This window comes from Streptomyces sp. NPDC048254 (genome assembly GCF_043201895.1).
Classification (GTDB): Bacteria; Actinomycetota; Actinomycetes; order Streptomycetales; family Streptomycetaceae; genus Streptomyces.
In genome coordinates this window covers 1-115,343 of sequence record NZ_JBICZJ010000015.1, presented here as the reverse complement: position 1 = coordinate 115,343, position 115,343 = coordinate 1, and the positions used below count along the sequence as shown (strand labels likewise).

Annotated in this window: 85 protein-coding genes, 5 pseudogenes and 1 riboswitch (1 of these 91 running past the window's edge); of the genes and pseudogenes, 45 read left to right on the top strand and 45 right to left on the bottom strand. The window is 71.7% G+C overall.

Annotated features, from left to right (window positions below; translation table 11 throughout):
* Both ACGFZQ_RS35040 and ACGFZQ_RS35035 read right to left on the bottom strand, forming a co-directional pair.
* Window positions 1-362, bottom strand: the beginning of a protein-coding gene (locus tag ACGFZQ_RS35040) for an ABC transporter substrate-binding protein (RefSeq protein WP_393843733.1). 1,258 nt of this gene lie to the left of the window's left edge; only the first 362 of its 1,620 coding nucleotides appear in the window; it begins with the start codon at window positions 360-362; its stop codon lies beyond the left edge, outside the window.
* Window positions 363-597: 235 nt separating this feature from the next.
* Complete coding sequence (locus tag ACGFZQ_RS35035) at window positions 598-714, bottom strand: putative leader peptide (protein ID WP_351696507.1); 117 nt, start codon at window positions 712-714, stop codon at window positions 598-600.
* Between the two features lie 35 nt (window positions 715-749).
* Window positions 750-863, bottom strand: a riboswitch (SAM riboswitch).
* 358 nt (window positions 864-1,221) lie between these two features.
* Here ACGFZQ_RS35035 and ACGFZQ_RS35030 point away from each other — a divergent pair.
* Complete coding sequence (locus tag ACGFZQ_RS35030; RefSeq protein ID WP_393843732.1) at window positions 1,222-2,631, top strand: MFS transporter; 1,410 nt, start codon at window positions 1,222-1,224, stop codon at window positions 2,629-2,631.
* Between the two features lie 161 nt (window positions 2,632-2,792).
* Here ACGFZQ_RS35030 and ACGFZQ_RS35025 read toward each other — a convergent pair whose 3' ends face one another.
* Window positions 2,793-3,236, bottom strand: coding sequence for a winged helix-turn-helix domain-containing protein (locus ACGFZQ_RS35025; protein WP_393843731.1), 444 nt, complete (start codon window positions 3,234-3,236; stop codon window positions 2,793-2,795).
* A gap of 147 nt (window positions 3,237-3,383) precedes the next feature.
* Between ACGFZQ_RS35025 and ACGFZQ_RS35020 the strand changes: the two are divergent.
* Window positions 3,384-3,818: pseudogene (locus ACGFZQ_RS35020) on the top strand (2OG-Fe(II) oxygenase family protein); the annotation flags it as partial.
* Window positions 3,819-3,840: 22 nt separating this feature from the next.
* Window positions 3,841-4,656 carry a DUF427 domain-containing protein gene (locus tag ACGFZQ_RS35015; RefSeq protein ID WP_351734558.1) on the top strand — a complete coding sequence of 272 codons (816 nt, stop codon included), beginning with the start codon at window positions 3,841-3,843 and terminating at the stop codon, window positions 4,654-4,656.
* Window positions 4,657-4,714: 58 nt separating this feature from the next.
* On the opposite strand, the gene ACGFZQ_RS35010 is transcribed toward ACGFZQ_RS35015, so the two are convergent.
* On the bottom strand, window positions 4,715-5,536 hold the full coding sequence (locus ACGFZQ_RS35010; protein ID WP_393843730.1) for a DUF1684 domain-containing protein: 822 nt from the start codon (window positions 5,534-5,536) through the stop codon (window positions 4,715-4,717).
* Window positions 5,537-6,116: 580 nt separating this feature from the next.
* On the opposite strand from ACGFZQ_RS35010, the pseudogene ACGFZQ_RS35005 reads away from it, so the two are divergent.
* The 6 genes and pseudogenes from ACGFZQ_RS35005 to ACGFZQ_RS34980 form a co-directional block, all read left to right on the top strand.
* Window positions 6,117-6,950, top strand: a pseudogene (locus ACGFZQ_RS35005) (TauD/TfdA dioxygenase family protein); the annotation flags it as partial.
* Window positions 6,951-7,059: 109 nt separating this feature from the next.
* Window positions 7,060-7,392: a 4Fe-4S binding protein gene (locus ACGFZQ_RS35000; RefSeq protein ID WP_393843852.1), complete on the top strand. Its 333-nt coding sequence runs from the start codon at window positions 7,060-7,062 to the stop codon at window positions 7,390-7,392.
* 129 nt (window positions 7,393-7,521) lie between these two features.
* Window positions 7,522-7,605 carry a putative leader peptide gene (locus ACGFZQ_RS34995; RefSeq protein ID WP_351734867.1) on the top strand — a complete coding sequence of 28 codons (84 nt, stop codon included), beginning with the start codon at window positions 7,522-7,524 and terminating at the stop codon, window positions 7,603-7,605.
* A 142-nt stretch (window positions 7,606-7,747) separates the two neighbouring features.
* Window positions 7,748-9,022, top strand: coding sequence for a sulfite oxidase (locus ACGFZQ_RS34990; RefSeq protein WP_393843729.1), 1,275 nt, complete (start codon window positions 7,748-7,750; stop codon window positions 9,020-9,022).
* Between the two features lie 235 nt (window positions 9,023-9,257).
* Entirely contained in the window at window positions 9,258-10,550 is a 1,293-nt protein-coding gene (gene egtA / locus ACGFZQ_RS34985; RefSeq protein WP_393843728.1) for an ergothioneine biosynthesis glutamate--cysteine ligase EgtA, read from the top strand.
* A 173-nt stretch (window positions 10,551-10,723) separates the two neighbouring features.
* Window positions 10,724-11,722, top strand: a complete 999-nt coding sequence (locus ACGFZQ_RS34980; RefSeq protein WP_393843727.1) for a zinc-binding alcohol dehydrogenase family protein — start codon at window positions 10,724-10,726, stop codon at window positions 11,720-11,722.
* 75 nt (window positions 11,723-11,797) lie between these two features.
* On the opposite strand, the gene ACGFZQ_RS34975 is transcribed toward ACGFZQ_RS34980, so the two are convergent.
* The 5 genes from ACGFZQ_RS34975 to ACGFZQ_RS34955 all read right to left on the bottom strand — a co-directional run bounded on the left by ACGFZQ_RS34975 (window position 11,798) and on the right by ACGFZQ_RS34955 (window position 15,886).
* Window positions 11,798-13,198, bottom strand: coding sequence for an NtaA/DmoA family FMN-dependent monooxygenase (locus ACGFZQ_RS34975; RefSeq protein WP_393843726.1), 1,401 nt, complete (start codon window positions 13,196-13,198; stop codon window positions 11,798-11,800).
* A complete protein-coding gene (locus ACGFZQ_RS34970; protein WP_393843725.1) occupies window positions 13,195-14,295 on the bottom strand; it encodes an LLM class flavin-dependent oxidoreductase in 1,101 nt (366 codons plus the stop codon). The genes ACGFZQ_RS34975 and ACGFZQ_RS34970 overlap by 4 nt, the downstream gene beginning before the upstream one ends.
* Before the next feature lie 388 nt (window positions 14,296-14,683).
* Window positions 14,684-15,019 (bottom strand): membrane dipeptidase, encoded by a 336-nt coding sequence (locus tag ACGFZQ_RS34965; RefSeq protein ID WP_393843724.1) that lies wholly within the window; start codon window positions 15,017-15,019, stop codon window positions 14,684-14,686.
* 192 nt (window positions 15,020-15,211) lie between these two features.
* Entirely contained in the window at window positions 15,212-15,496 is a 285-nt protein-coding gene (locus ACGFZQ_RS34960) for a hypothetical protein (protein WP_351734590.1), read from the bottom strand.
* 240 nt (window positions 15,497-15,736) lie between these two features.
* On the bottom strand, window positions 15,737-15,886 hold the full coding sequence (locus tag ACGFZQ_RS34955) for a hypothetical protein (RefSeq protein WP_393843723.1): 150 nt from the start codon (window positions 15,884-15,886) through the stop codon (window positions 15,737-15,739).
* A 174-nt stretch (window positions 15,887-16,060) separates the two neighbouring features.
* On the opposite strand from ACGFZQ_RS34955, the gene ACGFZQ_RS34950 reads away from it, so the two are divergent.
* Window positions 16,061-16,969, top strand: a complete 909-nt coding sequence (locus ACGFZQ_RS34950; protein ID WP_393843722.1) for an ETEC_3214 domain-containing protein — start codon at window positions 16,061-16,063, stop codon at window positions 16,967-16,969.
* Here ACGFZQ_RS34950 and ACGFZQ_RS34945 read toward each other — a convergent pair.
* Window positions 16,888-17,256: a membrane dipeptidase gene (locus ACGFZQ_RS34945; protein ID WP_393843721.1), complete on the bottom strand. Its 369-nt coding sequence runs from the start codon at window positions 17,254-17,256 to the stop codon at window positions 16,888-16,890. The two genes, ACGFZQ_RS34950 and ACGFZQ_RS34945, sit on opposite strands and share 82 nt — an antisense overlap.
* Window positions 17,257-17,464: 208 nt before the next feature.
* Here ACGFZQ_RS34945 and ACGFZQ_RS34940 point away from each other — a divergent pair, with 208 nt between their 5' ends.
* Together ACGFZQ_RS34940 and ACGFZQ_RS34935 are read left to right on the top strand one after the other, a co-directional pair.
* On the top strand, window positions 17,465-18,022 hold the full coding sequence (locus ACGFZQ_RS34940) for a response regulator transcription factor (protein WP_393843720.1): 558 nt from the start codon (window positions 17,465-17,467) through the stop codon (window positions 18,020-18,022).
* A gap of 63 nt (window positions 18,023-18,085) precedes the next feature.
* The gene (locus tag ACGFZQ_RS34935) at window positions 18,086-19,291 is read left to right on the top strand and encodes an alpha/beta hydrolase (protein ID WP_393843719.1); all 1,206 of its coding nucleotides are present in this window, start codon (window positions 18,086-18,088) and stop codon (window positions 19,289-19,291) included.
* Between the two features lie 131 nt (window positions 19,292-19,422).
* Here ACGFZQ_RS34935 and ACGFZQ_RS34930 read toward each other — a convergent pair whose 3' ends face one another.
* Both ACGFZQ_RS34930 and ACGFZQ_RS34925 read right to left on the bottom strand, forming a co-directional pair.
* Window positions 19,423-21,720 carry an FUSC family protein gene (locus tag ACGFZQ_RS34930; protein WP_393843718.1) on the bottom strand — a complete coding sequence of 766 codons (2,298 nt, stop codon included), beginning with the start codon at window positions 21,718-21,720 and terminating at the stop codon, window positions 19,423-19,425.
* Window positions 21,721-21,908: 188 nt separating this feature from the next.
* Window positions 21,909-22,691, bottom strand: coding sequence for a polysaccharide deacetylase family protein (locus ACGFZQ_RS34925; RefSeq protein WP_393843717.1), 783 nt, complete (start codon window positions 22,689-22,691; stop codon window positions 21,909-21,911).
* Window positions 22,692-22,937: 246 nt separating this feature from the next.
* On the opposite strand from ACGFZQ_RS34925, the gene ACGFZQ_RS34920 reads away from it, so the two are divergent.
* Window positions 22,938-23,603: a TetR family transcriptional regulator gene (locus ACGFZQ_RS34920; protein WP_393843716.1), complete on the top strand. Its 666-nt coding sequence runs from the start codon at window positions 22,938-22,940 to the stop codon at window positions 23,601-23,603.
* Window positions 23,604-23,692: 89 nt separating this feature from the next.
* Here ACGFZQ_RS34920 and ACGFZQ_RS34915 read toward each other — a convergent pair whose 3' ends face one another.
* From ACGFZQ_RS34915 to ACGFZQ_RS34900, 4 genes are all read right to left on the bottom strand, one after another.
* Window positions 23,693-24,865, bottom strand: a complete 1,173-nt coding sequence (locus tag ACGFZQ_RS34915; protein WP_393843851.1) for an alpha/beta hydrolase-fold protein — start codon at window positions 24,863-24,865, stop codon at window positions 23,693-23,695.
* A 681-nt stretch (window positions 24,866-25,546) separates the two neighbouring features.
* The gene (locus ACGFZQ_RS34910) at window positions 25,547-26,605 is read right to left on the bottom strand and encodes an LLM class flavin-dependent oxidoreductase (RefSeq protein WP_393843715.1); all 1,059 of its coding nucleotides are present in this window, start codon (window positions 26,603-26,605) and stop codon (window positions 25,547-25,549) included.
* The gene (locus tag ACGFZQ_RS34905; protein ID WP_393843714.1) at window positions 26,605-27,111 is read right to left on the bottom strand and encodes an SRPBCC family protein; all 507 of its coding nucleotides are present in this window, start codon (window positions 27,109-27,111) and stop codon (window positions 26,605-26,607) included. Before ACGFZQ_RS34905 ends, ACGFZQ_RS34910 begins: the two co-directional genes overlap by 1 nt.
* Window positions 27,112-27,193: 82 nt before the next feature.
* Window positions 27,194-27,694 (bottom strand): helix-turn-helix domain-containing protein, encoded by a 501-nt coding sequence (locus tag ACGFZQ_RS34900; protein WP_351734619.1) that lies wholly within the window; start codon window positions 27,692-27,694, stop codon window positions 27,194-27,196.
* A 168-nt stretch (window positions 27,695-27,862) separates the two neighbouring features.
* Between ACGFZQ_RS34900 and ACGFZQ_RS34895 the strand changes: the two genes are divergently transcribed.
* Window positions 27,863-28,564, top strand: a complete 702-nt coding sequence (locus tag ACGFZQ_RS34895) for an SDR family oxidoreductase (protein ID WP_351734621.1) — start codon at window positions 27,863-27,865, stop codon at window positions 28,562-28,564.
* Between the two features lie 53 nt (window positions 28,565-28,617).
* Entirely contained in the window at window positions 28,618-30,015 is a 1,398-nt protein-coding gene (gene lpdA / locus ACGFZQ_RS34890; RefSeq protein WP_393843713.1) for a dihydrolipoyl dehydrogenase, read from the top strand.
* Window positions 30,016-30,122: 107 nt separating this feature from the next.
* Here lpdA and ACGFZQ_RS34885 read toward each other — a convergent pair whose 3' ends face one another.
* Window positions 30,123-30,509 carry a VOC family protein gene (locus ACGFZQ_RS34885; protein WP_351734871.1) on the bottom strand — a complete coding sequence of 129 codons (387 nt, stop codon included), beginning with the start codon at window positions 30,507-30,509 and terminating at the stop codon, window positions 30,123-30,125.
* Between the two features lie 460 nt (window positions 30,510-30,969).
* Between ACGFZQ_RS34885 and ACGFZQ_RS34880 the strand changes: the two genes are divergently transcribed.
* Together ACGFZQ_RS34880 and ACGFZQ_RS34875 are read left to right on the top strand one after the other, a co-directional pair.
* Window positions 30,970-31,404 carry a hypothetical protein gene (locus ACGFZQ_RS34880; RefSeq protein WP_393843712.1) on the top strand — a complete coding sequence of 145 codons (435 nt, stop codon included), beginning with the start codon at window positions 30,970-30,972 and terminating at the stop codon, window positions 31,402-31,404.
* 75 nt (window positions 31,405-31,479) lie between these two features.
* On the top strand, window positions 31,480-31,830 hold the full coding sequence (locus tag ACGFZQ_RS34875; RefSeq protein ID WP_393843711.1) for an ArsR/SmtB family transcription factor: 351 nt from the start codon (window positions 31,480-31,482) through the stop codon (window positions 31,828-31,830).
* A gap of 227 nt (window positions 31,831-32,057) precedes the next feature.
* On the opposite strand, the gene ACGFZQ_RS34870 is transcribed toward ACGFZQ_RS34875, so the two are convergent.
* Window positions 32,058-32,690 (bottom strand): TetR/AcrR family transcriptional regulator, encoded by a 633-nt coding sequence (locus ACGFZQ_RS34870; RefSeq protein ID WP_393843710.1) that lies wholly within the window; start codon window positions 32,688-32,690, stop codon window positions 32,058-32,060.
* A 91-nt stretch (window positions 32,691-32,781) separates the two neighbouring features.
* Window positions 32,782-33,312: a MarR family winged helix-turn-helix transcriptional regulator gene (locus ACGFZQ_RS34865; protein WP_393843709.1), complete on the bottom strand. Its 531-nt coding sequence runs from the start codon at window positions 33,310-33,312 to the stop codon at window positions 32,782-32,784.
* 60 nt (window positions 33,313-33,372) lie between these two features.
* On the opposite strand from ACGFZQ_RS34865, the gene ACGFZQ_RS34860 reads away from it, so the two are divergent.
* Both ACGFZQ_RS34860 and ACGFZQ_RS34855 read left to right on the top strand, forming a co-directional pair.
* Complete coding sequence (locus ACGFZQ_RS34860; RefSeq protein WP_393843708.1) at window positions 33,373-34,647, top strand: multidrug effflux MFS transporter; 1,275 nt, start codon at window positions 33,373-33,375, stop codon at window positions 34,645-34,647.
* 1,012 nt (window positions 34,648-35,659) lie between these two features.
* Window positions 35,660-39,742, top strand: a complete 4,083-nt coding sequence (locus tag ACGFZQ_RS34855) for a discoidin domain-containing protein (RefSeq protein ID WP_393843707.1) — start codon at window positions 35,660-35,662, stop codon at window positions 39,740-39,742.
* 122 nt (window positions 39,743-39,864) lie between these two features.
* On the opposite strand, the gene ACGFZQ_RS34850 is transcribed toward ACGFZQ_RS34855, so the two are convergent.
* The 4 genes from ACGFZQ_RS34850 to ACGFZQ_RS34835 all read right to left on the bottom strand — a co-directional run bounded on the left by ACGFZQ_RS34850 (window position 39,865) and on the right by ACGFZQ_RS34835 (window position 43,401).
* Window positions 39,865-40,530, bottom strand: a complete 666-nt coding sequence (locus tag ACGFZQ_RS34850) for a nitroreductase (protein WP_393843706.1) — start codon at window positions 40,528-40,530, stop codon at window positions 39,865-39,867.
* Between the two features lie 123 nt (window positions 40,531-40,653).
* On the bottom strand, window positions 40,654-42,045 hold the full coding sequence (locus ACGFZQ_RS34845; protein ID WP_393843705.1) for a carboxypeptidase regulatory-like domain-containing protein: 1,392 nt from the start codon (window positions 42,043-42,045) through the stop codon (window positions 40,654-40,656).
* Window positions 42,046-42,088: 43 nt separating this feature from the next.
* Complete coding sequence (locus ACGFZQ_RS34840; protein ID WP_393843704.1) at window positions 42,089-42,508, bottom strand: tautomerase family protein; 420 nt, start codon at window positions 42,506-42,508, stop codon at window positions 42,089-42,091.
* 77 nt (window positions 42,509-42,585) lie between these two features.
* Complete coding sequence (locus tag ACGFZQ_RS34835; RefSeq protein ID WP_393843703.1) at window positions 42,586-43,401, bottom strand: acetoacetate decarboxylase family protein; 816 nt, start codon at window positions 43,399-43,401, stop codon at window positions 42,586-42,588.
* 88 nt (window positions 43,402-43,489) lie between these two features.
* On the opposite strand from ACGFZQ_RS34835, the gene ACGFZQ_RS34830 reads away from it, so the two are divergent.
* Window positions 43,490-44,104, top strand: coding sequence for a TetR/AcrR family transcriptional regulator (locus ACGFZQ_RS34830; RefSeq protein WP_393843702.1), 615 nt, complete (start codon window positions 43,490-43,492; stop codon window positions 44,102-44,104).
* 88 nt (window positions 44,105-44,192) lie between these two features.
* On the opposite strand, the gene ACGFZQ_RS34825 is transcribed toward ACGFZQ_RS34830, so the two are convergent.
* Window positions 44,193-44,777, bottom strand: coding sequence for a CGNR zinc finger domain-containing protein (locus ACGFZQ_RS34825; RefSeq protein ID WP_393843701.1), 585 nt, complete (start codon window positions 44,775-44,777; stop codon window positions 44,193-44,195).
* Window positions 44,778-45,014: 237 nt separating this feature from the next.
* On the opposite strand from ACGFZQ_RS34825, the gene ACGFZQ_RS34820 reads away from it, so the two are divergent.
* Genes ACGFZQ_RS34820 through ACGFZQ_RS34805 form a run of 4 tightly spaced genes read left to right on the top strand, consistent with a single transcriptional unit; the run spans window position 45,015 to window position 48,717 of the window.
* A complete protein-coding gene (locus ACGFZQ_RS34820; RefSeq protein WP_351734647.1) occupies window positions 45,015-45,224 on the top strand; it encodes a ferredoxin in 210 nt (69 codons plus the stop codon).
* Window positions 45,214-46,581: an NAD(P)/FAD-dependent oxidoreductase gene (locus ACGFZQ_RS34815; protein ID WP_393843700.1), complete on the top strand. Its 1,368-nt coding sequence runs from the start codon at window positions 45,214-45,216 to the stop codon at window positions 46,579-46,581. The genes ACGFZQ_RS34820 and ACGFZQ_RS34815 overlap by 11 nt, the downstream gene beginning before the upstream one ends.
* A 39-nt stretch (window positions 46,582-46,620) precedes the next feature.
* On the top strand, window positions 46,621-47,808 hold the full coding sequence (locus ACGFZQ_RS34810; RefSeq protein WP_393843699.1) for a cytochrome P450: 1,188 nt from the start codon (window positions 46,621-46,623) through the stop codon (window positions 47,806-47,808).
* Window positions 47,809-47,847: 39 nt separating this feature from the next.
* The gene (locus ACGFZQ_RS34805) at window positions 47,848-48,717 is read left to right on the top strand and encodes an alpha/beta fold hydrolase (RefSeq protein ID WP_393843698.1); all 870 of its coding nucleotides are present in this window, start codon (window positions 47,848-47,850) and stop codon (window positions 48,715-48,717) included.
* Between the two features lie 144 nt (window positions 48,718-48,861).
* Here ACGFZQ_RS34805 and ACGFZQ_RS34800 read toward each other — a convergent pair whose 3' ends face one another.
* Window positions 48,862-49,824, bottom strand: a complete 963-nt coding sequence (locus ACGFZQ_RS34800) for a GlxA family transcriptional regulator (protein WP_393843697.1) — start codon at window positions 49,822-49,824, stop codon at window positions 48,862-48,864.
* 102 nt (window positions 49,825-49,926) lie between these two features.
* On the opposite strand from ACGFZQ_RS34800, the gene ACGFZQ_RS34795 reads away from it, so the two are divergent.
* Window positions 49,927-50,565 carry an HD domain-containing protein gene (locus ACGFZQ_RS34795; protein ID WP_351734657.1) on the top strand — a complete coding sequence of 213 codons (639 nt, stop codon included), beginning with the start codon at window positions 49,927-49,929 and terminating at the stop codon, window positions 50,563-50,565.
* An 18-nt stretch (window positions 50,566-50,583) separates the two neighbouring features.
* Here ACGFZQ_RS34795 and ACGFZQ_RS34790 read toward each other — a convergent pair whose 3' ends face one another.
* Window positions 50,584-51,222 carry a TetR/AcrR family transcriptional regulator gene (locus ACGFZQ_RS34790; RefSeq protein WP_393843696.1) on the bottom strand — a complete coding sequence of 213 codons (639 nt, stop codon included), beginning with the start codon at window positions 51,220-51,222 and terminating at the stop codon, window positions 50,584-50,586.
* A 139-nt stretch (window positions 51,223-51,361) separates the two neighbouring features.
* On the opposite strand from ACGFZQ_RS34790, the gene ACGFZQ_RS34785 reads away from it, so the two are divergent.
* Window positions 51,362-51,916, top strand: coding sequence for a cysteine hydrolase (locus tag ACGFZQ_RS34785; RefSeq protein WP_351734661.1), 555 nt, complete (start codon window positions 51,362-51,364; stop codon window positions 51,914-51,916).
* Between the two features lie 27 nt (window positions 51,917-51,943).
* On the opposite strand, the gene ACGFZQ_RS34780 is transcribed toward ACGFZQ_RS34785, so the two are convergent.
* Together ACGFZQ_RS34780 and ACGFZQ_RS34775 are read right to left on the bottom strand one after the other, a co-directional pair.
* Window positions 51,944-54,466: a right-handed parallel beta-helix repeat-containing protein gene (locus ACGFZQ_RS34780; protein ID WP_393843695.1), complete on the bottom strand. Its 2,523-nt coding sequence runs from the start codon at window positions 54,464-54,466 to the stop codon at window positions 51,944-51,946.
* A gap of 38 nt (window positions 54,467-54,504) precedes the next feature.
* Entirely contained in the window at window positions 54,505-68,190 is a 13,686-nt protein-coding gene (locus tag ACGFZQ_RS34775; RefSeq protein WP_393843694.1) for a hypothetical protein, read from the bottom strand.
* A 171-nt stretch (window positions 68,191-68,361) separates the two neighbouring features.
* On the opposite strand from ACGFZQ_RS34775, the gene ACGFZQ_RS34770 reads away from it, so the two are divergent.
* Entirely contained in the window at window positions 68,362-69,216 is an 855-nt protein-coding gene (locus tag ACGFZQ_RS34770; protein ID WP_351734667.1) for a hypothetical protein, read from the top strand.
* A gap of 46 nt (window positions 69,217-69,262) precedes the next feature.
* Complete coding sequence (locus ACGFZQ_RS34765) at window positions 69,263-69,574, top strand: hypothetical protein (protein WP_046730425.1); 312 nt, start codon at window positions 69,263-69,265, stop codon at window positions 69,572-69,574.
* A 75-nt stretch (window positions 69,575-69,649) separates the two neighbouring features.
* Here ACGFZQ_RS34765 and ACGFZQ_RS34760 read toward each other — a convergent pair whose 3' ends face one another.
* Genes ACGFZQ_RS34760 through ACGFZQ_RS34750 form a run of 3 tightly spaced genes read right to left on the bottom strand, consistent with a single transcriptional unit; the run spans window position 69,650 to window position 76,050 of the window.
* Window positions 69,650-74,188, bottom strand: a complete 4,539-nt coding sequence (locus tag ACGFZQ_RS34760; RefSeq protein WP_393843693.1) for an FtsK/SpoIIIE domain-containing protein — start codon at window positions 74,186-74,188, stop codon at window positions 69,650-69,652.
* A 51-nt stretch (window positions 74,189-74,239) separates the two neighbouring features.
* The gene (locus ACGFZQ_RS34755; protein ID WP_393843692.1) at window positions 74,240-75,418 is read right to left on the bottom strand and encodes a hypothetical protein; all 1,179 of its coding nucleotides are present in this window, start codon (window positions 75,416-75,418) and stop codon (window positions 74,240-74,242) included.
* The gene (locus ACGFZQ_RS34750) at window positions 75,415-76,050 is read right to left on the bottom strand and encodes a sigma-70 family RNA polymerase sigma factor (RefSeq protein ID WP_393843691.1); all 636 of its coding nucleotides are present in this window, start codon (window positions 76,048-76,050) and stop codon (window positions 75,415-75,417) included. The genes ACGFZQ_RS34755 and ACGFZQ_RS34750 overlap by 4 nt, the downstream gene beginning before the upstream one ends.
* Window positions 76,051-76,374: 324 nt before the next feature.
* Here ACGFZQ_RS34750 and ACGFZQ_RS34745 point away from each other — a divergent pair, with 324 nt between their 5' ends.
* From ACGFZQ_RS34745 to ACGFZQ_RS34735, 3 genes are all read left to right on the top strand, one after another.
* Window positions 76,375-77,247, top strand: coding sequence for a ricin-type beta-trefoil lectin domain protein (locus ACGFZQ_RS34745; protein WP_393843690.1), 873 nt, complete (start codon window positions 76,375-76,377; stop codon window positions 77,245-77,247).
* A gap of 317 nt (window positions 77,248-77,564) precedes the next feature.
* On the top strand, window positions 77,565-79,877 hold the full coding sequence (locus ACGFZQ_RS34740; protein WP_393843689.1) for a Tat pathway signal sequence domain protein: 2,313 nt from the start codon (window positions 77,565-77,567) through the stop codon (window positions 79,875-79,877).
* A gap of 25 nt (window positions 79,878-79,902) precedes the next feature.
* On the top strand, window positions 79,903-81,795 hold the full coding sequence (locus tag ACGFZQ_RS34735; RefSeq protein ID WP_393843688.1) for a glycoside hydrolase family 97 catalytic domain-containing protein: 1,893 nt from the start codon (window positions 79,903-79,905) through the stop codon (window positions 81,793-81,795).
* On the opposite strand, the gene ACGFZQ_RS34730 is transcribed toward ACGFZQ_RS34735, so the two are convergent.
* Together ACGFZQ_RS34730 and ACGFZQ_RS34725 are read right to left on the bottom strand one after the other, a co-directional pair.
* Window positions 81,786-82,700 (bottom strand): phytoene/squalene synthase family protein, encoded by a 915-nt coding sequence (locus tag ACGFZQ_RS34730; RefSeq protein WP_393843687.1) that lies wholly within the window; start codon window positions 82,698-82,700, stop codon window positions 81,786-81,788. The two genes, ACGFZQ_RS34735 and ACGFZQ_RS34730, sit on opposite strands and share 10 nt — an antisense overlap.
* Before the next feature lie 53 nt (window positions 82,701-82,753).
* A complete protein-coding gene (locus ACGFZQ_RS34725) occupies window positions 82,754-83,707 on the bottom strand; it encodes an alpha/beta fold hydrolase (protein WP_393843686.1) in 954 nt (317 codons plus the stop codon).
* Window positions 83,708-83,821: 114 nt separating this feature from the next.
* Between ACGFZQ_RS34725 and ACGFZQ_RS34720 the strand changes: the two genes are divergently transcribed.
* The 3 genes from ACGFZQ_RS34720 to ACGFZQ_RS34710 all read left to right on the top strand — a co-directional run bounded on the left by ACGFZQ_RS34720 (window position 83,822) and on the right by ACGFZQ_RS34710 (window position 85,803).
* Complete coding sequence (locus ACGFZQ_RS34720) at window positions 83,822-84,763, top strand: LysR family transcriptional regulator (protein ID WP_393843685.1); 942 nt, start codon at window positions 83,822-83,824, stop codon at window positions 84,761-84,763.
* Window positions 84,764-84,874: 111 nt separating this feature from the next.
* Complete coding sequence (locus ACGFZQ_RS34715; protein ID WP_393843684.1) at window positions 84,875-85,627, top strand: YoaK family protein; 753 nt, start codon at window positions 84,875-84,877, stop codon at window positions 85,625-85,627.
* Window positions 85,624-85,803 (top strand): hypothetical protein, encoded by a 180-nt coding sequence (locus ACGFZQ_RS34710; RefSeq protein ID WP_393843683.1) that lies wholly within the window; start codon window positions 85,624-85,626, stop codon window positions 85,801-85,803. Before ACGFZQ_RS34715 ends, ACGFZQ_RS34710 begins: the two co-directional genes overlap by 4 nt.
* A 117-nt stretch (window positions 85,804-85,920) precedes the next feature.
* Here ACGFZQ_RS34710 and ACGFZQ_RS34705 read toward each other — a convergent pair whose 3' ends face one another.
* The gene (locus ACGFZQ_RS34705; protein ID WP_393843682.1) at window positions 85,921-86,397 is read right to left on the bottom strand and encodes an SRPBCC family protein; all 477 of its coding nucleotides are present in this window, start codon (window positions 86,395-86,397) and stop codon (window positions 85,921-85,923) included.
* Window positions 86,398-86,516: 119 nt separating this feature from the next.
* Entirely contained in the window at window positions 86,517-86,984 is a 468-nt protein-coding gene (locus ACGFZQ_RS34700; RefSeq protein WP_351696362.1) for a nuclear transport factor 2 family protein, read from the bottom strand.
* Window positions 86,985-87,232: 248 nt separating this feature from the next.
* Between ACGFZQ_RS34700 and ACGFZQ_RS34695 the strand changes: the two genes are divergently transcribed.
* Window positions 87,233-87,898, top strand: coding sequence for an epimerase (locus tag ACGFZQ_RS34695; protein ID WP_393843681.1), 666 nt, complete (start codon window positions 87,233-87,235; stop codon window positions 87,896-87,898).
* Between the two features lie 32 nt (window positions 87,899-87,930).
* Here the strand turns inward: ACGFZQ_RS34695 and ACGFZQ_RS34690 are convergent, their stop codons facing one another.
* Entirely contained in the window at window positions 87,931-89,082 is a 1,152-nt protein-coding gene (locus ACGFZQ_RS34690) for an MFS transporter (protein ID WP_393843850.1), read from the bottom strand.
* A 439-nt stretch (window positions 89,083-89,521) separates the two neighbouring features.
* Here ACGFZQ_RS34690 and ACGFZQ_RS34685 point away from each other — a divergent pair, with 439 nt between their 5' ends.
* Window positions 89,522-91,777: a carbohydrate-binding protein gene (locus ACGFZQ_RS34685; RefSeq protein WP_393843680.1), complete on the top strand. Its 2,256-nt coding sequence runs from the start codon at window positions 89,522-89,524 to the stop codon at window positions 91,775-91,777.
* A gap of 166 nt (window positions 91,778-91,943) precedes the next feature.
* Window positions 91,944-93,200 carry an alpha/beta hydrolase family protein gene (locus tag ACGFZQ_RS34680; RefSeq protein ID WP_393843679.1) on the top strand — a complete coding sequence of 419 codons (1,257 nt, stop codon included), beginning with the start codon at window positions 91,944-91,946 and terminating at the stop codon, window positions 93,198-93,200.
* Here the strand turns inward: ACGFZQ_RS34680 and ACGFZQ_RS34675 are convergent.
* From ACGFZQ_RS34675 to ACGFZQ_RS34665, 3 genes and pseudogenes are all read right to left on the bottom strand, one after another.
* Window positions 93,183-93,509 (bottom strand): annotated as a pseudogene (locus ACGFZQ_RS34675) (cytochrome P450); the annotation flags it as partial. The gene ACGFZQ_RS34680 and the pseudogene ACGFZQ_RS34675 sit on opposite strands and share 18 nt — an antisense overlap.
* Window positions 93,510-93,826: 317 nt before the next feature.
* Window positions 93,827-94,015 (bottom strand): annotated as a pseudogene (locus ACGFZQ_RS34670) (acyl carrier protein); the annotation flags it as partial.
* Between the two features lie 5 nt (window positions 94,016-94,020).
* Entirely contained in the window at window positions 94,021-95,046 is a 1,026-nt protein-coding gene (locus ACGFZQ_RS34665; RefSeq protein WP_393843678.1) for an AMP-binding protein, read from the bottom strand.
* A gap of 503 nt (window positions 95,047-95,549) precedes the next feature.
* Here ACGFZQ_RS34665 and ACGFZQ_RS34660 point away from each other — a divergent pair.
* Window positions 95,550-96,701 (top strand): glutathione-independent formaldehyde dehydrogenase, encoded by a 1,152-nt coding sequence (locus ACGFZQ_RS34660; protein WP_382546724.1) that lies wholly within the window; start codon window positions 95,550-95,552, stop codon window positions 96,699-96,701.
* Window positions 96,702-96,790: 89 nt separating this feature from the next.
* Here the strand turns inward: ACGFZQ_RS34660 and ACGFZQ_RS34655 are convergent, their stop codons facing one another.
* Window positions 96,791-97,204 carry an acyl-CoA thioesterase gene (locus tag ACGFZQ_RS34655; RefSeq protein WP_393843677.1) on the bottom strand — a complete coding sequence of 138 codons (414 nt, stop codon included), beginning with the start codon at window positions 97,202-97,204 and terminating at the stop codon, window positions 96,791-96,793.
* A 9-nt stretch (window positions 97,205-97,213) separates the two neighbouring features.
* Between ACGFZQ_RS34655 and ACGFZQ_RS34650 the strand changes: the two genes are divergently transcribed.
* On the top strand, window positions 97,214-97,882 hold the full coding sequence (locus tag ACGFZQ_RS34650) for a fumarylacetoacetate hydrolase family protein (RefSeq protein WP_393843676.1): 669 nt from the start codon (window positions 97,214-97,216) through the stop codon (window positions 97,880-97,882).
* A 93-nt stretch (window positions 97,883-97,975) separates the two neighbouring features.
* On the opposite strand, the gene ACGFZQ_RS34645 is transcribed toward ACGFZQ_RS34650, so the two are convergent.
* Window positions 97,976-100,135: an MMPL family transporter gene (locus ACGFZQ_RS34645; RefSeq protein ID WP_393843675.1), complete on the bottom strand. Its 2,160-nt coding sequence runs from the start codon at window positions 100,133-100,135 to the stop codon at window positions 97,976-97,978.
* A gap of 268 nt (window positions 100,136-100,403) precedes the next feature.
* On the opposite strand from ACGFZQ_RS34645, the gene ACGFZQ_RS34640 reads away from it, so the two are divergent.
* Both ACGFZQ_RS34640 and ACGFZQ_RS34635 read left to right on the top strand, forming a co-directional pair.
* Window positions 100,404-101,801 carry a 2-oxoadipate dioxygenase/decarboxylase family protein gene (locus tag ACGFZQ_RS34640; protein ID WP_393843674.1) on the top strand — a complete coding sequence of 466 codons (1,398 nt, stop codon included), beginning with the start codon at window positions 100,404-100,406 and terminating at the stop codon, window positions 101,799-101,801.
* 25 nt (window positions 101,802-101,826) lie between these two features.
* Window positions 101,827-103,356 carry an aldehyde dehydrogenase family protein gene (locus tag ACGFZQ_RS34635; protein ID WP_393843673.1) on the top strand — a complete coding sequence of 510 codons (1,530 nt, stop codon included), beginning with the start codon at window positions 101,827-101,829 and terminating at the stop codon, window positions 103,354-103,356.
* A 30-nt stretch (window positions 103,357-103,386) separates the two neighbouring features.
* Here the strand turns inward: ACGFZQ_RS34635 and ACGFZQ_RS34630 are convergent, their stop codons facing one another.
* Window positions 103,387-105,273 (bottom strand): protein kinase, encoded by a 1,887-nt coding sequence (locus ACGFZQ_RS34630; protein WP_393843672.1) that lies wholly within the window; start codon window positions 105,271-105,273, stop codon window positions 103,387-103,389.
* A 120-nt stretch (window positions 105,274-105,393) separates the two neighbouring features.
* Window positions 105,394-106,530, bottom strand: a complete 1,137-nt coding sequence (locus ACGFZQ_RS34625; RefSeq protein WP_393843849.1) for a PP2C family protein-serine/threonine phosphatase — start codon at window positions 106,528-106,530, stop codon at window positions 105,394-105,396.
* 394 nt (window positions 106,531-106,924) lie between these two features.
* Here ACGFZQ_RS34625 and ACGFZQ_RS34620 point away from each other — a divergent pair, with 394 nt between their 5' ends.
* The 3 genes and pseudogenes from ACGFZQ_RS34620 to ACGFZQ_RS34610 all read left to right on the top strand — a co-directional run bounded on the left by ACGFZQ_RS34620 (window position 106,925) and on the right by ACGFZQ_RS34610 (window position 110,053).
* Window positions 106,925-107,593, top strand: a complete 669-nt coding sequence (locus ACGFZQ_RS34620; protein ID WP_393843671.1) for a glycoside hydrolase family 11 protein — start codon at window positions 106,925-106,927, stop codon at window positions 107,591-107,593.
* Window positions 107,594-107,632: 39 nt separating this feature from the next.
* A pseudogene (locus tag ACGFZQ_RS34615) lies at window positions 107,633-108,283 on the top strand (polysaccharide deacetylase family protein); the annotation flags it as partial.
* A gap of 63 nt (window positions 108,284-108,346) precedes the next feature.
* The gene (locus ACGFZQ_RS34610; protein ID WP_393843670.1) at window positions 108,347-110,053 is read left to right on the top strand and encodes a hypothetical protein; all 1,707 of its coding nucleotides are present in this window, start codon (window positions 108,347-108,349) and stop codon (window positions 110,051-110,053) included.
* A 9-nt stretch (window positions 110,054-110,062) separates the two neighbouring features.
* Here ACGFZQ_RS34610 and ACGFZQ_RS34605 read toward each other — a convergent pair whose 3' ends face one another.
* Entirely contained in the window at window positions 110,063-112,147 is a 2,085-nt protein-coding gene (locus ACGFZQ_RS34605) for a SpoIIE family protein phosphatase (RefSeq protein ID WP_393843669.1), read from the bottom strand.
* 215 nt (window positions 112,148-112,362) lie between these two features.
* Between ACGFZQ_RS34605 and ACGFZQ_RS34600 the strand changes: the two genes are divergently transcribed.
* On the top strand, window positions 112,363-114,831 hold the full coding sequence (locus tag ACGFZQ_RS34600; RefSeq protein ID WP_393843668.1) for a SpoIIE family protein phosphatase: 2,469 nt from the start codon (window positions 112,363-112,365) through the stop codon (window positions 114,829-114,831).
* Here the strand turns inward: ACGFZQ_RS34600 and ACGFZQ_RS34595 are convergent.
* Window positions 114,828-115,343, bottom strand: a 516-nt coding sequence (locus tag ACGFZQ_RS34595; protein ID WP_393843667.1) for an IS5 family transposase, incomplete at its 5' end; no start/stop codon positions are given. The two genes, ACGFZQ_RS34600 and ACGFZQ_RS34595, sit on opposite strands and share 4 nt — an antisense overlap.

Below are 115,343 nucleotides of genomic sequence, written 5' to 3'. Positions count from 1 at the left end.
GACCCGTCGCTGAAGGTGACCCCCGAGCGCAGATGGAACGTGAACGTCGTCGCGTCGGCACTGATGTCCCAGCTCTTGGCGAGCCACGGCACGATCTTGCCGGTCTTCGGGTCCTGGTCGGTCAGAGAGTCCACGATCTGGCGCACCGAATAGATGGTGTCGTTGCTGCCGACCTGCTGCGGATCCACGCAGCCGGCGTCGGATCCCACCGCGAAGGTCAGGGTGCCGCCGGACTTCGCCTGGCCGCTTCCGCCGCCGGAGCCGTCGTCGCCCGAACCGCACGCGGTCAGCAGGACGCTGGTGGTCAGGAGCGCGGCCAGGGGCGCCCATCGGGAGGGTCTGAAATCCGGGAGTGCAGTCACGGAGGGCTTTCTCCTACTCGTGTCACCCGGCACGGGGTGCCGGGCTTCGGGGCGCGAGGCACGGCCGTGCAGGGGCGTGCGGCCCCGGCCGGATCGGCGCCGGCCGGGAGACGCGCTGTGCAGACGGAGGGCGAACGGAGGCAGGGGGACGACACCGTGGACCGGTGGCGAGGGGAAGGGCGGCGCGAAGGAGCCGTGGCCGGTGACGGAGGTCAGCCGGCGGCAGGCGGGCCGGTCAGAGCCGACAGAGGCAGCTGGTCGAGCGCTTCAGATCTATGTGGCGCCGGCGCGAGAGCCGGGAGTACGCCGTGGCGTCGGCGGGGGAGGCAGCCGGGTGATCGCTGTGTCGCATGCCGGTCCCTCCTCGTCTCCGGCCCCGGTCACGGGGCCACGCGCTTGCGGGAGTCATCGGTGATCCCGCCGGGCTTTCACCTGGAGCACCCCACCGCGGGGGAGGGTTGCCGGTCAGCGAGCCAGGGCTTGACGCTGACACTCAATGCCGTTGGCGATCGTACGGATCGGTTTTGTCGTACGTCAATGCCGCAACCGGACGCCCTGTTCGAGAAGGCGCGACCGTCTCATGTTCCGGGACGCATGGTGGACGCACCTTGTGCCGTGTGCTTTGATCCGGCCATGGAGACCGCAGGTCAGGCACGCACCGTGCGGCTCGACCCGTTCTGGGCGGGCCGTCGCGCCGACCAGTTCGACCAGACCTGTCGCTGACCACTCGCTCCCCTCAGCTCAGCTCAGCTCAGCTCCGTCTCCTCGAAGCGCGTGAACACGCCGCGCGGCCCTTTTCGCCGGCGCGTCCGTCGCGCACCCCCCGACCGCCCCGCCGCAAACCGTCGGAATGAGAGGCATGGCCGTCAACAGCATTGCTCCGACAGGGGTGTTCGCCGCGCTGCGGGTCCGTGACTACCGGATCTACTGGAGCACGGGCCTGGTGTCCAACATCGGCAGCGCCATGCAGGGTGTCGCGCTGGACTGGTTCGTCCTGACGCTCACCCACAGCGGAACCGCGCTCGGCTGGATCGCCGGGCTCCAGTTCGCCCCCGTGCTGCTGTTCGGCCTGTGGGGCGGGGTCGTCGCCGACCGGTACGACCGCCGGACCCTTCTCCTGTGGACCCAGACGCTGTACGCGGTCCAGGCCCTGCTCCTGACGGTCATCGTGTTCTCCGGCCATGCCGCGCTGTGGCTGCTGTACGTCCTGTCCTTCGCGCTCGGCTGCGTGTTCACGGTGGAGAACCCGGCACGCCTGTCCTTCGTCACCGAACTGGTCGGCCGGCCCCTGATCCCGAAGGCGGCGGGCCTGAACATCCTGTCCCTGAACGCCGCCCGCCTGATCGGTCCGGCGATCGCCGGCGTGCTGATCGGGGCGCTCGGAACCGGGTGGGTCCTCGCCCTCAACGCCGTGTCCTTCACCGTCGTCCTCGCGGGTCTGCTGTCGATCCGGCCACGGGCGCGGGAGACGCGCGCCGTCGCCCGGCCGCCGTGGACGGCGGCGGGTGCGGAGGGGCTGCGCTATGTGGCGGACCGGCCCGAACTCGTCGGCGTGTTCACCATCTTCGGCCTGGTCGCCACCTTCGCGGTCAACTTCCCCACCACGCTGACCCTGTTCGCCGGGCGCGTCTTCGACGTCGGCTCCCGGGGACTCGGCCTCATGAACACCGCACTGGCCGTCGGCACCGTCGCCGGGACGGTCGCCGCCACGCGCGGGGTCTCGCCCCGGGTACGGACGGTCGTCGTCGGCGCGCTGCTGTTCGGCGGTTTCGAGGCACTGGCGGCGGTCATGCCCACGTACCCCGCCTTCCTGGCCCTGCTGCTGCCCGCCGGCTTCACGTTGATGACGTTGAACACGGCGGTGAGCGCCTTCGTCCAGTCGGAGGTGAGCGACGCCATGCGCGGTCGGGTGATGGCGGTCTACACGGTGATCTCCATGGGCGGCAGCCCGGTCGGCGCCCCCGTCATCGGCTGGATCTCCCAGCACGCGGGGGTGCGCTGGGGGCTGGGCGTGGGCGCGGCCACCGCCGTACTGGCCGCGCTCGGCGTGGCGCTGTGGCTGACGCGGACACCACGCTCGGCGCCGGCTCCGAAGGTGTCGGCCGTGTCGGCCGTGTCGGGCGCGTCGGTCGCGCCCCCCGTACCGCAGGCCCCGATCGCACCATCCGGCTCCCGGTCCGCGTCTGCGGCGGCGTCGACCGGCCGCTCGCCGTCCCCCGAACACCAGCCGTCCCGCGAACCGTCCAGCGAAGGAAAGCAACACGACTGACCGTCACACCGGACTGCCCGGGCTCCACCTGGCCCTGGAGACCGACGGGGGTGCTGTCGCGGGCCTGTGCGGCAGCGTGGCGTCGGACCCGCCCGCGGACTGCCGGCGGTGCACGCCCGTACGGGGGCCGAGGCGGGAGGGCCGTCCTCGCCCGCCGCTGTTCAACCGCAGTGGCCGTGACGCGTGGCGTCAGCCGCTCTCGGCCGGTGCCGGTGCCGGTGTCGCGCGCAGCCGGAAGCGGAGCCTCTCTCCGTCGTCAGCAGTGCCGCGGCACGTGGGCCGAGTTTGCGGTGGATGTGGAGGTCGACGGAGCGGCTGCGACTGCCCGCCCATTCGCCCAGTCCCGAGCGCAGGTCCTCCCGGGTGATGACCCGGCCGTTGCCGCGCAGCAGGGCGGTCAGCAGCCGGAACTCCAGCGGGGTCAGCGCGACGGGAGCGCCGTCCACCAGCAGGCGCTGGCCGCCCGGGTCCAGGCTGATCGGGGACGGGGCGGCGGCCACGTAGGACCCGGGCAGCGTGCCGCCGGGCACCACCGGCAGGCCCGCGGCACGCCAGGCCTCGTAGCCGCCGACGATGTCGGTGGCCCGCACCAGTGTCGCCGCCATCCCCGCCCCGTTGCTCGTCCGCACCGAGGGCGGCCCGCTGGACGCCGTGTCCCTCGACCGGTTCCGCACCCAGGTACCCGACGGAGACATCGTCACCGTGCACGCCACCCGAAGTGGCCGCACGAGGGCGCGTCCGACGAGGAGAAGCTCCTCCTCCTGGAACACGCCGACAGCTCCGCGCTCACCGTGCTCCACCAGGAGGATGACTACGCGGGCCTCCAGGGCCGGCGTCCCGACGGCACCTGGACCTCCGTACCGATCCGGCCCGACGCCCTCCAGGTGTTCACCGGCACCCTGCTGACCAACTGGACGGAGGGCAGGCTGCGCCCCGGACGGCACCGCGTGGTGGCCGGCGGCTCGGTGACCCGGCGCTCCTCCGCGGTGTTCGTGCACCCCGGCCTGGACACGGTCGTGGCACCACTGCCGGCCTTCGCCGACCCGGACGGCTCCGACTTCGAACCCGTCTCGGTGTGGGAGCGTGCCAGTGGCAATGTCGAGGAGTACCTGCGGGTCTTCGGCCGCCCCGAGCAGCTCGCGGCCTGGCGGGAGAACCGCCCCTACGTCGCCGAAGTCACCGCCTGAGCAAGCCGAAGGAGAGCCGGTCATGACCACATTCCCCACCGCGCAGGCCGTGCGGACCACCCCCGAAGGGCTCCTGTGGGAGCCGAGCGAGCGCTGGGTGCGGGGCCGTAAAGGTGACGTCACGGTCGTGGACAGCCACCATCCCGTCCTTGTCTGGGAGCCCGGTGTTCCCGTACCGCTGTACGCGTTCCCGCGCACGGAGGTACGCGAGGACCTGCTCCGCCCCGCGAAGAACCCCCCGACGGGCACGCACACCGGCTCGCGGGTCTTCTACGACCTCGACCTCGACGGCGAGCTGCTGGAGAACGCCGCCTGGACCTTCCCGGCCGCCGACCTGGCCGACCACATCGCCTTCGAGTGGTTCCGGCGCGTCGGGCGGGGGCTGGACCACTGGTACGAGGAGGAGGAAGAGATCTTCATCCACCCCCGTGACCCGCACAAGCGGGTCGACGCCATCCCCAGCAGCCGTCACCTCGTGGTCGAGATCGACGGCACGGTCGTCGCGGACACCCGCCGGCCGGTCCTGCTCTTCGAGACCGGCCTGCCCACCCGCTACTACGTCCCGCGCGAGGACGTCCGCCTCGACCTGCTCGAAGCCACCGACCATCACACCGGCTGCCCCTACAAGGGCACCGCCGAGTACTGGTCGTGGCGCGGCGCGGCCGACGTCCCGCCCAACGTCGTCTGGAGCTACCCGGACCCGCTGCCCGCGGTCGGCGCCGTCCAGGGGCTCCTCGCCTTCTACAACGAGGCCGTCGACATCACCCTCGACGGCGAACGGGTGGCGCGCCCCGTCACCCACTTCACCAAGGCGCTCACGGAGCAACAGCACACCTGACGCGAGACGACCGCCGCATCCGCCTCGGCCCACGGCGCCGGTCCACGGGAGCGCGGCGTCAGGGACGTCCGCCGCGCTCCAGCGGGATCTTCTCGCCCGTCTCGATCCCGACCGGCAGCCGGTTCTCGGCCGGCGGCAGCGGGCAGGTGGCCAGGTCCGTGTAGGCGCAGGGCAGGTTGGCGGCGCGGTTGAAGTCGATCGTCACCCTGCCCTCGGCGTCGGGGGCGGGGATCTGGAGGGAGCGGTTCGCCGCGTACGTGGTCACACCGGAGGTCCTGTCGGTGAACAGCACCATCAGGGCTCCCGGCGTCCGGCCGTTGAACGCGGTCAGCCGGTGCGCCGTGCCCTCCAGTTCGAACTCGACCTGGCCGGGGGAGTCGTAGACGTGCTCCAGACCCTCGACCGCGGCACCGACGGTCACCGGGCGCGGGGTGTCGAAGGGCAGGAAGCGGCCGGAGAGTACCCAGCGCGCGTCGGGCTCGTAGGCAGGTGTCCTGGTGAACGCCGCACGCAGCGCGTTGCCGGGGTGGCGGGGGCGCACGATGTCGTGTCCGCCGCGCTTGGCGACCTCGATCACCGCGTCGCCCCAGCCGACGTACACGCTGGCGCGTTCGGCGAGGACGCCGAAGTCGTGGCGGCCGCGCACGACCTGCTCGTCGACCGCCACCTCCTCGCCCTCGTCCAGCTCGACGACGACACCGTCGGCGGTACTCGACCAGGCACCGGGCGCGTCCTCGAACCGGGTGGGCTCGTCGCTGAGCCAGTGGAGGCCGGTGATGGCGAGGAACCCGTGCGGGCCGGCCAGCACCGCCTCCTTCTGCCGGTGCCACTCCTCCCACTCCTGCACGAAGCTCACCCGGTCGACGTCCTGAACGGTCATGTCGGATCCCTCCAGCTGCGCATCCTGTCTTCCGTGCAACAGCCACGCCCGCGCGCATCATCCCGCCGGGAAAAGTGACATGTTTCCGCAATGCGAGAGCTGTTCGGAACTCATTGACCGACGGGGTGGGCGTCTGCTCAACTCACGTCCCATGACCCCGCGTACGGATCTGACCCGGAGGCGCCACATCGACCTGGCGCACGTCTCCAGCGCGTTCTGTTGTCGTTGATCCGGAAGGCGTACCGCTGATCCGCTGAGCGGCTCTCGGCATCGGCCGGTGTCCACCGCACGACTGCTCCTCCCTCTCTGGCCCCTCTGGCTACCCCGTTCCCCGGCTCCCTTGGGCCGCGGTGCGCATGGCGCCACCCGAGATCGGTGAGGGGAGGTGCCGTCGGCGGCTGTCGCCACACCTCCACCACACGGCTCGACCGTCGTCCGGCACTCCTCGCGAGGTCGTCGGACCCTCGCGTCGCGACCGGACCGAGCACCGGCTTCGTAGCCGTTCACCGCTGCTCGTCACCCGTTCGCCCCGACTCCCAGCACCCGGCAGTGCGCCCCATTCCTGGAGAGGGACCTCCTCATGCCTCCCACCATCCGCAAGCTCACGGGCCGCATCGGCGCGCTCGTCGCCGGCGTCGATCTCGCCGCGCCCGCCGATCCCTCGACGATCACGGCGCTCCGGCATGCCCTCGACGAGCACAAGGCGATCGTGTTCGACGACGTGAACCTCGACAACGCCGGTCAGGAGCGGGTGGCCGGCTGGTTCGGCGACCTGACGACCGCCCACCCGAACGTGCCGGCCGCCGACGGGACGACGAACGTGCTCGCCGTCGACAGTGAGACGTCGAAGGCGAACGAATGGCACACGGACGTCACCTTCGTTCTCAACCCGCCCCAGCTCACCACGCTCCGGTCCGTCGTGACCACGCCCTACGGCGGTGAGACGCTCGTCGCGAACGCCGCCACGGCCTACCGCGACCTGCCCGGACCGCTTCGGGCCCTCGCCGACTCGCTGCGGGTCGTGCACACCAACCAGTACGACTACGCGCGCCCCGCCGCCGCGACGCCCGAACGGCAGGAGTACGACCGGGTCTTCGTCTCGACGCCGTACGAGACGGAGCACCCTCTCGTGCGCGTACATCCGCTGACGGGCGAACGCGGCCTGTTCATCGGCGGGTTCGCCAAGCGCGTCGCCGGCCTGTTGCACAGCGACTCGGCCGATCTGCTGCGCGTCTTCCAGTCGTACGTGACCCGCCCCGAGAACGTCCTGCGCTGGACCTGGGCCCCCGGCCAGCTACTGATCTTCGACAACAGGATCACCCAGCACTACGGGGTCGACAACTACGACGACCACCCGCGCCGCCTCAACCGCGTGACGGTCGCCGGAGACGTGCCGGTCGGCCTCGACGGCCGGCGCAGGACCCGGCCCAGCACTACCGGCTGCTCACGGGCGGGCTCGACGAGGTCTGGAGCCGTCCGGAGTCCGCGCCGCGGGCGGCGGCCGTCCAAGGAGGCCGAGCCGCGTGATCGAGATAGTCGAACGGGACCGCTGCATCGGATGCGACCTGTGCATCGACGTGTGCCCGACGCGCGTGTTCGACCGAGGGCCCGACGGCATCCCGGTGATCACGCGACAGGACGACTGCCAGACCTGCTTCCAGTGCGAGGCGTACTGCCCCACCGACGCCCTCTTCGTCGCACCGCTGGCGACCGCGGTCGCCCCCGGTTCGCGCTTCCACGACGTGACCGGACTGGAGGCGTCCGGCCTGCTCGGCGGATACCGCAGCGAACTCGGCTGGGGCCGGGGAAGGGCGCTCGGCGCCCGTACCGCGGTGGGGCCCGAATACCCCGACTGAACCACGGCCGGCCCGTATGGCGGTCCCGGCCCGAACCGGGACCGCCATGAGGAGTACCGGCGCGCTGCCGTAACGTGCCGACGCGAACGCTCCGTTGACACCCCCCGCCCGGCGTGCTTCCATCCCGGCATGCCGTCGCCGGAGCTTCTGACCCGCCGCCGCGCCGTGGACCTCGTCCGCGTGGCCGCCGCGCTGTGTCGGACGACCGGCTGACCTCTCTCTTCCCGACGCCTCTGCCAACCGGTGTGCCGGACCAGGCAGTTGAGCGGACAGCGGCCGTACCGACGGATGGCCCTGTCCTGGCTCGCACCGACCCCTGTCGTGCTCCTTCGCCCTCTCATGACGAGGATCCGCCATGCCCCGTTCCACCCCCGCCGGTCACCGCCACGAAACCGACTACGACGGCCGCAGGCTGCGCCAGTGGCTCGCCGGTGAGGCCAGGGCCGACGGGGTCACCCGCCGCCGGCTGCTCACCCTGCTCGCCGCCACCGCCGCCGGGACCGCACTCGGCGGCACACGACCCGCCCGCGCCGCCGTCGCCGGAATCGTCAAGCCGCTGCCGCCCGAGTGGTTCGTCGAGCGCGGTACCAACGCCGAGACCCGCTGGGAGGCGCTGCGCGGAACCGGCCACCACACCCCCAACGAGCTGTTCTTCGTACGCAACCACACCGCCACCCCCGTCCTGGAGGCCGGCGACTGGCGGCTGCGGCTGTGGGGCAGCGGGCTGCGCGGCAACCCCGGCGAGGACCGGCCGGTGGAGTTCGGGTACGACGATCTGCGCGCCCTGCCGGCCGTCACCCGGACCGCCTTCGTCGAGTGCGCCGGCAACGGCCGCTCCTACTACACGACACAGCAGGGCGAGACGGTCACCGGCACCGCCTGGACCCTGGGAGCGATCGGGGTCGCGCGCTGGCGCGGGGTGCGCCTCGCCGACGTGCTGCGCAGGGCCGGTCTGTCCCCTTACGCCGTGGACGTGCAGCCGCGCGGCCTGGACGCCGAGTACGTCAGCGGCGGCGAGAGCCTGGGCCGGGTACGCCGTCCGCTGCCGCTGGCCAAGGCGCTGGACGACGTACTGCTCGCGTACGAGATGAACGGCGAGCGGCTTCCGTACGATCACGGGTACCCGGTGCGGGTGCTGGTGCCCTCCTGGGTGGGGATCGCGTCGATCAAGTGGGTCGGCGACATCGAGGTGTCCGCGCAGCCGCTCTACTCGCCCTGGAACACCACCTTCTACCGGCTGTTCGGCCCCTCCTACCCGGAGGGCGGCAGCGCGCCGCTCACTCGGCAGGCGACGAAGAGCGCCTTCGAGCTGGCGAGCGGGGCCACGTTCACGGCGGGTCGCAGACACGTGCTGCACGGCCGGTCGTGGTCGGGCGCGGGCGCCGTCGCCCGGGTCGACGTCAGCACCGACGGCGGGAAGAACTGGCGCCCTGCCCACCTGCACGACCGGCCCCGCGCCGGCACCTGGACCCGCTGGTCCCTCGGCTGGCAGCCCGAGGAACCCGGCGCAACCCACCTGCTGGCCCGTGCCACGGACACAGCCGGCCGTACCCAGCCGGACGTCGCGGTACCGAACACACAGGGCTACCTGTTCGACGCGGTGGTACGGCATCCGGTGAGCGTGGTGTGACGGATCGCGGGCCCACGACCAGGCTCCTGGCGGCCGTGCCGGCTTCTCGGCGGGCCGGGGGCGGCCCGGGACCTCCGAGTCGCCCGTTGCGGGTCGCCGCGTGCCCAGTCGTCTGGAAAGTGCGCTCTTGTCATGACAGGGCAGGACGGCGGACTCTGGCAGCAGGCACAGCGGTACGTACGCGTAGCGGACGTCGGATCCCCGACGGCCCTGAGGCGGCTCAGGAGGCTCGCGGATGTCGGTTTCACCGGAGTGCGGCGTTGACGGTCCTGCCGTCACCGAACACGAGGCGGAGGCGCTGGTCGAGGGAGTCTGCTTCAAGACGGGCCCGCCGCGCAGCGTCGGGGTCGAAGTGGAATGGCTCGTCCACCGGGAGCGTGCGCCGCACGACACCGTGGGCCGGGGAGAGCTGGAAGCGGCCCACGCCGTTCTGCGAACCCTCCCGCTGACGTCCGGGCTGAGCGTCGAGCCCGGCGGCCAGGTGGAGCTGAGCTCCCGGCCGGCCCCGTCGCTGGCCCGGTGCGTCTCGGAGGTCTCCGCCGATCTGGCGGCCGTGCGCACCGCGCTGCGCGAGCACGGCCTGTCACTGGCCGGGATGGGCGTCGATCCCTGGCTGCCGCCTCGCCGGTTCCTGCGGGAGCGGCGCTATGACGCCATGGAGGCCTGCCTCGACCGTACGGGTCCGGCGGGGCGAACCCTGATGTGTACCTCGGCCTCCGTCCAGGTGTGCCTCGACGCCGGACGGGAGGAACCCGGCGTCATGGGATTCGCGCGCCGCTGGTGGCTGGCGCACCACCTGGGCGCGGTCCTGGTCGCGGCGTTCGCGAACTCGCCCATGGCGGAGGGCCGCGCCACGGGCTGGCTGTCCACGCGGCAGCTGATGTGGGCGGAACTCGATCCGGGGCGGGCCGGCGGGCCGTCCCTGGTTCCCGACCCGCGCCGCGCCTGGGTCCGGCGGGTCCTCGACGCACCGGTGATGTGCGTACGGCGGGACGGTCCCTGGGAGGTGCCGGACGGAGTGAGCTTCCGCGAGTGGACCCGCTCGCCCAGCATGCGCCCGCCGACCCACGCGGACCTCGACTATCACATCAGCACACTGTTTCCGCCCGTCAGGCCACGTGGGCATCTGGAACTGCGCATGATCGACGCACAGCCCGGCGACGACGGGTGGATCGTGCCGCTCGCCGTGGTCACGGCTCTGTTCGACGACCCCGGCGCCGCGGTGATCGCGAACCGGGCGGTGGAACCCCTGGCCGAGCGGGCCGCCGGGGCCCCGGCGCCGCACAATCCGCTGTGGACCGACGCGGCGCGCCACGGGCTCGCCGACCCCGAGCTGAAGCGCGCCGCCGTGACCTGTTTCGCCGCGGCACTGGACGCCCTGCCCCGGCTGGGCGCGAGCACCAGGATCATGGACGCCATCGCCGCCTACACCGACCGCTACGTCCGCCGCGGCCGCTGCCCGGCCGACGACGTGCTCGACCGGCAGCGCGACCGGGATGCGTCCGCACGACGCCGGGCCCGGCGGTGACCCGGACGATCCTGGCGCCCCGAGCGGAATGGCGCGGCGCCTCGTGATGTTGCCGCAGAAGGGTTTCAGGTCGTCAGGACGCCTGCGGGGGCGGCGAGTCGGGGTGATCGGCCGACGGCGCTCCGCGGGACGGCCTCGGGCCTGCGCATCGATCGAGCAGAGAAGGACGCCACGTGCGTGCATACGGATTCAAGTCGAACGGCGGACCGGAAGTCCTGGAAGAGATCCAGGTGCCCACCCCGAGGCCGGGCCCGGGCCAGGTGCTGATCGAGGTCGCGTACGCCGGCGTGAACTTCGCCGAGGTACAGCACCGGCGGGGCGAGTTCGGCGAGCCCGACGGCCCCGGCGGCTACGACGTGCCCGGGCTGGAGGTCTCCGGCACGGTGGCCGCGCTCGGCACCGGGGCGACGGGACCGGCGGTCGGCGAACAGGTCGCGGCCTACCTTCCGGCCTTCGGCGGATACGCAGAGTTCGCCGTCGTCGACACGGACTTCGTCCGGCCGGTCGGCCAACTCCCCCTCGCGCACGCGGCCGGGGTGCCGTGCGTCTACCCGACGGCCTACGGGGTGCTGACGGACGCGGGGCGGCTGCACGAGGGCGAGACGGTCCTGATCCACGCGGCGGCCGGCGGAGTCGGTTCGGCCGCGGCGCGGATCGCGCGGGCGCGCGGTGCCGCCCGGGTCTTCGGCACGGTCGGCGCCGCGACGAAGACACAGCTGGCCGCCGAACTGGGCTACGACGCCCTGTTCGTCCGGGACGAATTCGAGGACGCGGTCCGGGAGGCCACCGCCGGGCGCGGGGTGGACCTGGTGCTGGACCCCGTCGGCGGTCCGGTGCGCCACGCAGGACTGCGGGTACTGGCCCCCTTCGGCCGGGTGGTCGCCTACGGGGACCTCGGACGTGACGCCGACTGGACGGCGGACGTCTGGGATCTGTGGAAGAACAACAGGACCGTCGCCGGATACAACATCGGTGACGTCGCCCGCCGTTCCCCCGCCACCATCGGCGAACACCTCTCCAGGGCCCTGTCCGCGCTCGCCTCCGGAGCACTGCCCTACACCCCGCCGACGGTCGTCCCGTCGTCGGACGTCGTGGAGGTCCACCGCCGCCACGAGGCCGGGCGGACCCACGGGAAGACCGTGCTCGCGCTCATGGAGCACGGAGCGGGCTGAGCCGGGCGGCGCGTTCCCCCGCCGCACCGGCGAGCGAGGACCCGGTGCCGGTCCGGTGCGACGGGGGCGACGGCTTCAGCCGGCCTGCCGTCGCTCGGGTGCCGAGCGGTGGGTGAGCGGTGCGCGCAGGCCGAGGTGTTCGCGCAGTGTGCTGCCGCTGTACTCGGTGCGGTAGACCCCGCGTTCCTGCAGTTCCGGGACGAGCAGGTCGACGATGTCGTCGAGGCCGTCGGGGATGAGGTACGGCGTGACGTTGAAGCCGTCGACCGCGCCGTGCCGCACGAACCGGGCGAACTTGTCGGCCAGGCCGGACGGGGTGCCGACGTGCCCGCGCTGCGGGCCGAGCGCGATGACGGTCTCGCGCAGCGACCAGCCGTGCGCCGCCGCCTTCGCCCGCCATTCGGCCACCACCGTGCGCGGGTCGGCGAGGCGCCGGGCCCCGAAGGAGCCGTCGTTCTCGGCGGCGACCGGGTCCTCGGCGGGCAGCGGCCCGTCGGCGTCACGGTCGGACAGGTCGATGCCCCACAGCAGCCCGGCGATCCCCAGCGCCGTGGCGGGGGTGACCTGCTGGAGCCGGATCCAGCGCTTCTTCTCCTGGGCCTCCTCCTCGGTGGCGCCGATGATGATCTCGGTGCCAGGCAGGATCCGCAGGTCGTCGTCGGGCCGTCCGACCGCCCGCAGCCGGCGCCGGATGTCCTCCGCGAAGGCCAGCGCGTCGTCGTAGTCGTTGCCGTGTGCGGAGAAGATGACGTCGGCGTTGCGGGCGGCGAAGTCGCGTCCCTCGCCGGAGTCACCGGCCTGGAAGATGACCGGGTGTCCCTGGGCGCTGCGCGGCAGGGTGGGGGCGAGATCGACGTCGAACTGCGGTCCCCGGTGGCGCACTTGGCGTACGGCGCCGGGCACCGACCAGGCGGGTGCGGCCACGGAGCCGGCGACTGCCGCGTCGTCCCAGCCGTCCCACAGGGCGCGGGCCACGGTGAGGAACTCCTCGGCGCGCCGGTAGCGGTCGGCGTGGTCGAGATAGCCGCCGCGGCGGAAGTTGGCGCCGGTCCAGGCGTTGTCCGTGGTCACCACGTTCCAGCCGGCGCGGCCCTCGGAGAGGAGGTCGAGGCCGGAGAGGCGGCGGGCGAGGTCGGCGGGCTCGTTGTAGGTGGAGTTGGAGGTGGAGACCAGGCCGATCCGGCGGGTGACCGCGGCCAGCGCCGCGAGCTGGGTGACGGCGTCCGGCCGGCCGGCCACGTCGAGGTCGTGGATCCTGCCGTCGACCTCGCGCAGCCGGAGCCCCTCCCCGAGGAAGAACGCGTCGAACAGACCTCGTTCGGCGGTCTGGGCGACCTTCCGGAAGGAGGCGGGGTCGATCTGCGAGCCGCTGTCGGGTGCGGACCAGATGGTCCAGTGGTTGACGCCCTGGAAGAACACGCCGAAATGCAACTGGGCGTGCGGCCGGGGGACGTCGAGGGGGTCGGTGCGGGTCATCGGGTCTCCTCCTGGACGGCCGCGGCCGCGAAACGGTTGGCGGGGCGCTCCAGACCCAGGGTCGAGCGCAGGGACGTGCCGGGCAGCGGGCGGGCGACGAGGCGCCGTGCGGACAGGGCCGGCAGGACGAGGCGGGAGAGGACGGGCAGATCCTCATCCAGTACGAGGGGATGCAGCCGTACTCCGTGGACGTGCCGGCTCAACTCGTCGAGAACCGCCACCAGTCCGTCCGCCGAGCCGACGTGCCGCAGCCGCCCGCGGTCCTCCCACGGCGCATGGCGTTCCAGGTCGGCGACGCGCTCGGCGCCGGTCGCGTCCGGCGTGTCCAGCGCCACCTCGACCTCGGCGAAGACCCGGGGCGTACCGGCACCGGCAGCGGCCGCGGCGACCGACGCCGGGTCGCGGCCCTCGACCAGGGCGACGTCGAGCCGTGCGGCGGGCACCCGGTCCGCCCGGCCCAGGACGACGAGCTGCCCCTGCGGCGGGCGCGGCACGATCGCCGGGCCCTTGACGGCGTAGGTCTCCCCGGTGAAGTCGATGTAGTGCAGCCGGTCGCGGTCGAGGTAGCGGCTCGTGGCCACGGACCGGATGACCGCGTCGTCCTCCCACGAGTCCCACAGGGCGCGGGCCACCTCCACCCCGTCCCGGGACTCCCGGGCCCGCCCGGCCGCGTCGGCGACCAGGGGGCGCCCCCACACCCGGGCCGCCTCGGGGCGGCCCTCCTCCGTCACCACCCACCCGGCACGGCCGGCGGAGATGTGGTCCAGGGACGCCAACTGGCTGGAGACATGGAAGGGTTCGGCATACGTGACCGGGACGACGGGTGCGATCCCGATCGTGCTCGTGGACGCGGCGACGAACGCCGCCCGCTCCACCGCCCCGATACGGCCGACGGGATCCGGTGCGGCACCGGGCGGCAGCACCCCGTCGTCCAGGGTGATCAGGGTGAACCCGGCGTTCTCGGCCACGGCGGCGAGCCCGGCTACCCGGCGCGGGGTGAGCAGCTGGTCGGGTGAGTGGGCGGCGCGGCGCCAGGCCGCGGGGTGGGCGCCGTCGCCGTCGAGCTCGACGGCGAGGTGCAGGGCGGGGCCGGACAATGGACGTTCCTTCCGGGAAACAGGAAACTCGCGGCCTCGGGGCCACGACGGTGGAGCCGGGCGAGGCCACGGCGAAGGAGCCGGGCGGGGCCACGGCAAGCGGTCCGGCGGACGGGCCGGCAGCGGAACCGGCCGGACGGGCCGGAAGTGATCAGAGGTGGGCGGAAGGACAGACGGCGGAGCAGGTGCGGCAGTAGTCGACATGCCGGCGGACGATCAGCCGCACGCCGGAGCACACACCCTGCGGTGCCGCGCCGGATACGTGCATCAAGGGCCTCCACCCGTCAGAAACCGATCGGTTCACCGTACGTCGCCCGCCCCCGCGGGTGTCAAGGACGTGCGACCCGGTCCACACCCGCCGAGGCGTCGGCCGGTGTGGACCGATCCGTCAGCGCAGCGGGACCGTGGGCCAGTGCGGTCCGGTGGCCCGTTCCTCGGCGGCGCGCAGGATCCGTAGGACGTTGCGGCCGGTCAGGGCCTCCAGCTCGGGCCGGGAGGACCAGCCCCGGTCGGTGAGTTCGCGCAGCAGCACCGGATGGCCGGAGACGTCGGCGAGGCCGGTCAGTTGATGGTCCACCCCGTCGTAGTCGCCGCCGAGACCGATGTGGCCGAGCCAGCTCTTCAACCGGTCCTCGAGCGCCGCGCCGAAGGCCTCCGCATGCTCCTCGGCGACCTCCACCGGATCCCCGCCGGGGCGTGGTGCGCGCGGCCGGTTCCAGGTCACGGCGGGCAGACCGAGGCGTGCGCGTTCGTCCTGGAGCGCCCGGCCCGGGCGGCGACGTCGGCGGAGACGAAGTACGGCACGAAGGTGGAACTCGCCGCATCATGGAGCCCCGCCGGGAATGCGCCGGAGTTTTGTGAACAGCCGGGTCAGCAGTGCGGGGATACCTGGGATCCAGCCCCACTGTGGGGTTTGTTACCCGGCAGCCACGACCTGGCCGGCCGTGACCTGAGGAGGGTTGGGAAGCAGCGACGCGAGGTTGTCCCGTACGAAGTCCGCCGCCCTCCTGACCGACTCGTCGGCCCCGGCCTGGTCTTCGTAGATGCTGGTAGAGACCATCACTCCATCCCCGGCGTCAATCCAGTAGTAGGCCACGAAGCCGGGGACCTGGCGGAGGAGGGGGACGAATCCCTCGTCCACCAGGCGTCCTGCCTCGGCAGGATCCGTCACCCCTTCGTACCGCCGAACCACTGCGTACATGGCTGATCTCCTCGTGTATCCCAAGGCCACCTTGCTCGAAACGGCATACCCTTCAGCGCGTATCTCCCGTTCGTGGCAGGCCCGGAAGACGCTCGGACAGGCGCACGGGTCATCCGAACGGGGCATCTGCTGCGGGCGACCGACACGGGGCGTCACGGAACGCCGGTCAGAGCCTTGCCCTCCTGAGAAAGCCCCTCACGGCTTCGACGCCGCGGTCGCACCAGCCGCGCTGCGACCATTTCAGTCCTCGGCCGCGGCGGCGTTGTCCGTTTCCCTTGCCCATCGTCGGCTCCAGGCGTCCAACGGACTCAGCGCCTCGACAAGGTCCTGACCGAGTGGCGTGAGGTGGTAGCCGTCGCTGTGCAGGGTGAGCAGGCGGGCGCCGGTCACCGCAGGGATGGGCGGGGTCGGTTTACCCAGCCGGCCGCCGTCAATCAAATGGCTCGCGTCGGGTGTGTGATTTCTTGAGATGCAAGTGAGTAAATAGCCGTCCAATACAGTCAAGCCAGCACGTTCGGCGTACTTCCGGTGGCGTGCGGCGTCACAGTGAGATACCCATGTTCTATGGTCGAGCCCGATGGTGAGCACGCGCAGGGGAGGAGACTGACACTTGGTGAGCGATTCAAGAAACTGACCGAACGCAATCTGACTTTGGTTGTAATTCTCTACGTCAGTAGTGCCGTCACGGCAGTGAGTACTTTTATCACCGCATATGTCACCGGTGGGCACTGGTATCAGCAGCGCTTCAATTGGCAGGCTGGAGAGTACGCGAAGCTCGCCAGGCTTCACGCTGGTTACACACTTGATAAGTTCGAAGAACAGCTGGGTCGCCCGTCCATCCAGGTTGCGATTAACAAGACGAGCTTGGGGAGTCTGACTCAAAGCACTTTTCAACCTCGCAGCGAGTACTGGGTTGATGCCGTGACAGATCCCCACAACCTTGTGGTCGCATACGCTGTCACATCCTGCAGCTCGGACTTCAAGCCCTCCTTTACCTATTGGGATGGCCAACAGAACAGGACCGTTTCATTGAATGAGACGGGATTTTCATCAGTTTTTTCATCGGTCCGCGACGTGGGTACGGTGAAGGGGAACTATAGTGGGGCCATCGGTCCGAAGTACTATTTCGCGATCAAGCCATGGAATTCCATTTCCATTAATAGGTCCTATGCTTGGGGGGTCACAAACCTATGCCCATGGAAGGCCGTTAAACCGACCCACTCAAGTGAAATCTGGCTCAATTGGTTCAATCGGGAAATGCAGCGTTTGAATACTGGAGGAAACGCTATTACGGTGCGCGCCAACGAGGTCGATAAGTTGGGTCGGGATCTCATGTCCGAGTATGCTGTCAACACCTATGCTGAAACATCTCCTGCTGTAGATTTCGACGTCTATCCTGAGCAGATCGGCGCGAATCCCATGCTGATCCCCCCTCCTTTGTCAAAGTTGCCCTGGACCGGTCCCGCTGATTGATCGACTCCTGGCATGTCATGGCCTTGAAGGGGCAGCACACAGACCCATCGGTGGTCGACCTGGCCGGCTCGAAGCAGGGTGCCGGGGTAGCGGGCGGCGAGCCGGTAGACGGCGTCGATCCGCTCCAGCGTGGCCACCACCGCCGCGGGCTCGGGCAGCTTCGAGGAGACGTACACCGACCAGAACTGCGCGCCGAGCCCTTCGGCGCGCAGCCGGGGCAGGTCGGTGTGCAGCTCCGGGCGGCAGTCTTCGAGCCCCTCGACGCCGTAGCCGGCCCGCGTGCGCACCGCACCGGCAGGTCGTTGTGGCCGTCGAAGACAGGTGTACTGCCGAGTACTTCGTCGGCAGCCCTGCCGGCCACCGGCGGGCGGGATCAGCCCTGACACAGGCAGCTGGACACCAGCAACAGGTCGACATGGAGCCGGGAGCACAGCATCAGGGCTCTCGCTCGACGAGCGACAGGCCGCCGCCGGAGAGATCCGCAACGCGGCCGCGGTGATCCGCCTCGCCGAGCAGGACCCCGCCGGGGCCCGCCGCGAGCTGCGACCGGTCCTCGACGGCACCGCCCCCGTCGACTCCCTCCTCACTCCGACCGAGGCCCGGCTCCTGGACGCCCTCGCCTGCCGCGACCTGGGCGACGACCACGCGGCGGGAGAAGCCGTCGAACAGGCACTGAACCTCGCCGAGCCGGACCGGATGATCCTGCCCTTCGCGATGACCGGCGCCTGGGAGCTGCTGGGGGACCTGCCGCAGAAGACCTCGCACGCCGCGCTGGTCTCCGACATCCTCGACGCCGTCCGCGGCGACGGCCCGGCCGGGCCCGACCGGTCGGCTTCCGGGCCGGCCGAGGGGCTCAGCCCGAGCGAACTGCGCGTCCTGCGCTACCTGCCGACGAACCTCACCCGGCCCGAGATCGCCGCCGAACTGTCGCTCTCGCTCAACACCGTCAGCACCCACATTCGGCGGATCTACGCCAAGTTCGGCGCCGGGGACCGGTCCTCGGCGGTACAGCGCGGCCGTGACCTGCGGTTGCTGTCGAACGTCCGTTTCTGAGCGTCGTAGGATCACCGGATTCCGGTGACGCGGACTCACCTGACCGCTGACGACCATGAGCGCATGGGTGATGACCCCGTCCTGTACCAGATCCGGGTCGACGGCCACCTCGGCCCCACCCTGCTGACGGCGTTCCCGGCGTTGGTGCCGGAGCAGCAGGGCGCCGAAACCGTGCTCACCGGGCTGCTGCCGGACGCCGCGGCGCTCTTCGGCGTCCTCTCCGGGATCGAGGCCCTGGGCCTCGATCTCCTCGAAGTCCGCAGAGTCCGGCCCCGGCCCTGTCAGGACCTCTCGGACCGGCCCGGGCCGGACGATCAGAGTGCGACCGAACCACCCGCCACCGATGGGAGATGCTCCGTGAGCACCGAGCAGCAACAGACCCTCGACGCGATCCTGCGCCAGTCCGCCTTCCCCGTCGACAGTGATGTCAGCGAACAGCGGCGGCTGCTGCGCGAGTTGACGTCGGCGCAGCCGCTGCCCGCCGATGTGACCGCGAAGCCGAGCACCCTGGGCGGTGTCCCCACCACCGAGATCACGGTCGACGGAGTCGAACCTCGGCACGTCGTCCTGTACTTCCACGGCGGCGTCTACGTGCTCGGGGACGCCATCAGCGCCGCCGGCCTGGCCGCGGAGGTCGGCCGGCGGACCGGCGCCAGGGTCTTCTCCGTCGACTGCCGGCTCGCCCCCGAGCATCCGTATCCGGCGGCGGTGGACGACGCGCTGGCAGCCTACGAAGCCCTCCTGGGCGACGGCGTCGCCCCCTCGGACATCGTCCTCGCGGGCGAGTCCGCAGGCGGCGGACTCGTCATCGCCACCCTGGTCAACGCCCGCGACCACGGGCTGCCCCTGCCGGCCGCGGCCTACGTCATGTCACCGTACGTCGACCTCACCCTGGCCGGGACGACGATGGAAACCAAGCGTGCGGCCGACCCGCTGCTCAGCCGCGAACTCCTCGAACCCCGGGTCACCGACTACACGGCGGGACAAGACGCCGCACTGGCCCTGATCAGCCCCGTCTTCGCGGACCTCGCCGGCCTGCCGCCCCTGATCATCCAGGCGGGAACCAACGAGGTCCTCCTCGACGACGCCGTACGCCTCGCCCAGCAGGCCGCCACCGCGGACGTGGAGGTCACCCTGGACATCACCCCGCGCGTGCCGCACGTCTTCCAGGCCTACCAGCCGCTGCTCGACGAAGCGGGCGCCGCGCTGGACAGGGCCGGACAGTTCCTGACCGCACGACTCACGGGCACGGAGCGCGTCACCGGATAGCGGGAGACAACGGCACGTCCCCACGCCGGTCACCGGGCCCTGCCCAGGTGCCCGGGGCCGAGGCGCGGTCGGAGCCGCGGCGCAGGACCGTGTCGCCATTGCCCGGACCGCCGGTGTGCGCCTCGCCGTGGTCAGCCGGTGGACCTCTTCCGTAGCCGGCCGTGGTGTGCCCCCACCCGGGCCTTCGCCGCGTCCGCGAGGCCGGGCTGGAGGCGGCGGGCGGCGTCGACGTGGTCGTCGGTCCAGATGATCCGGACCGCCACCGGGGTGGCCCGGCCCTGACCGTCGCTGAGTTCGGTGCGGACGGACTCCACCAGCCGCGCGGCACCCTCGGGGCGCAGCGGGACCACGTCGGGGACGGGGGAGTGGTCGTCGAGGCTGGCCGCGAGCCCGTGGTACCAGCCGGTGACGAGGGCCGCCGACCCGAGGACGGCGGAGTGGGCGTCGGCCCGCACGGCCTGGACGCGCGCCAGGTCCTCACCCTGCCACAGGGAGACGACGGCGTCGGCGGCCAGGCGCAGCCCGACGACTCCCGAGACGAGGGTGGTCGTGCAGGCCAGCGACAGCGGTTTGGCGCCGCGTTCGGCCAGGAAGCTGCGGAACGCGTCGTCCAGACGGCGCGCGGAGGCCGCCGCCTCACGGCTCTGCGGATCCGGGTCGGCGGGGTGGCGGTGGCCGAGGGCGTAGTCGACGGCGCCGCCGAGGTAGCGGGCGCTGTCGTCGTACGCCTGGGCGAGTGCCTTGTGGACGGCGGCCTGGGCGCCGCGCGGCCAGAAGAACACGGCGACAACGATGCTGACCGCACACCCGAGCGCGATGTCCTGGACACGCAGCAGGGCGACATGCCAGTTGGGGTCGTGACCGATGTTGAACAGCACCACGAGCGTGACGGTGAACGCGGCCTGCCCGGCGGCGAAGGAGATGGCGGCGGGCGCGATGCCGGCGCACAGGATGGCCACCGGGAGCACGAACCACAGCGCGGTGCCGTGATGGCCGATCAGATGGAGCAGCCCGGCGCCGACGACGGAGCCCGCCACCGTGCCGAGGACGGCGCGGGCGGCGTTCTGCCCGGTGCTGAGCGCGTTGGAGCGCAGCACGGACAGGGTGCCCAGCAGGACCCAGAAGGAGTGCCCCACGCCGGTCACCCCGGCCAGGAACACGGCGATACCGAGGCCGACGCCGCCGCGCAGACTGTTGTGCAGCCACACCGAGTCGGCTCTGAGATGGGCGGCGGCCCGTTCCCAAGCGGAGGCCAGCGGTGCGGTCAGCGCGCCCGGGTCACGGCCGAGCAGCCGCTCGGGCCAGCTGCGCTGCCAGGCGGTGGCCGCCATGTCCACGTTCTCGGCGATCTGCAGCACGGCGAAGCCGAGCTCCTGGGCGCGGAAGGACACGTCGAGCGCGGCGATGAACCCGTAGATCTCCGCCGTGCTGTTCCCGCCCGGGTGTTCGGCGGGCACGCGGACGGTGGAACTGTGCTCCATCCCGGTCAGCGCCGCCCGCAGCTCCTCGGCGCGGGCCCGCAGCGGGCCGGTGTCGCCGGTCAGGTCCGTGAGCAGGTCGCAGGCCGCCTCCAGGACATGGGCGGCGGCACGGCGCACGCCGTGCGCGGCCGGATCACAGCCGGGGGGCTCGTCGGTGTAGTCGGACCGGTCCACGAGGACGGCGCACAGCCAGGTGAGTTCGTCGACCAGCCGGACCAGGGCACGGGAGGTCGCGGACAGGCCGGTGGGGCGATAAGGGGTGGCGTCGAAGGCGCCCCGCAGGTCCGCGCCGGTGCGGGAGGTGAGCTCCGCCGCCGCTCTGCACCGCTCGGCGAAGGGCACCGACCCGTCCGGGTCCGGCACGGCGGCGCGGGTGCGCAGATAACCAGCGGCGGCCCGGCAGACGGCGGCCGCCGGGGCGCTGAGCGGATCGGCGACGGGACGCGGCCACATCAGGGCGACGGCCGGCAGCGCCACCGCCGCCGCCAGACCCGCGCCGGCGAGGCGGTCGGGCAGCTGGGACAGCGATACCGGTGCGCTGACCGGCAGCACGAAGCCCAGCAGGAGCGCCGTCGAGCTGCCGGCCAGGACCGAGCTGACCACACCGCAGAACAGGACCACGAACCCGACCACGACCGTGGCCGCTACGGCCAGCCAGATCTCGGCTGCCGCCAGCGTCCCGACGCAGATCAGCACCAGCCACGCCACCGCGAGAGCCGCCTGCGCCCGCAGCCGCTCCACCATCGGGCCGGAGTAGTCGACCAGCAGCAGCATCGAGAACGTCCCGAACGCGGCGAAGCTCGCCATCGCCGGGTTGTGGAAGACCTCGCTGCTCAGGGCGAACAGGGCGGGCATCACCAGCGCGGTGCGCCCGGCCCGCCGGGTCGCCGCGAGGTCCGGGTCCCGGTCGCGCAACCACGTCACCCAGCGCGGTGCCCGCCCCGACATGTACACCTCCCGCCGGCCCAGGGCAGCCGGCCCCGCCGCCGCACCGCGCACACCACCCATATGCGGCCACCACCGGGTGGTCCGCAACATTTACCGCGACGGTACGACTCCCTGGGCGGACCGGCACCCCGCGGAGCGGATGTCCGCCCGATCCGAAGCCCGGCGCACCACGGCTGACGCGGCCCGGCTCACCGCACCGGGAAGCCGAACGCATACCCCTGTTCCCGGAGCCAGGGCAGCACCTCGCGCAGGGCGGCCACGGTCTCGGAGCGGTCGCCGCCGGCGTCGTGGAAGAGGATGGTCGGCCCGTTGGGCATCTCGTCCTTGACGGTGCCGACGATCGCGGACGTGCCAGGCCGTTCGAAGTCCTTCGAGTCGACGTTCCAGCCGAGCGGACGCATACCGTGGGAGGCGGCGAGCTTCCTGCTGTACGGGGTGAAGGCGCCGCCCGGGGCGCGGTAGTAGAGCGGCCGCACACCCCCCGACGCCTCGGTGATCATGCGTTCCGCGTCGAGGATCTGCCGGGACTGATAGGCCTCGGACTTCTTGTCCATGGTGACGTCGTGCGACACCGTGTGGTCGCACAGCCGGTGCCCGGCCGCCACCACCGCCCGCACCAGGTCCGGATGCGCCTGCGCCTGCGGGCCGATCATGCAGAACGTGGCCTTCACGCCGTACTCCTTGAGCACCTGGAGCACCCGCGGGGTCCAGACCGGGTCCGGGCCGTCGTCGATGGTGATGTTCACGCCCCGGGCGCCCCGGTCCGAGGCGTGCGCGATCTCCACCGACACCGCGGCCGCCTTCCGGCCGGCGCCGGGGGCCGCGGGGTGCGCCGAAGCCCCGGCACCCCCACTCCCGTCGACGGGACCGGACGGCGAGGTCCACAGCGAGGCGGCCACGGCCACCGCCGTGACCCCTATCGCCGCCGCGGCCACCTGGCCGTACCAACCTCGTCCGCCGCGCCGTGCCATCGTCCGCCCCGATCCTTGTCGTTCCGTTGATCTCGTGCACCCGTGCAGACGGAAGGCGGCGGGCACCGGATCCATCCGTTACCGATCACGGACAATTCCGCGAGAGAACTGCGACAGGCTTCCTGCGTGTCCTATAACGGCGGGCGGGGCGTTCGGTGTTGGCGGACCGGCACACGGTCATGGACGGAACAGGGGCGCGCTGTTGACGCACCGTTAATGCAACCGGGTTGTGCTACGCTTCCGCTCGTGAGTTCGATTCGTCCCCAGCGCGCCCGTAGTGCGGCGGCCAAGCAGCAGCGTGAGCGGGAGATCCTCGACGCCGCCCGATCGCTCGCCACCGGGCGCAGCGTGCGTGAGGTCACGCTGACCGACATCGCCGCCGCCGTCGGCATGCACAAATCCGCGATGCTGCGGTACTTCGAGACGCGGGAGCAGATCTTCCTGACGCTCACCGGCGAGGGCTGGCAGGAGTGGTCGGCGGCGCTGCGCGCGCGGCTGGCCGAGCTCACCGGCGCCGGCCACGACGAGATCGCGGCGGCCGTCGCCCGCTCGCTCGTGGCACGGCCGTTCTTCTGCGACCTGCTCGCCCAGGCGCCGCTGAACCTGGAGCGCAACGTGTCGCTCGACTCCGCCTACGAGTTCAAGACGATCGCGCTCGCCGAGGTCGCCTCGATCACCACCGTGCTGCGCGGCCTGCTCGGGATCGGCGAGGGTGCGGCCGTGGACGTGGTCGCCACGGCCACGGGCATGGCCGGGGCGCTCTGGCAGATGGCCGCACCCGGCACCGGTCTCCGTGAACTCTACGAAAGCCACCCCGAGTTGGCGCACGCGGTGGTCGACGTCGAACCCCGGCTGACCCGTATCCTGACCGCCTTGCTGAACGGCGTACGCCCGACCGCCGCGGAGTCCTGAGCCACCGGTCCCGGGCGTGCTGCCCCGTATCGCCAGAGCCGTCCCCGCCCGCCGGCTGCCCCATGCCGGCGGGCACCCCGTTCGGCGGGTCACAGGGACTGTTTCATGATCCAGTCACGGATTCCGGGGATGGAGTAGGCGATCTGCCAGGTGCCCATGTGCGCACTCGTGGCGCCGGTGGTGCCGGTGACCGTGCCCGTCTGGAAGGTCGCGTAGTTCACGGGCGCCCGCTGCTTCTCCAGGTTGCGTACGTCCGCCGCGAACTGCCCGGCCGTGGAGCCCGCGTCCCATACCGCCGTGCCGACCTTGGTTCCCTCCGCCTGGATGACGGAGGTGATGGCGTTCTCGCCGGGGAAGGCCTTGTCGTCGTCCTGCGAGACGACGATCCACAGCTTCTTCTCCGCCAGCGGCGCGGCCTGGCCGTCCGGCCACTGCCCGGCGACGATGTAGGCGGCCGCGAACAGGTCCGGGTAGCGGATGTTCAGCCCGAGCGACAGCATCGCGCCCATCGACTGCCCGGTGGTGTACCGCCGCTTCGTGTCGATGCTGTACTGCTCCGACACCGCCTCGACGAGATGCACGGTGGTCTCGAAGAGCGAGGTCGGCTGGTAGGTGTCGTCGATGACGACCTCGCCGTACTCGGGTGCCAGCACGAACGACTCGTGCCGGGCCTGGGCCTCGGGGCTCGCCCAGCACACCGCGCCGAGCCCCTGGACCAGGGGGCCGACGGTGTCCACGTTGACGACACTGGCGTCGTGCATGAACAGCACCAACGGGTACTTCCTGCGCGGGTCGTAGCCCTTGGGCGTGAAGAGGTTGTACTTCAGCGACCTGCCGGTCTCCGGGTCGTCGAAGGTGAACTGCTCGAAGTCGTCGACGATCGGGTTCACCACCGCACTCGTGGCCACCGCCGTGCCGCTCGGCGCGTAGGACCTGCCGTGGGTCGTGGTGACCGTGCCGGTCTGGGTGACGGTCGCCTTCGCGGGGACGATGGGGCCGCCGGGGGTCGTGTCGCCGGCCGTCGGACCGCCGGCGCCCGGGCCGCCGGGGCCGCCCGACCCGCTGGGGGCCGGGCTGCTCGACGCGCCGACCGCGTCCTTGCCCCACAGCAGGGCCGCCCGGTCGTCGGGGGAGAGCTCCACGATGACATGGCGGCCGTCCCTGCCCCGCTCGGCGAGCGCGGCGGAGGTGTTGGCGTAGACCCTCGTGACCGTGCGGTCGGTGACCGCGAACGCCGAGGCCGAGAGCGAGGAGCCGGCTATGGGGGTCGTACTCGACCGCCACCGCGATGAGCTTCTGCCCTACGCCGTAGACCCTGGTGATCGCGGTGGCGCCGACGATGTGCCCGGCCTCGGACACCGGATCCGCCGGTTCCGGGGAGGCGGCCGCGACGGCGGTGCCGCCGAGTGCGGCCACGGTGCCGATCCCGGCGGAGCCGGCGATGAGCGTGCGCCTGGTTACCAAGACAAACTCCTTCATCGGTGGGGGTACGAAGGTGCGGGTACGACGGTGGGGTCAGCCGCGCGGTGAGCGCCGTCGGGCGGCGCCAAAATTACTCCCCTCCGGCTGAAACCAATTGACCGCACGAATTAGACCCCTCGGTATATGGCGAGAAAACGCGGATCGAGCGGGTGGTCGAGCGGGCGCCGGAAACAAGAACACACATTGCTGTGCCGGCGCGCCGTGAGCGTCGCATCGAGGTGAGAGACCGTCAACAGAGGTGACACGAGATCTAAGATTGCACGCGGCGAAAACATCTCATCGGCCCTGCTCGACGGCGGGCGCGAATTTCCTGTCGATTTCCTTAGAATCCCGGAATGCGTGCGGAATATCGGCCGAAGGACTCTGGGAGTACATTCAAAGCGGGGAACACAACAGTCGGAGGCCCTCGGTGCGAGGACCTCCGACGGTGGGGCGAGGTCGGGCCGGACGGCACCGTCGGCTCAGGCGGTCCCCTCGACCTCGTGGACCAGCTCGATCGCCCTGCCCAGGGTGGTGAGCCGGTCCTCCAGGGTCACCCCGGCCGGATAGAGACGGACCGTGTCGACGCCGGCGTCGCGCCAGACGGCCAGCCGCTCGCGCACCATGGCCTCCGTGCCGATCAGCGTCGTAGCGAGCACCATCTCGTCGGTCACCAGGGCGGCCGCGCCGTCCCGGTCGCCGGCCTGCCAGCGCTCGTGGACCTCGGCGGCGACCTCGGCCCAGCCCTGGCGGCTGTAGGCGCCGTTGTAGAAGTTGGTGGACGCCGACCCCATGCCGCCCAGGCTGAAGGCGAGTTCCTTCTTGCGGCCGGCGACCATCGCGCCGAGCGCCTCCTCGTCGGGCGCGAAGGCGACCTCGGCGCCCTGGCAGACGTCCAGTTCGGCGCGGGTACGACCGCTGCGGGCCAGGCCCTCGTCGAGGTGGGCGAAGTAGGCGTCAGCCGCACCCTCGGGCACGAAGCTGGTGCCCAGCCAGCCGTCGGCGACCTCACCGGTCAGCCGCAGCATGGCCGGGGACAGGGCGGCGAGATAGATCGGGATCTCGTGCTCGGCGCGCATGGACAGCCGCATCGCAACGGCCTCGCCGCCGGGCAGCGGGACGTTGAACTCGGCGCCGGAGTAGGCGAGTCGGCCGCCGTCGAGCACCCGCCGTACGATCTCCACCGTCTCGCGCATACGCCGCAGCGGCCGGGCGAAGGGCACGCCGTGCAATCCCTCGATCACCTGCGGGCCGGAGGCACCGAGGCCGAGCAGGAAGCGCCCGCCGGACAGGTTGGAGAGGGTGATGGCCGTCTGGGCCACGGCTGTCGGCGTCCGGGTGCCCAGTTGCATGACACCGGAGCCGAGCAGCATCCGGTCGGTGAGCGCCGCGTAGTAGCCGAGCGCGGAGGGCGCGTCGGAGCCCCAGGCCTCGGCGACCCAGCAGATGTCCAGGCCCAGCTTCTCCGCCTCGACGACGAAGTCGCCCGTCTGGGACCAGTGTTCGCCGCCCGAGGCCTCGATCGTGGTGGCCGTCCGCATCACGCCTCCGCCCGCTGCTTGATCTGCGCGAGGGTGGCGGTGATGTTGCGCTCGAACTCCCGCAGCCGTACGAACACGATCTTCTGTTCCTTGTCGGGCATCCGGTCGATCGCCACCGACAGCCCCGAACGCCCCGGTCCCAGCTGCATCCACTGCGACAGTTCGGTCCCGCCCTTGTCGGAGCGCAGCCGGAACCGCCAGACCGCGGAGGGCTCGGCGGGGTCCTGCACGGCCCAGGCGAGCACCGACGACGGTTCGCACTCGATCACGTGGGACGTGGTCTCCCACCTGCCGAACGCCTCGTGCTCGCTGCGGCCGACGAACCTGGCACCCACCGCCGGCCCGGCCGCGCCGTCCAGCCAGGCGACGGACCGGAGTTCCTCGCTCATGTCCGGCATCAGTTCGATGTCGCTGACCAGGGCCCACACCTTCTCCGGTGGGGCGTCGATCCAGGTCCGCACCTCGACCGTGGGTTTGTCCGCGTAGCGTGCGCCCGTCCACTCCAAGGTCGTCGGCCTCCTCGCCGTCAAGGGTCTGACCTTCAGAGTTGCTTCATGAGACTCTGCCTGTCAAGGGGGAGCGCCGTGCTCAGTCGGTGCCGAACCGCCGCCGTACGTCCGGCCGCTGCCTGAGCCGCTCGGGATAGCCGGGCCCCATCCGCATCGAGGTCTCCTCGGCCCGCAACGGTGTCCGGCACTGGGCGCAGACCACCTCCGCCGTGGTGTCGTGGTCGCACGCGTCGTGATGGAACACCACGGGCACCCCCCGCTCCCCGGCCAGCCAGCGGTCGCCCCACGCGGACATCGCGGCGAGCACCGCGAACAGGTCCCGCCCCTTCTCCGTGAGGACGTAGTCGTAGCGCGGTGGCTCGGCCTCGTACAGCCGCTTCTCCAGGATCCGCTCGTCGACCAGATGACGCAGCCGGTCGGTCAACGTGTTGCGGGCGATGCCCAGTTCCTGCTGGAACTCGTCGAAGCGACGGATCCCGTAGAACGCCTCCCGCACCACCAGCGGCGTCCAGTGGTCACCCAGCAGATCGACGGTCCGTGCGATGGAGCACGGCCACTTGGCGAACGACGTCCGTTTCATGTCCTTACGATAACGAGTCTCATGAAAAAACTCAGCTGACGATGACGGCGATGATGTGGGGGATCGGCTTGCCGACGACCGACCGCGTCCGGGCCGCGTGGACAGCGATGCCCCGTGCGCTTTGACTGGTCATGACGGGTTTCCTGCGGTGAGACGAGGTGTCCGACCATGAAGATCGAGGGATCGGTCGCGGTGGTGACCGGAGCGAACCGGGGGATCGGGCTGGCGTTCTCGCGTGCGCTGCTGGCCCGGGGCGCGTCCAAGGTGTACGCGGGCGTCCGCCGGCCCGAGGACTTCACCGAGCCGGGAATGGAACCGTTGCGCCTCGACGTCACCGACCACGACCAGGTCGCGGCCGCCGCACGGACGGTGTCCGACGCGACCATCGTGATCAACAACGCGGGCATCCAGGGTGGGCCGCCCCTGCTGGAGAACGGCTCCCTGGACGGGGCCCGGCGGGAGCTGGAGGTGAACTATCTCGGCACCTGGGCCGTCTCCCGCGCCTTCGCGCCGGTCCTCGCGGCCAACGGCGGCGGAGCCCTGGTGAACATGCTGTCCGTGGCCTCCTGGCGGGCGAACAGCCGGTTCCCCAGCTACGCGGCGTCGAAGTCCGCTCAGTGGTCGCTGACCAACGCGCTGCGCCTGGCCCTGCGGGACCAGGGGACCCTGGTCGTCGGTGTGCACGTCGGCTATGTGGAGACCGATGCCACCGCGGGGATCGCCGGCCCGAAGATCGACCCGGCCGAAGTGGCGGCGCAGACCATGGACGCCATCGCCCGTGACGAGCCCGAAGTGCTGGTCGACGAGACAACCCGAAAGGTGCGCGCCGCCCTGTCCGGGCCGCTCGATCTCATCTACGGCACCGCCTGATCGTGCGACGGTGGAGTCAGCAGACCGACTCAACCCAAGGGTGAGGTGGAGCCATGCGAACCGACTTCGATGTCGTCGTCCTGGGAGCCGGGCCGGGCGGCTATGTGGCCGCGATCCGGGCCGCCCAGCTGGGCCTGCGCACCGCCATCGTGGAGGGCCGGTTCTGGGGCGGTGTCTGCCTGAACATCGGCTGTATCCCGGCGAAGGCGCTGCTGCGCAACGCCGAGGTGGCCCAGCTGATCCTGCACGACGCGGAGAAGTTCGGCGTGAAGATCAGCGGCGAGGTGGGCCTGGACTACCGCGCCGCCTACGAACGCAGCCGGGTGGTGGCCGACGGACGCGTCAAGGGCGTCGGCTATCTCATGCGCAAGAACAAGATCGAGCAGTTCGAGGGGCAGGGCACCTTCCTCGACCCATACACCCTGCAGGTGCGGATGCGGGACGGCGAGACGACGCTCTCCTTCCGCTCCTGCATCATCGCGACCGGCTCGACCGTGAAGCTGCTGCCCGGGACGACCCTGGGCCGTCGCGTCGTCACCTACGAGGAGCAGATCCTCTCCGACAGCCTCCCGTCGAGCCTGGTCATCGCTGGTGCGGGCGCCATCGGCATCGAGTTCGCCTACCTGCTGCGGTCCTACGGCGTCGAGGTCACGCTGGTGGAGTTCCTGGACCGGATCGCACCCCTGGAGGACGAGGAGGTCTCCGCCGAACTCACCCGGCGCTTCAAACGGCAGGGCATCCGCGTGATGACCTCGACGGCGGTGCAGGCCATCGAGGAGACCGAGGACAACGTCCGGGTCACCGTCCGGCAGGGCGACACGGAACAGCTCCTGGAGGCGGAGAAGGTCCTCCAGGCCACCGGCTTCCAGCCGCGCACGGCCGGCTACGGACTGGCCGCCACCGGGGTACGGCTCACCGATCGCGGTGCCATCGACATCGACGGGTACTGCCGTACCAGCCAGCCGCACATCTACGCCATCGGCGATGTCACGGCGAAGCTGATGCTGGCGCACACCGCCGAGGCGATGGGCATCGTCGCCGCCGAGAGCATCGCCGGCGCGGAGACGATGGAACTGGACTACCGCATGATCCCGCGGGCCACGTTCTGCCAGCCGCAGATCGCCAGCTTCGGCTGGACCGAGGCGGAGGCCCGCGCCGAGGGCTTCGACGTCCGCGTGGCGAAGTTCCCCTTCACGGCCAACGCCAAGGCCCACGGCCTCGGCGACCCGGTCGGGTTCGTGAAACTGGTGAGCGACGCCCGCTACGGCGAACTCCTCGGCGGCCACCTGATCGGCCCGGACGTGACCGAGCTGCTGCCCGAGCTGACGCTGGCTCAGAAGTGGGACCTCACGGTGACCGAACTCGCCCGCAACGTCCACGCCCACCCGACGCTGAGCGAGGCGGTCCAGGACGCCCTGCACGGACTCGCCGGACACATGATCAACCTCTGACGACGGCCCTCGGGACCCGAGTTCGCGTGTGTCCGTGTCCGTCGCCGTCGCCGTCGCCGTCGCTGTCGTAGGAGACGGCGACGGCACGGACACACCGTCCGGGGCCGCTAGGGGCGGACGTACGGCCGGGTGATGATCTCCATGTTGTGGCCGTCCGGGTCCTCGAAGTAGGCGCCCCGGCCGCCGAACAGGCCGTTTATGCCCCCGGGTCGGGTGTGGTGGGGGTCGGCGTAGTAGGTGACACCGTCCGCCTCCAGCCGGGCGATCATGCCGTCGAACCGTTCCTCGGGCACGAGGAAGGCGTAGTGCTGGGACTGGATCGGCTCGTCCCGCTTCTCGTAGTAGTCGAGCGTCACGCCGTTGCCGAGGTCGACGGGCAGGAACGGCCCCAGTGGGGCGCCGACCCGCAGGCCCAGGACGGTGGCGAGGAACTCGGCGGACCGGTGCCGGTCACTGGCGTAGACGGCCGTGTGGTTCAGCTGGACGGCGGCCACCGACGACTCGGCTTCGTGCGGGTGCGTCTGGTCATGCGGGTGCTTCTGGTCAAAGGACAAGGGAGTCTCCGGTCTGGTGATCTGCTGGGGCCGGGCGCCGTGTACGGGGCACACGGGCGCCGGTGGCGAAGACGCGGAGAAGACGGCGGGCCTCTGGCCCGCCTCGGGCTCACGCCGAGGCCGGGAACCTCACTCGTGCATGGCCCATGGCCGACCCGGCAGTCACCCGGCCGACCCTAGTGACCGTCACGGGCCGGAGGCAAGGGAGTTACGTGCGATGACGGACGTCCGTGCCCGCCCGGCGTGCGGTCTGGCCGTACCCGCTCGGCGGCCGGCGCCGCGCGCACCGCGCCGCGCCGGCGGTCGAGTTCCGCATAGCGTTCCCGCACGCCCCGCCGGCGGCCGGACCCGCGGTGAACACATACGCCTCGCTGTCGTCGAGGCTCCTGCCGGGCACGCGATGCGCACCCTCGTGAAGAAGGGCGAGCCGGCCGCTCTGGAGCTGGTCGGTTTCCACGGCAGCGGCGAGGACCTGAAGGTGGTGGGTCCGCTGCTGGCGGAGACCGATGTCCCCCTGGGCGGAAACCTCGTCTTCACCGCGCGCATCACCAACGTGTCGAACAGGCCCGTGTCCCTCGCCGTCGACTACGTCGTCCATCACCTGAAGGCGAACGGGAAGCCGGCGCCCAAGGTGTTCAAGCTCGCCAAGCGGGAGCTGGCCCCCGGAGAGTCGGCCGACGTGACGCGCAGCCACTCGTTCCGCCCCATCACCACGCGCGTCTACTATCCGGGCGCCCATGCCGTGCAGCTCCAGGTCAACGGGCACCGCTTCGACATGGCGGATTTCCAGCTCCTGAAGGCCGAAGAGCCGCCGGCGCGCGGATCGCGGGAATGATCTCGGGCCCGCCGGTGGTTTCGATGACGGTCGTACTATGACGTGACCGTCCCGAAGCCACCCCGAGGAGCCACCGTGGCCCGCCCCCGTACCGCCGCCCGCACAGTGGAGCACCCCGAGCTGTCGGAGGTCTCGCTCCAGCAGGTGCTGGAGGCGCTGGTGGATCCGGTACGGCGTCTGGTGGTGACGCAGCTCGTCCGTGCGGGCGAGGACCTGACCTGCGGGACGTTCGAGGCGCCTGTGTCGCTCTCGACGCTGACCCACCACTTCAACGTGCTGCGCGAGGCCGGCGTGATCCGGCAGTACTACGTCGGGACGGCCAAGATGAACACGCTCCGCGCCGACGAGATGGAGCAGCGCTTTCCCGGCCTGCTGACGGCCGTGCTGGCCGCCGCTACCGCGGAGGAACGGGCGCGCGAGGTCTGAGGCGGGCGACGGACACATGTTTCGACGGTGCTCAAGATGTGGCGGCTGTCGAAGCCTGGGGCAGGGTGGGTGACGGCGTCGCTCATCGGCCCGCGGACGCGCGGTCGAGCTGTACCCCGGCCGGGTGCGGGGCGCCGGCCGCGGTGAGCCGGACGGCGCCCTCGTTCCGTACCGCCGGCGGCTTCCGAGCCCCCGGGCCCGCCCACGGTGCGTTGCCCCGACGGCCGTCAGTGCCCCGCCCGTGCCGCCATCCGGGCGGCGGCGTCGTAGATCAGCCGGGCGTGCAGTTCGAAGAGGGCCACCAGATCGGCGGATCCGCCGCTGACCTCCGCGTGCACGAACAGGCCGTCGGCACCGGCTACGGCATAGGTCGCCAGGGTGTGCACGTCGGCCTCGTCCAGGGCCGGGAAGAGGGTGGCGATCACCTCGGCGATCCGCTGGTGGGAGATCTCCCGGACCTGGAGGAAGACGGCACGGCCACGCGGCTCGGTGGGGCGGCGCTCCAGGGCGAGCATGAGGCCGAGGCGCAGGAAGTCCGGTGCGGCGACGAGCGACCTGGCCACGTTGGCGGCCATCAGGGTGACCCGTTCCAGCGGCGTGCCGACCGCCTCGCCGGGGAGTTCGACGGCCGTGAGCCAGGTCTCGAAGCTGCGCTCGATGACGGCGGCGATCAGGTCGTCCTTGTCCTTGAAGTGCCAGTAGATCGAGCTGGCGGGCAGGCCGCACTTGGCGCTGACGGCGGCGATGGAGGTGCCGTCGTAGCCGCGTTCGCCGGCGATCTCCACCGTGGCGTCGAGGATGCGCTGGCGCGACTCCACCCCGTTCGCACGCTTTCTGCGTGTCGTCTGCGGCCCGGTCATCGCTGCGCCTCTCGGGAATCCTGGCGGCCCGTGCGGGGGCCGCCTCTGAAGTGTCCACTCTAATTGGAGCATTCCCTACGCCAACCGTGGATCAGAGGTGCCCCAGCTGCGCCTCCATGGCCCCCACCAGCCGGTGCAGCGCCTCGGTCACCTGCTCGCGGTCCTCTCCCAGGCCTGCCAGCAGGCCGATCTCGATGGCGAGTTGCCGGGGAAAGAGGTCGTCGACCGCTTTGGCTCCGGCCTCGGTGATGGTGACCAGGGCGGCGCGCCGGTCGGCGGGATTGGGGGTGCGGGCGATGAAGCCGCGTTTCTCCAGCTTGCCGAGGGTCTTGCTGACGCCCGCCCGGGACAGCCCCAGCCGCTCGGCCAGGCTGCGGGCGATGAACGGCCCGGTCGCGTGCCGGAGGGGGATCAGCATGTCGACCTCGGGTGCGGTGAGGGCGGCGCCCGCGTAGAGGGGTTCCACGGCGCGGTTGAGCAGGCCCGTGGCGTGTTTGAGCAGGCCGACCAGCTCCATGGGGGAGGTGTCCAGGTCGGGGTTGTGGGCGGACCACTGGGCGCCGACGTCGGCGGCGGAGGGGGTGGACGAGGGGGAGGGGGAGGGGGAGGCGTGAGTGGGCATGCGGCTCGTCTTCTCGTTCGATATTTGTTAGCTGGTGAACTATCGGTTACCTTTATTTCCATGGTAGCTCCGTCATCCTCGCGCAACGGCTCCGACGCCGTCCCCGACACCACCGGACCAGCGCTTTCGGGCCGTACGGCCACCGCCCTGATCGCCGTGCTCGGCGCGCTGACCGCTGTCGCCCCGCTCGCGACGGACATGTACGTCCCCGGCTTTCCCGCGCTGGGAGAGGCGCTCGGAGCGAGCAGCTCGGCCGTGCAGCTCACGATGACCGCGTTCCTCGCCGGACTCGTCGTCGGTCAGCTGGTCATCGGCCCGCTCAGCGACGGGCTCGGCCGGCGCCGGCTGCTGACGGCCGGGACGGCAGGATTCGTCGTGTTCTCCGTCGCCTGCGCCGTCGCCCCGAACATCGGCGTCCTGACCGGCGCCCGCTTCCTGCAAGGCGTGGCCGGTGCGGCGGGCATGGTGCTGGCCAGGGCCGTCCTCACCGACCGCTTCCACGGACCCGAACTGCCGCGCTACTTCGCGGTGTTGTCGCAGGTGATCGGTGTGGCACCGGTCGCCGCGCCGGTGCTCGGCGGGGCCGTCCTGGCCGTCTCCACCTGGCGGACCGTCTTCGCCGTGCTGGCCGTGCTCGGCGTGCTGCTCCTGCTCGCCGTGGTGCGGGCGGTGCCCGAGTCGCTGCCGCCCGAACGGCGTCACGACGGCGGACTCGCCAGCACCTTCCGGGCCATGGGCGCACTGCTGGCCGGCCGGACGTTCATGGGCTACGTCCTGGTCGTCGCCCTCGTCTCGGCCGCGATGTTCACCTATATCAGCGGCTCCAGCTTCGTCTTCGAGAACCTCCACGGGGTCTCGTCGACGACGTACTCCCTGATCTTCGCCACCAACGCCGTCGCCATGCTGGCCGGCGGGGCGACCTTCGCCCGCCTGGCCGGGCGTGGCACACGCCTGAACACGATGCTCTCGGCCGGAGTCGGTATCGCCCTGCTGGGCGCGCTCGCCCAGGTCCTGCTCCTGCTGACCGCGGGCGAGACCCTCGCGGGAACCTGGATCACCCTGTTCGTGACCGCGGCAGGCATCGGCCTGGTCTTCCCGAGCGCCATGAGCATCGGCCAGACGGTCGGCCGTTCGGCACCGGGCGCCGCCTCGGCACTCCTGGGTGGCCTCCAGTTCCTCTTCGGCGCCCTGGCCGCACCGCTGGTGGGGGTGTTCGGGGAGGACAGTTCCCGGCCGATGGCGGTCATCATGCTGATCTCGCTGGTGGCGGCGGCGCTGGCGCTGATGGGCCTGGCCAGGCCGTGGGAAGGGAGCGGGGAACCGGTACCGGCGTAGCGACGGACGGCCTTGCCGGATCTCCCGCGACCTGCCTCGATGTCCCGGGAATTCCCGCGCAGGTGCGCAGTTGTTGTGCACCGGGCGTGGGGCGGGGGAGGGCCGGGTGACCGGGAGGCCAGTCCGGCACGGTCCGCGACCGCGTGCGGCAGCCGGCCCGGTGTCGTCCGCGACCGCGTGCGGCAGCCGGCCCGGTGTCGTCCGCGACCGCGTGCGGCAGCCGGCCCGGTGTCGTCCGCGACCGCCGTGCGGCAGTCGGCCCGGTGTTGCCCGCGACCGCGTGCGGCAGCCGGCCCGGTGTCGTCCGCGCCGCGCGCGGCAGCCGCGCCGGTGTCGCCGATGAGCCGCCTCCGGTCGGCGGCCACGGACAGCCGCCGGTCCCACCCGGCTCACTCACTCACGAGAAGGGTGCCGGGCCGCCCGCCGGGCCCCGGCAGTGGTGGTCCCGATCGGCCCGCTGAGCCGGCTGCCCCTGCACAAGGCGGGCCGACATGACGGCAGCCGACGACATCTCGCCGGCCGTGGCCAGGGAGTTCTACGACCGCATCGCCCCCCCGGCGGGCCCACTCGGCCGACAGGAGTCCCGCCCTCGCGCCGTATGCGGCTCCGCACCAGGTGCGGGCCGAACATCCTGGCCGGGAGGAGCGGTTCGGGGCGTTCATGCACATCGGGGCATGACGGCCACGACCGGTCCCCGGCGCCCGCCCACGGGCGACGCCACACCCGCGAACGCGCCGCTTCGCCGGATCGCCGGACTCGCCGAGGTCCCGGAGCCGGTCTGGCCGCGCGCTTCCCGCCCGGACGGAGTGAACCCGTTCCGTCCGAACTCCGAAGCGCGGCACGGAGCTTCCCTGGACGCTCCCCACCTGCGGCTCAGCACGGATGTCCGCACCAGGGGTTGACAGGAAGCTGCTCACGCCACAGCCTTTGGCAACGTTGTCATTCTGCTCGGTGCGGGGTGCGCAGAGCCGCTTCGGCTCACCCCGCCGCTTTTTGATGGGACGTCAGATTCATGACCGATCAATCGGATCCGTGGCGCAATCCGTCGCGGCGGTCCATAGTGGCCGCGGGCTCCACCCTGTTGGCCGGGTTCGGACTCAGCTCGTCGCTCCCCGCCTCGACCGCAGCCGCCGCCACGGGCCGACCGGCACAACCCGGCTCGCCTCTCGAACTCGCCGTCAACCGGCCCGTCTCGGTCTCCTCGACGGCCTACGCCCCCACACCCGGATCCTTCGCGGTCGACCGGCTCACCGCACGCGGCGTGCGGGGCAGCGGATGGCGGGCGGAGGCCGGCGACCCGCAGTGGATCACCGTCGATCTGCAGGCCGCGTGCAAGGTCACCTGGATCCGCCTGACCTTCGAAGCCGACGCCGCGGACCCGGTGTTCACCCCGCCCACCAGCGGAAACCCGGCCGACGGCACCACCGGCAAGGAGATCCTGTCGAGCTACGCGGTGGACTGCGTGGTCGAGACCTCCCTGGACAAGAAGTCGTGGACGAGTGTCTACCGCACCACCGCCGGCACCGGCGGAGCCGTGGACATCCAGCTTCCCCGCCCGGTGTCGGCGCGCTGGGTGCGCATGACGTCCCGCAAGCGCTCCAGCCCCCTGCCCCTCGGACTCAACGGCTTCGAGGTGTACGGCACCCCCGACGGGCACCGTCCCACGGCGACGGGCTGGACCGACTGGGGCACCCGGCACGGCGAGGCGCCCAGGCTGACCGTTGCCGACGACGGCACGGTGCCGGTGGAGTCCGGCTGGCGGCTCACCCTGGACGACTGGGCCGGCGCCGACGGTCCCGGTCTGTCGAAGACCTCCGTCGACACCAGCCGCTGGCTGCCCGCCACCGTCCCCGGCACGGTCCTCGCCTCCCTCGTGGACCAGGGCAAGCTGCCGGACCCGGTCGCGGGGCTGAACAACCTGCACATCCCCGAGGCGCTGTCGCGGCACTCCTGGTGGTACAAGCGGGACTTCGAGCTGCCGCACGGCCTGCGCACCGGCTCCGGCCGCAGGATCTGGCTGGAGTTCGACGGCGTCAACCACCAGGCCGACGTCTGGCTCAATGGCGAGCGGGTCGGCGACCTGACGTACCCGTTCGCCCGCTCCTCGTACGACGTGACCCGGCTGCTCGCCGCCGACGGCGCGAACGCGCTGGCCGTCAAGATCACGCCGATGCCGGTGCCCGGCAGCCCCGGCGACAAGGGCCCCCTGGGCGAGTCCTGGGTGGACGCGGGCGCCCAGCAGATGAACCTCAACTCGCCCACCTACCTGGCCTCCTCGGGCTGGGACTGGATGCCGGCCGTCCGCGACCGTGCGGCCGGGATCTGGAACCACGTCCGGCTGAGATCCACCGGGCATGTCGTCATCGGCGACCCGCGCGTGGACACCGTCCTGCCGAAGCTGCCGGACGTCTCGGTCGCCGAGCTGACGATCGTCGTCCCCGTCCGGAACGCCGACTCCACCGACCGCCGTGCGACGGTCTCCGCGGCCTTCGACGGCATCCGGGTGTCCGAGGTCGTCACCGTCCCGGCCGGCGAGAGCGTCGACGTGGTCTTCGCCCCCGACGCCTTCGGGCAGTTGCGGCTGCGCGACCCCGAACTGTGGTGGCCGAACGGCCTGGGCGAGCCGAACCTGCACGACCTCACGCTCACCGCGTCGGTCGACGGTACCGAGAGCGACCGGCGCACCACCCGCTTCGGCATCCGCCAGTTCGGCTACGAGTACGAGGTGCCGCTGCCGTTCACGGCGTCCGGCGACTCCTACCTCCAGTCCGTCACCTTCGACCGGCAGCAGGCCCGGTACGTCCGTGTCAACTGCCGGACACGGGCCACCTCTTGGGGCAGTTCCCTGTGGACCCTGGCCGTGCGGGACAGCACCCGGCCGGCCACGGATCTCGCCCTGCACGCCCCCGCCGACGCCTCCAGCACGGACGGCGACGACCACGGCGCGGCCAACGTGACCGACGGCGATCCGGGCACCCGCTGGTCCTCGGCGTACGAGGACGACCAGTGGATCCGCGTCGACCTGGGCTCGGCACAGTCCTTCGACCGGGTCGACCTCACCTGGGAGCAGGCGTACGCCAAGGCCTTCGTGGTGCAGGTCTCCGCCGACGGCTCCGAGTGGACCGACGTGAAGGCGGTGGACAACGGAGCCGTGCCGCTGCCGTTCAGCAACGGCGACGCCAGCCTCCAGGTCGAGGACTTCGACCAGCGGACGGCCCGCTACATCCGTATCAACTGTGGTCTGCGCAACACCAGTTGGGGTAACTCGCTGTGGTCCCTGAGCGTCGTCGACCGCGCCGTCCCCGGCACCGACCTCGCCCTGCACAAGACGGCGAAGGCCTCGACCGAGGAGTCCGACCATCCCGCCACGCAGGCCACCGACGGTGACGCGGGCACCCGCTGGTCGTCGCAGTACGAGGACCACCAGTGGATCCAGGTGGACCTGGGCTCCGCGCAGAAGTTCGACCGGGTGGCGATCGTCTGGGAGACGGCGTACCCGAAGACGTACGTCATCCAGGTCTCCGACGACGGCGAGCAGTGGACCGACATCAAGTCCGTGTCCAACACGCCCGATCCGCTGAAGATCTCCGTCAACGGCGTACGGGTGCTGGTCCGCGGCGGCAACTGGGGCTGGGACGAACTGCTGCGCAGGATGCCGCCGGAGCGGATGGACGCGGCGGTGCGGATGCACCGCGACATGAACTTCACCATGATCCGCAACTGGGTCGGCAGCAGCGACCGGGAGGAGTTCTTCGCCGCCTGCGACCGGCACGGCATCCTCGTCTGGAACGACTTCCCGAACGCCTGGGCCATGGACCCGCCGGACCACGACGCGTTCAACTCGACCGCGCGGGACACTGTGCTGCGCTACCGCATCCATCCCTGCGTGGCCGTCTGGTGCGGGGCGAACGAGGGCAACCCGCCCGCCGCCATCGACAAGGGCATGCGCGAGGCCGTAGAGCAGCAGGTTCCCGGCCTGCTCTACCAGAACAACTCGGCCGGCGGCATCGTCACCGGCGGCGGGCCCTACGGCTGGGTCGAGCCGGAGAAGTACTTCGACCCCGACACCTACGGCAGCAAGGACTTCGGCTTCCACACCGAGATCGGCATGCCGGTGGTCTCCACCGCGGCGAGCCTGCGCAACATGACGGGCGACGAGCCCGAGTGGCCCATCCGCGGCGCCTGGTACTACCACGACTGGAGCGAGCGCGGGAACCAGGCGCCGCAGAACTACAAGGCCGCCGTCGAGTCCCGCCTGGGCGAGGCAGCAGGCCTCGACGACTTCGCCCGCAAGGCGCAGTTCGTCAACTACGAGAACACCCGGGCCATGTTCGAGGCGTGGAACGCCAACCTCTGGGACAACGCCACCGGTCTGATGCTGTGGATGTCCCACCCGGCCTGGCACAGCACCGTCTGGCAGACCTACGACTACGACTTCGACGTCAACGGCACCTATTACGGCGCCCGTTCCGCCTGCGAGCCGCTGCACGTCCAGGCGGACCCGGTGAAGTGGCGGGTCCTGGCGGTCAATCACACCCGCGCGGACCTCAAGGACGCCACCGTCACCGCCCGCCTGTACGACCTGTCCGGCCGGCAGCTCGGCAGGAGCAGGACCGCCCGGGTGGACGTGGCACGGGCCACCACGACGGAGGCGTTCACCGCCGGCTGGACCGACGACCTGCCCGACCTGCACCTGCTGCGGCTGACCTTGGAGGACGCCCACGGCAGGGAGCTGTCCCGCAACACCTACTGGCGCCACCGCGAACCCGCCGCCATGCAGGCCCTCAACAAGGCCAGGCAGGTGAACGTGTCCGGCTCCATCGGGCAGGTGTCCCGTGCCGGCGACCGCCACGAACTGACCGCCACCGTCCGCAACCACGGCTCGGCCGTCGCCGCCATGGTCCGGCTGTCCCTGGTGGACGAGGCCCTTGGCCACCGGGTGCTGCCGACGCTCTACAGCCACAACTACCTGTGGCTGCTGCCCGGCGAATCGCAGACCGTCACTCTGTCCTGGCCGTCGGGGGCCCTCCCCTCACGCCGTCCGGCGCTGATGGTGGAGGCCTACAACAGCCGCGTCACGACGATCCGCCCCTGACCGAGGGACCGCGCGTACCCGCCGAGGGCACACCGAACGGCCCTCGGCGGGTACGCGCGTGCAACGCTCGGCGACACCTCCGACAGTCCCCCCCGGTTCTCTGGGTCTCGGCCGCCGAGCGGTCACCCTCCGACGAAGCTCACTGTCTGCGTCATGTCCGCCCGTCCGGTGCGCAGTCGGGGCACGCCTTCGCTCTCGAATCCCACCGCGACACCGCAGAACAGCACGAGATCGTCATCGGCCCCGACCACCTGGCTGACGGTCTTGCGGAACATGGTCCACATCACCTGAGGACAGCTGTGCAGCCCTTCCGCCCTCAGCAGCAGCATGACCGTCTGCAAGTACATCCCCGCGTCCCCCCACTGCCCCGGCCCCATCGTCCGGTCGAGGTAGCAGAACAGGACGACCGGAGCCCCGAACGCCTCCGAGTTCAGGGCGGCGATCCTCCTGGGTCTGTCCGGGTCGTCGCGCTCGATGCCCAGCGCCTGGTACCGCTGGGCGGCCGCGGCGGAGAACCGGTCCAGATACGGCGAGACCAGTTCGGCCGGGTACATCGGGTACTCCCGTTCGTCACCCGGGTCTCCCGCCAGTGCCCTGGCCGTCGCACGTCCCTTCAGTTCGGCCAGCGGCTCGCCGGTCACGACATACACATGCCACGGCTGCAGGTTCCCACTCGACGGAGCCCGCGCCGCCGTGGTCAGAACCCGTTCGAGTACCTCCTTGGGCACCGGCCGACCGCTGAACGCCCGCACGGCCCTGCGGCTGTTCACGGCTTCGTACACGTCCACGTCTTCTCGTCCTCTCGTCCAACGACAGCCACCTCTCTGCTCATTTCAGCGCACGCCGGCACGCGATCCGCCACCGCCCGCCTCCCTCGGTACCGGAAACGCCGTACCCGCGACGAGCAGGCGCTAGCCGTGGTCGACGGACTCCCGGGTCGACAGATCGGCATGGCGGAGGTGCCCCGGGGTGTGGTCGCCCAGCGTGAAGTCGTAGCGGAGGACGGAGCCCGGTTCCAGCAGCCGCCGTTGGACCTGCGGCTTTCTGCCGGGGGACGAGGCCACGATGGTGAGGTGTCCCTCGGGCAGCCCTGCCACGGCATAGGTGCCCTGGGCGTTCGTCGCGGTACGCACCAGCTGCCGGCCTCTGTCGTCCATGACGGTCACCGCGGCGTGCTGGAGCGGCTGCCGCGCACCGTCGCGGACGGTGCCCGCCAGCGTCGGCACCGGTTCGCCGAAGTGGTGGTGGGCGGGCATCGCCGTGGGTATCGGACTCTCCAGGGACGGGTCGTCCACCGGTGGCTCCGCCTCCTTGTACTGCTTGTTCCCGCCGCGGTGCCGGGCGGCTGTGCTGTGGTGGCGCCAGGCGTCGAGGCCCATGAGCCCGATGCCGGCGGCGATCCACGCGCACAGGACGAGGACGGGCTTGCGGACTCCTGCCCCGTGGAAGTACAGGACTCCCCTCAGCGCGTCCACCGCGTTGCCGAGCGGCATCACGGTATGCACGTGCTGGAAGAACGTCGGCAGCATCGCCACCGGGGCCACCCCGCTGGTGGGAGTGCTCAGCACGATGAACAGACCCATCCCCACCCCGGGGAAGAACTGCTTCGTGAAGGGCGCCATGCCGGTGCAGAACGTGGCCACCGCCGTCGTGAGGAGGAACGCCGTCGCGAGGGCGGCCGGGTCGTTCGGCAGATAGCCGAGGTCGACCCCGACGAGGTCACCGGCGACGGCGAAGACACCGGCGACGCCGACGATCGTCATCAGCTTCCTGCGGCGGTTGAAGGTCGCCGCACGCAGCAGGGTCGTCGCGAGCAGGTACCCGGGGATGTTCCAGGCGGTACCGAAGTAGACCAGGGTGGTTCCCGTCAGATCCTTGGCGGCGGTGGGTGCCACATCCCTGAGGGTGAGCGGCTCGCCGTTCGCGGCGGCGAGCCCTGCGAAGTCCTTGCCCAGCGCCTGGAGGAGGGACGTCCCGTTGGCCTTGGCCACATAGAGCACCGGATGGTGGCCGGTGACATATCCCGCCACGGCACTTCGGTCCAGCACCGCCTGGCGGGCGGCCCGTGCATCGGCCACGGAGGTGACGTCGAACCCTCCGGGGTAATGACGGTGCAGCGCGGCCTCGGCCTTCGCCTCCGGAGTACGGCCGGCGACCACCACGTCGGCGTGATGCGGTTGCGGCGCGTGCAGGGCGGGGGCGAAGCAGAACAGGAAGCCCAGGAAGAGTGTCACCGGGAACCACAGGGTCTCGGCGAGGACTCTGGACGACGACGTGCCCTGTCCTTCGCTACGGGCCCTCACCTGCCCGACCCGCCCACGGCGCCGTGGGCCGTGGCGGACGGCTTCACCGCGGCCCCGGCTTCGCAGCGACGTGCGCACCCGTCCACTCGGACTCGCGGCCCGGCTCAGGGAGGAGACGGCCGCCCTCCACAGCCGAGCGGGCGGGGCTGTCCTGGATGACCACCAGCACGGTTTCCGGATCCACCTGGGCGATCCGTGAGACGGCTGCCGCGAGCTCCAGGGCGAGCCGGCTGGTGTTCTCCTGCGGATGACCGCGTCGCGCCCAGCCGTTGATCAGGAGGGGCGTGCCCGGGGTCCCGCCGACGAACACGTTGTCCCGCGGCAGCTCCGGGAACACGGTGTTGACGTAGGCCGGTGGGACATGGTTGATCACCGCGTGGATCCGCGTGATCTCGGTGGCGAGCGCGGCCTTGGTCTCCGTTGTCAGCGTGCCCTGCGCGGTGGTGCAGGTGTAGAGGGGCATGTCGTCTCCGGTGAGGTGAGGTGAGGTGAGGGTGGGGCGGGCTCTGCCGGTTGCCCCGAACTGGTCGCGGTGAGCGGTCAGTTGTCGTAGTCGGTGAGGGTCCTGAGGTCGTTGACGGAGTAGGCGAGGTGGAACCGGAAGCCCTTGCCGGTTCGCCGGACGGGGAGGTCGGCGAGCTCTTCCCCGCGGGCCGGGAGGAAGTCCAGCTCGCCGGTGCCGATCCAGGCCTCGGTGATGCTCACGTCGTCGAGGAGCGCGAGGACCAGTTCGTGAACGGCGGGCTTGTCGTGCTGTCCGGCGGCGAGGCGGGGGAAGTGCCGGAGGTTGACCACGGGCCGGTTCATGAGGGCGGCGGGGTCGCCGAGGGGCTGTTCGAGGGTGACGCGGGCTTCGGCTATGCGCTGGCCGGCACTGGAGGCGGTCGCGCCGAACCGACCGCCCTTTCCGACCGGCGGGGTGGCGGGGTTGCCGACGGGATAGGCGCGGGTCTGGTGGACGACACCGAGCTTCTTGGGGAAGCCCTGGACCCAGCCGCGGGCCATGGCCGCGTCGTTGTCGACGTAGATGTAGGGGCACCAGGCGACGGGCATGTCGTCGTAGCGCGCGTCCAGGGTGGTGAGGAACTCCCGGTACTGGGAGCGGGCGGGGTCCAGGTACTCCTGGCCCGTGGCGGAGTACTGCCAGTCGATGAACATGGCCACGCCACGTCCAGGCGTGTCCGGGTCGAGAGCGAGACCCTCGGGGAGCGTCGCCTCGGCCGCACCGGGGTCGGTGAAGAACTCGACGCCGACAACGGTTCCGGCGTAGTGCCACGGCGGAGCCGGCGCCAGATTGGCGGTCCCGCGGGGAGAGAGGGGCAGGGTGTAACCCTTCACAGCAGATTTCCCTTCCATGCTCGATACGATACGTACCGTTTCATATGGACACCAGGACGCTAACACGTCTTGACCCGAAAACGAAACGGTACGTATCGTTGCGGTCATGGGACTCGCATTCACCTCGGATCCGGCGGCCACCCCGCGCTCGGCCCCCAAGATCCTCGACGCCACCAGGGACCTCCTGGCCGCGCAGGGCTACTCCACCCTCACCATCGAGGGGGTCGCGGCGGCCGCGGGCGTCGGCAAGTCGACCATCTACCGCTGGTGGCCGAACAAGGAAGCGCTCGTCGCCGACGCGCTCGCGGAGGTGTTCCGGGCGGAGGAGATCCCCGACCGGGGCGACACCCGCGCGGAAGTGCGTGAGGCGGTCGACATGACGATCCGCAACTACGCCAACGAGGACCTGGCCGCGTCACTGCCCGCGCTCGCCGCCGGCCTGCTGCCCCACCCCGAGCTCATGGCCCGCTTCCGGGAAACCTTCCTGCGACGCAAGCGGCAGAACATCGACGTCGTGCTGCGCCGGGGGATGGAGCGGGGTGATCTGCCGCCCGACCTCGACACCGAACTGGTGCAGGACCTGTGGGCCGGGGCCATCCTCTACCGCCGGCTCATGATCGGGTCGCCCCTCGATGACGACCTGGCCGAACGCCTGGTCGAACTGGTGACCCACTCCCCGGCAGCGGCCCTGTCCCGCCGTCCCCCCGCCTCGTCCGACTGAGCGACTCGGCCAGGAGGCTCCAACCGCCAGATGTCCGCGTCCCCTGCAATGCGGCTCGGGCCTGTGCGAGTTCCGGCCGGGGTGGCGCCTATGAAGCCTTCTGAGTGCGCTGCCTCGCCCGGTGGGCTCGCAGGTTCGCCGCGTTGCCGCAGACCTTGACGTCGTGCCAGACCCCGCTGTTGTTGCGTGACCGGTCGAAGAACGCAGTCCCGCACCGGTCGTTCCGGCACACTTTCAGCCTGTGCCAGGTGCCCGTCCGCTGGGCCTGGAAGACCTCGATGAGGGCCAGGGCCGCCACCCGCCGCCAACCGGTGCCGCGCGGCACCGGGCGCACCTGCCCGTCCTTGCCCAGCTCCATCACGACCGCCGCGATGTGCAGCGGCGGCAACGGGTCCTCCTCGCCCTGCGTCGCCGCCCGGCGCAGGGCGTCGCGGAAGGCCCGGAGTTCCTCGTGGTCGTGCGGGGCGAGCTCGATACCCGCTGCGTGTCCGCCTGTGGCCTTGTTCCACTCTGCCAGTGCCTCATCGAGCCAGGTCTGCGCGTCGTCCGGCTCCGCGAGGAGGTCGCTCGTGCGTGGCTTTCCGGCGGAGATGGTGTTCATGAGGTCCTGCACGAAGGCGAGCCCCTCCGGTGCCGGTCCCGTGTCGTAACGCATCGTGGCCGGCCAGCTCATTGCTCTCAACTCTCCACGCGGGCGCATCCTTGGCGACATAACCATAACATCTTTGCTTCTTATCTCGGGCTTCTGCGCCACCGGCGCGAAACGGTGTGACGCCGACCGGCGGCTCCGCCGGATGCCGGAGGTGGTGCGTCCGCCGCTCCCGGCAGCGCGGCGTGCGGGAGCCCGGGTCTGGCTCCATCCTGGAGGGGCGGGCAACGAGGGGGTGCGGCAACGGAGGGAGTGGTGGCGATGCGGACCGTCGTGGACCTCACACGCTGCCAGGGCTATGCACAGTGCGTCTTCCTCGCACCGCAGGTGTTCGAACTGCACGGGGAGGAGGGGTTGCTGTATGCCACGGCCGTCCCCGACGACCAGGTGGACCGGGTGCGCCAGGCCGTGGCCGCGTGCCCGGTGCAGGCGATCCTCCTCGGGGAGGAGGTGAGCGACGGTGCCCGGTGACCTCAAGGACGGCCGTATCGTCATCGTCGGCGCGTCGCTGGCGGGGCTGCGGGCCGCGGAGGGACTGCGCGAGGAGGGTTTCACCGGCTCGGTGACCGTGGTCGGGGACGAACCCCACCCGCCCTACGACCGGCCGCCGCTGTCCAAACAGGTGCTGCTCGGGCAGGCGACGGCGGAGACCACCGGGCTGCCGATGCGCCACGATCCGGACGCCGAGTGGCGGCTCGGGGTCCGTGCCGCGGGCGTGGACATGCTCGCCAAGCAGGTGCTGCTGGAGGACGGCGAGCCGCTGCCGTACGACCGGCTGCTGATCGCCACCGGCACCCGCGCCCGGCCCTGGCCCAACCCCGAGGAAGCCGCCCTGGACGGAGTGTTCACCCTGCGCACCCGCGAGGACGGCGGGGCACTGGCCGAGCGGCTGGCCGCCGGGCCGGAACGGGTACTGGTCATCGGCGGCGGCTTCACCGGCTCGGAGATCGCCTCCGCCTGCCGGGAACGCGGGCTGGCCGTGACCGTCGCCGAACGCGGCCCCGCGCCTCTGGTGGGCGCCCTCGGCGGCACCCTGGCGAAGCTCGCGGCCGTCATGCAGCGCAACCACGGCGTCGACCTGCGGACCGGGGTGACGGTCACCGCCCTGCACGGGAACGGGGCCTTCACCCACGCGCAGTTGTCCGACGGCAGCCGCGTCGACGCCGACGTCTGCGTCGTGGCGCTGGGCGCGGTCCGCAACGTCGAGTGGCTGTCGGAGTCCGGGCTGGCGGCGGGCCCGCGCGGGATCGCCTGCGACGCCGGCTGCCGCGCCTTCACCATGTACGGGATCGTCACCGACGACGTCTTCGTGGCCGGTGACGTCTCCCGCTTCCCGCACCCGCTGTTCGGGTACCAGATGCTCTCCCTGGAACACTGGGGAAACGCGGTCGAGCAGGCCGCGGTGGCGGCCCACAACATGGTCAGTCCGGGTCCGCTGCAGCGCCCGCACCTGGCCATCCCGACGTTCTGGTCGACCCAGTTCGGGCTCAACATCAAGTCGGTGGGCGTGCCCACCTACTCCGACCACGTGGTCATCGCCCAGGGCTCGCTGGAGGCGCGCCGCCTGGCCATGGTCTACGGCTACCAGGGGCGGGTCACCGCCGCGGTCACCGTCGACATGGCCAAGTCGCTCGACTACTACCGGCAGTTGATCGAGACGGCCGCTCCGTTCCCGCCTCCGCCGGGTGCGGCGGACCGGGCGACCGCGGCCGACGTCCCGATCCCGTCCGACGTGCCGGATCCTTCCGTGCTCTCCCACGGCCCCACCGTGGCGCTCACCGGATACCTGCCCGACCGCCGACTGGCCGTGGTGCAGCCGACGCGCTGACCCGCGTCCCGTCCACGACTCCCTCCACGAGGAGCCACCATGGACTCCGAGACCCTGCTGACCCGGATCACCGACTACGCCAGCCGCCCCAACCCCTACCCGCTGTACGCGGAACTCCGGGAGGCCGGCCCCGTGGTGCGGCAGGCGGACGGCAGCTGCCTGGTCGGCGGCTACCACGACATCGCCGCTCTGCTCCACGACCCGCGGATGAGCGCCGATCCCCGCATCCGCGGCCGAGTCACGCACAAGCCGCCGTTCCTGCGGCTTGACGACCCGGAGCACCACAGGCTGCGCACGCTGGCCATGCGGCCCTTCGGGCCCCCGCACAGCCCGGGCCATGTCGACGCCATGCGCGGCGAGATCGACCGGATCACCGAGGAACTGCTGAAACCCTTCGAGGCGGGCCGGCAGATCGACCTCGTCGACGACTTCGCGTACCCGCTGCCCGTCACGGTGATCTGCCGCCTGCTCGGCGTGCCACGCGAGGACGAGCCGCTCTTCCGGGCCTGGTCCGACGCGCTGGTCGCGGCAGCCGACCTCAAGCCCGAGGACGACGACTCCGCCGGGACGCACGAGGCGGGCGACCAAGCGCGGATCGAGCTGGGCGGGTACCTCGTGAACCTCGCCGAACGGCGCCGCGGCGCCCCGGGCGACGACCTGCTCTCCGCCTTCGTCAACGAGCCGGACCCGGCCCTGCGGCTCACCCAGGAGGAACTCGCCGAAACCGCGATGCTGTTGCTCATCGCGGGACACGAGACGACGGTCAACCTGATCACCAACGGAGTGCTCACGCTGCTGCGCGGCCCCGAGCACCTGGACCACCTTCGCCGCGACCCCGGCCTGCTGCCGCGGACGGTGGAGGAACTCCTGCGCTACGAACCCCCGGTCCACATGCGCGAGCGCGTCCCGCTCACCGACATCACCGTCGCCGGCACCACGGTCGCCCGGGGCACCTCCGTCATCCTGGCGCTGGCGTCAGGCAACCGCGACCCCCGACGGTTCGACGATCCCGACCGGTTCGACCCCACCCGCCCGGACAACGAACACCTCGGCTTCGGCAGTGGCATCCACCTGTGCTTCGGCGCACCGCTCGCCCGCGTGGAGGCCCAGACCGCGCTCGGCGCACTGCTCCCCGTGCTCGGCACGGCAAGCCTGGTCCAGGACCCGCCTCCCTACCGCCAGAACGCCATGCTGCGCGGCCCCCGCCACCTGCCGATCCAACTGTGAAGCCCCTCCCACCCCCTCCGGGCCGGTAACTTCTGCGCGGTGACCTTGAGGGAGACGCAGGGCCTCACGTCGATGACCGACGGGGCGCGGTTGTGCTGGACGGCGCTGGGGGACACGACTCGTCAGCCGCCCGTGGTGATGCTGCACGGCGGCCCGGGTCTCCCGGACTACCTGGGTGAGGTCGCCTCGATGGTGGCGGACCTCGCGCCCGTGTACCGATATGACCAGCGTGGCACCGGCCGGTCCCCATGGCGGGGGGCCCATTCCCTGGCCCGGCATGTCGAGGATCTCGCCGAGTCACTCGATGCCTGGGGTGTGCCCGAGGCCGTGTTGATCGGGCACTCCTACGGCACCGATCTGGCGAGCCGGTTCTGCCTGGCGCACCCGGACCGGGTGGCGGCGGTCCTGCTGATGTGCGGGCCGTTCGTGGGCGATTGGCGTGCCGGGTACCGGGCGGAGCGAGAGCGCCGTATGTCCGCCGCGCAGCGGGAACGGCTCCGCGAGTTGGAGGAGTTGCCGCACCGCACGGAGGAGCAGGAAACCGAACTGCTCACGCTGGCCTGGTTCACCGACCACGCCGATCCCGGACGCGGGTGGCGCCGGGCAGCGCGCGATGCCCGCCGGCGCCGCCCGGTCAACTGGGTGATGAACGACGAGCTCGGCGCGGCGGAACGCGCGGACCCGCTCGATGGGCACCTCGCCGAGCTGCGCGCCTGCCTGCCCGCGCGAGCGGAGCTCCTCGGCGGGAGCGACGACCCCCGTCCGCTGTCGGCCCTCGAATCACTCGCGCGCCGACTCGCGCTTCCGCTGACCCGGATCGGGAGTGCGGGACACGAACCCTGGTCGGAGCAGCCTGACGCCGTGCGCGCGCACCTCCGGCGATTCGTGGAGGGAACCCGGGCCCCTTAGGGGCCTCGGCCGGCTCGCCGACGGGCCCCTTGCGGCCATGGGCGCCGTGGCCAGGTCCGTCCGTGACCCGAGCCGGTCCGTCGCGTCCCGGTCGCGGCCGCCGGATCGTGGCGGCCGCCGGTGCGGCCGCGTCGCCGGTGATGGTTACTCCCGGCTGCCGCTGGTGGTGGCGAAGCGTCTGCGGTAGTGGGTCGGGGTCGTGCCCAGGTGGCGGGCGAAGGCGCGGCGGAGGGTCTCGTCGGTGCCCAGACCGCTGTGCTGCGCGGCCGAGGTGACGCTGTGGCCCTCGAGGAGGAGTTGCTGGGCACGGTCGAGACGGACCCGTTCGACCCAGCGCGCGGGCGTGGTGCCCAGTTCGGCGCGGAACAGCCGGGTCAGATGGCGGGGGCTTACGGCGGCGGACGCCGCCAGGGCGGGCAGGCTGTGGTCGGCGGTCGGGTCGGCGAGCACGGACGCGATCAGGGTACGGAGGAGGTCGTTGCGGGCCGGTGGGGTGGTGATGGCGGTGGAGAACTGGGACTGCCCGCCCGGGCGTTGCATGAAGACGACCAGTTCGCGGGCGATGTCCCGGGCCACGCCGGCGCCGTGGTCGTCCTCCACCAGGGCGAGGGTGAGGTCGATGCCCGCGCTGATGCCCGCCGAGGTGACGTAGCGCCCGTCACGGATGTGGATGGCGTCGGGCTCGACCCGGACCCGGGGGTAGCGGCGGGCGAACGTGGCCGCGTGGCGCCAGTGGGTCGTCGCACGGCGGCCGTCGAGCAGGCCCAGCTCGCCCAGCACGAACGCGCCGGTGCACACGGAGGCGACCCTGCGCGCCCGCTCGGTGAGTTCGCGGGCCGTGGCCAGCAGCTCGTCCTCGATCGGCCGCTCGGCCAGCCGGTCGCCGCCCGCGACCAGGGCCGTGTCGACCGGTCCGGTGTCGGCCGCCCGGACCGTGCCGGTCAGCGCCAGCCCGGCGGACGTGGTGACCGTGCCCCCCTTTGGCGAGACCAGCACCAGCTCATAGGGGTCGGCGAGCCGGCCCGCCTGGTGCAGCACCTCCGAGGGACCGCTGACGTCGAGCATGGTCACGCCCTCGAAGACCACGAAGCCCACCCGATGTGCCATGTCCCAATCCGTGGTTTTCCTGGCAGCAGTGACATGGCCAAGCCTACGTCCCCCGGCGGACCCTGGAGGTACATCACCCATTCGGTATGGAGGCTGAGGACGATGAGCGAAGAGATCGCAGGCGTACGTATCCCGGACACCGCCCTGGTGCGGGAGGCCACGGACATGGTGCGCGATGTCGCCACCCCGCTGGTGTTCGACCACTCCCGGCGGGTCTTCCTGTGGGGCTCGCTGCGCGGCCGGGCCCTGGGGCTGACCTTCGACCCCGAGCTGCTCTACGTGGGGGCGATGTTCCACGACCTCGGGCTGACCAAGAGCCTGCGCCGCACCGACCAGCGTTTCGAGATCGACGGCGCCGACGAGGCCCGCCGCTTCCTGCACGCCCACGGCATCACCGGCGAGCCCGCCGACCGGGTCTGGACGAGCATCGCCCTGCACACCACCCCGGAGATCCCGCTGCACATGGCACCCGAGATCGCCCTGGTGACACGCGGGGTCGAGCTGGACGTCCTGGGCATCGGCTACCACGAGGTCACCGACGAGCAGCGCGCCTCGGTCGTCGCCGCGCACCCGCGCCCGGACTTCAAGAACCAGATCCTCGCCGCCTTCACCGAGGGCATCCAGGACCGCCCCGACACCACCTTCGGCAACGTCAAGGCCGACGTACTGGCCCACTACGTCCCCGGCTTCCGCCGCGGCGACTTCGTCGAGGTCATCAAGGGCTCCGCCTGGCCCGAGTGACCGGGCCGCCGTGGGAGGTCACCCCGGCGGGGGTTCGAGCAGGGCGGCCACGATGTCACGGAGCGGGCCCACCAGGTCCTCGGGTGCCGCGTCGGCCAGCGGCCGCAGACCCACCGCCGAGCGTACGACGGCGACGCCGACCCCCAGTGCGACCAGCAGCTCCGCCCGGAGCAGAGCGTCGGGTGCCGATGGGGCACCCGACGCTTCGAGCACCTGCCGGCCGAACTCCTCCAGCGCCCGCCGGCGCAGCTCGGCCACCTGCTCGTCGCCGGAGTCCCGCAACAGCATCAGCACCGGGTGCTCGCCGAACTCCGCCCACGCCCCGGCCGCCAGCTGACGGCTGAGCGCCTCGGCCAGGGCGGCCGGGCCGCGCGGGAACTCCTCCTCGCCGCCCAGGAACCGGGGCGTCGACGCCAGCGCGGCCTTGAACAGGCCCTCCTTGGAGCCGAAGTACCGCTTGACGAGCGCCAGATTGACCCCGGCGTCCGCGGCGACGTCCCGCAGCGTCGTGCGGTCGTACCCCAGCCGGGTGAACCGGGCGCGGGCAGCCAGCAGGAGCGCTCGGCGCGTCGCCGTGGCGTCCCGGCGCCGGCGGCCGTCGGCCGGATCGACCGGGTTGACCGGATCGGGGTGCGAGGGTGCCTCGTCCGCTGACACGTCTGCTCCTCTCAGGGACGTTCCCGTGGCCCAGGGGCCCGCCAGTAAGTAATCGTGCGTTGACTTGGCTTTGCGGTGGGGCTACGTTACCAAGTAATCGCTTGATGACTAACGGGGCTGTGGGAAAGGAACATCGACGGTGCCTCAGCAAGCTCTTCTCGTCATGGACGTCCAGCAGGTCGTCACCGACCGGTTCGCCGCGGACGACTACCTGCCGCGCCTCGCCAAGGCGATCGACGCCGCCCGCGCGGGCGGGATCCCGGTGATCTACGTGGTCGTCGGCTTCCGCCCCGGATACCCGGAGATCAGCACCCGCAACAAGATCTTCGGCGCCATGCCGAGCCGCGCGGCCGGCCTCGCCGGCGACGCCCCGACCACGCAGGTACACCCCGACGTGGCGCCCGCACCCGGCGAGACCGTCGTGACCAAGCGACGCGTCAGCGCCTTCGCCGGCAGCGACCTAGACCTGGTGCTGCGGGCCGGCGAGATCGATCACCTCGTCCTCACCGGCATCGCCACCAGCGGCGTCGTGCTGTCCACCCTGCGCCAGGCCGCCGACCTCGACTTCGAACTCACCGTCCTGTCCGACGGCTGCCTCGACTCCGACCCGGAGGTCCACCGGGTGCTCACCGAGAAGGTGTTCCCCACGCAGGCGGAGGTCACGACCGTGGACGCGTGGGCGGCGGCACTCTGACGGCTGCCGTGTCCTGCCTCGGAGCCGTCAGTGTGCGGCCGGGTGGGGCAGGTCGTGGGCTTCCAGGCTGATCAGCTCCTCCGAGGTCGGAGCGGTCAGCTCGGCCACCCGCTGGGCCTGGCGCTCGGTCATCTCCTGGAAGATCTGCCGGGCCGAGCGGCCGTTGCCGAAGCCCTCGCCCCGGGGCATGGCCTCGAAGAGGGCGAGGAGTTCGGTGCGGGCCGTGGGCGTCAGCTCGTAACGGTGCTGCCCGGCCTGGAACTCCACGATCGAGACCAGTTCGGCGGACTCGTAGTCCTCGAAGAGCAGGGTGCGGCCGAAACGGGAGGCGAGGCCCGGGTTGGAGCCGATGAAGCGGTGCATGTCACCGGGGTATCCGGCGGCGATGACCACGACGTCGTCGCGATGGTCCTCCATCAGCTTCACCAGGGTCGCCACGGCCTCGGTACCGAAGTCGTTGCCCGCCAGCGCCGGGGCCAGCGAGTAGGCCTCGTCTATGAAGAGCACACCGCCCAGCGCCCGGTTGAAGGCGGCGGTGGTCTTCGGGCCGGTGTGGCCGACGTACTCGCCCACCAGCGCCGTGCGGTCGACCTCGATCAGATGGCCCCGGCGCAGCAGCCCGAGGGCCTTGAGGAGACGGCCGTAGAGGCGGGCCACGGTGGTCTTGCCGGTGCCGGGGTTGCCGGCGAACACCAGGTGGCGGCTGAGCGGCGGGGCCGGCAGCCCGGCCTCCTCGCGGCGGCGGACCGTCTGCATGAGCTTGACCAGTGAGCCGACGTCCTGCTTGACGCGTTCCAGGCCGACCAGTTCGTGGAGTTCGCCGAGCAGGTCCTCCAGGCTCTCCTCCTCCGGCTCCTCCGTGTCGGCTGCGGCGGACTTCGCGGCCCTGGGGGAGGGCGCCGTCCCGGGAGTGCCGTTCGCCGGCGTCGCGGCCGGGGTGCCGAAGGTCAGCGGGACGCCGTCGGCCGTGCAGTCCTCCAGGACCGGCTTGGCACCCTCGTCGGTGCCCAGCGCCTCCGCGCAGTCACGGACCCGGCACTGCCGGAACACCGGGTCGGCCCCCGCGGCGACATGCAGGGCGGGGAAGCCGGCGCGGGTGACGTCGAGCCCGGTGAACGTGCCGCCCGCGCCCTCCGCCAGGAACACCCCGTTCTTGCCCGGCCGGTCGATGCGCAGCCCGGTCATCTCAGGCCTGGCGCCGGTCCAGACGACGGCACCGGAGCCCGCGCAGTTCTCGACCCAGCCCCCGTTCACCGTCGCCTCGGCGCCCTCGTCGACCACCAGCCCGGCCGCCCCGGCGCCGCTGATCCGGATCCCGGCGAGGGAGGCGGCGGCGCCCTTGGCGACCTGGACGCCGATCTCCTTCGTGCCGGTCACCGTCGAGTCGGCGACCGTGCTGCCGGTGGGCGAGCCGATGCCGATCCCGGCGGCGGACCCGGCGACCCGGCAGCCGGTGAGCGTGGCCACCGCCCGCTCCAGGACGCTCACCCCGGTCATCGCGACGTCGATGATCCCGCAGTCGGTCAGCTCGATCCGGGCCTCGCCGGTGGCGTGCACACCGTGCTCGGAGCCGCCGCGCACCCGGCAGTCGGCGAGCCGCCCCACGGCCGTACCGGCCAGGTGGACCGCGCTGAAGGCACTGCGGTCGATCCGGCAGTCCGCCAGGTCCGCCTCGCCCGCACCCGTCACCAGCAGACCGTTGGCGCCCGCGTCGGCCACGAAGCAGCCGGACGCGCTGAGCCGCGCGGTCTCCTGCACCACCAGTCCGCTGGCGGCCGCGCCGCGGATCTTGCAGTCGGTCAGCTCGGCACGCGCCGACCCGGTCAGATGCACCCCCGCCGCCCCGGGCGTCTCGATGCGCGACTCCCCGGCGGTGGCCTCGGTGGCGTCCTCGAGAAGCAGTCCCGCCCGGCCGCTGCCCGCCAGCACCGAGTCGGTCAGCCGCAGCCGGGACCGGCCGCGCAGCCGCACCCCGGACCCGGTCGTGCGCTCCAGGCGCAGCCGCACGGCGTCCAGGCTCGCGGTGCCGGACAGCACCACGCCGGTGCCGTCGACGCCGGTGACCGCCGTGTCCTCCACTCGTGCCCGGACCCCACCGGCCAGATGCAGACCGGCCAGCCGGGCACCCTCCAGACGACAGCGGCGCAGCACGATCGCCGTCGTACCGCCCTCCTCGTCGTCCGGGCCCTTCGCCTGCACCCGGCCGCCCTCCACCGAGCACTCCTCCAGGACCAGCCCGGCCCCGGGCGACACACTCACCGCGGGCCGGCCCGCGTCGGAGCCCCACACGGTGATGTTGTGCAGGGCGCAGTCCGGGCCGTCCACGGCCACCGCGGGCGCCTCACCGGGCGGCGCCGCGATCACGACGCTGCTCCGGCCGTGCTCCGCCGTGAGCACGACCGCGCGGTCCAGGACCAGGTTCTCGGTCCAGGTGCCGGGGGCGATCACCACCAGATCGCCGGGCGAGGCGGCGCGTATCGCCTCGCCGATGGTCCGGTACGCGCCCCGGCCGCCCTGACCCTTGGGCGCCACGGTGTGACGGGTGGTCATCTACGTTCCTCAAGTCTCGGTGATCGCCGCTGTCCCGATCATGGTGCCTGGTAATAGGTGGGATTGATGCTCGCACGGTAGGCGCTGGTCAGATACAGCGACTGGATCGACTTCTCGAAGATCTTGAAGGGTAGCTGGATCCAGAAGTCGGCGAAGCCCTGGCGGTGGAAGAGCCGGCTGCCCGCGCTCATCACGAACACGTTCTTGACCAGTCCGGTGGTGGCGGCCGTGGTGACCGAGGCGGCGGCGTTGATCCCGCCCTCCCAGACCGCGTCGCCGCCGTGCAGCTTCACGGTCTGGCCGTCGGCGTTGGTCACGCCCCACACGGCCGCGTTCATGCTGCCGTTGACCCAGCCGGACAGCGCGCTGCCGACGAGACCGAACGAGTAGTCGTAGATACCGGCTCGCCAGCGGGTCGGCGTCTCGTTGCCCGCCCATTCGTTGGCCCAGGTCCTGTCGTGGTTGAGGGGACGCCGGGTCCAGGGCTTGCCGCCGTCGATGTTGGCGATGCCGGCCTTGAACTTGCCGAGATTCTCGAACCCGAGAGCCCGGTTCTCGTGCACCGCGGTGCTCAGACCGGTCTTGATGGTCGCGCCGACCGCCGCGTTGGCGAACGACTTGAGCGCGTCCTTGCCGGTGAACGGCTTGTTCTGGACGGCGGCCACGATCCCGTTGACGGCGAGGTTCGCACCGAACTCCAGGATGAACTCCTGACCGAACTCCAGCGCCGCCTTCTTGGCCACACTCTGCCAGTACGGCTCGTAACGCGCCTCGCGCAGCGCCGCGTCGCCGTCCGGCAGGACGGTGCCGGACCAGGGCATGCGCTGGGCCTCACGGGTCGTACGACCCCAGCCGCGGATCTCGGTGAGCGTGCCGCGGAAGTCGTACTCGTTGCCCACCAGCCGCCAGGTGTTGAACGTGTCCCGCTCGAACACCAGGCCACTGTCTGTGCGCTGGGCGATCAGATCGCCGTTCCTGTTGTAACGGTTCCACTGGCCGCGCCAGGCGTCGGTCTCCAGGAACCCGCCGCCGTCGGCCTTGCGCTCCCGCACCACACTGCCGTGGTCGAACTCCTTCCAGACCGAGCCGGCCGGGGTGTTCTGCGTGATGGTCGTACTGTACGCCCGCACGCGCAGCGGACCGCCGTTGTGCAGCGGGGTCTCGCGCAGGACGGTGGGAGCGCCCTGACCGGTGCCGGGCAGCGAGTCACGGAAGTGCCGGGCGCCGGGCGCCCACTGCTCCTGCCAGGTGCCGTCGTGCCACCAGCGGCGGACCTGGTTGGCCAGGGCCGGGTCGAGGGCCGTGCCGTCGCGCTTGAAGACGTTCGCGGTCCACCAGCCGTTGGTGTCGCGCCAGGCGTCCACGTGGTTGCCCGAGTCGAGCATCCGGCGCTCGCGGACCAGCTGCCCGTCGGCGTCGAAGTCCCGGTAGGAGTCGTCCCAGGGCAGCCGGGAGTCGGTGGAGCCGCGGAAGAACTCCCGCTCGCCGGTGCCGACCTGGGCGCCGTTCGCGTCCAGCTCGCGCCAGGTCCAGCGGCCGGAGTCGGCGCGGCCGGAACCCTGGATCACATGGTCCGGCTGGTTCGGCTTGGCGTGACTCTGGCCGACGAGGTTGCCGTGCGGGTCCCGCTCGACCCACAAACGGTGCTCCGGCAGGCCGGTGTACTCCCGGACGACCCCGCCGGGCAGCCCCTCGCGGGCGATCCGGGTGGTGCCGCCGGCGTCCTGGTACACGTCCTGCCAGAGCCTGCCCGCCGGGTCGTTCGCGAGCGGTTCGCGATAGCCCCTGACGTTGCCGGCCTGCCAGGGCTGGTCGGTGGGGTTCGTCGGGGCGTGGCCGGGACGCCCGGCGTGGTCACCGACTTTCAGGGAGGTGCCGTCGTGCAGCTTGCCGCTGAAGCGGGCGAAACCGCCGTCGGCGGCCAGGTCCAGGGCACTGCCGTCCATGCCGACGTACCGCACACCGGAGGCGGCGACGGTGCCGTCGTTCGCCTCCTTGGTCCAGGTGAACAGCTGGTAGGTGTCGTCGCCCCGGACATGGGCGTACGGCGGCCGGGTGTGCTCGGCGCCGGTCAGCCAGCGGGTGCGCACCCAGGTCGGCGGGCGCTGCTCGCGCCAGCGGTCGGTGGTCAGGAAGCCGTCGCCGAGGGCCTCGTGCTTGCCGACCTCCTTGCCGTGCGGGGAGTGCCGTTCCCAGGTGGCACGGAGAGTCCCGTCGGCCGGGTTCATGGCGTGTTCCTGGTACTGGCCGGCCCGCTCGGGCCATTCGGCCATGCCCCACTGCCGCTGGGCGATACGGCCGTCCGCGGTGTGGTCGGTCCAGCCGCTGCCGATGCGCTCCCGGGTCCGTGGGCCCGAGGCGATCACCTTGCCGTCGCCGTCGTAACGGTGCCAGGTCCAGGCCCCGTTGCCGTCGTCGACGCCCAGGGTGTGGCCGGTCCGGCCGTTGAACTTCTGCAGCCCGTCGCGGTACTCGCGCACCGTGCGGCCCCAGCCGTCGGTGTCGCGCCAGCCGGTGCCCGCCGTGTCGTAGTGCCGGCTGCCGGTGCCGAGCGGAGTGCCGGTGTCGTCCCAGCGCACCCAGGGGGTACGGGGGTTGGTGCGGGCGAAGTCGATCGTGTCGGTACGGCGGAAGGAGTCGACCACGTCGCCGGAGGCACCGGGCAGCACCCGGCGTTCGAAGACCGGCACCTGCTTCTTGGTCGAGTTGAGCAGCTTGATGTGGCCGCCCGCGGCGCCGGACAGGTCGGCGGTGCCGTGGTGGAAGGACCCGGCCGCCACCGGCGCACCGGACCTGGTGGTCCGCTCCCAGGTGCCCGTGGCGTGGTCGACGACGTACCGGTAGTCCGTCCGCCGCCCGTTGTCCAGCACGTTGAAGCCCTGCCGGGCCACGCTGCCGTCGGCGGCCAGGTGCACGAACTCGCCGTGGCGCGGGCTGGTCCGGTCGTTGAAGACGATCCGCGTGGTGCCGTCGGGCCGCCGGACGGCGTCCCAGTGCGCGAGCCTGCCGCCCGCCGCGTCCTCCAGCCAGGCGCCGGGGTTCTGCGCGGTCGGCGGAGCCACGACGAGGTGGCGTCCGCCGTGGCCCACGGGCAGCGGGGTGCCGGTGGCCGTGACGGCGCCCTGGCCGTCGTACCGGGTGAACGACGTGTCGGCCAGGGTGGTCCGGTGGCCGCCGCCGGGCAGCGGGACTGTCTCGTGGGCGAACCGCCCGGTGTGCTGGTCGAAGACCTGCCGGCCGCCGCCGGGTCGGGCGATCTCGATGCGGCCGGCCGCATCGAAGGTGACCGCTCGTGCCGGGTCCGGCGCGAAGGCGTCGTCCAGCCAGTGCTGAGCCGCGCCGAGCGGCCGGTCGAGATGCCCGGCCGGTACGCCGTCCCGTCCGGTCAGCCGCAGACCGTCGCCCGCGAAGTCGCCGTTCAGCGTGAAGGTGCGGTGGCCGGTGTCGTGGACGGTGCGGAAACCGCCGTTGTTCGCCAGCGCGGTGACGGTGTCGGGCAGCCGGTTGCCGTCGGCGTCGGTGAGACGGGAACCGCCGGCCCCGTCGGGCTCGGCGAACCGGCCGCCGCGCGGCCCGCCGTCCGGGTCGGCCAGCGCGGTCGAGGTGCTCACCGGCCGGCCCTGGGCGTTGTACAGCACGGACTCGCCGGTGATGCCGTCGATCGTGCGCGGCCGGTTGCCGCCGACCGCGACCACCCGCTGGGGCAGCGGCTGCCCCGCCGTGTCGGTGAGACGGTGACCGCCCGCGCCGTCCGGTACGGCGATGCGGCCGCCGCGCGTGTTCGTCGCGGGATCGAACAGGGCGAGGCCGGTGTCCTGGTAGCGGCCGTCGGCCGTGAACCTGCTGGTCGCGCCGCTCGTCTCGTCGGTCACCCGGAAGCCGGTGGAGCCGGGAAGCGTGGTGACCGTCTGGGTCTGCCGGGTGCCGGACGTGTCGGTCAGGGTGAAGCGGCCCGTGCCGTCGTCGGCCAGGAACCGCTGCCCGCGGGTGCCCTGCGGGTCGGTCAGCGCGACACCGGTCTCCTGGAGGCGGCCCTGGCCGTCGTGGCGTACGGACACCCCGGTCGTCTCGTCGGTGACCCTGATGCCCTTCCCGTCACCCAGGTCCTGCACCCGCAGGTCCAGACGGTTGCCCGCGAGATCGGTGACATGGACGCCGGCGCCGTCGGTGACCCACACCCGGTCCGTCCCGGCGGGGACGCCGTCCCGGCCGGTGAGCTGGACGCCCTCGTCGAGCCGGAGACCCAGGGCGTCCACGCGATGGGTGACGCCGGTGTCGAGATGGGTGATCCGCGCCGCGTCGCCGGGCAGCGGGAAGGCGGTCAGCCGGTCCGCGCCGGGGCCGCCCACCGTCATGGTCTGCCGCAGGCCGTGACCGTTGAGATCCGTGTGCAGACGCAGTCCCGTCGGCCGGCCGTCGGGCCCGTACAGCGGCATGTCGTCGGCGATCCGGTCGCCGTTCGCGGTGTACGTGGTGACGGTGTCGGACGGAGTGTGCCGGACGTCGAAACCGCCGTCCGGCCGGGCGACGACCGTGCGCAGCGGGTCCGGGTGCAGTTGCGGGTCGACCACCCGCAGCGTCACCGTGTTGTCCTGGGCCACGCTCCGCTCGATGGTCAGCCCGTTCGGCCCGCTCACGCCCGAGTTGTTGAGAGCGACGTGGTTGACCGCGGGCGGGGCGGTGTCGGGGAGCGTGTCGAGCTTGCCCGCGCCGAGCGTGGCGCCGCGGTGGGTGGCCGCCACCTGGATCTCGTGGACCCGGGCCTGGATCTCGGTCGGATGGATGCCGAGGGCCTCCAGGTTCTGGTAGGCGGTGCGGAACCGGTCCTGAGCGGCGACCAGTTCGTGGTTGAGCTGGACGTCGAAGGTGCTGACCGTCCGTGATGTGCTGGCTCCGCCCGGGCCGCCGCGCAGATCCTCGACCCGGTTCAGTTCGATCCGGGCGGACGACAGCTCGACCCAGGCCTCGCGGAACGGACGGCCGTCGCCGCCGAGGAGTTCGTCGAACCGCGCCGAATCCTCCGCCCACGGCGTCTCGCCGGGCTGCCGGGAGGGCGCGGCCGGACCCTTGCCGCGGTCCGGCCGGGAGGGTGTGGCGGGGGTGGTGTCGCTGTCGAGCCGGGCGGGTGCGGCGAGGGTGGTGTCACCGGTGTTCCGGAGCGGCGGGGTGCCGTCCAGCAGGCTCAGGGCGTCGTTCTGCCGCTGGGCCTGTGCGGACCTGTCCAGGCCGTCGAGCATCGTCTGGAGCCTGGTCTGCGTGTGCGGGGTCGTGCCGCCGGCGATGAGGGCGGTACGGGTGCGGCCGGCCAGTCCGTCCGCGCCGTCGCCGAGCCGCCGGAAGTCGTCGAGCAGCCGGTAGGCGTTCGCCTCGGCCCGCACCTGGTTCAGCAGCTGCTCCACTCCGGCCCGGCGGACCGAGTCCGGGCGGTCCCGCAGGAAGCGCCCGGCGGCGTCGGCCAGGTCGTCGAGTGCCTGGGCCCGTCGCGCCAACTGGTCGGCGGGGACGTGGTGGAAGGCGTCCAGGGCACGGTCGACGTACCGGATCTGTGAGCGGGCGCGGATGCCGTTCTCCCGGTACGTGTTGCGGCGGAAGGCGGCCCGGTCGAGGAGGTCGGGCGCGGCGGGGTGAGCGGTGCCGGGCGCCGTCGTTCCGGTGGTGTCGCCGGTCCGCCGGGGCGGCCTGAGCACGTCGTCCAGCACGGCGTCACCGAGCGGCCGCGCGGACCGGTCACCCCCGAGCCGCGTGTCGTCCCGCGGAGGCATCGAGGCGAAGTCGCCGTTCTCGCCACGGTGGCGCACGGCCGAGTGGATGTCGTCGAGATGCGTCGCGGCCGTGTCGGATTCGGTGAGACGGGGCGGGGTGGTGTCGGTTTCGGTGGGGTGGGGCGGGGTGGTGTCGGTGTCCGCGAGGTGGGGTGTGCGCGTCTCGGTGTCGGCGAGGCGCGGTGTGGTGGTGTCGGTCTCCGCGAGACGGGACGGAGGCGTGCCGGTGTCGAGCGGGTGCGGCTGGAGGGTCGCCGTCTCGGTCCCGGTCGGACGGTGCGGTGTGATGGTGGTGTCGGAGAGGTGCTGCGGCGTGGTCTCCGCGTCGAGGGGGTGCGTGGCGGCACCGTGGTTCGGGGAGCGCGGGACGGTGGTGTCGCTCTCCTTGATCAGCGGCGGAGCCGTCTCGGAGCCGATACGGTGCGGCGCCGGGGACTGCGTGTCGGTGCCGTGCGGCGCCGGGGAGTGGGTGTCGTGGTCATGGGGTGCTGGGGACGTGGTGTCCGTGTCGGCGTGGTGGGGCGCCGGTGAGGTGGTGTCCGGGGTGTGGGACGGGATGCCGTCGCCGGTGAGCGCGGGGGCCTTGGTGTCGGGGCCCGACTGGGTGTGGGGGAGCTGGGGTTGGGCGTGGGCCGGTGTCGTGTGGACGTCGGTCGCGCCGGACAGGGGCGGCGCCGCTGTCCTGGTCTCGGCGCCCGGCGGCAGGAACAGCCGGCGGCCCTCGTCCGTGAAGTGGAGGCCGGCCGAGTCACCGTGGACCAGTCCCGCCCTGGACAGGTGCTTGAACGCCTTGTCGAAGGCGTTCCTGCCCAGGTCGACGGCGGCCGTGGTATGCGTGCCGACCTTGGAGTCCGGCAGGGACCGGAAGCCGTCCGAGTTGGCGAGTGCCCGGACCATCTTCTTCATCTGGTCGGTGATGCCGGCTACACCCTTGAGTGCGTCCTCGGCCCCTTGCGGAAGTTCGTTCAGGTTGGGGCCGTTCGCCCCGGCGGCCGACGAGGAGGTTCCGGCGCCCTGGTTCTTGCCCGGCCTGGGCTGCGGCTTCGCACCCTCGGGCTTGGCCTGTGGCTTCAGGTCGGCAAGGCGGGTGTTGATGTCCTTGAGGAGCTGCTCACGCTGGTCGAGCAGGGTCTTCGCCATCTCCTTGCGTTCGCCGACTGAGGCCGCGTGGAACTCCTGGGTCAACTTGACCGACTGCTCGGCGTGCGGCTGCGCCTTGTTGAGGTTGTAGCGCAGCGCCTTGTTGTTGCCGCTCTTGACCGCGTTGTCCGCCTGCCGCACCCGGTCGGACGCGTCGTCGAAGGCCTTGCCGGCGGCCCGTGCGGCCGGGTCGACCGTGCCGTCGGCGAGATAGCGTCCGTCGCCGTCCGCGTCATGGACCGCGAGCGGCGACGGCCACTCGCTCGTGGCATGGCTCTCGAACGGGTTGATGGGCAGCCCCGAGCCGAACTTCGCCTCGGGCCGGTACAGCTTGGAGATGACCGAGCCCAGTTCCTCCGGACTCGCGGTGTCGGCGAGCAGCTTGAAGACGTCGTCCTTGAAGGCGCCGCCGATGAGGTGGACCTCGCGCACCACCGACAGGGCGAGCGCCTCCTGCACGTGCTCGCCGTGGAAGACCTCCTGTTCGAAGGAGACCTGCCGGGTGCTGTGGTCGGGGTACTCGTACGTCCAGCGGCCCCGCTTGCCCACCTCGTCGAAGCCGTCGTCGTACTTCGCGCTGCGCACGACGTCGTCGCCGACCTTCAGCTGGTTCATGGTGTCGCGGTCCAGCGGGTGCAGCTGGTCGTGGAGCGAGACCCAGCCGCCCTTCTCCTCCAGGACCTTGGCGTCGAAGACGAGCGTGGTCGGCCCGTACCGGGTCGCCATCGGCTTGTCGCCGACCTCCATACGGAAGAACACGAAGTCGTCGTTGCCCAGGTTGGAGGTGTTCTTCGCCGAGCTCTTGCCGGACGCGAGGAACTTGACGCCCCGGCGGGTCAGGTCGCCCTGGGAGGACATCACACCGCTGTTGGCGATGGCGTGGTAGGCCGGAGTGGCGTGCTTGATCCGGTAGGGCAGGTTCTCGAGCTTGTCCCGCAGCTGCTGGAACTTCAGACGGTCCGCCTCCGGCAGCTCCTTCAGCAGGCCGTCGACGTCGGCACGCAGGTCCGCGATGTTCTTCTCGGACAGTTTGCGCACGAAGTCGTGCTGCTGGGATCTGGACAGCTTGTCGAAGCCGTCGAAGTCCTCGAACACCTTCTGCCACTGGGCCTCGGTCCCGGGCAGTACCGCCTTCCACTGCGACCCACTGTGCACCTCGCCGAACGCCTGGTTCTCGCGGTAGCGCCGCAGGAGGTTCGGGATGCCGCGCTGGACCCGTTCCACCGAGGCGTCGGTGCCGAGGAAGCCCTTGAGTACGAGGTCGTCGCCCGGCTTCGCCGCCTTGACGGCGTCGTCGACCAGCTCGGCGAGATGGTGGGCCACGGCGGCGACGGGCGTGTGCTGGTTGCGCAGCGTGTAGGTGCCCCCGAAGCGGGCGGCGTCCGTGACATGGCCCTGGAGGGCCGCGTCCAGGTCCTTGGCGGCGTTCTCAAGCCCCTTGGCCAGGCCCTTCAGCTCACTGTGGGGAGTCGTGCCCGCCTTCACCAGGGTCTCGAGTTCGTTGGCGAGCCGCTGCACCGTGACCGACTGGGACTGGATCTCCTCGCCGGTCCGGATGAACTGGTCCGCGCGGACGGGGCCGTCGCCCGCGCCGCGGGAGCCGGCGTCCAGATCCCGTGCATGGGTCTGCAGCGCCCGGGCCCGGTCGATGTCGCCGGCGCCCGCGAACTGGTCGACGAGCTGGTTCAGTTCACGCTGCGAGAGCAGGCGGTTGCCGAGTTCGTGCTGGAGAGCCTCGTCGAGTTCGCGGGTGGCGTCCTTGAACTTCGTGTCCGCCTCGGTCAGGTTCGCCTTGGCTTCCGCGATCTTGTCGGCGTCCTTGCCGGTCTGGGTCTGCTTGATCTCCGCCTGCTGCAGTTCCTGATGGGCCTTGGTCTGGTCGGTCAGGATCTCGTTCAGCCGCCTGGGCGGTGTCACGGAGGCCGCGCCCGTCTCGCCGTGGACGGCGGGGGCGGCGACCGCGGGCGGGGGAGTCGCCTCGTTCGCCGTGGTGACCGTGCCGCCGAGCAGCCGGGGCCGTTCCTTCAGGCTGAGCTGGCGCAGGGCGCCGAGGTCGGCCTCCATCCGCACCGGGTCGACGCCGAGTTCGGTCAGGCGGTGGTGGGTGGCGTCGTACCGCTGCTGGGCGGCGTCGACGTTCTCGCGGGCGCGGATCTCGTCGGGCGTGGGGCCGCGGGAGCTGCCCGCCTGCCCGTTGTGCGGCAGCAGGTCCTCGGCTCGGCCCAGGTCGTACCGTGCCTGCACATGGTCCCGCCACGCCTCGCGGCGGGCCCCGCGCAGCGGGTCGTCGAGGTGGCCGAAGAGCGCGTCGACCCGTTCGCCGTCCCGGAACCACGCCTGCTCGATCTCGGCCGGGGTGAGCCGGGGCCCGCGCCCGGGCAGCTCCTGACCACCGGAGTGCGGGGTGTCCGGGCGCGGCGTCGGCGTCGTGTCGGGGGTGCTCCGGGTCGGGCTGGGGACGGGCGTGTCGGTGTGGGCCGTCGCGGCTGCCGGGCTGGGGACGGGGGTGGTGTCTGTGTGAGCCGCGGAGGCGGCCGGGCTGGGGACGGCGGTGTCCGTGTGAGTCGCGGAGGCGGCCGGGCTCGGGACGGGGGTGTCCGCGGGGGAGGCGGTGTGGACCGGGCTCGGCAGCTCCTTGCCCCATGACGTGGGCGTCGGCAGGGAGCTGAGCAGCTCGTTGTTGTGCAGGACGTGGCCACGCAGGTCCGCGGCGAGGTCGTTGAAGCCGGTGCCGCTCCACTCCTTGGTGAAGGTGCGGTCGCCGCCGGTGATCGTGACGGAGACCGCGTTGTCGTCCACCTTGTGGGTGACGGTGACGGTCATCTCGTCGGCGAAGCCGGGCCGGCTCACCGTGAACGTCTTCACGTTCGGGCCGTCGCCGCCCTCCCGTACGATCGCGTCGCCGAGCCCCTCCCAGCGGCGCATCGCGTCCTGCCCGAAGGCGCGGCCGAAGTCCTCGAACGCTTCGCCCGACTGCAGCCCGGACCACTTCTCGTTGATGAGCTTCTCGAGCTGACCCTCCGGGATCTGTTCGGCGCGCACCGGGACGACCGTGATGCCGTCCTCGACCCGGGCCGGCCCGGTCCGCACCAGCCGGGTCGGCGAGAGGGTGATCTCCCACTGGTCCTGGTTGAGCGCGAGGGCGTCGTCGGCGGCCTTGTGGTAGCCGGGCGGGTAGGCCATGGCGAGTTTGCCGTGGTCGGCGGGTACGTCGATCTCGAAGACGACGCGGTTGCTGTTGACGCCGTTCTTCGCCCATTCCGCCTGGAAGGCGCGGTTGTTGGAGGTCGAGGCGGGCAGTCGCTCCACGAACACGTCGGCCTGGGCGGCCCGCGGGTCCATGGACACGCCCCGCCACACGGTCATGCGCTGGTTGGGGCCCTCGAACATCAGGTCGTTGGCGGTCTTGTTGAACTCCTTGACCTTGCCGACCAGACCCGGATTGGCCTCCAGGGCGCTGGGGTTGACGAAGCCGCCGTACCCCTTCTTCGAGGTGAAGGCGCCACCGATGACGCCCTGCATGAACAGTTTGGTCTCTTTGTCGGTGGCGGCCTTGCCCATGTGGCCTCGGGCCGCGTGGGCGGCGGCGTCCCAGCTGTCCGCGGACGTGCCGGAGAGCCCGGCCGGGCGTGGGGGCAGGGCGATGTCGGGGGTGGACGAGCGCAGCAGGTCGCCGGTGGAGCGGCTGTAGACATGGGTGCCGGACGTCGAGGCGACGACGATCTCGTCCTCGCCGCCCAGCTTCGCCGGCCAGGTGCCGACGCCGTCGCTCACGGAACCCACGGACTTGTCCGCGACCTTGACGCTCACCCCGCTGAACGGGCCGTCGCCGAACCGCACGGTTTCCTCGGCGAGCCTGACGGGGCCCATCCGCTTGAACGTCCAGCTGTGCACCACGGTGCCGCCGACGACGTCGAGCTTTCGCACGACGAAGCCCAAGCCCTGCTTCTCCACGGTGTACAGGCCCGACTCCACGGCACTGCCGTGGAGTTCGGGCGTGCCGCGGCGCGGTGCCTTGACCGCGAGCTGGTGGTCGCCCGGGACCTTGATGACGTCGTCGGTCTTGAGGAGATCGTCGAACGCGCTGGTGCTGTCGGCGGTGTGGACGGCCGGCGCGGGGGAGGAGTGACCCGGCGGCAGCGGGGTGTGGGTCGCGGGCGGGGCGGGGGCGGCGTGGATCGGCAGGTTCTCGGGGACATGTGCCGAGGTGCCGTTGGCCGAGCCGGCCAGGCCCTTGTCGGCGTCCGTGTGTGTGGGCGTGCCGGCGAAGGCGGGGCTGTCGGTGGTGCGGGCGCTGCGGCCGGTGTCGACGAGGTCGAGGGCGGCGCTGTTGCTGTGCGCGCCCGGGTGCCCGGAGCCGCCGGGGGAGACGGGTGCCGGGTCGTGCGGGGCGCCGTTGCCGGTGAACCGGTCGGGGGTGCCGGCGTTCCCGGGGTTCGCCGTGAGCCGGTCCGGGGTCGTGACGCCCGCCGGGTTCGTGGTGAGCCGCTCGGGGCCGACCGGGGGTGTCGTGGTCGTGTTGTGCAGCAGTTGCTGCGGCGGGGTGTCGGGGTGCGGGGTGCCGGGGCTCTGGACCAGTTCGTCGAGGTGCAGCCGGGTCTGGTTGGCCGACAGGGCGCTGGTGGTGCGGTCGGCCAGGGCGTTGCCGGTGCCGGGGGCCACGGGGGTGTTGGGCGTGCTGTGGCGGGTGCCGGCCAGCAGGTCGAAGGCCGAGGTCCCGGCGTCGACGCTGCCCGGCCCGCCGTGCCCGATGCCGGTCGGGGAGGGGTGGGTCACCGTGGTGGGGCCGGTGAGCAGGTTGTTCGGCGCGGTCACGTCGTGCGGGGCGCCGGGCGTCGGGGCCGAGTCGAGTGCGGTGTGCGCCACGTTCGTGCCGGGGGTGCCCGTCAGGGTGGTGTGGACGGTGCCGAGGCCGGGCGTGCCGGGCGCGTGGACGGTGCCGACGCCCGGGTTGCCGGTGAGCGCGGAGTGCAGCGTGACCGCGGCCGGGTTTCCGGTGGAGATGTCACCGAGCGTGCCGGCGACCGGCGGCGGGGTGGCGTGGGTGCCGGTGAGGACGGTCGTACCCGGCACATGCGTGCCGTTGTGCGCCCCGCCCGGCAGCAGAACGTCGGCGGTGGACGTCAGGTTCGTCGGCGTCGGGTGCAGCCCGGTGAGCGTGGTGTGGGCGCCGCCGGTGACGCCGGTGACCGGCGTGTTGGTGAGGCCGTGGGTGGCGCCGGGGACTCCGGCCGACGCGGGAAGGTGGAGGCCGGAGGCGGTGGTGACGGTCGGCGTGGCGCCCACGCTCACCCCGACGTCCGAACGCCCGCCCAGCGCGCCGAAGTTCTCCACGTGGACGTTGCCGAGCTGCACATGGGGCATGTCGACCAGCGCGTCCACCGTACGCGCCGCGTGCACGCCGAAGTTGCCGCGGTGGGCGATGGCGCCCACGTCACCCAGGTTCAGGGACGGCGGACGCAGGGTCGAGGTGACGTCCAGATGGGTGCTGGGCAGGTTGAGGTCGAGGTTCCGGATGCTGCTCTGACCCGAACCCGCCCCGAACCGCACCTCGTTCAGCTGGATGCGCGGCATGTCGACGAGCGCGTCGACGGTACGCGGGTCGACCGGGACCGAGCTGATCGTGCGGCCGATGCTACTGGTGATCGGGGCGCCGAAGACGTGCTGCCCGAGCACACCGCGGTCGAAGAGGCTGATCCGCAGGGCGCGCGCGAAGCCGTACTCGCCGATCTCCGCCGCGTCCACCGGCAGGAAGATCCGCAGCCACTTGGTGCCGCCGAACTCCTGGCCCACCCAGGTCTTGGTCGCCTGCCAGCCCTTGGAGAACGTCTCGGGCAGCCCGCGCACGAACCCGGGGATCCCCTTGATGCCCTGCACGATCGTCAGGCCGGCCGAGTTGACCCCGCGCCCGATGACGCCGGGCAGGTTGTGGATGCCGTCCAGCACCCACAGGCCGCCCTTGTAGACCCAGGTGCTGCCCAGCTTGACCAGGTCCTTCAGGCCGAGCAGCAGGGTGGTGGGGCGGAAGCCGTTGGTGAACAGGTTGCGCAGGGCCTGGAAGGTGCCCCGGGCGATGTTGGCGAAGCCCTTGGCGAAGGCCGTCGTGGTGACGCCCTTGATGATCTGGAAGATCGGCAGCGCCTTGGTGGTGGGCGCCAGGATGCCGAGCCCGGCGAGGAAGAGGTCCAGGAAGCTGGCGTCACCGTTGGCGAAGTCGACGATCGTCTTGATGAAGAGGGTCAGATTGACGCCGAGGGCGAGCAGCGCGATCGGCCCGCCGAAGATCAGCGCCGGCACGATCAGGATGATCGCCAGCCACTGGAACGCCTCCCAGAACAGCTGGCACTTGGAGATCGGCAGCTGGATGTTGGAGACCCCCGAGATGCTGCCGGCCGCGGCCGAGGCGCCCTCGCTGTGCTCGGTGCCGGCCTGCCGTGCCGTAGAGGCGTAGGTCTCCCTGTTCGGGTCGTCCTCGGACAGGCCCCGGCCCGAGTTGAGCGCGCCGTCGGCACGGGACTGGAGGTCGACGAGCTTGTCCGCCCAGGTGTTCAGCGCGGTCGCCGCGCTCTCGAAGGACTGTGCCACGTCCTCGACGTGCCCGCGCAGCCGGTCGTTGACCTTGTCGCGCAGGGCGTTGGCGGCCTCGCCGACGAAGACGCTGTCCCCGGCGGTGTTCATGACCGCGTCGATCGCCGTGCTGATCCGCCGCGCCTCGGAGCCGAGGTGGTTGAGCTCGGTGGACAGCGTCCGGATCTGATCGGGTTCGCCCGGCGTGGGATCGCTGTCGAGCCCGATCGCGTTCCAGTCGGTCGGGCGTGGCATACGGGTTCCTCCCGGAAGCTGCGGGGCTCGGGGCGGTCACTCCCCAACTGACCACGCCACAGCGCCCGCCGCGGTTCACGTGATGTGGGTTACACCCGCCGTTCCCGGTGAACCGGCGGGACGCCTGTGGCGTGGTCCAACTGACCGGAGTCTCGACTGGGAGGCCCACGCATGGCCGACAGCCTGAAAATCGAATACAACGTCCTCAACGACGCCAAACGGGACCTGGAGAACCTGGCGGGCGACATCGGTCCGCTCCTCGACAACAGCACGTTCTCCCGGCTGGGCCAGACGGACTACGACGGATACACCTCCACCGAGGCCCTGACGGTCCTCGGTGACCAGACCCTGGCCGACGCGCTCTCGGGTTTCTACTCCAACGCGAGCAGCACCATGTCCCACGCGGACAAGGGCCTCAAGGAACTGGCCGGTGCCTTCGGCTCGGTGGGCGAGGCGTTCCTGTCCTTCGACTCGGAACTGGCCCAGGGCATGGGCATCACGGGCAGCAACCTGGGCCTGCAGAACTACTTCCGGGACAAGGACCTGTGGGACTACAAGCAGTCCCACCTCGACCAGTGCGTGCCCGGCCCGGACGGCACGATGCCGGACTTCTGCTCGGCCACCGACCCGGGCAACCCGCCGCTGGACCAGACGATCAACACCGAGCGGGGCAGTGTCCACACCCATCTCACGCTCGACGACCAGCGTCATGTGATCAAGGAGGAGTCCACCGTCACCTACGACGGCAAGACGTACACCTCGGTCACCAACTACTCCAGCGACGGCAATCACTACACCACGGACACCTCGTACCCGGACGGCAGCACCGTCCACTCGGAGACCAACCTCAACTCCGACGGCAGCGGCACGATGGTCACCACCGGCAGTGACGGTGACCGTACCGAGTACACCCGTGGCCCCAAGGACGCCAACGGCAACCAGCCGGACTGGCAGCAGACGGGTGGCAACACCGATGACGACGACGGCGGGGGCAACGACTACAACAGCACCCCCGCCGCCTGGTGACGACCCGACCACCGCAACGACACCGACAGGAACGGACAGGAACCCCATGGCCAGCTACAACGGCATCAACCTCGACTACCACAAGATCGAGGAGGTCGTGAGCCTGCTGCACGACGCCCACGAGAACCTGCTGCCGGTGCTCAGCAACCTGCGCAACCGAGTCAACACCCTCGTTGACGACGGCATGGTGTTCCAGCAGTCCAGCGAGGTCATCCGCACGACCTACAACAACTTCGACACCAGCCTGCTGGCCGCCGTGAAGGGCATCAACGACTTCTCGGAGATGTTCAACGGCATCAAGGAGAACGCGATCCAGTTCGACCAGGGCATCAGCAGCAGCCTGCAGAACAACTCGTAACTCCTTTACGGAGATTACGAAGAGGGCCTCCCCGGAGTTTCCGGGGAGGCCCTCTTCGTGTGCTTGCCGTGCCGGTCAGGCGCGCAGCGGTGTGAGCGGCACCTGGACGGCGAGCAGGGTGCCGCCGGGACCGGCCGTCCAGGCCCGGCCCGGATGCGTGGCCGCCCGCACCACACTGGGCAGCAGGCGCAGGCCGACCAGATCGCCCTCGGACAGGTTCTTCGGCGCGAGCAGCAGACCGCTCCGGGCCCGCCGGGCGGCGAGCGTCCAGCCGCTCATGCCGCTCTGGAAGCCCTCCGCCGAGGCCGCGTAGACCAGGCCGAGACCCTGGTCGCGACCGGAGACGGCGAGCTCCTTGAGGAGCTTGTCCGCCGCCGAGTTGGTGATCAGATCGGCGTCGTCGATCATCACCACCCGAGGTCCGGGCAGCGCGTCCAGGGCCGCCCGCACGGTGTCGGCCGAGGGGTCGCTCTCGGTGAGGACGGTGGCGGTGGCATGCCGGTCCAGGGCGCGCAGCGGCGACTCGCGCGGGGTGAGCACGACCAGCGAGGTGCCGCCGGCCAGCAGCGACACGGCGATCGAGGCGAGGGTGTTGCTGCGCCCCGACCCGGCCGGCCCGAACACCCCGAACGCCGAGGCGGTGCCGGCCAGGTCCGTGCCGACGGGGCCGCCGTCGTCGCCGCCGACGCCGAGCAGACCCCACAGCGGCCGCCGCTGGGCCGCCTGGACCTTCTCGTAGGCCTCGGCGAACTCCACCGAGCGCGGCAGCACGGCCACCTGGAACGGCTTCCGGGCCTCCGGCACCTGGGCGTCCCGCTTGCGGGCGCTCTCGCCGATCGAGCGCAGCGCCTCCGCCTGCTCGGTACCGCCGCCGGTGGCGAGCAGCGCCACCTGCGTCTCGGTGCCGCTGAGCACATGCCAGCCACGGCCGGGCGGGATGTCGGCCGGGATCTTGTTCGGCATCATGCCGACGGCCTGGTAGTCGCTGCGGTCGCCCTGGCGGAGCAGCAGCTTGTGGTCGTTGTGCGCGGCCATCCGCCCGCCCAGCAGGGAGCGTTCCGAGGTGGCGACGACATGGATGCCGGCGGCGGCACCCTCGCGCATCAGCCGGATGACCTCCTGGAGCAGCTGGCCGTGGTCGTGCTCGTCGAGGATGACCTGCAACGAGTCCCAGCCGTCGATCAGCAGCATGATGTGCGCCGGCCGTTCGGCCTTCGGCAGCAGCCGGCGCAGCTCCGCGATACCGGTCGCGCTGTGCGTCTGGGCCAGGTCCTGCCGTTCGGTCAGTTCCTGGTTCAGCCGGCGCAGCATCCGTCCGAGCCGCTCCAGGTCGTGCCGGGAGACCACACCGCCGCAGTGTGGAAGCGCACCGACGGCGGTGAGGCCGCCGCCGCCCGCGTCGATGCCGTACAGGTGCACGTCGGCGGTGCTCGCCACCCGGGCCGCCGAACCGGCGATGGTCCGCAGTACCTGGGTACGTCCGGAGCGCGGCGCGCCGATGATGTACAGGTGCCCGAAGGTGGTGAGGTCGGCCACGGCGACCCGGCGCTGCTGGAGCTGCGGGACGTCCTCCAGGGCGTAGGGGACGACCAGGCGGCCGTCGCGGGTGGCGCCGAGCTCGTCCAGGTCGTCCAGGACCAGCTGGCGCTGGAGCGGCGGCAGCCAGGGGCTGGGCTGCTGGGTGAAGTCGTCGAGCAGGTCGGCGGCGGAGCGGATCTCCTCGACGAGGACCTGGAGGTCGGTCGGCGCCGGGCCCTGTGGGGCCGAGGCCGTCACCGTCCGGGTCTCCGCGGGGAGTTCGGCGGGGCGGCCCAGCGCGTCCCAGCCGACGTCGACCGAGCGCACGGGCTTGCGGGGACCGGCCTCCGGCTCGGCCGCCGAGGCCGGGTTCTCCCGAGGGCGTTCGGCACCCACCCAGGCGGTCTGGAACGGATCCGCCTGCCGCGGTCCGCGCCGCACCAGGGCCCGGCCGGGCGTGGCGGTGGAGATGTCGACGGCGTCCTTGACGTCGATGATGTCCTGGCTCTCGGTCTGGTCGGTGACGCGCAGCGCGATCCGCAGGTTGGTGTTGGCGCGGATGTCACCGGTGACCACACCGGCCGGCCGCTGCGTGGCCAGGATCAGGTGGATGCCGAGCGAGCGGCCCCGCTGGGCGATGCTGATCAGCCCGGGGACGAAGTCGGGGACTTCACGGACCAGGGTGGCGAACTCGTCGATGACCAGCAGCAGCCGGGGCAGCGGCGCCAGCGAGGGATCGGCGGCCCGCTTGGCCCGGTACTCCGGATGATCCTTGGCGTCGGCGGCGGCCAGCACCTGCTCCCGGCGCCGGAGTTCGGCGGCCAGCGACTCCAGGGCCCGCTCCACGAGGTGGGCGTCGAGGTCGGTGACCATGCCCAGGGTGTGCGGCAGGTGGGCGCACTCCTTGAAGGCGCTGCCACCCTTGTAGTCGACCAGCACGAAGGTGAGTTCGTCGGGCCGGTTGGCGGCGGCCAGCGAGGCCACGAACGTCTGCAGCAGCTCCGACTTGCCGGAACCCGTCGTACCGGCGACCAGGCCGTGCGGCCCGTCCTGCACCAGGTCCAGGGAGAGCGGCCCGTCGAAGCCGGTGCCGATGAGGAAGGAGGTGCTGGCGGGGTCGCGCTGCCAGCGCTCCAACAGGCCCTGCGCGTTCGGCGGTTCCTGGTCCAGCAGGTCCAGGAGGCGGACCCGCTGGGGGAGTCCGGCGTCGTGCTCGGGGCTGACGTCCCGGATCGGGGCCAGCGCCCGGGCCAGCTGCTCGCACCACTCGGGGGAGACCCGGTCGGCGCGGACGGCGGGCAGGTCGGGCGCGCCGGGGCGGCGCACGGTCAGCCGGCCGTCGGCCGCGAGGACCACACCGGTGCTCTCCTCGGGCAGCAGCCGCTCCTGCTCGTCCAGGCAGACGCTGAAGATCCGCACCCGCGGGCCCTCGGTGAGCACCTGGACCATGCCGGGCACGTCACGCAGCCGCCGGGCGCCGTCCGCGATCACCAGCACGTCGGGCTCGGTGAAGACCACGTCACGGTCGTTGCCGGCCTGCCGGCGGCGCGCCTGCACCTGGGAGACCAGTTCGCTCATCCGGGCGGCGGTGGACTCGGGGTCGTTGCCGATCAGCACCATCGGTCCGCCGGCCGTGCCGGGCCTGAGATGCGGCAGCCAGCGCGTCCACGCCCAGTCCGCCACCCGGTCCGGCTCGGTCAGGATGACGACCCTGAGGTCGCGCGGGCTGTGCAGCACGCCCGCCTGCGCCACCAGCCAGCGAGCCAGCGGCTGTACTTCGGCGGCCGGACCGGCGATGCCGACGACACCGTGCGCGGTGATGTCGACGCCGATCGGCGTGTCGGGGATGTTCCAGCGGATCGAGCGGTGGTTCTCGTCGCGTGCCGGGTCCTCCAGCTCCCGTACCGACGGCTGGTCGACCGTGCCAAGACGCAGCACCAGGTGATCCGGGTCCCGGCGGCGCCGCTCCCAGAGCCGGCCGCCGGGACCGGTCGCGATCAGGGCTACGGCCGCGGGGTCCGGACCGGTCTTGTCCCGGACCCGCCGCTCGCCGACCACCGCGTCCCGGACCTGCTTCTCAAGGACGTCACGGCGCTGTTCGTAGGCCCGCTCGGACTCCAGGAACTGCTTGCGGGCCGCACGCCGGCCGGTCGCCCAGTTCGACAGCATCATCATCGGGCTGAGGAACAGGAACACCAGGAAGTAGTACGACTTGAAGATGCTGACCATGAACAGGCCGAGGACGATCGGGGAGATCATCATCACGGTCGGGAACGGCCGCTTCTGCGGCGGCGACGGCGGCTGCGGCAGCCGGACCCGCTCGGCGTCCAGGTGCGGGGCGATCCGGGGCGGCCGGTTGTAGTCCACGCCGTAACCGTCGGCGGACGGGGTCACGGCCGCGTCCGCCTCGACCGGCGCGCTCATCCGCAGCAGCACCGGACCCACGGTCAGGTCCTCACCGGCCGGCCAGGGCACCGGGCCCGGCCCCGCCGGGCGTTCCCGGGGCGGTTGGGGGCGGGGCCTGCGCAGCTGGGTGATGGCGTCGTCGGGCGGCGGCGACGCGAGCCGGGCCCGGACGGTCGCCTCGGGCTCGGCGTCGGTGCGGTGCCAGGCCGCGGAGCCGTCCGCGCCGACCGTCACCCACAGCCCGGACTCGGGTACCCCGGCGCCGGCGTCGAGCCGCAGGGCGCACAGCGGGTCGGTGCCGATCTCGTGGCTGCCCGGGCCGAGCCGCCAGGTCCGCCCGGCACCGGGCCCGGAGACGACGTGCACCTCGGCGAGGACACCGTCCTGGTCGCTGTCGTCATGGACCCGGACCAGGTCGGCCGGGCGGGCCGGACCGCCGAGCCCGAGCAGCCCGCCGTCGCGGATACCGCTGCCGGAGACCCGGGTCTCGGGGTCGAGCCGGTGCCCGTCGGCATAGAGGTTACGCGCCTGCGGGGCGCCGGCCGTGGCCCAGTCGGCGCCGCCGGCGGCGGCCTCGTCCTGGGTCAGGGCGGCGGCGAGATCGCCGACGGTGGCGTTCGAGGGCAGCCGGACCTGGTGGTCGCGGCGCTGTCCGTCCGTGGCGTCCACGGTGGTGATGGTGAGGTTCACGGCTCCCAGCCGGGCGGTCGTTCGTGCGGGATCAGGGGACGGGTGCGGCGGTTACGGCGCCGGGGGCGAGCTCGCGGAGACACCGGCCGCACCGGAGGTGCTCGGTTCCGCGAAGTCGTCGTCGCTCTCGGCCGCCGGGGCCGGCGCGGGTACCGGTGCGACGGCCGGCTCGGCCTCGGGGGCCGGCCGGGTGGCCGATACACCGGTCGGCTCGGCGACCGGCGCCGCGCCGGCGTCGAGGTCGGGCTCGTCCGGCAGCAGGTCGGGATCGGCTGCGGAGGTGACGTCCTGCGGACGCGCGGCCTCGTCGTCCGGGCGGTCGGGGCACGGCGGCAGCGCGGACAGGGTCCGGGCCACCGCCCGCGACAGGGGCAGGGCGTCGACCCGGGCGGCGGCGGGAGCGCCGTGCGCCGTGAGCGTCGAGTCCGGCGCGATCTCAAGGAGCCGGGTGCGGCCCCGGGCCACCCCGAGGCTCAGCAGCCGCACACCTGACGGCAGCGGCCGCTCCAGCGGGTCGGCGCACACCGCGACCTCGATGCCGGGCTGCCCGACGGTGGCGGTGGCCGTCGCCCCCGGATGCCGGGGGTGCACCCCGGCGGCGATGGCGACCCGGCCCTCGGGCAGCCGGGCGTCCACCTGGGCGGCGAGCGCCTGGAGCACGGCGCGGGCCGTACGGGCGGCGCGCGGCGGGCCGAACACGGACAGCGCGGGCGGTCCGGAGCGCACGTCGAGCAGCACGGCGTGCCCCATGTCGTGCCCCACGCAGACCAGCAGCGGTGCGGCCGGGTCCTCGGTGTCGTCCGTGAGGTCGGCACGGTCGATCCACCACAGCCGCGGATCGGTCTCGTCGGCCGCCCACGGCTCCGGCGGCTCGCGCAGCGCGTCGCCGTCCGCCGCGACCAGCACGGCCATCCACTCGGGCCCGGCCAGCACGCCGTAGGGACGGACCCCCGGGCGGACGGTCGCGGCCAGGGCCGTGGCCCGCTCGGCGTCGGCCCACACGGCCGGGTCGCGCAGCAGCCGGACCAGCAGGCGCAGTCCGCGCCGGTAGCGCAGTTCGGTGCGGACCGGACCGGTGAACGCCCGCACGGTGAGGGTGATCTCACGCCGGAGGCGGCGCCACAGGGCCTTCCAGCCGCCGCCGCGCCGCACCAGCCAGCTCGTGACGGCGAAGACGAGAACCAGCAGGCCGACCAGGCCGAGCAGGGTGGTGATGGTGTCGGAGGTCATCGCGTCTCTCCCCGGAGTCTCTCTGCTCCGGCCGGGTGGCAGCCGTGGGATTCGAGGGTCGCGCGCAGCGCGCGTATGCCGTGATGGGTACGGGACTTGACCGTGCCCGGGGGCAGCCCGAGCTGGCGGGCCACGTCGTCGCCGGCCTGTCCCAGCAGATGGACACGGGCGACGACCTCGCGGTGGGCGGGAGCGAGGGTGCGCAGCGCGGAGACCAGCACCCGGCGGTCACCGACCTGTTCGGCGTGGTCGGGAACGGGTGCCGGCCCGGCACCGCCGAAGTCCGCCGCGGTGATCCCCACCGGGACGGTCCGGTCCCGGCGCCGGCTGTCGACCACCAGGTTGCGGGCGACCCGGAACAGCCACATACGGATGGGCCGGTCCCGCCAGTCCAGCCGGCCGGCCGACTGCCAGGCCCGCAACAGGGTTTCCTGGACGACGTCCTCCGCGCCGTGGGGGTCGGGCCCCATCATGCCGGTCACGAAGCGGCGCAGGCTGTCGCGCTCCGCGAGCAGGAGGCCGAGCGTCCGGTCCGCGCCGTCGGCGCGGTCATGGTCGATGAGGCCCAATGCCTCCGCCTTCCGGTGTCGGGTTTCGCTGTTGTGCTGTCTTGCGGTGTTGCTCTGTGTCACTGTGAAACGCTTCAGGCACGAACGCTAGCGCGAGAAACGGAAGTTCCCGAAGTCACCATTGCTGTGCTCTTCAACAAGTTCGTCACAGGCAACTCCGCATAGGTGGACGGAAGGTGACGTTCGGCGGGATCTTCGTGGGCAGGCGTCCGGAGCTGGGCCTTCTCTTGGTTACTGTTCCTGTGTCCCGCTCGTTCCGGGCGTTCCGAGAACTTCACGAGACCTTCAGGAGACGACGTGCCGCCCCTTCGTAAACCCCGGCCCTCGGCGGAACGGCCCGGAAGTCCGGCGGGACGTTTCAGTGACACCTTCGCCAGCCGTCCCGCCGTGCCCCGCCGCGGGCTGGTACCGGGTGTACGGGTGTGGGGGACCGTGGCCGCCGCGGCCGGACTGACCGTCGTCGTGGCCCTGGCCGTACCGGTGCTGAGCCATGTCGACCTCTTCCCCGACCCGGACACCACACCGGCCGCGGCGGTGGCACCGGGGGAGCCGACAACGCTGTCCAGCACGTCGGAGTCGCCCTCCTCGTCCTCGTCATCGACGCCGTCCCACACCCCCTCGCACAAGCCCGCCAAGACCGGTTCCGGCGGCTCCGGGTCCGGCGGCGGCACGGGCGCCGGCTCGACCGGGCAGCAGTCCGGCGGCGGATCCGTCAGCTCCGGTTCGAACTCGAACTCCGGCACGAACTCGGGCTCCTCCTCGTCTGGCTCGTCCGGCTCGTCCGGTACGAAGTCGAGCGGCACCAAGTCGTCGTCCTCGGGCGGGAAGTCCTCCTCCGGCGGCTCCTCGTCGAGCGGGGGCACCAAGACGACCACGGTCCCCGGCGTGGCGCTGATCGGGAACCCGTCCGGCCGCTGCATCGACGTCACCAACGCGGGCGGGGACGGCACCCGGCTGGAGATCCTGGACTGCTCGGGCGCGGCCAAGCAGAAGTGGGTCTTCCAGTCCGACGGCACCATCCGCTCGCTCGGCCTGTGCATGGACCTGGCGTGGGGCAACACCGCCAACGGCACCGCGATCCAGGTCGCCAGGTGCAGCGGCAACCGCGCCCAACTGTTCTACCTCAGCTCGGCCGGCGACCTGGTCAGCTCCCTGGCCGACAAGTGTGTGGACGTCACCGGCAACGGCACCGGCAACGGCACCAAGCTCCAGCTGTGGACCTGCGCCGGCACCCCCAACCAGAAGTGGCACAAGGGCTGACCTGCCTGGGGCCCTTCTTAGTCGGCCGCAACCCGGTGAACGGGTCGCGGCCGACGGCGTTCAGGCCGGCCACTGCCACCCTCGCTACCCTCGCCACCCTTTGAGATGACCGGCGCGCGCATTCGGCTGCGCCAGAACAAGTCGATTCATCGGAGGAGTCAGGAACCTGAGCCAGGGTTGTCGATGTGAACCCAAAGCTCACCGCCCAGAGTGGCGAACGAGCTTGCCCTGTTGAGGTAGTTGACAGGTTCACGTGGGTTGCTAGGTTCCGCGATACACCCGATGTATCGAGGATCCATCAGGTCTGGAGGACGACGATGACCTCGCAGCCGGAGCAACGTTCACCGGTGCCCCGCAGAGCCGTACTCGGCACCGCCCTCGGCGGCGCGGCAGCCGCGGCCCTGCCCGGAACCGCACATGCCGCACAGCAGCCCCCAGCGGGGGCGGGCGGCCGCGGACGCCCCTGGAGACTCCGCGACACCATGACCACCGACGGCGCCTGGGACCGGTTCCTGCGCGGCCAGGACCTGCTGTGGAGCAGGCTGCCCACCCTCTGGTACGAGGGGCCGTTCCTCGGCGACGGGCTGCTCGGCAGCATGATCTACCAGGAGCCGGGCGCCAACCAGATCCGCTTCACCGTCCAGCACGGCCGGGTCCAGGACCACCGGCCCGAGTTCGGCAGCGGCTGGGGCACCGCCCGCCTCCCGGTTGGGCACCTCACGCTCGAACCGGCCGGCACCATCACCGCCGTCGACTGGCGCCTGAGCCTGTGGAACGCCGAACTCACCGGCACCGTCACCACCACCGCCGGCACCCTCACCCTCGCCGCCCTCATCCACGACGAGGTGCTCGCCGTCCGCGCCACGGCCCACGGCGGCGAACACGTCACCTGGACCTTCCACCCCGAGGAGGCCATCAGCCCCCGGAAGATCCAGGAGTCACCGCCCGCCGGGTACACCGCCAACCCGCCCTGGACCGAACGGACGTCGGACGACGGCACCGAGCAGGTCCTCCAACCTCTCACCGGTGGCGGCCAGACGGCCACCTCCCACCGCCGTACCGGCGACGAAGTCCTGCTGAGCGTCGGTCACAGCTTCCCCTCGGACACCGCCGCCGAGGCCGACTCCCGCCGCAACCTGCGCCGCGCGGTGTCCTACGGCACCCTCAGGCGACGGCACACCCGCTGGTGGCACGCCTTCTACCGGAAGAGCTTCGTGTCCTTCCCCGACCAGCGGCTGCAGAGCTTCCACTGGATCCAGCTCTACAAGGTGGCCTGCGCCAGCCGCGCGGACGGACCGGTCATGGGCACCGCCGGGCCCTGGCTGGAGCCCACCCCCTGGCCGGCGGTCTGGTGGAACCTCAACGTCCAGCTCGAATACTGGCTGATCCACGCCTTCAACCACCCGGAACTGGACGCCCTCGCCACCACCCTGCGCCAGAACCAGGAACAGCTCACCGCCAACGTGCCCGCCGCCTACCGCTCGGACAGCTCCGGCATCGGCCGCAGCTCCGACATGTTCGCCAACCGCGAGGTGGGACGACCGGGAACCGGCGCCGAGACCGGCGACCTCACCTGGGCCCTGCACAACGTGTGGCTGTCGTACCGCCACTCCATGGACAAGTCCCTGCTCCGCGACACGATCTACCCGGTGCTGCGCCGCGCCGTCAACTACTACCTGCACTTCCTCACCCCGGGCAGCGACGGCAGGCTGCACCTGCCCAGCACGCTCTCACCCGAGTACCCGATCGTCCCGCCGCAGGACACCAACTACGACCTGGCGCTGATCCGCTGGGGCTGCCAGACCCTCCTCGACTCCGCCGAACTGCTCGGCATCGACGACGAGTCGAAGCCCCGCTGGCAGGAGGTGCTGGCCCGGCTCACCCCGTACCCGGTCGACGACAACGGCTTCATGATCGGCGCCGACACCCCGTACGCCCAGTCCCACCGGCACTACTCGCACATGCTGATGGTGTACCCGCTGTACCTGGTCAACTGGGACCAGCCGGAGAACCGCGACCTGATCACGAAGTCCGTGGTCCGCTGGCACGCGCTGACCGGCGCCCACCGCGGCTACAGCTACACCGGGGCCGCCTCCATGTACGCGATGACGGGCGACGGCGACACCGCCATCGGCTACCTGAGGAAGTTCTTCGACCCCACGACCCGCTACCCCTGCCGGGCCAGCACCCACTACACCGAGGCCGGTCCGGTCATCGAGACCCCGCTGTCCGCCTCGCAGTCCCTGCACGACATGTTCTGCCAGAGCTGGGGCGGCATCGTCCGGGTCTTCCCGGCCGTACCGACCGCCTGGGCCGACCTCACCCTGCACAACTTCCGCACCCAGGGCGCCTTCCTGGTCAGCGCCGTCCGCAAGGCCGGGACCACCCGGTTCATCCGGATCCGGAGCCTGGCCGGTGAGCCCCTCAAGCTCCGGCACGGCCTGACCGGCCCCCTCACCGTCCTGCGTGACGACGGCTCCCCGGCCCGCACCCACGACCTCGGCGACGGCACCCTCGCCATCGACCTGCCCCGCGGCCGCGAGGTGCTCGTGCACTCCGGCTCCCGCCCCGACCTCGTCATCGCGCCGGTCGCCGTCAGCGAACCGGGCGCGGCCTGGGGACTGCCGTAACCACTGACCGGAAGACAGGCTTCTCATGGCTGTTCCACTCCCGAGAACCGTGGTCGCCGCGCTCTGCGCCGGACTGGCGGCCACCCTCCTGACCACCGCGCCCGCCCGGGCCGAGCAGCGGTCGCACACCTGGACCGTGTCCGAGGCGGCCCACGCACCCCGGGCCCGCATCGCCCTCGACACCACCACCGGCACCCTCAGCCTCGCCGTCTCCCGTGCTGGCCGTACGGTGATCGAGCCGTCGCCCGTCGGCATCGTCACCCAACAGGCCGACCTGTCACAGGGGTTGCGCTTCCTGCACCGCAAGGACCGTACGGTCGAGGAGCACTACCGGGCGAAGTCCGGGAAACGGCTGGACCGCAGGGTGCGCCTGAACGAGACCCGGCTGTCCTTCGGCACCGCCGCCGGCGCCCGCCTCGACCTGGTCGTCCGCGCCTCCGCCGACGGCATCGCCTACCGGTACGTCCTGCCCGCCGGATCCGGCGACGTGCTCGGCGAGACCTCCGCGTTCAACCTGCCGGCGGACGCGGGCGCCTGGCTCAGCACCTACCGGGTCGACAACGAGGGCCAGTTCAAGCAGTACACCGCGGCGACCGCCCCGAGCGGCGAGTACTCGGACCAGGCCCTCTTCGCCACCGCCGGCGGCTACACCCTGCTCGCCGAGTCCGACCTCACCGGCACCTACTCCGGCGCCCGGCTCGCGCACACCCAGGGCGCCGGCACCGACCGCATCAAGCTCGCCGACACCCAGGTCCACACCGACGGGCCGCTCGTCACCCCCTGGCGGGCCATGATCACCGGCGACCTCGCGACCGTCACCCGGCCCACCTTCACCGACGACCTGGCCCCCGCGTCCAAGGTCGCCGACACGTCCTGGATCCACCCCGGCACCGTGCTGTGGACCTGGCTCGCCGGCGGCCGCACGGCAGGCCAGAGCCTCGCCGCGCAGAAGGCGTACGTCGACTACGCGGCCGCCCGGCACTGGCCCTACGAGGCCGTCGACGCCGGCTGGTACTTCAAGACCGACGAGTGGGACACCACCGACCCGGACTGGGGGACCGACAGCTGGATGCCCGAACTCGTCGACTACGCGCGCGCCAAGGGCGTCGGGATCGTCGTCTGGATCCACCAGCGCGACCTCGACACCCCAGAGGAACGCGCCCAGTGGCTGCCCACCCTGGAACGCTGGGGCGTCAAGGGCATCAAGATCGACTTCATGAACTCCGAGGCGCAGTCCATGCTCCGGTGGTACGACGCGATCCTCCCGGAGACCGCCGCCCACCACCTCCTGGTGGACTTCCACGGCGCCACCCTCCCCAAGGGCATCCAGCGCACCTGGCCCCAGGTGATGAGCATGGAGTCCGTCGGCGGCGAGGAGAAGCGCACCAACACCTCCGCCCACCTCACCACCCTCCCCTTCACCCGCAACGTCATCGGCTCCATGGACTTCACCCCCGGCGGCTTCCAGCGCGTCGGCCAGCGCCCGGACTCCGACGCGGCCGAGACCGGACTCACCGTCGCCTACGAGTCCGGCCTCCAGATGCTCGCGGGCACTCCCGAGTCGTACGACGCCCGGCCGCTCGCCCGGGACTTCCTCGACCAGCTGCCCGCCGCCTGGGACGATACCCGCCTGCTGGCCGGCAGCCCCGGCCGGGAAGCCGTCCTCGCCCGCCGCAGCGGGAACCGCTGGTTCCTGGGCGGGGTGTACGCCGGCGCCGCCCACACCGCCACGGTCCCCCTGGCCATCGGCCGCGGACGGTGGCTGGTGCAGACGATCCGGGACGGCGCCCAAGGCCTCGTGCAGGAGAGCCAGGTCCAGCGCGGCGGTGACGACCTGAGCGTCGACGTCGTCGCCGACGGCGGCTTCGCCGGGATCGCCTGCCCCTGGCATCCCGGCGTCACCAGCTGCTACCGCTGAGCACGCACCGCCCGCCGGCGGGCACCGAGCACCAGCCTGAGGGTGCCCGCCGTGGACGGTGACGCCGAGCCGCGCAGCACGTCCGTGCCGGGCGCGAGCACGGCCTCGGCGGTGAGCAGTTCGATCTCGATCAGCGTGCCCACCAGCGGGCGGTGCGCGACCGGGATCAGTTCGAGCAGTTCCCGGGCCGACCGCAGGTCGGCCCGGGCGGTCTCGACCTCGTGGGCCACGAGCGAGCGCAGACCGGGCGAGGCCCGGCCCGCCGCGAGGTCCTCCGCCGTGACGGAGAAACGCTTCAGGGTCTCCGCGGGGATGCCGGGCCGGCCCTCCCGCAGGTCCTCGGCGAGGTCGTTGACGAAGTCCAGCCGCTGGCTGCCGTCGATGAGCCTGCGGCAGCCGGCCAGGAACCGTCCGCCGGGATCGGTCTCGGGGCCCAGCAGCGCGCCTATCAGCAGGAAGGCCGGCATCGAGTAGGCGTCGAGATAGTCCTGGTAGTCGGCCTCGGTCGCGAAACCGGTGAACTCCAGCTCGGTGGTGGCGGTGGCCAGATAGGCCGCCACGACCTCCCGGTGCCGGGGGTACACGGCGACCGTGTGCAGGAGGGTACGGACCAGGGGATCGTCACTGGTCCCCGTCTCCAGTCCCGCACGCACCCGCCGCTCCCACTCGGCCCACGCCTGCGCACGCCCCGCCTCGGGACCGCTGTCCAGCAGGTCGTCCCCGTGGTGCATCACGGCCGTCGCGGCCACCACATGGGGCTGCACCGAGGGCGGCAGCAGCATCCGGCAGGCCAGATAGGCGCTCCGGCGATACCGCCGGACCGTACGCCGTTGGGTGCTGTAGTCCCGCCGCAGCTCCGCATCCCGGATCCCGGCCGCGGTCAGGCTCTGATTCCACGCGCTCACGAGAAGATCGTAGAGGCAGGCGCGGACCGCGGAGCCCGACCGCGGAAGAGCGCTCAGGAAAGGGACTTGAGGAAGTCGACCAGCGCCGTGTTCACCTCGTCCGGGCGCTCCTGCTGGGTCCAGTGGCCGCAGCCCGCCAGCTTGAGGGGCTCGCGCACCAGGTTGGGCATCAGGACGGGAAGCCGCTCGATGAGCTCGGGCGTACCGGGGAACGCCGGGACCACGTCACGGTCGCCGTAGACGTACAGCGCGGGCGGAGTGACGCGGGCACCCTGCCAGGGAGCGGTCAGGTCCCAGTTGCGATCGAGGTTGCGGTACCAGTTGAGCGCCCCGGTGAAACCCTGGGAGAAGCTCTCGGTGAGGGCCTCCAGGTCCTCCTCGGTGAACCACTCCGGCAGCCGCTCGGGATCCGGCATGTCGGCGAGCCAGCCGCGCTCGGGGTCGACCAGGGGCTGTCCGGCCGAACCGCTTTCGCCGGAGGCCGAGAAGAAGAACTTCCGCAGCGTGGTGCGGGTGTCGCGGGCGAACTCGGCGTCGGCGACACCCGGCCGGTTGAAGTAGTTCCAGTAGAAGCGGCCCCCGAACATCTCGTCCATGGCCTGCAGCGGCGGCCTCGTCCCCCGGAACGGCGGCGGCACGCTCAGCCCGGCCACCCCGCGCACCAGGTCCGGCCGGAACAGCGCGGTGTGCCAGGCCACCGGCGCGCCCCAGTCGTGCCCGACGACGAACGCCTTCTCCTCGCCCAACTCCCGGATCAGCCCGACGACATCGCCGACCAGGTGGAAGATGCTGTACGCGTCGACATCCTCGGGGCGGTCGCTGCTGCCGTAGCCCCGCTGGTCGGGGGCGACCACATGGAAGCCGGCCGCGGCCAGCGGGCCGAACTGGTGCTGCCACGAGTGCCATGATTCGGGGAAGCCGTGCAGCAGCACGACCAGCGGGCCGGAACCCTCCTCGGCGATGTGCAGCCGGATTCCGTTCACGTCGATCAATCGATGCTGAACCATGTGCACGAGCGTACGCGCAACGATCTTCAGTCGAGCCGTGGATGTGCCGTGCGGGCGCCGCCCGGCATCGGCGGGGCACATGAATTGACCTCGATCGATCGGCGAGGGAGATTGATGTCCATGGAACTGCGGCATCTGAGGTACTTCCTGGCGGTCGCCGAGACCCACAACTTCACCCAGGCCGCCGCGCGTTGTTATGTGGCGCAGTCGGCGCTGAGCCAGCAGATCGCCCGGCTGGAGAAGGACGTCGGCGCCCCGCTGTTCAGCCGCACGAGCCGCTCGGTACGGCTGACCGCCGCCGGTGAGCTGCTGGAGCCGCGGGCCCGGCGCATCCTCGCCGACGTCGACAACGCCCAGGCCGCCCTCGACGCGCTCGCTGGTCTGCGCCGCGGCCGGCTCCGGCTGGGCCTGGTACAGACGATGGCCGTGCCCTTCGACATGGTGGAGGTGCTGGCCGACTACCGCGCCCGCTATCCCGGCGTCGACCTGCGCGTCTCCAACGATCCCAGCTCCCGGATGGCCGCCGCGGTCCTCGCCGGCACCCTCGATGTCGGGGTGGTCGGACTCGCCGCCCGGCAGGTGCCGGAGGGGCTGGACCACCGGACGCTGGGCAGCGCTCCGCTGGTGTGCGTCGTACCGCGCGAGCACGCTCTCGCGGACCGGGAGGCCATCGATCTCGCCGAGCTGCCGGACAGCCACCCGCTGATCCAGTTCACGCGGGGCAGCGGCCTGCGCCGCCAGGTCGAGGCGGCCTTCGCCCGCGCGGGAGCGGAGGCGGGCCAGCACTTCGAGGTGGGCCAGATCCACGACATGATCCGGCTGGCCGCCCGGGGGGTGGGCGTCACCGTCGTACCCCGGTCCACCGTCGTCGGCCCCGGCTCCGTGCTGGGTCTCGACGCCGCCGACGAGCTGCCCCGGGGCGCGCGGATGCTGCGTCTGACGGACGACGAGGCCGTGCACCACATCTGCGTGGCGTACGACGGCGCCCGGCTGGCTCCGGCCGCCGAGGCGTTTCTCGACGTCCTCGAACACCACGGCGGCGATCGATCGGCATGACCGATCGCTGGACCCGGATCCATATGTTGGACAGTGCGACCGTGGTGCCCGGAGGCTGGGGAGGACGCACCGCACGAGGTGCGGTTCCGTTCCAGTCCCGAGGGGACCGCCATGTCGATCAAGGATGCCGTCCAGCCCGTACTCCGTGACGCCCGGGCGACCGTGCTGCCCGACCCGGCGGACCGCCATGGCCCCCTGCCCCCGCTGATGCTCGCCCTCACCGTGGTGACCGGCCTCGTGGACGCCTTCAGCTACCTGGTGCTCGGCCATGTCTTCGTCGCCAACATGACCGGAAACGTGGTCTTCTCCGGCTTCGCGATCGCGGGCGCCGCCGGGTTCTCCCTGGCCGCCTCGCTGGCCGCGCTGGCCGCCTTCGGCGTGGGCGCCCTGCTGGGCGGCCGGATCGCGCACCGGGCCCGCGCGCACCGCGGCCGCGTCCTGCGCCGGGCGCTCGTCCTGGAGACGGTCCTGTTCCTGGCGGCCTACGGCGTCGCCCGGTACGGCGCCCCCCTGGACACCGCCGGGACCCGGTACGAGCTGATCGTGCTCCTCGGTCTCGCCATGGGCGTCCAGAACGCGACCGCCCGCGCGCTCGCCGTACCGGACCTCACCACGACCGTCCTGACCCTGACCATCACCGGCATGGCCTCCGACAGCAAGGCCGCCGGAGGCGGTGGAGGAAGGACCGGCCGGCGCGCCCTCTCGGTGCTGGCGATGTTCGCCGGCGCTCTGATCGGCGCCTTCGCCGTCCGCGACGGCACGCCCGCCCTGCCGTTGCTGCTCGCCACCGTGCTCCTCGCGGGCAGCACGCTCGACACGTTCGCCCTGACCCGCTCGGACGCACGCTGGACCGACCCGCTGTGACCGTCGCACCCCAGGCGCCGGTGACCTCCGACGCCCGGGAGGTGCGCGAGGAGCGCGAGATGCGCGAGCCGAACGAGGTGTCGCGGGCCGGGAGCGACGGTGACCGTCTCACTCCGTACCAGCTCGGCAACGCCCCCAGCAGGTCCGGCGAGGACCAGACCCGCCACCGCTGGTAGCCCGGCTTCAGCGGTTCCGTCCGCAGCGGGGCGGCGGTCTGCAGCGACGACCCCGCCTCGGGCCCGCACAGGGAGGGCGGGGTCGTATGACCGTGCTCGGGGGCTTCCCCGGAGTCCTCAGAGGGCTGAGCCGGGATTGCCGGGGCGGATGCGACCGCGCCAGGCGCCGCTCTCGCCTTCGCGCTGCTCGATGTAGTCCTTGAAGCGGCTGAGGTCCCCGTTGACGCGGCGGCCGATCAGGCCGAGCGCGTCGGCACCCCTCTCGACCATGCCGCTGGGCTCGACGTCCATCGTGAGTTCGACGCGGGTGTGCGTCTCGTCCAGCGGCTCGAACCGGACGGATCCCCGCTGCCGGACGTCACCCTCGATCGCCCGCCAGGTGATCCGGTCGTCCGGCAACTGGTCGACGATCTCGGTGTCGAACTCGCGCCGTACCCCGCCGATCTTCGTGGTCCAGTGGTTGTGCCGGTCGTCGAGCTGCCTGACCTCCTCGACGCCCTCCATGAAGTTCGGGAAGTCCTCGAACTGGGTCCACTGGTTGTAGGCCGTGTGGACCGGGACGGCGACGTCCACGGCTTTCTTGACCGTGCTCATCTGTTCCTCCTCGTCGGAAACGGCTCGTCACCGGGATGCTGTCGCTGTCCGACTCGCTCTCCCGTGGCCGCCGAGTACCCGGTTCCGCCGCGCGCACCCTTCGCCGCACCGGCCGCCGGTCACGGTGTCGAGGGGCGCGTCTCCGTCCAGTCGACCATCAGACGGCGCTCGGCGAACAGCCATTCGCCGTCCTGCCTGGTGAACTCGTCGAGATAGCGGATGGACGCGATCATCAGCGTGCGCCCGCCGTCGTCCCCGACCGAGAGATGGTGGGCCAGGCAGTAGCTCTCGCCGGTCGCGCGGTCCCCGTCGAGGGAGACGGTGCTCTGGCCGTTGAAGTGCGTCGTCGTCCGATACGAGTTGAGGTTGTCGAACACGGGGGCGAGGGAGTCGCGGCCGTGCAGCTCCTGCGTCGGCTCCGCCGCCGTGGCGTCCATGAACACCAGGAATCGGGTGTCCTCGGTGAACAGGCTCATCTGGCCCTTGGCGTCACGCCGGTCCGCGCAGTGGGCGTAGGCGTCGATCAGCTCACGGATGGCCAGCCGGTCGGCGGCTTCCTGAGGTGAGACGGAGGTGTGGGCGGCCATGAGGGGCTCCTCGGGGCTTGCTTGCGCCTGCCTGTTTGACAGATGTATAAAAGCATCGCAAATCTGGCCACGCAACGGCTGTGTACAGGAGTGTGGACAGGAGGGCCGTCGTGAGCCGGGCCTCGGAACGTCCCGCTGCAGCACCCCGCTGGAACCGCTCGTCCAGGTGCTGTCCGACGACCCTGTGCACCCGCCCGGTGGAGGTCCGGTCCCGTGCCGGACCCCGCCTCCCAGTGATGGAGCCCTCTGTGAACGTCGTCGTCTTCGGCGCGTCCGGCATGGTCGGACAAGGCGTCCTGCGCGCCTGCCTCCTCGACCCCACGGTCGACAGCGTCCTGGTGGTGGTCCGCCGCCCGCTCGGCGTCACCCACCCCAAGCTGACGGAAGTCATCCACGACGACTTCACCGACCTGTCCGCCATCAGTGACCGGCTGACCGGCCTGGACGCCTGCTTCTACTGCCTCGGTGTCTCCTCCACGGGGATGAGCGAGACCGAATACACCCGCGTCAGCTACGACTTCACCCTCGCCGCCGCCCGCGCGCTGGTCGCCGCCAGTCCCGGACCGACCTTCACCTATGTCTCCGGTGAGGGCACCGACAGCACCGAACAGGGCCGCACCATGTGGGCGCGGGTGAAGGGGCGCACCGAGAACGCCCTGCTGGCCATGCCGATGAACGCGTACATGTTCCGGCCCGGCTATATCCAGCCCCGCCACGGAGCGGTCTCACGGACCCGCGCCTACCGCGTCATGTACACCCTCACCTCCTGGCTGTACCCGCTGCTGCACCGCCTCGTGCCCGCGCACACGACGACCACCGAACACCTCGCCCACGCCATGCTGGCGCTGACCCGCCCGGGCGTGACCGAGAACCGGCTGCTGTACAGCAAGGACATCAACCGCCTGGGCGTCTGACCGTTCCCCTTCGGCGACCGGGCCGCTCGGCATCACGTGGCCCGGCGTGCGGCTACGAGCATGACGATCACGGAGGTCAGGGTGAGCGCGGTGCCGGTGTAGAGCGGTGCCCGGTAGCCGAGGCCCGCGGTGATGGCCAGGCCGCCGAGCCAGGCGCCCAGGGCGTTGCCGACGTTGGACGCCGAGACGTTGGCGCTCGCGGCCAGTGCCGCTCCGTGGGCCGCGTCGGTCACCCGAGTGATCATGCCGGGGACGGCGGCGAACCCGGCCACCCCCATCAGGAACACCAGCATCACCGATGCCACGGCGCTGCCGGCCAGCAGACCGAACACGGCCAGCGTGAAGGTCAGTCCCAGCAGCGCCAGCACCAGAGCACGGTCGCGGTCCCGGTCCGCCGCTCGCCCGCCGATCAGGTTCCCTACGACCAGTCCGGCGCCGTACAGCATCAGCAACCAGGGGACAGCCGCCGCGGAGAACCCGCTGACCTCGGTGAAGGTGTACGCGATATAGCTGAACGCGCCGAACATCCCGCCGTAGCCGAGCGCGGTGGCGGTCAGCGTCAGCCACACCTGCCAGGAGCCCAACGCCCGGAACTGGTCCCGCAGGCCGGTCGACGCCCCGTCGCCGGCCGCCGCCCCCGCCCGGCCGGGTACGAGGGCGATGATGCCGGCCAGCGCCAGCACGCCGATCGCGGTGACCGCCCAGAAGGCCGCTCGCCATCCCCAACGCTCGCCCACCAGCGCGCCGAACGGCACACCGAGCACGTTCGCGAGCGTCAGCCCGGCGAACATGACCGCCACCGCACGGGACTTCCGTTCCGGTGCGACCAGGCCACGCGCGACGAGCGAGCCGATACCGAAGAACGAACCGTGGCACAGGGCGGCGATGATCCGCCCGAGCAGCAGCACGCAATAGGCGGGTGCGATCGCGGACAACAGGTTTCCGACGACGAACAAGGCCATCAGCCCGGCCAGGACGTGCTTGCGCGGCAGCCGCGCCGTCGCCGCGGTGAGGGCGATCGCGCCGACGGCGACGCTCAGCGCGTACCCGGAGATCAGCCAGCCCGCGGTCGCCTCGGAGACCGAGAAACCAGCCGCCACCTGTGGCAGCAGACCGGCGATCAGGAACTCGGTCAGCCCGATGCCGAAACCGCCAAGGGCCAGTGCGACCAGCCCGATCGGCATCCGCCGCGGTTCCGTCCCGCGCCCCTCCGGCAGCACGGGCCTGTCGCCGACCCCGACGACCCGGATTTCGCCCATGAACCGACCCTCGCCGCCGACGGCGGCCCCGTCCATGGACAAAGATCCGGGGCGCTTGGACGAATCGAAACGCGCGCGGATGTCGTCGTACGGGACGCGGTCCGCTTCTTCGCCCGGCATCTGGTCCGAGCCGACACCTCACCGGCCCTGACCTGACGCACCGTCGGCGCCCGGCCGTACCCGTCTTACCGGCCGGGCGCCCGCACCACCCATCGCGAAACCCTTTCTTCACGCCTTGACTTAACATCAGGGACATTGCTTGGATCTCAAGTCGGCGTTCCCTGTGTCCCGTTGGTGACGCAGCGGTCACGCGCCTTTGGTTCGGCACGGCACAACCCCCGACCCACCAAGCCCAGGAGCAGCTGTGAGACGTACGCTCACCACGATCGCGGCCGTGGCTGTCATGACACTGCCACTCATCGGTGCGGGCCCGACCGCGCAGGCCGACCGGGCCGCGCGCGGGCACACCGGGCACGGCCAGGTCGTGACCGGCACCTACTCCACCGGCGGTGCGCAGGCCTGGCGCTCCCTGCCGATCGTCAGGACGGGCACGGACACCGGCGGCCCCGTCGACGCCACCGTGGTCGCCGACCCCAGCGCCCTCCGGCAGCGGTACACCGGCATCGGCTTCTCCCTGGACGAGACGAGCGTCTCCAACCTGTGGAAGCTCACCCCCGCCGAGCGGACGAAGGCCATCCGGCTCCTTGTCGACCCCGAGCACGGCGCGGGACTCGACCGGTTCCGGCTGACGATCGGCAGCCCCGATCTCATCGAGCACCTCCCGTTCTGGTCGGAGGACGACCTGCCCGCCGGAGTCACCGAGGACTTCGGCCTGAAGCACTTCTCCATCCGGCGCGACCTCGACCTGCACATCATCGACACCATCAAACTCATCCAGCGCTACAACCCCCATGCCACGTTCTTCGCGTCGGCGTGGAGCGCGCCCGCCTGGATGAAGACGAACAACCGGTTCCTCGGCGAGGTCGCCCTCAAGCCCGGGAGCAGCACGGACTACTACCAGGTCGGCAAGTTGCGGGACGACTGCATCGAGGTGTTCGCCCGCTACTACGTCAAGTACGTCCAGGCGTACGCCCGGCAGGGCATCCGCGTGGACGCGCTGACCCTGCTGAACGAGCCGGGTATGGACGTCGTCTACCCGGCCATGGACATCAGCGTCGCGCAGCAGCAGAAGCTGGCCCTGGCGATCAAGCGGGAACTCCGTGCCGCCCACCTGGGCACCACCCAGCTGTATGTGCACGACTTCAACTTCTGGGACTGGCACGACCCCAACAGCACCGCGACGAAGAACTACTACCGCATCTTCGAGGACGCCCCGGACGGCTCGGTGACCGGCGCCCAGGTCCGCAAGGCGGCGGACGCCATCGCCTTCCACCCCTACTGGGGCGACCCGACCGTCATGCGCGACGCCTACGAGCAGACCGGGAAGCCGGTCCAGCTCACGGAGACGAGCGACCTGTCGCCGTCGACCGTCCTCGACGACTTCCGCCTCGACGCCGGTTCCTACATCCTGTGGGCCCAGACCACCGACCAGGACGGCGGCACCCTGCACTGGACGCCGTCGCGGGACAACAACATCGACTGGGACGAGGTCGCGGCCACCACCAAGTGGCCCGACCGGCTGGTCACGGTGAACACCGGCACCAAGGAGTTCACGGTCCGCGACGAGCTCTATCAGCTGGGCCAGTTCGCCAAGTACCTCTCACCCGGTGACGTACGCCTGGAGTCCAGCGCGGCGCAGGACGGCGTCAGCAACGTGGTCTACCGGACCCGCGACGGCGGCTACGTGGCCGTCCTCGGCAACGGCGCCGGATCCGACCGCAGGGTCCGGATGGCCGTCGGCGGCCAGACGTTCGTCGTGACCGTACCGGCGGGCTCCTTCGCCACCTACCGGTGGCAGGGCAAGGCCGCCACGGGCTCCCGCAACCACGCCCCGGTCCTCGCGCCGGCCGCCGACGTCGTCGCCGACCAGTACGGCACCACGCAGGTGCAGTTGAAGGCCACCGACCGGGACGGCGACCGGCTCTCCTACTACGCGACCGAACTGCCCGACGGCGTCACCCTCGACCCGGCGACCGGCCTGGTCACGATCCGTCCGACGGCCACCGGCGAGCAGGACCTGACCTTCTACGCCACCGACGGCCGGGCCCACGACCAGGTGACCCTCCACCTGACCGTCCGCCCGCACGCGGCACCCGTGGGGGAGAAGATCGAGGCCGAGGCCTACAGTGACCAGCACGGCTGGCCCGCCGACGGCAGCAACTTCATCGAGAGCAACCCGGCCGCCAGCGGCGGCAGGAACGTGGGCTGGACCGCCGCCGGCAACTGGCTGACGTACCGCGTCGAGGCGCCGGCGACCGGCTCGTACGATCTCGAACTGCGCGTCGCCAACGGCACGGCCGCCACCGCGGCGAACGCCGTGTCCCTCCGCGACGACAGCGGCACGACCCTGGCGACGGCGTCCGTGCCGCCCACGGGCGGCTGGGCGAGCTACCAGTCGGTGCACGTACCCGTCGCCCTCCGGACCGGGGAACAGACGGTCACCGTCTACTGCGAGACCGGCGGCTTCAACCTCGACTACCTGCGCCTCACCGCTTCCTGACCGCCTTCCTGACACCGCCGTCCCGGCGCCGGACCGGCTGTGCGCCCCCGGCCCGGGGTACGGCCAACCCCCCGGCGCGGTGACCGGCATGCCGGATGGTCGCGGCCGGTGAGATCCACAAAGCTGAGAGGAGTCGCCGCACACCCGCTGCCAAGGAGGCCCTGCCGTGCTCACTCGCCGCGCCGCAGTCCTGTCCGCCGTCGCCGCCGCCACCCTGTCCGCCGTCAACACCCGCACGGCGTCGGCGGCGACGCCACGCAAGACCGTGCCGGCACGGCTGAAACTGCCCGCGCCGAGCGGACCGCACCCGGTGGGGACGGTCTCCCTGCGCCTCGTCGACACCTCACGTGCCGATCCCTGGGTCACGACCCAGCCGTACCGGGAGCTGATGCTCGGCATCCGCTACCCGGCGCGTGCCGTCGGCGGACACCCGAGGGCGCCGCAGATGCTGCCGGGGGAGGCCGCCGGCTTCGCCGCCGTCAACAACCTCACCGATGTGCCCGGCGACAAGGTCGACTGGGCGGCCACCCGCACCCACGCGTACGAGGGCGCCCCCGCCGACCGGGACCGGGGCCCGTACCCGGTCGTCTGCTACTCGCCCGGCGTCGGCGACCCGCGTTCCCTCGGCACCACCCTCTGCGACGACCTCGCCTCCCGCGGCTATGTCGTGGTGACGCTCGACCACACCTACGACGCCTCGGCCGTCCAGTTCCCCGGCGGCCGGGTCGAACGCACGGTGCTGCCCGCCGAGTTCGACAAGGCCTACCCGGACCCGGGGCGCATCAGGGCGCTGCTGAAGAAGACGATGGCCGCACGGGTGGCGGACACCCGTTTCCTCCTGGACGCCCTGCCCGGTGCACTGCCCGGGGAACTGCGCGGCCTGCCGGACTGGGACCGTCTCGGCATGTTCGGCCACTCGGCCGGCGGCTTCACCGCCTTGCAGGCGATGCACGACGACCGGCGTATCGCGGCGGCGGCCGACTTCGACGGCGTCCTCGCGTACGTCCAGGAGGACAGCGACTCCGGCTACCTCTCCTCCGTCGCCGCCGAGGGCCTCGACCGCCCGTTCCTGCTGGTCGGCAAGGACGGCAACGACCTGAGCACGGTGCCCTCCTGGAACGCCCTGTGGCGGCACAGCCGGGGCCGCGGCGAGGGCCTGACCCTGCGCGGCGCCGAACACGCCACCTACACCGACGCGGAGGCGATGATCCCGGGGATCGCCCGACAGCTCGGCCTGTCCCGCAGGACGGTCGTCGAGAACATCGGCACCATCGCCCCGGGGCGCGCGATCACCGCCCAACGGGCCTGCCTCGCCGCCTTCTTCGACCGCCGGCTGCGCGGCCGTACCGGCGAAGCCCTGCCGGACCGCTTCCCGGAGGTGCGCCCCTTCTCCCGCCGGAACGGCTCAGTACCGCACGGGTAGGCCGAGCAGGCCGCGGGTGGGCATCGAGGGGCGCCAGCGCAACTCGTCGACGGGGACGTCGAGTTCGAGGCCGGGGAGGCGTTCCAGCAGCGCGGCCAGGGCGATCTCGGTCTCCAGGCGGGCGAGCGGTGCGCCGAGGCAGTAGTGGATGCCGTGGCCCAGGGCCAGGTGCCCGGTGGCGTCGCGGGCGATGTCCAGCCGGTCGGGTTCGGGGAAGCGGCGCGGGTCGCGGTGGGCCGCCGCCAGGGACAGCAGCACGGTCTCGCCCGCCGGGACCGTGACCCCGCCGATGGTGACGTCCTCGGTGGGTGCGGGGCCATGTAGTCCGGCAGGTACACCAGCGGGGTGCCGTCGCCGTGGGCGAGCCGGAGCGGCGGGACCGAGTGGCGGGTGGGTTCCCCGTCCGAGAAGACCGGCAGGGCGTACGACGCGAAGAAGCGCAGCCTCATCGCCTCCCCGGGCCCCTGTTCGCGCAGGACACGGTGGTAGAGAGGGCTGAACCGGTAGGGGGTGTGGGAGACCTGTACCGGGGGCGCCGCCTCGGCCTCCCGGGGGGCGGCCACCCGCTCGTGCCCGGTTTCCGGCACCGCCTCCCCGTCGGCCAGGGCCGCGTGGACGTGTGCCGTCAGCTCGGCCAGCGTGGGGTGGTCCAGGACGACGGTCGGGGACAGCCGTACCCCCGTGAACGCGCTGAGCCGGTTGCGGACCTGCACCGCGGACAGGGAGTCGAAGCCGAGTTCCGTGCAGCCGCGGTCGACGGGGAGGGCGGAGGGGTGCGCGAAGCCCAGGACCGCCGCGACCTCGGCGCGGATCAACTCCGCTAGCAGGGGCCGTCGTTCGGGCGCCGGTACGGCGGCCAGCCGTTCCTGCCAGGTACCGGGCGCCTGTCCCGCACCTTCGGCGGGCGGCGCGACGGCGGCGGCAGGGCTGCGCGGCAACAGGTCGGCGAGTACGGGCGCCGCGTCCGTGGCGGCGGCCCGCAGGTCCAGCGGTACCGGCACCAGCACCGGTTCCGGAATCCGCAGCGCCGCGTCGAGGAGGGCCAGGCCTTCCGCCTCGTCGACCGGCAGGACACCGCCTTCACGGAGCCGGTCGGGGGCGACCCGGGCCGTACCAGCGCGGCCGGTTCGGGGGCCTCGGTGATCCGGGCGCTCGCCCCGGCCATGGTGGTCCCCAGGACGCAGAGCGAGTGGGCGTAGGTGTGGGAGAGGGGCAGCGGCCAAAGGATGCGGTCCCCGGCCGACAGGCCGAGCCGGGGGAGGTAGCACGCGGCCGAGGACCAGAGCGCGGACCGCTGGCTGGAGACCGCGGCCCGGCTGACGCCCGAGGTGCCCGAGGTGTAGAGCAGCCAGGCCGGCTCGTCCAGGCCCAGGTCGTCAGGGGGAGCGGACGACGACTCCGTGACCAGGGCTTCCCAGCCGGTGGCCCCGTCCGGCGACGGGCCGTCGCCGGTGACCAGCAGCCGGACCGGCCGGCCGGCGGTCAGCCGGACGAGCCGGGGCAGGTTGCGCCGGTCGGTGACCAGCGCGGCCGGATCGCAGTCGGCCAGCAACTGGGCGAGTTCGGCATCCGTGGCACGCGCACTCAGCGGCGCCCCCACCGCGCCGGCCCGTACCGTGGCGAGCAGGCCCTCGATCAGTTCCACGCTGTTGTCCAGGCAGAACGCCACCCGCGCCGTACGGCTGACGTCGAGGCCGACCGCCAACCGGCCGGTCCTGCGCTCCAGTTCGGCCCAGCTCACCGTCCGCCGGTCATCGGCGAAGGCGGTCTTCCCGCCCTGCCGCCGGGAGTTCTCGACGAGCAACTCCGCGATGGGGCGTAGGGCCGATGTCTCCGCCACTGCCACGAATTTCCCCCTTGGACCAACACCCCTGCCATATGGGCCTGTTGGCGAGCCTACGTCCCGACATGGTGGTGGTGGCGAGGGCGACGCGCGGGGCGGCGTGGATCAACGGCGAGCCGGCCGGCGGCGGGCGGGCGCGACAGCCGGGCACCGGCCGTGCCGTCTCGCGCACCGCGCCACTGCCGGTCCGGGGCGGCGAGGGGCCGGTGCGAGGAGCTGTGGGGGCCTCGTCCGAGGGCCGCGGCACGGCCCTGGCGACCGGGGCGCCGTAGCCGCTGCGGGTGGCGCGGCGCGCGGCCGGGGACCGGCGGTCCGGGCCGGTGATCCGCCCGGGGGTTGCAGCGACTGCGGGACCGGCGTTTTCTGGAAGTATCCGATGGTGAAACACGAGCGCCTAGGGTTGCGGCATGGACCGGGGGCTCGGTCTCGACATGTTTCTCCTGGCCAGAGCCTCGGTCTGTGCGGTCCGTCGTCGTGTCCTGGCGTTCCACGCGGAGGTGAACCAGGTGAAAGCCGTTGTGTATGAGAAGCCCTTCAGCGTCGCGGTCAGGGACGTCGACGATCCGCGCATCCAGCACCCGAACGACGTGCTGGTACGCGTCACGTCGACCGCCATCTGCGGATCCGACCTGCACATGTACGAGGGCCGTACGGCCGCCGAGGCGGGCATTGTCTTCGGACACGAGAACCTCGGCATAGTCGAGGAGATCGGCACCGGTGTGACCTCGTTGTCCAAGGGCGACCGCGTGGTCATGCCGTTCAACGTCGCCTGCGGATTCTGCAAGAACTGCCTGGCCGGCAAGACCGGCTTCTGCCTCACGGTCAATCCGGGCTTCGCCGGCGGAGCCTACGGCTATGTGGCCATGGGCCCCTACGAGGGCGGGCAGGCAGAGCTGCTACGGGTGCCGTTCGCCGACTTCAACTGCCTGAAGCTGCCGCCGGGCGAGGAGTTCGAGACCGATTTCGTGCTGCTCGCCGACATCTTCCCGACCGGCTACCACGGCTGTGAGCTGGCCCAGGTGATCCCGGGCGAGAGCGTAGCCGTCTTCGGAGCCGGACCGGTCGGGCTGATGGCCGCGTACTCGGCGCTGCTGCGCGGCGCCGCCAAGGTGTTCTCGGTCGACCGGGTGCCCGAGCGGCTCGCCAAGGCCGAGCAGATCGGGGCGATACCGATCGACTTCTCCAAGGGCGACCCGGCCGAGCAGATCAAGGAACAGACCGGAGGTGAGGGCACCGACAAGGGCGTCGACGCCGTCGGCTACCAGGCCCAGGCGCCCGACGCCAGCCACGAGGAACCCGCCGTCGTCCTCAACACCCTCGTCGAGACGGTACGGCCGACCGGCATGCTCGGCATACCGGGCCTGTACGTCCCGTCCGACCCGGGCGGACCCGACGAGCACGCCAAGCACGGCCAGCTGCTGGTCTCCATCGGCAGGATGTTCGAGAAGGGCCAGCGGATGGGCACCGGCCAGTGCAACGTCAAGCAGTACAACCGGCAGCTGCGCGACCTGATCATCGCGGGGCGGGCCAAGCCCAGCTTCGTGGTCTCCCACGAACTGCCCCTGGAGGACGCACCGCGCGCGTACGAGAAGTTCGACCAGCGGATCGAGGGCTACACGAAGGTCGTCCTGCATCCCGGCCACGCTCTCGCGGCGTAACACCGTCCGCACGGCGCGGCGGCGGCCCGGCTCCGGTGGCCGGCCCGCCGCGAGCCGCGGCGTTGTCGCTCGGCGGCACGTCCCGGCGGCTACGGCCGCCGGGACCCGCCCGTCTCCGCTTCCGCCGGGGCCGCGGCGAGGGCGGCTAGCCACTCGGCTGGCCAGGGCGCGCTCACCCGTTCCTCCCCCGGCGGCACGTGGACGACCGTGTAGCGGCCGGACGCGGCGAGCCGGCGCGGCCGGCCGTCGAACTCCTCGCCCCACACCTCGAACCGGAACGTCAGGGAGGACGTGCCGATGCGTGCCACGTCGAGGACCGTCGTCACCTCCTGCTGGAACCAGAGGGGGGAGGCGAAGTCGACCTCGTAGCGCACGCGGGGCGCGGCACCGAAATAGCCGACGACGCCACGCTCGCGCACCAGCGCCGCCTCGGCCGCCTCCACGAACCGCACCACCGCCGAGTTGTGGTAGTGCCCGGAGGCATCGGTGTCCGGCCACTCCACACGGCACCGGTGGACGGCGCGGGCCATTTCAGGAGCCATGGGTCGGCCTTCCGGGAAGCAGGGGGAAGTGATATCTCGTATTTTTCACGGCCGTCATTTAAAGTCAACACGTCGCCTCGCGGCGGCCCCGACACGGTCATCGGCCCGGCCGACGACATCGCCTACGACCCCGATCTCTCCGCCAAGTGGGACTACGAAGCCGAGATCGCGCTGGTCATGGGCCGGGCCGGGCGCTCGATCCCGGAAGAGAAGGCCATGGACCACGTCTTCGGCCTGCTCGTCGCAAACGACGTCTCCCAGCGCGATCTCCAGCGGGCGCACGGCGGCCAGTGGCTCAAGGGCAAGAGCATCGACGCGACCATGCCGCTCGGGCCGTGGCTGACGACGGCCGACGAGATCGACGACCTCACCGGCCTGCGGGTCCGGTGCGAGGTCAACGGCCGGCTGCTGCAGGACGCGAGCAGCGGGCAGATGGCCTTCTCCGTCCCCCGGATCATCGCCGAGCTGAGCCGCGGCATGACCCTGCGCGCCGGGGACGTGGTCCTCACCGGCACGCCGAGCGGCGTCGGCAACGCCCGCGACCCGCAGATCTTCCTCGCCGACGGCGATGTGGTCGTGACCCGGGTCAGCGGCCTCGGCGAACTCCGCAACACCGTGCGCCGGACCCGCCTCACCTGAGCGGAACCCCGCAATGGGCAAGGGGGGCTGCCGGACCACAAGGCCCGGCAGCCCCCCACTGTCCCGTAGCGGCTAGCCGCTAGCCGCTAGCCGCTAGCCGCGACGCCCCGCGGCCTGGTACTCGTCGTCCGCGGCGGGCGAGGAGCCGGCGTCCGCTCCCGGCTCCGCCCGGTCGGCGTGGCCCGGCCACCAGGCGGCGTGACCGATGAGCGCGGTGAGGCTCGGGGTGAAGAACATCGCCATGACGAACGCGGCGACCGCGATGCCGAAGGAGACCGCGAAGCCCATCTCCGTGAGCAGCGCGTTGCCCGCCAGCATCATGGTGGCGAAGGTCGCCGCCAGGATGAAGCCCGCCGCGGCCACCGTGGGCCCGGCGTGCCGCAGCGCCATCCCCGCCGCCTCGCGCGGCTCACGGCCCTCACGGGCCTCCTCACGGAGCCGGGCGATCATGAGGATGTTGTAGTCCGTGCCGATGGCGACCACGAAGAGATACATGATCACCGGGAGCATGAACATCAGCCCGGGCTTGTTCTGCGCCTCCTGGAAGATCCAGACCGTGGCACCGAGCGTGGCACCGAAGCCCAGCCCCACCGAGGCGATCAGGTACCAGGGAGCGACCACACTGCGCAGCAGCAGCCCCAGGATCACCATGATCAGCAGGGCGGCGACGGGGAACACCGTCCGGTAGTCGTGGTTGACCGCGGAGTCGATGTCCTTGTAGATCGAGGACATGCCGCCCACGACGGCCTCGGTGCCCTCCGGAGCGTTGGAGTGCGCGACGTCCCGCACCCGGCCCACGGAGTCGATCGCCTTGTCCGTGGACGCCTCGTACTTGAGCGTGACGGTGAAGTCCGCCGTGGTGCCGGCCTTGTTGACCTGGCTCATCCGGGCGCTCGCGACCCCGTCAACGGCCCCGAGCTTCGAGGCGTAGGCGTCGAACGCGGACCTGTCCAGGGGCTTGCCGTCGGTGCTGGAGAGGTAGACGTCGGTGGGCGCGGCGGCACCCGCCGAGTACGCCGTCTGCATCTGGTCCTGGACGACCATGGACTCCTTGGTCTTGGGCATCGAGCCCGACGCCAGGTCGAACGTGGCCTTGTAGCCGAGCGTGCCGAGCGACAGCACGATCAGGACGAGACCGGAGACCACCGCGGTCAGCGCCGGGCGGCGCTGCACACCACGGCCCAGGGCCGCGAAGCGCGCGTTGGCCGGTTCCTGCTGCCAGGACTTCGAGGGCCAGAACACCTTCGGCCCGATGAGCGAGACCACGGCCGGGATCAGGGTCAGCCCCGCGATCAGGGTGACCGAGACCGAGATCGCCAGCGCCGGGCCCATCTGCTTGAGGAAGCCCAGCGTGGACAGCACCAGCGCGAGGAAGGCGATGATGACCGCGCCGGCCGCCGAGGCGATGGCCTCACCGACCCGGTCGACCGCGTTGATCATGGCCTGCTTGGGTTCGTCACCCGCGCGCAGGCGTTCGCGGTAACGGAACATCAGGAACAGGAAGTAGTCCGTGCCCACGCCGAAGAGCACGACGATCAGGATCGACGAGACGGAACTGTTGGCCTGCAGGCCGAACAGCTTGGTGGCGTACGCGATCAGCCCGTTGGCGATGGCCGACACCACGCCGATCAGCAGGAGCGGCAGGAACGCCAGGATCGGCGCCCGGAAGATGATCAGCAGGGTCACCAGGATGATCACGAAGGTGCCGATGCCGATCAGCGCCTCACCGCGTTTGGACGAGTCCTGCTGGTCCAGGGCCTGTGCGGCCGAGCCGCCGAGCTTGACCTCCAGGTCCGTGCCCTTGGCCAGTTGCTTGACGTCGTCGCGCAACACCTTGGCCGCGTCCGCCTGGACGGGCTGGCCCGCCTTCTTGCTGTCCATCTGCACCAGGGTCAGGGTGTACCTGCCGTCCTTGGACGGCTGGCCGGGGACGACCTTCTGTACCTGATCGATGTGCTTGTCGCCCAGTTCGGTGGTGATCCGGGCGACGTCCTTCAGATCGGCGTCGCTGAGCTTGCCGCCGTCGGTGCGCTGGTACAGCGCTATCGCGGACGGCGTGAAGGCGCTGGGGAACGCCTTCTGCTGGAGATCGGCCGCTTTGATCGACTCGTAACTCTTGGGCAGGAAACTGCTTTCGTCGCTGTTCGAGGGCAGGCTCGGGGCGGTGGCGACGATCGCCACCGCCGCGATCAGCCATGCCACGATCGTCCAGACAGGATGCCGGACGACGGCAGTGCCAATACGTCGGAACATGCGGAAGGTCCTCCTGGGTAGGAAGATCACCGCAGCCCGGGGAGCGGACCCTGGCATCGGCGACCCCGACCGGCCCGCATCCAACGGGCCGGTCGCATAGATGTCTTGCGGTCATATCGTAGGGATCACAGGTGGAGATCGGTCCAGTGAGTTTCCGACACCACCACGAGCGCCGCGCGCGCGGCCCTGTCATCTGTACGGCAGGGGCCCGGTCGGCGACCATCGAAGACATGATCGCGGTACCGTCGACCGCCCGGAAGGCCGAACCATGTCAACGATCAGTCAATGGCAGCTGCGGGCCGAGTTCGCGGAACGGCTGTCGGCGATGTACGGGCGGGAGGTGCCCGCCTACACGACGCTGGTGGGCGTCTCGCGCGAGGTCAACGAGGACGTGCTGCGGTCCCGGGGAGCCGACGCCGAACGCCTCGGATCCATCGGCCGGGTGACCGCCGAACGGCACGGAGCCATCCGCGTCGGCACCCCGCGCGAACTGCGACAGGTCGCCCGGGTCTTCGGCGCCCTCGGCATGCACCCGGTCGGCTTCTACGACCTGCGGGAGGCCGCCGCCAGCGCCGTCCCCGTCGTCTCCACCGCCTTCCGGCCGGTCGACGGCGCGGAGCTCGCCCGCAACCCCTTCCGGGTGTTCACCTCCATGCTCACCGTCGCCGACCAGCGCTTCTTCGACCCCGACCTGCGCTCGCGCCTGGAGACCTTCCTGGCCGGCCGCGAGCTCTTTCCCCCGGAGCTGCTCACGCTGGCCGACCGCGCCGCGGCCGACCGCGAACTGCCGGCGGACGACGCCGAACGCTTCCTCCGACGGGCCGTGCGGGTCTTCGAGTTGTCCAGGGAACCCGTGGACCGGGCCTGGTACCGGACCCTGGAGCGGGTCTCCGCCGTCGCCGCCGACATCGGCGGGGTCCGCGGCACGCACATCAACCACCTCACCCCGCGCGTCCTGGACATCGACGAGCTGTACCGGCGCATGACCGACCGCGGTGTCGAGATGATCGACACCATCCAGGGCCCGCCGGCCTGGAAGGGCCCCGACGTCCTGCTGCGCCAGACCTCCTTCCGCGCCCTGGCCGAATCCCGCCCGATGCGCACCGAGGACGGCAGCGTCGTCAGCGGCTCCCTGAGGGTCCGCTTCGGCGAGGTCGAGGCCCGTGGCATCGCCCTCACCCGCGCCGGACGGGCCCACTACGACGAACTCCTCGGCCGCGTCGACGAGCAGGCGTCCCAGCACCCCACGGCGGCGCGCGGTGACCTCGCGCGCGCGATCTGGGAGCGGCACATGCCCGGCAGCGAGGAGGAACTCGCGGCGCGGGGCCTGGCGTACTTCACCTACCGGCTCGCCGACGGGCGGCCGCGCGACGGCGGCAGCCCGCCCGCCGACGTCGGCGAACTGGTCCGGCAGGGCTGGGTGCTGGCCGAGCCCGTCGTCTACGAGGACTTCCTGCCCCGCTCCGCCGCCGGCATCTTCCAGTCCAACCTCACCGGCGAGGGCACCCGCGACAACGACCAGCAGAGCACCGCCTACGACGCCGACTGGCTCTCCGGCGCCATCGACCGCGAGGTCCTAGACCCCTTCGCCCTCTACGAGCGGCAGCAGAACGGCTCCCTCGCCCAGGTCGCCCGCGCCCTGGGCCTCACCGGCACGCTCCGCTGACCCCCCACCCCCTGGAGGTCCCACGATGACCAGCACCGTGCTGCCCACCACGGACGACCTGCGCACCCGCGCCCGGAACCGCCTGCGGACCATCGGCGTGCAGGTCGCGGAGGGCGCCGACCTACCGGCCCGCACCCCCATCACCGGCGAGGACCTCTTCGGACTGAAGTCCGCAACCGGCGACGACGTCGAGGAGGCCCTCGCGGCCGCCCGTACCGCCTTCCTCACCTGGCGCACCACACCCGCTCCGCGCCGCGGCGAACTCGTGCGCAGGCTGGGGGAGTTGCTGCGTGAGCACAAGAGCGACCTGGCCGATCTCGTGACCGTCGAGGCGGGCAAGATCCGCTCCGAGGCACTCGGCGAGGTCCAGGAGATGATCGACATCTGCGACTTCGCGGTGGGCCTGTCCCGCCAGCTGTACGGCCGTACGATCGCCTCCGAACGCCCCGGCCACCGCCTGGCCGAGACCTGGCACCCGCTCGGCGTGGTCGGCGTCATCTCGGCCTTCAACTTCCCCGTCGCCGTGTGGTCCTGGAACACCGCCGTCGCCCTGGTCTGCGGCGACACGGTGGTCTGGAAGCCTTCGGAGCTCACCCCGCTGACCGCCCTGGCCTGCCACCACCTGCTCGCCCGGGCCGCCGACGAGACCGGCGCCCCCCGTGACGTACACCGTCTGCTGCTCGGTGACCGCACGGTCGGCGAGCGGCTCGTCGACGACCCCCGGGTGGCCCTCGTCAGCGCCACCGGCTCCACCCGCATGGGCCGTGCGGTCGGCCCGCGTGTCGCCGCCCGGTTCGGCCGCAGCCTGCTGGAGCTCGGCGGCAACAACGCCGCGATCGTCGCCCCCTCGGCCGACCTGGACCTGGCCGTCCAGAGCATCGTCTTCGCCGCGGCCGGCACCGCGGGCCAGCGCTGCACCACGCTGCGCCGCCTCATCGTCCACCGCGACATCGCCGACACCCTGGTGGAGCGCCTGACCGCGGTCTACGGCAGGCTTCCCGTCGGCAGTCCGTTCGACGACACGACGCTGGTCGGCCCGCTGATCTCCACCGCCGCCCTGGACGCCATGCACGACGCCCTCACCCGCGTCCAGGCGCACGGCGGCAAGATCCTGGCCGGCGGAAACCGGCGGCTGGCGGAGGCGGCACCGGCGGCCGCCTACACCGAGCCCGTCCTGGTGCGCGTCGACGAACAGACCGACGTGGTACGGGAGGAGACCTTCGCGCCGATCCTGTACGTCCTCACCTACGACACCCTCGACGAGGCGATCGCGCTGCACAACGACGTCCCGCAGGGCCTGTCGTCCAGCATCTTCACCCGGGACCAGCGGGAGGCCGAGATCTTCCTGTCCGCGGCCGGCTCCGACTGCGGCATCGCCAACGTCAACATCGGCACCTCCGGAGCGGAGATCGGCGGCGCCTTCGGCGGCGAGAAGGACACCGGCGGCGGCCGTGAGTCCGGTTCCGACGCCTGGAAGGCGTACATGCGCGCGGCCACCAACACGGTCAACTACTCCGGCGAACTCACCCTGGCCCAGGGCGTCAGCTTCCTCTGACGAGAACCTGGGAGCGGGCGGCGGCCCGTCTCACGTCCCCGGGAGCCGCTTCGCGATGTTCCCGACGACGGCCGCCGCGAGGTTCTCGGCGTCACCGCACAGCTTCTTCTCCGGCAGCGGGGCGTACACGGTCAGCTGGAACAGCTCCACGGTGTGGTCGCCGGCGGAGTCCGTGTACGTCCGGTGGGGTGTCCGTACGGTACAGCTGTCGTCCTCGGCCTCGTCCGCGACGAAGTAGCCGCGGGCGCCGGCGATTTCCACCGGATGCCCGTCGTCGGAGTCCAGTGAGTTGTCGCGGCTGAACTGGATCTCCACCTCGCGGTTGCCGTCGTCGCTGGACCAGTCGCAGTCCCAGCCGCCGAAGCCGCGGTCCCGGTTGTCCGCGTCGACGCCGGGCACGCGGGCGAGATCGGCCGCGCCGAGCAGGGCGCAGGCGTCGAGGCGGGCCAGGGAGTCCGCGGCGGGCCGGGCCGTGCGGCGGGGCACCGGGCCGTCGCCCAGAACGCCGACGACGTGGTCGGTCGCGGCGTCGGCCAGGTCGCAGGGGTCGGGCGCGACCTTCCCGAGCCTCTTCCCGACGATGCGGATCTGGTGGCGGTCGGCGGTCAGGACGGCCCGCTCGCAGGAGTCGTCGTCGGGTTTGAGGTCGACGACGGTGAGGTGCCCGACGACCCGGGTGGTGAGGTCGCCCTCGTAGTCGTCCTGGTCCGCGTCGAGATTGACCTGGACGTCGGCGTTGTCGTCGCCGTCGTTGTTCTTGACGAGGACGTCGCAGCGGTCGATCTCCCCGTAGTCCGGGTCCAGTTCGGTACCGCCGAATCGGCTGAGGGAGGCAGCGTCGAGCAGTTTGCAGGGGTCGGCCGTGCGGGCCTCGCCCATCGTGCCGGCGGCCCGCGCGGCGGCCGGCGGCTTCGCGTCCGCGGCGGTGCTCCCGGAGCCCGCGTCCTTCGTGTCCCACGGGGCGAGCAGGACCAGCCCGGCCGTGACCGCGGCCACCGTGGCCACGGCCCCGACGAGCAGCGGGCGGCGGCGACGGCGTACCGGGCGGGGCAGCCGGAGCGTGAGCGGGGTGAGGTCGATGGTGCGCCGGTCGTGCAGGTGCGCGGGCGGACCGGCCGCCTTCAGCAGGAGCCTGCGCGCCCGCGCTGCGTCGGGGCGGTGCCGGGGCTCCAACGCCAGCAGCGCGGCGAGCGGTTCGGCCAGCGGGCCGGCCCGGCGCGCGGTCTCGATATGTCCCTCGATCGCCCGGGCGACGTACGCCATCGGGTGCTCGGCCTCCCCGTACGGCGACCGGCCCTCGACCGCCGCGAACAGTGCGGCGCCCAGCGAGAACACGTCGGCCTTCTCGCCGGGCTGTTCCCCCCTGGCCACCTCGGGAGCCAGATATCGGGGTTTGCCGCGCACCCCGCCCGTCACGCTCTGGGTGGCGTCGCTCCACAGGGCCCGGGAGATCCCGAAGTCGGTGAGCCGCGCGACTCCCTCGGCGGTGACCAGGATGTTCTCCGGAGTCACATCGCCGTGCACCACGCCCTCGGCATGCGACTTCGCCAGCGCGTCCGCTATCTGGCAGCCGACGGAGCCGACGTCCTCGGGGGAGAGCGGACCGTCCTCGGCCATGACCTGGGCGAGGCTGCGCGAGGGCACGTACTCCATGACGATCCAGCAGGTGGCGCCCTCGTCGACGAAGTCGAAGACGCCCACGATGCTCGGATGGTGCAGGCGCCCCGCGTTGCGCGCCTCGCCCATCAGCCGCTGCGCGGCCTTCGGGTCGTCCAGGCGCGCGCACTTGACCGCGACCCGCCGCCGCAACCGCTCGTCCCAGGCCTGCCAGACGACACCCATGCCGCCCCGGCCGATGGCCTCCCGCAGCACGTAACGGCCGGAGATCCTGTCTCCGGCCTCGGGTTCTACCAGCACCGCCCCGCCCCTCGCCGCACGTCACCCGCGTGGTGGTAACTCACGGTGGCGGAGTGTAGTCACCCGTGATCTGCCCCACAGGGCCTGACGGAGACCGGCCCAGAACCCTCACAACACGCGTCACACCAACGGGTCGTCCAACCCTCCGGCGACAGCATCGTCGTGGCCGCCGCCCGGCGTGCCGGCCGCTCCCGCGGGCAGCAGAAAGGCGGTGAGCGCGGCCGTGTCGTCCTGCAACTGGTCGCCGCTGTAGGCCAGCAGATCCTGATGGAGCCGTTCCAGCAGCTCCGGGGGCGGCATCGGACCCCACGAGCGCAGCCGCTGGAGCAGGGGGTAGAAGGAACCGTCCGGGTCGCGGGTCTCGGTGACGCCGTCCGTGTAGAGCAGCAGTTGGTCGCCCGGGCCGAAGGCGTAGGTGTCGACGTGATAGGGGTCCCCGACGAGCATGCCGAGGTTCAGGGGCGGCCCCGACCGCCCCCGGTCCAGCTCGTTCACCTCGCCGGGGCGGATGAGCAGCGGCGGCGGATGGCCGCAGTTGAGGACGCGGACGACCCTCTCGTCGTCGGGGATCTCGGCGAAGACTGCGGTGACGAACCGCTCGCCCGTCTCGCTGCCGCCCAGCTGGTGCGCCCGGCGCGTCATGCTGATGTCCACCCGCTCGACCAGGGCGTTGAGGTCGGCTTCGTCGTGCGCGGCCTCGCGGAACGCGCCCAGCATCGCGGCCGCGGTCTCCACCGCGAGCAGGCCCTTGCCGCGCACGTCACCGATGAGCAGCCGGACCCCGTACGCGGTCGGCACGGCCTCGTAGAGGTCGCCGCCGATCCGTGCCTCCGCGGCGGCGGACAGGTAGAAGCTCTCCAGCAGCAGGTTCCCGATCCGGTACGGGACCGGTCTGAGCAGGACGCGCTGGGCGATCTCGGCCACGAACCGGACGTTTGCCAGGGTGCGTTCCCGGCGGATCCGGTGCGCGGCCAGGATCGTGCCCAGGGCGCCCACCAGGGCCGTACACGCGTAGGCCGCGACATAGTGCCGTTCCCAGAGGTAGCCGACGTCGCGTCCCGCGCAGCACGGGGTTCCGGCCAGTAAAAGTTCGAGGCCGATGCCGAAGACGGTGGCGCCGGCGACGACGACCGGTGGGTGCGCGAAGGCGGTCACCACGGGGAGGGCGATCAGCGCGAAGCTGACCGGCCACTGCACGGGGGTGACCGGTTCGATCAGCAGTACACCGACGACGTACAGGACCGGGAGCCAGCGCATCCACGCGGGGGGCGCGGGCAGTGCTGAGTTGCGACCGTCGTGCCTCACCCGGGACTCCTGGCATACGAATCTCGACAAGAGGCCCAGCCTCTCGGGCCGCCGCCCGCCGCGCCGGTGATTGCTCCACCCAGCGGCATGTTCCGGCGACTGCGGCAGCATTCGCGCTCGACATCGAAACATTCGAGGATTTGGGGAGCGTCAACACGATCTTGAATTGGCTGATTGTCGACAGAGTCGATCGCCGATGCGCCCGCCATGTATGTGAAGTGCGAAAACGGATGATCAGGTGAATCGAAGGTTTCGAAATAATTACCGAAACTGTTGACAGGTGACATGGGCAGACCAACACTCCCCACCAAGCCACACCCGCACAGGCCATACGAGGAGGCACCGCATGAACCCGCTCGACCACGCACTGAGCCGCCGGAGCGCCGGCGCCCTGCTGCTGGGCGCCGCCGCCGGGCTGGCCCTGCCCGGTACCGCCCGCGCCGCCACCGTCATCACCACGAACCAGACCGGCACCAACAACGGCTACTACTACTCGTTCTGGACCGACGCACAGGGCACCGTCTCCATGACCCTGGGCTCCGGCGGCAACTACAGCACCAGCTGGCGCAACACCGGCAACTTCGTCTGCGGCAAGGGCTGGAGCACCGGCGCCCGCCGCAACGTCACCTACTCGGGCAGCTTCAGCCCGTCCGGCAACGGCTACCTGTCCCTGTACGGCTGGACGTCCAACCCGCTCGTCGAGTACTACATCGTCGACAACTGGGGCACCTACCGGCCCACCGGCACGTACAAGGGCAGCGTCACCAGCGACGGCGGCACCTACGACATCTACCTGACGACGCGGTACAACGCCCCGTCCGTTGAAGGCACCAGGACCTTCAACCAGTACTGGAGCGTCCGCCAGTCGAAGCGCACCGGCGGCACCATCACCACCGGCAACCACTTCGACGCCTGGGCCAGGGCCGGCATGTCCCTCGGCAGCTTCAGCTACTACCAGATCCTCGCGACCGAGGGCTACCAGAGCAGCGGCAGCTCCACCATCACGGTCGCCTGATGAGCGCGGTAGCGGAGCGCTCGTTACGTCCGTCCCCTGATCGCAACCGCCGCCGCGGTCGCGCTGGCCGCCGCGGGCACCCTTGCCGTCGGCGCCGTCCCCGCCCACGCCGCCACCTGCACCGGCTACGTCGGTCTCACCTTCGACGACGGACCGTCCACCGCCCACACGCCGGGCCTGCTCAGCGCCCTCAAAGCGAACGGGCTGCGGGCCACCCTGTTCAACGAGGGCCAGTACGCGGCCGCCTACCCGGCCCAGGTCCGGGCCGAGGTGAGCGCGGGCATGTGGGTCGGCAACCACAGCTACACCCACCCGCACCTGACCCAGCAGACCCAGGCGGGGATCGACTCGGAGATCTCCCGCACCCAGTCGGCCATCGCCGGTGCAGGCGGCGGGACACCCGTCCTGTTCCGGCCGCCGTACGGCGAGACCAACGCGACCGTGCGCACGGTCGAGGCCAAGTACGGGCTGACCGAGATCATCTGGGACGTCGACTCGCAGGACTGGAACGGCGCGAGCACCGACGCGATCGTGCAGGCCGTCTCACGGCTCACCAGCGGTCAGATCATCCTCATGCACGAGTGGCCGGCCAACACGCTCGCCGCGATCCCGCGCATCGCGGGGACCCTCACGGCCAAGGGACTGTGTTCCGGCCGGATCTCCCCGGGAACCGGCCGCGCGGTCGCGCCCTGACGGCAACGGCACGAGTGGCGCGGCGGCCCGTCAACCGCCGCGCCATCCTCATGAATTCGGATGAACGGGATCTTTCGCGTGCTCTCCGCCGCTAGGTTCGTGGTCGTGGACTACTACGACCTGGGCAGTCACAGCCGGCGCGTGACGACGTCGTCCCCCGAGGCGCAGACGTGGTTCGACCGGGGGCTCGTCTGGACCTACGCCTTCAACCACGAGGAGGCCGTCCGCTGTTTCGAGGCGGCCGGCACGGCCGATCCGGAATGCGCCATGGCCGACTGGGGCGTGGCCTATGCCCTCGGCCCCAACTACAACAAGCCCTGGGAGTTCTTCGACCAGGAGGACCTGGCGCGCACGGTCGAGCGCACGCACGCCGCCGTGGAGCGCGCCCACGCCAAAGCCGCCCACGCGACCCCCGTGGAGCGCGCCCTCGTCGAGGCGCTGCGCGCCCGCTACCCGCAGACCGCGGCACCCGACGCGGAGGCATGCTCGGTGTGGAACACGGCCTACGCCGACAGCATGCGCGGGGTGTACGAACTGGCGCCCGACGACCTCGACGTGGCCACCCTGTACGCCGACGCCCTGATGAACCTCACCCCCTGGCAGCTCTGGGACATCCGCGGCGGCCGGCCGGCCGAGGGCGCCCGGACGCCGGAGGCCAAGGCCGTACTGGAGCGGGCCCTCGGGACCGAGGAGGGCACCCGCCACCCCGGCCTGCTGCACCTCTACGTCCACCTGATGGAGATGTCACCGACCCCCGAGACCGCCCTGCCCGTCGCCGACCTGCTGCGCGACCTCGTCCCCGATGCCGGGCACCTCCAGCACATGCCCTCGCACCTGGAAGTCCTCTGCGGCGACTACCGGCGCGTGGTCTCCGACAACGCCGCGGCCGCCGCCGCCGACGAGAAGTACCACGCCCGCGCCGGCGCGATGAACTTCTACACCCTCTACCGCTGCCACAACCTGCACTTCCGGATCTACGGCGCGATGTTCCTGGGCCGCCTCCAGGACGCCCTCGCCACGGCCGACCGGCTCGAAGCCGCCGTACCCGAAGAGCTGCTGCGCGTGAAGAGCCCGCCGATGGCCGACTGGCTGGAGGGCTTCCTGGCGATGCGGGTGCACGTCCTGATCCGGTTCGGCCGCTGGGACGACATCCTGCGCCTGCCGCTGCCCGCCGACCCCCGGCTGTACTGCGTGACCACCGCGATGCTGCACTACGCGCGCGGTGTCGCCCACTCCGCCACCGGCCGGACCGCCGAGGCCGAGGCAGACCGCGCCCGCTTCCGGGAGGCGGCCGCCGCCGTCCCCGCGACCCGCATGCTGTTCAACAACACCTGCGCCGACATCCTGGCCATCGCCGCCGCCATGCTCGACGGCGAACTCGCCTACCGCAAGGGCGACTTCGACACCGCCTTCACCGCCCTGCGCCGCTCGATCGACCTCGACGACAACCTTCCCTACGACGAACCCTGGGGCTGGATGCAGCCCACCCGGCACGCCTACGGCGCCCTGCTCCTGGAGCGCGGCCGGGTCGAGGAGGCCGAGGCGGTCTACCGGGCCGATCTCGGCCTGGACGACACCCTGCCCCGGCCGCTGCAGCACCCCGGCAACGTCTGGTCCCTGCACGGCTTCCACGAATGCCTCCAGCGGCTCGGCAAGGAGGGGGAGGCGCGGATCGTGGCCCAGCAGCTGAAGCTCGCGACGGCGACCGCGGACGTGCCGATCGACGCGTCCTGCTTCTGCCGGACCGACTGCTGCGGTACGCCTTAGGGCGTCCGCTCAGAGCGTCCGCGCGACCAGCAGTGCCACGTCGTCGTGGTCGTCCGGGTGACGCAGGCCGTGCAGCAGCAGGTCGCAGGTCTCCTCCAGCGGCCGGTCCGGCTCGTCCAGGAAGCCGAGCAGCACGCCGAGACGGTCGTCGATGGGATGGCGACGGGTCTCGACGAGGCCGTCGGTGTACAGGACCAGGAGGTCGCCTGCGGCCAGGTCGACGGTGGTGGTCTCGAACGGGATGCCGCCGACACCGAGCGGGGCGGCAGGCGGCAGCTCCAGCAGGGCCGGCGGCCCTCCGGAGCGCACCAGTGCGGGCGGCATGTGGCCCGCGTTGGCGATCTCGCAGCTCCGGGTGCGCGGGTCGTACACCGCGTAGAGACAGGTGACGATGTAGTGCTCCAGATCGCAGGTGATCTTGTCCAGGTGCTGGAGCACCGCGGCCGGGGGCAGCTCCAGGTCAGCGTAGGCGCAGGTCGCGGTCCGCAGCCGGCCCATGGTGGCGGCCGCGTCGATGCCGTTGCCCATCACGTCACCGACGACCAGCGCGGTCCGGTCCTCCGACAGCGGGATCACGTCATACCAGTCGCCGCCGACCTCGCTGGTCGCCTGGGCGGGCTGGTAGCGGGAGGCCAGTTCGAGGCCCGTGTGGTGCGGCGGGTGGTCGGGGAGCAGACTGCGCTGAAGGGTGAGGGCGGTGTTGCGGACGCTCTGGAACCAGCGGGCGTTGTCGATGGCCACGGCGGCACGGCCGGCCAGCTCCATGGCGAGGACGACGTCGTCCTGGTCGAAGGGCAGCGGGTTGCGCGTCCGCTTCAGGTCCAGGGCGCCGAGCACCTCCCCGTGGGCGATCAGCGGCACCGCGAGATACGAGTGCACACCGGCCTGCGCCAGCAGCTCGCCCGCCTCCGCGTTCCGGGCGATGCGTGGCAGATCGTGTGCGCCGACCTGCGGGACCAGGACCGGCCGCGCGGTGTGCACACACAGCGTGACCAGCCGGTCGCCTTCGTAGGCCGCGAGGTCACCGGGCGGGTCGGCGGCCCGCAGCGCGACCGTCGGATGGGCCGCCTCGAGGGCGAGGGCACGGAACAGCTCGGGGCCGTTCTCCGGTCTGCGGGAGCGGCGCAGCGCCAGCGCCGAGTCCAGTACGTCCACCGCGACCACGTCCGCGAGGACCGGGGTGGCGATCTCGGCCAGCTCGTGCGCCGTGCGCTCCACCTCCAGCGACGTGCCCACCCGGGCCGAGGCCTCCGCGATGAGGGCGAGCCGGCGCCGGGCCCGGTCGGCCTCGGCGGCCGCCCGGTGCCGCTCGGTGACGTCGACGACCGAGGTCGCCGCGCCCAGGACGCGGCCGCCGGGATCCTCCAGCCGGTAGAACGACAGCGACCAGGCGTGCTCGTGCTCGGGATCGGTCGGCGGACGGCCCACGTGGTACTGGTCGAGGAGCGGAGTGCCGGTGGTGAGCACCTGGCGCAGCGCCGATTCGACACTGTCGATGTCGGGCAACGGCAGGGTCTCCCGCAGATGGCGGCCGATGTGCTCCTCGGCGGGGACGCCGTCGATCCGCTCCAGCGCCGGGTTCACCAGGAGATAGCGCAGATCCGGGTCGAGAAGGGCCAGGCCGATCGGGGACTGGTTGATCAGCCGCTCGCACAGCGCCAGGTCGGTCTCCACCCGCTGCAGCATGGTGTGGTCGGCCACGATGCCCAGTGCGTACACGTCGCCGAGATCGTCCAGCAGCCGCATGGTGCGGAACTCCATCAGCCGGCTGCCGCCGTCCTTGCACCGGACAGGGAAGGCACCGGCCCAGCTGTGGCCGGTCTCCAGCACCTCCATGAACAGGTTCACCGCGGCCTTCAGATGCTCCGGGTGTACGAGCAGTCGCGCCGCGTTCTTGCCCAGGGCCTCCTCGGCCGTGTAGCCGAAGAGGTCCTCGGCCTGCGGGGTCCAGAACACGATCCGGCCCTGCGAGTCCAGGGCCACCGCGGCCACGCTGAGCACGTCCAGCAGACCGGTCGGACGCACTCCGCCGAGGCCGTACCCCTCACGGCCGGTGCCGTCCGGGCCACCGGACCGCAGGAATCCCACAGCCATCCCTCAACCACCTCCACCGGCCGGCGGGCCGACACCGCTGCCGCGGCACTTCCATGCTGCCCCCGGCTGCCCGACCGCGCCGACCCGGGCCGAGTACCCCGATCCGCGTGGGGCTCCCGCCCCGCGGCCGCGTGACCTCCCGCCCGCGTTCCCCCGGGTGCTGTGCGTATCGACTGGACAAGCAGGAACATTGGGGTACGTAGAGGATGTAGCCAATGGATTTTCCGCGAGAAGATTTCGACGTGCCGCCCACCATGGGCCCGCGCGACCTCCTCGACGCCTCCAGCGACGCGGCGGCGGTGCTGTCGGCCGAGGGCGTCGTGATCGGCTGGACCCGTGGTGCCGAGGCCCTGCTCGGCCGCCCGGCCGCCGAGGTGGTGGGCCGTCCCGCGGCACAGCTGCTCGCCATGCGTGCCGACCCGGCGCGCGCCGCCGGAGTCGCCGCGCGGTGCCGCTCCGGCATGGGATGGAGCGGGCTCATCCCGGTACGGCACCGCGACGGCCACACCCTCGACGTGGACCTGCGGGTCTCCGCGGCCTTCGACATCGACGGAGACGAGTGTTTCCTCCTCTCCGCCCGTGAGCGGCGGCCGCAGTGGACGGTGGGCCAGTCCGTCCTCGACGGGTTCCTGACCCGCTCGCCGATCGGCCTGGCCCTGATGAACCCGGAGCTGCGCTACGTGTGGCTGAACGACACCCTGGAGCGCTTCGGCGGAGTGCCCCGGGAGCAGCGCCTGGGCCGCCGGCTGAGCGAGCTGCTGCCCGGGCTGCAGGCGACCACCATCGAAGGCCTGATGCGCAAGGTGCTCACCACCCGGGAGCCGGTCAAGGACTACGAGTACCTCGGCTGGAGCTGGTCCGATCCGCACCGCCAGCGCGCCTACTCCACCTCGTTCTTCCCGCTCGTCGACGCCGACGACTCGGTGACCGGGGTCTGCTACATGGTCTCCGACGTCACCGAGCGCTGGAACGCCCGCCAACGGCTGTCGATGGTCAACGAGGCCGGCACCAGGGTCGGCACCACCCTCGACGTGCTGCGCACCGCCCAGGAACTCGCCGACTTCGCCGTGCCCCGCTTGGCCGACTTCGTCGTCGTCGACCTCCTGGAGCCCGTTCTCGCCACCGGGGACCACGGCACCTGGCTGAGCGACGCCGGCCCGGTGCCCACCGGGCCGGTGATGCGGCGTGCCGCGCTGAAGACCGTCCGGGACGGCAACCCGGAGGCCGTGGCGCACGTCGGCGACCCGGTGGACTTCCTGCCCCCGACGTACGGCATCGACCTGCTCGTCGACGGCGAGCCGATCCTCATCCCCGAGCTCGACCCGGAGGACCCCCTGTGGCTTGCCGAGGAGCCCGAGCGGACCTCGCGCATGAGGGAGTTCGGACTGCACTCCCTCATCTCGGTGCCGATGCGGGCCCGCAACACCGCCCTGGGTCTCGCCACGTTCGCCCGCTCGCTCAACCCGGCCTCCTTCCAGCCCGACGACGTCCTGCTCGCCCAGGAGCTGGTCGCGCGCGCCGCCGTCTGCGTCGACAACGCCCGCCGCTACACCAGGGAGCACACGGCGGCCGTCACCCTCCAGCGCAGTCTGCTGCCCCAGGCCCTGACCGGCGGTACGGCCCTGGAGGTGGCGTCCTCCTATCTGCCGGCGGACGCGTCGGACGGTGTCGGCGGTGACTGGTTCGACGTGATCCCGCTGTCCGGCGCCCGGGTCGGTCTGGTCGTCGGCGACGTGGTCGGCCACGGCCTCACCGCGGCGGCGAGCATGGGCCGGCTGCGCACCGCGGTCCAGACCCTCGCCGACATGGAGTTGCCCCCCGACGAACTCCTCGCCCACCTCGACGACCTGGTGCTGCGGCTGGGGGAGGAGGAGAGCGGGAGCACGGCCTCCCAGGACAGCACGGCCACGTTCGTCGGGGCGACCTGTCTGTACGCGGTCTACGATCCGGTGACCCGGCGGTGTGCCATGGCCCGGGCCGGGCACCCGCCGCCGGTCGTCGTGGCACCCGACGGGCGGGCCTGGTTCGCCGAGATGCCCGCCGGCCCACCGCTCGGGCTCGGCGGCATGGCCTTCGAGGCCACCGAGATCGAACTCGCCGAGAACAGCCTGCTCGGCCTCTACACCGACGGCCTCATCGAAGGCACCGACCAGGACGTCGAACGGGGCATGGCCCGTCTCCGCGCCGCACTGGCCTGCCCCGGCGCCGACCTCGCCACGCTGTGCACGGCCACCGTGGAGCAACTGCTCCCCGTGCCCCAGCCCGACGACATCGCCCTGCTCCTGGCCCGCACCCACGCCCTGGGCGCCGACGACGTGGTGTCCTGGGAGGTGCCGGTGGACCCGGCCGCCGTCGCCGACTTCCGGGCCCGGGCGGCCCGCCAGGTGGTGGCATGGGGCTACGACGAGCTGGCCATGACCACCGAACTCATCGTCAGCGAACTGGTCACCAACGCCATCCGCTACGCCGCACCGCCCATCCGGCTGAAACTGTTGCGGGACTCCCGGCTGACCTGCGAGGTCGCCGACGCCAGCAGCACCGCACCCCGGCTGCGGCACGCCCGCAGCATGGACGAGGGCGGCCGCGGCCTCTTCCTGGTGGCCCAGCTCGCCCACCGCTGGGGCGCCCGCTACACCGGGGAGGGCAAGATCATCTGGGCGGAGCAGGAGATCCCGGGGGACTAGGGCCCTTCTGATGGCTCTTGGACGATGTCGCGAAGCCAGATGACGATCGCGGTGACGGTCAGGGTGCCGTTGAAGATGTAGTCGCGCTTGTCATACCGGGTGGCCACCGCGCGGAACTGCTTCCACTTGTTCACGCACCGCTCGACTGCGTTGCGACGGCGGTACTGGGCCTTGTCGAAGGCCGGGGGCCGGCCACCGGCTCGTCCCCGGCGCTTGCGATGGGCCCGCTGGTCATCGGGCTGCGCGATGGTGGCTTTGATCCCGCGCCGCCGCAGGTAGGCGCGGTTGTCACGGCTGGAGTACGCCTTGTCGCCGCGCACCCGGTCCGGTCGGCTGCGCGGGCGGCCCGTGCCGCGGCGCCGGATGCGTAAGCCGTCCAGCACCGGGGCGAACATCGGGCTGTCACCCCGCTGGCCGGGCGAGGTCAGCCAGTGCAGCGGGCGGGCCCGGTCGTCGGAGAGCAGATGGACCTTGCTGGTCAGCCCGCCCCGTGAGCGCCCCAACGCCTCGCG

Bases quoted from the DNA above. Each gene is read 5' to 3' on its own strand.
- ACGFZQ_RS34690 (WP_393843850.1), bottom strand. From the start codon at position 89,082: ATGCCGATCGGGCTGGTCGCACTGGCCCTTGGCGGTTTCGGCATCGGG.
- ACGFZQ_RS34960 (WP_351734590.1), bottom strand. From the start codon at position 15,496: ATGTACGCAGTGGTTCGGCGGTACGAAGGGGTGACGGATCCTGCCGAG.
- ACGFZQ_RS34795 (WP_351734657.1), top strand. From the start codon at position 49,927: ATGAGCGAAGAGATCGCAGGCGTACGTATCCCGGACACCGCCCTGGTG.
- ACGFZQ_RS34865 (WP_393843709.1), bottom strand. From the start codon at position 33,312: ATGCCCACTCACGCCTCCCCCTCCCCCTCCCCCTCGTCCACCCCCTCC.
- ACGFZQ_RS34625 (WP_393843849.1), bottom strand. From the start codon at position 106,530: ATGCGCTGGCTCCCGGTCCTGTACGTCGTCGGTGTACTGCTGATCGAA.
- ACGFZQ_RS34975 (WP_393843726.1), bottom strand. From the start codon at position 13,198: ATGACCCGCACCGACCCCCTCGACGTCCCCCGGCCGCACGCCCAGTTG.
- ACGFZQ_RS34635 (WP_393843673.1), top strand. From the start codon at position 101,827: ATGACCAGCACCGTGCTGCCCACCACGGACGACCTGCGCACCCGCGCC.
- ACGFZQ_RS34725 (WP_393843686.1), bottom strand. From the start codon at position 83,707: ATGGTTCAGCATCGATTGATCGACGTGAACGGAATCCGGCTGCACATC.
- ACGFZQ_RS34735 (WP_393843688.1), top strand. From the start codon at position 79,903: ATGGCTGTTCCACTCCCGAGAACCGTGGTCGCCGCGCTCTGCGCCGGA.
- ACGFZQ_RS34860 (WP_393843708.1), top strand. From the start codon at position 33,373: ATGGTAGCTCCGTCATCCTCGCGCAACGGCTCCGACGCCGTCCCCGAC.
- ACGFZQ_RS34900 (WP_351734619.1), bottom strand. From the start codon at position 27,694: ATGAAACGGACGTCGTTCGCCAAGTGGCCGTGCTCCATCGCACGGACC.
- ACGFZQ_RS34855 (WP_393843707.1), top strand. From the start codon at position 35,660: ATGACCGATCAATCGGATCCGTGGCGCAATCCGTCGCGGCGGTCCATA.
- ACGFZQ_RS34720 (WP_393843685.1), top strand. From the start codon at position 83,822: ATGTCCATGGAACTGCGGCATCTGAGGTACTTCCTGGCGGTCGCCGAG.
- ACGFZQ_RS34605 (WP_393843669.1), bottom strand. From the start codon at position 112,147: ATGGCTGTGGGATTCCTGCGGTCCGGTGGCCCGGACGGCACCGGCCGT.
- ACGFZQ_RS34775 (WP_393843694.1), bottom strand. From the start codon at position 68,190: ATGCCACGCCCGACCGACTGGAACGCGATCGGGCTCGACAGCGATCCC.
- ACGFZQ_RS34870 (WP_393843710.1), bottom strand. From the start codon at position 32,690: ATGACCGGGCCGCAGACGACACGCAGAAAGCGTGCGAACGGGGTGGAG.
- ACGFZQ_RS34765 (WP_046730425.1), top strand. From the start codon at position 69,263: ATGGCCAGCTACAACGGCATCAACCTCGACTACCACAAGATCGAGGAG.
- ACGFZQ_RS34910 (WP_393843715.1), bottom strand. From the start codon at position 26,605: ATGCGGACGGCCACCACGATCGAGGCCTCGGGCGGCGAACACTGGTCC.
- ACGFZQ_RS34800 (WP_393843697.1), bottom strand. From the start codon at position 49,824: ATGGCACATCGGGTGGGCTTCGTGGTCTTCGAGGGCGTGACCATGCTC.
- ACGFZQ_RS34895 (WP_351734621.1), top strand. From the start codon at position 27,863: ATGAAGATCGAGGGATCGGTCGCGGTGGTGACCGGAGCGAACCGGGGG.
- ACGFZQ_RS34740 (WP_393843689.1), top strand. From the start codon at position 77,565: ATGACCTCGCAGCCGGAGCAACGTTCACCGGTGCCCCGCAGAGCCGTA.
- lpdA (WP_393843713.1), top strand. From the start codon at position 28,618: ATGCGAACCGACTTCGATGTCGTCGTCCTGGGAGCCGGGCCGGGCGGC.
- ACGFZQ_RS34830 (WP_393843702.1), top strand. From the start codon at position 43,490: ATGGGACTCGCATTCACCTCGGATCCGGCGGCCACCCCGCGCTCGGCC.
- ACGFZQ_RS35035 (WP_351696507.1), bottom strand. From the start codon at position 714: ATGCGACACAGCGATCACCCGGCTGCCTCCCCCGCCGACGCCACGGCG.
- ACGFZQ_RS35030 (WP_393843732.1), top strand. From the start codon at position 1,222: ATGGCCGTCAACAGCATTGCTCCGACAGGGGTGTTCGCCGCGCTGCGG.
- ACGFZQ_RS34770 (WP_351734667.1), top strand. From the start codon at position 68,362: ATGGCCGACAGCCTGAAAATCGAATACAACGTCCTCAACGACGCCAAA.
- ACGFZQ_RS34925 (WP_393843717.1), bottom strand. From the start codon at position 22,691: ATGGCACGGCGCGGCGGACGAGGTTGGTACGGCCAGGTGGCCGCGGCG.
- ACGFZQ_RS34880 (WP_393843712.1), top strand. From the start codon at position 30,970: ATGCGCACCCTCGTGAAGAAGGGCGAGCCGGCCGCTCTGGAGCTGGTC.
- ACGFZQ_RS34705 (WP_393843682.1), bottom strand. From the start codon at position 86,397: ATGAGCACGGTCAAGAAAGCCGTGGACGTCGCCGTCCCGGTCCACACG.
- ACGFZQ_RS35015 (WP_351734558.1), top strand. From the start codon at position 3,841: ATGACCACATTCCCCACCGCGCAGGCCGTGCGGACCACCCCCGAAGGG.
- ACGFZQ_RS34810 (WP_393843699.1), top strand. From the start codon at position 46,621: ATGGACTCCGAGACCCTGCTGACCCGGATCACCGACTACGCCAGCCGC.
- egtA (WP_393843728.1), top strand. From the start codon at position 9,258: ATGTCGGTTTCACCGGAGTGCGGCGTTGACGGTCCTGCCGTCACCGAA.
- ACGFZQ_RS34840 (WP_393843704.1), bottom strand. From the start codon at position 42,508: ATGCCCCTCTACACCTGCACCACCGCGCAGGGCACGCTGACAACGGAG.
- ACGFZQ_RS35010 (WP_393843730.1), bottom strand. From the start codon at position 5,536: ATGACCGTTCAGGACGTCGACCGGGTGAGCTTCGTGCAGGAGTGGGAG.
- ACGFZQ_RS34620 (WP_393843671.1), top strand. From the start codon at position 106,925: ATGAACCCGCTCGACCACGCACTGAGCCGCCGGAGCGCCGGCGCCCTG.
- ACGFZQ_RS34645 (WP_393843675.1), bottom strand. From the start codon at position 100,135: ATGTTCCGACGTATTGGCACTGCCGTCGTCCGGCATCCTGTCTGGACG.
- ACGFZQ_RS34820 (WP_351734647.1), top strand. From the start codon at position 45,015: ATGCGGACCGTCGTGGACCTCACACGCTGCCAGGGCTATGCACAGTGC.
- ACGFZQ_RS34780 (WP_393843695.1), bottom strand. From the start codon at position 54,466: ATGACCACCCGTCACACCGTGGCGCCCAAGGGTCAGGGCGGCCGGGGC.
- ACGFZQ_RS34825 (WP_393843701.1), bottom strand. From the start codon at position 44,777: ATGAGCTGGCCGGCCACGATGCGTTACGACACGGGACCGGCACCGGAG.
- ACGFZQ_RS34715 (WP_393843684.1), top strand. From the start codon at position 84,875: ATGTCGATCAAGGATGCCGTCCAGCCCGTACTCCGTGACGCCCGGGCG.
- ACGFZQ_RS34950 (WP_393843722.1), top strand. From the start codon at position 16,061: ATGGTCGAGCCCGATGGTGAGCACGCGCAGGGGAGGAGACTGACACTT.
- ACGFZQ_RS34600 (WP_393843668.1), top strand. From the start codon at position 112,363: ATGGATTTTCCGCGAGAAGATTTCGACGTGCCGCCCACCATGGGCCCG.
- ACGFZQ_RS34700 (WP_351696362.1), bottom strand. From the start codon at position 86,984: ATGGCCGCCCACACCTCCGTCTCACCTCAGGAAGCCGCCGACCGGCTG.
- ACGFZQ_RS34930 (WP_393843718.1), bottom strand. From the start codon at position 21,720: ATGTCGGGGCGGGCACCGCGCTGGGTGACGTGGTTGCGCGACCGGGAC.
- ACGFZQ_RS34610 (WP_393843670.1), top strand. From the start codon at position 108,347: ATGAACGGGATCTTTCGCGTGCTCTCCGCCGCTAGGTTCGTGGTCGTG.
- ACGFZQ_RS35025 (WP_393843731.1), bottom strand. From the start codon at position 3,236: ATGGCGGCGACACTGGTGCGGGCCACCGACATCGTCGGCGGCTACGAG.
- ACGFZQ_RS34935 (WP_393843719.1), top strand. From the start codon at position 18,086: ATGGGTGATGACCCCGTCCTGTACCAGATCCGGGTCGACGGCCACCTC.
- ACGFZQ_RS34755 (WP_393843692.1), bottom strand. From the start codon at position 75,418: ATGACCTCCGACACCATCACCACCCTGCTCGGCCTGGTCGGCCTGCTG.
- ACGFZQ_RS34995 (WP_351734867.1), top strand. From the start codon at position 7,522: ATGCCGTCGCCGGAGCTTCTGACCCGCCGCCGCGCCGTGGACCTCGTC.
- ACGFZQ_RS34990 (WP_393843729.1), top strand. From the start codon at position 7,748: ATGCCCCGTTCCACCCCCGCCGGTCACCGCCACGAAACCGACTACGAC.
- ACGFZQ_RS34640 (WP_393843674.1), top strand. From the start codon at position 100,404: ATGTCAACGATCAGTCAATGGCAGCTGCGGGCCGAGTTCGCGGAACGG.
- ACGFZQ_RS34835 (WP_393843703.1), bottom strand. From the start codon at position 43,401: ATGGAAGGGAAATCTGCTGTGAAGGGTTACACCCTGCCCCTCTCTCCC.